Below are 115,343 nucleotides of genomic sequence, written 5' to 3'. Positions count from 1 at the left end.
GCATGCACGCAGCCAATTCGGCATAGGCCCATGCGCCCAGCAAAGCGGCGATGCCTCCCAACACCCAGGCAAACAAAATCGCAGGCAGCGACGGAACGTCGCGGACCATGTAGCCCGTGGTGGTAAAAATACCCGTGCCGATCATGCTGGCAACGACCAACAACGTCGCCGTAACGACGCCCAACGTCCGCTGGGTTGGGTCGGGCTCGGGAGTGGCCGGTAGCATTAGACTTCCAGTCCTCGTTCCGTTCGAATCTCGCGCACACGGTCCAACACCGCATTCACCAATTCCCCGTTGCCGCGAATCGCGACGAATTCGCCCACATTGACCGCCAAGTTGATCGAAACCGTCAAAATCACAACCCAAAGATGCACCTGTGCCGCGTCGAGGCTGCCCCAGCCATCGAACTTGACCATAGAGGCCGGATCAGCGGCAACACCAGTGATCATCATGCCGATCAACAGCGCGAAGCAAACCGTCATCGCCGGATAAGCCGACCACTTGAGTTTCATGTTCCGCTCACGAAATTCCGGACCCAACTCATAAGCCGTGCAGGTCTCCTCCAACCAGCGGCCGGTACCCATGAAATAGGTCAGCAGCAGTGCATGGCAAAAGCAGCACAATAGGATCGCGAAGAGGCCGAATTTCATATGAAACGACACCGCATCCTGCGCAGCCATCTCGGTGGCATCGCCGATATTCCAGCCACGATAAATGGCATACCCCAATACGGCAGTCTGTACGGTCACCAAGGACAGAAAGATACGCGACACGATCAGCTTTTCGTTTGAAGAACGTGAGAGTGATTACAAAACGGATCTACAGATCCAATTCTAACGATTCGCGCCGTCACCGTACAGAATACCGGGTTCCGCTCGGCAAACGCTAAAAGGCGAATTGCCAACACTCCTGGATTGTCGAAAATTCGTGGGGACTACGAAAGACGAGAAACACACGAAAAATCACAGAAAAAACGACGAAGACCTGCGGCGCTGAAGTAGAGCTCAAATCAAAAATTGGCTCAAAAACGTAAGTTCTTTTTATGTCTTTCGTTTTTTTTATGGTTGCTTTTTAGGCCGTCTCCTCCGTCCAGATTCTTCTTTCCTCCGTTGTTTTTTGCTACAACCCCCAATCTATGTTAGGTTGATCACGTCTGAAGCCACCCGTGACTGTTCAACGGGACATCAACAGAAAGCGACACCGCAATGGCGTATTGGATCTTCGCCGGCTTGGGATTCTGTCTGCTTACCGTCGTCATCTACGATCTGTTGCAAACCAAGCATGCGATTCTCCGCAACTTTCCGGTGATCGGACATTTTCGCTACATCCTCGAAGCTGTCGGTCCGGAGTTGCGGCAATATATTGTGACCGACAACAACGAGGAGCGGCCTTTCTCTCGTGATCAGCGGCGTTGGGTGTATGCCTCTTCTAAACTTGCCAACAACTATTTCGGCTTCGGCACAGACAACGATCTTGAGACTCCGGCCAATCATTTGATCGTCAAGCAGGTGATGTTTCCGCTGCCCATTTATCACGGCTGCGATGCGGAATTTGATCCGAATTTTTCACTGCCCTGCGCCAAGGTTCTGGGAGGAAAGCGAGGCCGCAGACTGGCTTTTCGGCCGACGTCGGTGGTGAATATTTCGGCAATGAGTTTTGGATCGCTCAGCGCGCCGGCCATCGAAGCGCTGAATCGCGGTTCGCAGATTGCTGGTTGCCTGCACAACACCGGTGAGGGTGGCGTCTCGCGCTACCATCTGCATGGCGGCGAATTGATTTGGCAAATCGGCACCGGCTATTTCGGTTGTCGCGACGCACAGGGAAACTTTGACCTACAAATGTTCCTCGATACGGTGGCGGCCCATCCCATTCGGGCGATCGAAATCAAACTCAGCCAAGGGGCCAAACCGGGCCTGGGGGGCATGCTGCCGGCGGCCAAGATTTCTCGCGAAATCTCCGAGATCCGCGGTATTCCCATGGGGGTCGACTGCGCCAGCCCCAACAACCATCGCGCCTTTCACGATGTCGACAGCATGCTGGATTTCGTGGAACTCCTGGCCGATAAAACCGGCCTGCCTGTGGGTATCAAATCGGCTGTGGGGGAGCTTGCCTTTTGGCAGGAGTTGGCTAAAGCCATGTCGAATTCCGACCGCGGCGTTGATTTCATCACCGTCGATGGCGGTGAAGGCGGGACCGGTGCTGCGCCGCTCTCCTTCAGTGATCACGTCTCGTTGCCGTTTAAGCTTGGCATGAGCCGCGTGTATCGCACGTTCGCCGAATCCGGATTACACCAGGACATCGTTTTCATCGGCTCGGGAAAATTGGGACTGCCGGAAACGGCTTTATTTGCTTTTGCACTCGGTTGCGACTTGGTGAATGTGGGCCGCGAAGCCATGCTGTCGATCGGCTGCATTCAAGCACAACGCTGCCACACCGGCCATTGCCCGGCGGGAATCGCCACGCAAAACCGTTGGCTAATGCGCGGCCTGGACCCCACGTCGAAAGCGGCACGGATGGCAAACTATGTCGTCTCGCTCCGCAAGGAACTCACCCACCTCTCCCGCGCCTGCGGCGTCTGCCATCCCGCGTTGCTCACCTGTGACCACTTCGAAATCCTACACGGTAACTTCGGAGTGCCCTCAATGCAGGAGTTATATCACTACGAACCCAACTGGGGCCTCCCCAACCCACAAGACACGGAGGCGATCACACGCTTGGTGTTGGGGGACGTGCCGGCGAAGGCTTAATGCGGAAAACAACGCATGATCCCCCTGCTGCTTACGCACCAACTTTACGTCGTGGGATCGCTGCTTTCCGTCGGATGAAATTCCTCCCAGCGTTGCCAGGCGTAGGTCCATTCCATCCACATGCGCATGAACGACCACATCAGCCGCATTTTGACCAGTTGTTCGCCCTCTAGGCGGGCCTGTTGTTCCATGCTGGAGCGGACCGCATCGGCCAGATTCCAACGTTGGGCCAGTTCGTGTCCCACACCGTCGGAGGAGAGGTCGGGTAGGTTTACGTCCCCGTCGAGCACGAAGCCGGTCGCTTCGGCCATGACGAACAACTCGAACAGCCGTTCCCGGAACGGGTCGAGTTCCAGCGGTTTTTGTTCGAGTTCCGCCTCAAGAATCAAAGATTCGACGCGGTCGATAATATCACGGGCCAGTTGTTCACCAGCGGTTAATTGTTCGGGCATTTTATTAGTAGGCAGTAGGCAGTTACGAAATATTCGCCGATGAATTTAACGGTAGCGGCGTGTTTTCTTTTTGCCGCCGGCGAATAGTAAATATCCCATCACGCCGACAAACGCGAGGGTCAGGCCGCCAGCAATCAATAATGTTAAATTGCTGGAACCTGTGTTTGTTTCCGGGGCTGCAGCGGCGACCGCTGGGGAATCGGTTGGTGATGCGATTGCGACATCCTGTCCGCTCGTCGTCTCGGTTGTTAGTTCGGTGGTGGCGATGCTTACCGGAGGACGCAAGTCGGAGGGAGCCGTACGGCCGAGATCACTATGAATGTCCTTGTTGAGGGTGTTTAGCTTTGTCCACCAGGGGGTTTGACTGATGTTGGCGCCGGCATGCACCGTACTGGTAATATCCAACAGCGCCAATTCTAAATACCGCACTTGTTCATCGGTGGCCGATTGCGCGAGACCCAACCGTCGGCGGCATACGGCCAACCAGTATCGGCTCTCGGCGAACAGTTGAGCCAACTCTTGGTTTTTCTGAGCATCGCCTCCTTGCAGCATCGCCGTCAAGACTTTTTGTGACAAGGTCCCCCAACCCCAAATGATTTTATCGCCGCCGCCGGACGGTTTGACGCCGCCGATGGCTCCCTCCAGATGCTCTGCTGCATGGCTGGGGTCCACAAGGGCCCAATCGGTCATTAGCATGGCGGCCTCCATTTGGACGTCAATGGCTCGCGCGTTTTTGCTCAGGATCTGCATGATCAATTTCTGGGCTTGTTCATATTCCCCCTGTTGATGCAAGGCCCGCGCCAACCGCAATTGCCAGTTGGCCGCTTGTTTCCTTGTTACCAAGGTGGGGTCGGCTTCATATCGCTTTAAGGCATCGGTGAAAACGGCAGCCGACCGGGCGAATTTGTCGACCGCTTCGGGAGGTGGTGGAACTTTGCCGTTACTCAATCCTTGCCCCAAGTCATAATAGGTCAGACCGACCCAAGACAGCATTTGCAGGGTCTGGTTTTCACGTTCATACATGGCCGTGAGGAACTCTTCGAATGACTTCACAACGTCCGGCAAACGGGGGTCGTTGCGACTCCGCAAGCGCTCTACTTCCTCCTGTAATTGTTTGCCCAATTGCACGAGTTGGCCGGTCACCACTTCGCTACTTCCCAGAGTTTCTAATTCCTGCAAAACGGCTTGCGCTTTGTTGATGTCGCGCGTACCGACGTAGGCCCGCATCGCCTGTTGATAGGCGGCTGTGGCAAATTTGACGCTGGTCACACCTTGCTCCGGTCTCGGGGCGGTCGTGGCGACTTGCGGCAACACGGCGAATTGCTTTCCGGCCAGCAACTCCACAGCTGCGGGGAAATCGCCCGTCTCGTTATGAATCATGGACAATGTCAACTTGGCATAGGTCAGCGCGTCGGACGGTTTTTCATCGGGGGCCAAGCCTTCTTGCATCTTGGCGATGCCCACAACAAGGTGTTGCCGGGCTTGCTCCAACCATTGTTGCGTTGTTTTTTCATCCACCGGTTCGTTCTCGTCGGACGAGGCGGCTGAGACATAGGCATTCCAATAGGCCTGTCCCGCTTTCAACTGCGCGTCCAAATATTGATCCGCTGACTCGTCGACTTGATTGAAATTGTCAGCGGCTTTTTGATATTGCTTGAGCCGATTATAAAATTCCCCCAGCCGCACCCGCGCATCATCTGCCCTGGGCTGCTTCGGCCAATGGTTGGTAATCAGTTCCGCCATCGAGATCACCGGTTGCAGATCCACCGCAGCGATTTCGGCCGAGGCGTCCGGGGAGCGGTTGGCGTTGAAAGCCTCGATATGAGCGGTCATCGACAAAAATGCGGCGTCGAGTGCGACGCTGGGAGTTGCGTCTTTGTAGCGGCGTGCGATGAAATCTCCAATCACGGCTGCGTCATACTCATGGTCATCCATAAAGAAATAGGCGACCGCCAGCCAATACCGGGCTTGGTTGAGGTCCTCAATTTTCGTGGTCTGGTCGGACAACTGAATTGCCAAGTTCAGTATCCGAACCGCCTCAGTGACTGATTCGGCACGTTCTTGTTTTGTGGCTTCGATTGCGGTCTCGTCATTCGAATTTTGGGCCTCTCGAAACTTTTCATTCAATGTGCCGATAAGTGTGACCAAGGACCGCCCCTCCATAAAGGCGACGTCAAATTCCTCGGGATCGGTATTTGCTATTTTTAAAAGCCCCTGAATGACCCGTTCTTTCTCTGAGGCCATTTCGCGTAATTCAGCCGAACGTGATTTGATGAACGTCAGGTCAGACCGCGTTGGACGGAGCAATTTCCCCTTTTCCTTTTCATCGGTGCCTTCAACTGCCGCCAATGCTTCGCGGGCGAGAATCCGTTCCCATAGAATCCCCAGGTGATCGCGGGATCCGTATCTGACCCGCTCGCGTTGATTGAGCCATTCGTCGGCCTCAATGATGACCAGTGCATGGTCATTACGGGAATTGAGGCAGACCATACGAAATCGCTGAACGGCATCTTTGAGTTGGGCCAGCGTTTCATTCGTGCCGGGGTGCCCCAGCAGTTCCTTATAGATCCCCAACGCTTGTGAGGTATTCCCCAATTCTTCGTAGCACTTGCCCTGCCACATCCGTGAATACAAACCCACTATCAAACTGCGGTAGGCATTGTGAATCTCTTCGAATTGTGCGGCCGCTTGTTGCAGTAGCTTTTTATTCTCATCCGATCCAGGGTCGAAGGTTTCGGATTCATAGAATGTGACGTGAGCCAAATTGAATTGAGCCTGCAGATAATTCTTCTCGACTGCGCGTCGTTCCGCAAACAGTTTGGGGGACTTCTGCTGATCAATATGCGTGTCAAATTTTTCAAAGGCCGCTTTATGCTGGGCCTCCGCTTTGGTGAAAACCTCCCGGGCTTTCTGGAAATACTCTCGGGCCGACTTGCGCAATTCCGATTTGCGCCGCAAATTGGCCGGCGAGCGGGATTGAAACACATCCACACGCCCTTTTTGCACATACACCTGCCCCAATTCACTGTTCGCCTGAGCCGCGCGTTCATGGTCCGGATTTGCCTGGAGAAACCGTGACAATTCCGCACTGGCCAAATCCAACTGGGCGTGTTGTTCGGCCGCTGCCGTCGATTGGCGGACATCTTCCAACAAGATCAACGCTTTTTCCAACGGCAGCACTTGGCGCAACTCATCCGAGAGGTCCTGCCGAGCCTCCAATTGCTCCAAATACAACAGGGCATAATCATAATATGCTCTCTCTCGCAGCGCGCCCAAAAACTCCAAACGTCGATCCACCACACGATCCTCGGCCGCGGCCACGGCTGTGAGTAACAGCGATATCGAGATGAGCCAAGCGAGTTTCATATTCACATCCCACGATCAACAAAAATTCGCGATAAATTGCGACAAACCAACTCCCCCCAGAATATAGCCCGCCACCGCTCATCGCAACTCGTCACCAGCAGAGGGGGGCATTTGCTGCACGTTGTGGCGGATTGCGGATTTCGCATCGTGCGGCGTTCGCCTATAATAGGCAATACGGTATTTTTGCCCACGTCTTCACGCGGATATTGACGATCGCATGCGATTTCACAAAACCGAAGGCCCCACACCCTATTTCAATGCCCGTGATCAACGTCGGTTGTTGTTGATGGTGGCCACATTAGGGGCTGTCGTCATGGGTTTCCAATTCGCCGCCCAGCCTGAATCGTGGTACTGGTTGACCGGTCCACCGGTCGATGCACAGTCTTCCGCCGCTAATCCTCCCGAAAAGCCAATCGACGCGCGACTCAATCCCGAAGCGGATGCGGTGCCACCCGGCGGATTTCGTGTGGCTGAACCGCTTCCCGCCAACCCGCCGGAGGAAAATCCGCAACTAGTCGACGACGACGACCCCACGCGCCTCGACCCAGCGCTGCTTTCCAACCTTTACGACAACAAACTGGGCATTCGCAATGCCGAACAAGGCGCGTACTACAAAATCCTGGCGCAGGCCCGGGATCTACCGGAACAACAATTGGAGTCCGCCGCGGCTGATGACGTGACATTCGCTCAGATGTTCACGGATCCAGATGATTACCGCGGGCGATTGGTCACCATTCATGGCCGCATTAAACAGTTGACACCGATGCAGGCGGTCAAAAACGATTTCGGTATCGAGACGGTTTACGAAGCGTGGATGCTTACGCCCGACTCGGGGACCAACCCTGTGCTGATGCATTTCACGAAAATCCCCGAGGGGATTCCCACCGGCACCAAGTTGGACCTGGATTGCCGCTTCACTGGATACTTCTTTAAGAAGTATGCTTTTGTCGCTCAGCACGGCCCGCATTCGACCACCATGCTGCTGGGCAAAGAATTGCGTTGGACACCGCCGCAATCTATCGCCCCCGAGTTGGGACTGGCCCCTTACATTCTGGGCATCGTCGTCCTGATGGGTGTTGTGCTGGCGGCTTTGTTTTGGCGCTATTCAGCCGGGGACCGTCGCTTTCGCCGCACACTACTGGATCGCATGCAACATGCGTCGCACGGGCCGCTCTCTGATTTGGATGCGGCCTCATTGAATGAACTGCAACCGGCGAACGAGGAGGAAGCGTCCAACTCCGACCCATGATGCATGTCGGGTATTTCGCCCCCGTTAGGCGGCGTAATCCCATTCCTCAAAGCTTCTTTGCCAGGCCTGAGCGATGGTGGCCCGGAGTCCCGGTTCCAGGTCGGGATGCGCGTTTTTCTGGTAATTTGCAATCCCGTTGACGTAGGCCTGCATGTCTGCTTTGACTCCGTTGAAGTCGGGCAAGTTGAGTTGGGCGTATGCTTTTTCAATCTCGCCGTAGGGATCCGCATCGAGCTCTTCGTAGGACAACTCGTGGAATTGCCCCTCGGGAATCAGCGAGCGCTCTTCGAAGAATACGTCGTACAGCTCTTTGTAGCGACGGATCAAATAATCGTCGAGCGCGGCAAAATCCCGCACTTGTAAGCGATGCCAACGATCCCAACCTGTGATCAGACCGCGTGTCGAACGGAAGACACTATACGGCTCGCGGTGGATGTGGATGAACTTTGCGTCAGGAAACATCTCGAGCAGAAGTTTAATCCGGCAGGTGTGCGAAGGCGACTTGAGCACCAACGGCTTCTGGTACTTCCAGGTCAGTTTTTTTAGAAACAACATCAATGCCGCCCGCCATTGCGCCAATTCTTCAGCCGGGACGTCGCGCATCGTCAAATAACGGTTGTTCTCTTCTTCCGCATGGGGAAACGCCATGCTGGTGTAATTTGAGAAATGTGTTGAGACACACAGCGCAAACTCGTCCTCGTAGGGCACGTCAAACGCAAGCTTCACATTGTCGACAAAGCGTTTCTCTGGAACGATCGCTTTAAACATATTTGTGATGGTCGACTCGGTCGAGAGAAACGAGTGCGGATACAAGACCTGATAAAAATTGGGGTAGGCAAACCGTTTGTCGACGCACATTAAATTGTGCAGATGCGTGGTGCCGCTCCGCCAATGGCCTAGCACGAAGATCGGCGGTTGCACCTCGACATCGCGGACCTTCGAGGAGTACCGCAGGCTTTCATAATAACTGCATGCGGTCGTGGCGGCGGAGATCGCCGTGATGGCTCCGGCACGCAACATACATTGCGGCGCAATTGAAAAACCGTTCGCCCACAACAACTTCATCCAATGCCCTAGGGTGGTGCCCCCGAACAATCCTGGACCAAGTTGAATGATTAAATTATCTCGCAAAGACGACATAGCGGTTTTGATTGCTTCCTATTGAATTCGCGCCGGCATCACCGGTAGCGGGATCGTATGGTGAGGAACGAAATCGTGACGGTGTGCAATTGCGTCAGTTTTTGGTTGTCGCACTCTGCACGCACGGGGCAATTTCCGAACGGTCGACGCCGTTCACGGAGCACTCGTTCACAGTCTATTATAGACGTCGCCGCCCGTTTTTCGACCGTATAAGACGGATTCTGCCACAAAGATCAGCAACACCGCTAACGTTCGCACTGCTTCGGCAAAACAGGCAGAATTGACAGCCTACCCTAAGTCAACGAATCATCGGGCATGCTCCACATCAATCACCTCGAGCTTGATTTTCGCCAATGCAGTCATCATCGGCAATAATGCCGTAATGGGAGCACCTGCATCATCCGCCATGCTGGTTTCTGACAACTTAATGTGCCCGCCGCCGATACCACCGGCACCCAACGTTGCGTCCAGAGGAATCCAATGCCCCGCCACGTAGACCTCAGTCCACATGTGGCCTCCGAAGCTGCTCAGCCGGTCAACATAGACCAATCCGGCCGCAATGCGTGAGGGAATTCCCACCGCACGGGCCATCGCTGCCAACAGGACCGCATGCTCGGTACAGTCCCCTTCGAGATTCGCCGCCACTTCAGCGGCGGAGGCCATAGCTGTCGAAAAGTTCTTTTTTGTTAACTTTTGATGTACGTATTGTTCCAGTAGCAACGCCTTCTTCCAGGCATCCTGTTCGTCTCCGACGGCGAGGCGAGCATGCTTCATCACAGTGGGGTCATCGCTTTGTAGAAACGGCGTCGGATGCGTGTAAGCATCGTCCACCGCCGCTGCCTCAGAATCGTCTGACTTAGGCGTTGCAGCTTGGGTAACGGTCAGAGTCACCACTTCAGGATTTGACGTTTTTTCAATGTTCTGCGTTTCACCGGCAACGAGGAATTGTGCCGGATCCTCCCCAGGCATTGTGATGGAGTAGACGACTTTGCTCGCCTGGTGCGCGTTTTTGATCCGCGATACTTTGACTAACGTGCTGATCCCCAAGTCCAACTCGTCTCCCGCCAGTTCTTTCAGGGCTGCTGCCTTCTCAACGCGAAACATCGACATCGTCAGTCCTGCGATGGGCAATGTTGTCCGCAGTGTTGCACCGTCTTCGTCCAGGTAGGAGGCGGAGGTGATTTTTACTCCTCCGGGCAGGGTCATCGTGCTGTTGACTTTCAACAGGGAATGCAGCTCTCCATCCAGCAACTTCACTTTTTCCTCGCCGATTGCCGTGATGTCGACCGTCGAGAATTGAAGTGAATCGGGGGCGAAGACTTTAATTGTCTGCGTTTCGCCCGGTTTCAGCGGTTCTTCTTCGAGCAGCCGTTGTTGGAAAGCAGGGGATTTCGCCTCGGGATCCCAGGCGACTTTTTTATGCGATTTCTTTCCAGCGATCTCGGTTGTAATGTCGAGGCGGTCGCCGGAACGTATTCCGGTGGACGTCATGCTTGAGAAGGGAGGGTTGTTCATGCTCATTGAGAAGGAAACCACATCCCCATCGGCCGTTTCTTCATAGGTTTCCAACATCGTGATTTTCAACGCTTGTCCAAAACGTTTGATGACCATATGCATTTCGGTTTCGCTGCGAATCAACTTCTGCCCATCGCGCATGACCGGCATGGTTGTCGATCGCGCGTAGCCCACGCGCGAATCGCCGAGATAGATGACGTCCCACGATTCCTCTTTAGCCGTAGGGGTGGACGTTTCTTCGGCCCAGGTCGGCGCCGCAAGAAGCAACGCCATCAAGCCGAGCAGTTTCCATAGGATCGGCCGGTATCGAATTGAACGCATAGGTCGAGGCCATTTCTGAAATGGTCAGGGGATTCCCACAACCGGTTGGAATGCAGCCGTTACTGCCGTGTTTAGACGCGCCGTACGATAATATAATTTCCTTCGGCGGAGACGACTTCGATCTCACTGCCGGCATCGATGTAAGGCCCGTCGCTGACGACGTCGATGAACTCGTCATCAATTTTCGCTTTGCCCGCCGGCCGCAGGACAGTCGTCGCGACCCCGGTGCGGCCCACCAATCGTGCTGTCCCAGCACCAACAAGATCCGGCGCCAATTGCGGTTGCCCGGCATTTTCAGCGCCAGGGGGCGTGAGGACCAATTGGTCGAACAGCGGCATTTTGGGCAAAAACCGATTCAGCACCGCAGCAATCACCACTACGCCGACAATGGCACCTGCCAGCGAGATCACGGAGCGTTCCAGGATTTTGTAGTCCATCGAGGATTGCGGAATGACAAATGTCTGGCTGGCTAATATCAGCGAGGCGATCATCAACAGCCCGCCGGAAACGCCAAAGACCGTCAAGCCGGGGATCACAAACAACTCGATTCCGATGCAGATGATCCCGCACAAAAAGAGCACGACCTCCAACCAACCGGCGGTGCCGCCCAGATAACTGGCCCAGAAAAACAACGCAAAACAGACCCCCGCACCGATGCCAAACAGTCCGCTTGGGACATGCAATTCGATATACACGCCAATAATCCCCAGCACGATCAGCAGCAACTTAACACCTGGCTCGTTGAGTATAAAGACCAGGGAATCAACCCAGGTGCGTCCGACTGCCTGTAACGAAACCTCCGGCGGAATCGAAAGCCGTTCACGCAGCTCCTCCTGATCGGCCACCGGCGCTTCGGCAATCAACAATTCTTCAGCGCGTTCGCCGTTGATGGTGAGCAGTTGATCGTTGCGGGTTTCGGGGACAATGGCTCCCTTGATCCATTCGTCTCCTTTGGCGTGAATCTCGTCCTCGGTCATGTACCAGACGCGGCCTGTATCGCGATGTTTGACTTGGAAGACTTCGGTTTCCTTGATCGTCATCGCCAAGGCCAACGCTTCCGGCCGATTGTTTTTGCGGGCCAGGTCTTGCAAGTTTTCTTTGAGCGGTCCCAACAGCTTCTCGGGGACCCATTGAAATTTGCCTTCCGGCCCCACTTCATGGATTGCGCCGGCATCCCCAATTTTTGCGTCGGGATGCAAATAGATTTCGTCGCATCCCAAGGCAACGATGGCAGCGCCGCTGTAGGCCATTTTGGGGACGTAGGCCACGGTGCGCACCTCTTGGCTGTCAAGATCGGCGATCGTGTTGGCGATCTCCTGACTCGAATGCGCGAATCCTCCCGGCGAATCGATTTCAAAAATGATCAAATTTGCCCCTTCCGCGACCGCCTGCTCGATGTGACGTACCACAAAACCTTGCAGGATCGGTTCGATCATGTCGTCGATGCGAATCACGCGCACGACCGGGGCATCGCCGCCGGCGGGGTCTTCGCGCATGGCTTGGCGGGGCAGGCCGTACAATTCGGCCACATCCGATTTGTCCTGTGCCACGGCTGAAACCAAATACCCACCGTGGGCAGCTTGGCTGCCGGTGAAGGTTCCGGCTCGACCTGGATTTTTGACCGTTTCATGTTGGGGGATCGCCACCCGCTCGACACGTTGTAAACGTTCGAATTCATCGGGCAACACCAACCGCGTTTCGGTGGCGTCGTTGGGGGGCTCGCCGGATTGAATCTGCACTTGGATGACTTCGACTTGCGGGTCGGTCATCCCCATTGCCAACGCTGAACTGAGCTTGTTGTTGTGTCGGCGATTGACCAGATTCACGACGAAATTTTGTTCATCCGGATCGAGCGATTTGCCCAACCCGATATTTCCCAGCGCAGCATCGGGATGCATCACAATGTCATTGCAGGCCAATGCGGCGACGACATTGTTTCCTGAAACGTCTTGCGGAATCCAGGCGACTTTGCGCAGTCCGGGAAGGTCTTTGGAGAGAAAATTGGCCAAACCCTGCACATTATGGAATTGGCTGGTTCCCTTGGTGATTTCCAACACCAAGACCCCTTTGCGGCCTTCTTGTTGAGCGCGGTTTTGCAGCGCCAGGCCCATCCGTTTCACGCGGCCGATTGCCGCATCGTCGATGGTCCCATCCAGCGTGATGAATTGCCCGATGGCGGCGGCTTGCGGTTTGGCTTGGGCGACATCCGCCTGACCCAGTGCTGCTGAAACGGGGAGAAATGCCGCGAAAGCGCCGAATAGCCACGCTGCCCGCCGACAGCGTTCCCGGTCAATGCACATTTGTTCCATAGCCACACATTCCGTTTCCCACGAGATGTTATCGATTCTCCACCGTCGGCAATCGTCACAAATGCTTGCGCATCCTCAATTCCGCACCCGTTGCGCGGTGCCGCAGCGGACCCCTCAATTATAGGGCTATAGAACCTGCCGTCAATTTCTGCAGCATACGATTGGGCATTCCCAGCGATTCCATTCGCTCCGAACACGGAATTTTGAGTTGCGAAATTGGCTCCTGAATGACTGATTTCGATCCATTAAAACCCACTATGGTGGGTCGTAGCCGCCGGGGTGGAAGGGATGGCAGCGGGCGATGCGTTTGATTCCCTTCCAGGCACCGACGATTACCCCGTATTTTCGTACCGCCTCAATCATGTATTGACTGCACGAGGGGTGGAAGCGGCACGTTTGACCGAGTAGCGGGCTGAGCGTCAATTGATACAGCCGCACCAAGCCGATCAGGCCCCAGCCGGGCAAAGCCGCCACCTGTTTCCAGAACCCGCTTTGTTTGCTGTTGTCTGCCAATTGCAACGAAGCCCATACCAAATCGAGATGTCTTGGAAACCTAGAACCCGTTTCAAAACCCGGTGACGCTTGTTCTCGAAACGTTCAGATCAGCGTCAGTGAGACGCGTCAGAGGGTTTTGAAACGACTTGTAAACAGATCCGTGCGGCCTTTTATGTCGACCTTGTTGGAATCCGTTTCGCCAACCGCCGAGCGATCCGCCGTAATGAACCGCCGTAGTCCGCCAGCGTGCTCTTGGCTCCTTGCCGAGGAATCAGTATCAAGTCCAAACCGGTGGGTAAATCATGTTGATTCAACCGGAATGCCTCGCGCAGTAAGCGTTTGATCCGCGACCGCCGGACAGCATTGCCATGTTTTTTAGAGACACTCAGCCCGATGCGGGTCTGCCCCAGGTCGTTGGCAGCGGCAAAGATTAACAAGTGATTATCCCCAGCGCGCTGCTTCAGATCGTACACCCGTGTGAAGTCTGAGGAACTCCGCAAATGCTGTTGCTTGCGGAATGAATAACGGCGGGTGATGGGCATGTGTTGGTGAGTGGCTCGTGGCCGGTGGTCAGTGGCCAGATATAAAGTCGGCAGCGTATTCGGTTGACCTTACCACAATCAGGCTGGCGTTGGCCACGATTGGCTGGTCAAATTATCAGGCAATCACGCGTTGTGGATTTGACCGTCGCGAATCGTCAGCACCAAGTCAGCGGGGTCGATGAAACTGCGGTCGTGCGTGACGATCACGATCGTCGATTGTTGTTCGTTGCACAATTCACGGAGATGTCGATAAATCTCCGCGCCGCTTTCACTGTCCAATTCTCCCGTCGGCTCATCGGCTAAGACCAACAGCGGCCGTTTGAGCAGCGCGCGGGCGATTGCCACGCGTTGTTGTTCCCCTCCCGAAAGTTGATTCGGGCGATGTTCCAAGCGATCGCCCAATCCCACCCGTTTGAGCAATCGCACTGCATCCTCGCGCCGTTGGGCGGAGATGCCACCCGGTAAAAAAGGTACCAGTACGTTGTCGACCGCATTCAGGTTGTTGAGCAGATTGAAGTTTTGAAAAATGAATCCCACGTCATCTCGACGAAAGGCATTCCGCTGCCGCGCAGAGAGCGCTGACAAGACCCGCCCATTCACAGAAATCTCGCCCGACGCCGGTTCATCCAACGCACCGAGCAAATATAATAAACTACTCTTCCCGCTACCCGACGGCCCCACGATGAACGTAAACGCCCCGGCGGGAATATCACACGACACCCCCCGCAGCGCATGCACCACAGTTTCACCCGCCAGGTAATCTTGCCGGACGTCCCGAATCTCAATCATATCCACTCACGTCCCTACGCATGTCCCGGTGCTAATAGCCACAGATTGAACACAGATCAAACACAGATTTTGTCGCGTTCGTTTTTATACCGCGGAGATTAACAAGGCCCTAGGCTATAGACCGTAGACTGTAGGAAATGCATTGGCCACTCAATCCTAAAGCCTACGGTCTAAAGCCTACAGCCTATTCCCTCCGTGCCTCCGTGTGATCAATAATTCACGCCGCTGCAACTACCCCCGACGGATGGCCTCCATGGGGGTCATTCGTGCGGCCAAGTAGGCGGGGTACAGGCCGCCGGCGATGCCTAAGAGGGTGCTGAACGCCACGCTCGCTGAGAGCAAGCCGGGACCGGCGTAGAGATAGACGCGCTCCGCCCAGTAGTAATTGATCACCAGCGTCGCCACCCAGCCGATGGCTGCGCCCATGATGCCTCCGGTGACGCCCAAGATTCCACTTTCCAATCCAATCAACAACAAAATATCCCGCCGGGACCAACCGTTCGCCTTGAGGATCCCAAACTCAATCGAACGCTCGGTGACGCTCATCAGCATCGTATTTAGAATGCTCACCACGGCGATCGTAATCCCGATGCCCGTCATGATGACTAAAAAAATGTCGAGGTCCGCACTGAATTTTTCGAAATCGTTGGTCCAATCTTCCACGCTGCGGATTTCCAAAGGTAACTCTTCCGCAGGATCGACGGTCTCGTCGTCGACTTCGGTTTCTTCAGGCAGAGCGTCCTCATTCGATGGTTCCTGTGGAGCAACTGATTCGCCGTTGGTTGTTGCGGGGGGCGTAAACAACGTCGTCAGCCATTGTGCTAAGACTCCGCCTTGCCCGTTCGCTGCAGTGGTCGGCTGCGCGCCCATGGCCATGTTCAACAAGCTATTCGGGTCGACGGCATCTAATTTGCGGCCGCGGAACCGATCCTGGACGGCGGCGATGACCGCTTCACTGTTCGCCCCTTCGGCCAATTCGACGTAATAGGCCGAAACGGTATCCTGCCCGGTCCGCGAGATCCGCCGCACGGCATCGACATCTAAAATGATCGTCACATCCAGGAATAATGAGTTGCAATCATAAATCCCGACGATGGTCAAATTGTTTCCATCGACCCGCAGGGAGTCTCCCACTTGTTTCTCGAACTCCTCGGCGATACTGCGGCTGATGACCGTGTTGAGCGTGCCGTGGTCGGATGGCGTTAAAAACCGCCCCTCTTCGAGGGCATCGCGATAGACACCGTGCCGCAACTGTGTTCGGGTGGCGATATCGGTTCCGAAGAGAAACCGCGGCGGGCTGAAAACCTGCTTGCCTTCGATGATTTGCGCCCGGTTCCAGACTTCGGCATTGACGACCCCCACTCCGGGTGTGTCGGCAATGTCCGCTCCCCAGGCAGAGGGGAGCTTGGAAAATAGCGGAATCGGCGCTCCGGGCTGCACGGCGATCAAGCCGGGAATGCGTTCGAAGGTGTCGTGGATCATGCGATCCAGGCCGTTGGCCACGGAAAACAGCCCAACCATGGCGGCAATCGCCACGGTTAGCCCGATCAACGACAACAATGTCCGCAACGGGCGGGTCAACAAATTCCGGAGCGAAAAGTGGAGCAATGGAGTCATCAAAAAAATCGTGCTCAGTGGAATTTGTACAGATGAGATCGGCAGAACTGCGGTGCGGAACGTACGACGGTACGCATCCCCCAGCTTGCCGTCAATCGTACGCGCCGGATGGCACAAGGCAACCCGCTAGGTTTCGCGCCTCTATTTCCGTAAAATAGCGGTTTCACCTGCGCAAACCTCAGATGATTGACGGTTTGGGTGCAGGGGATTACAAATGGCTTGCAGAAAAACCGGTGACCGGCACCAAAGATTAACGATCCCCTCCGTTTGAGCCTTCCTGTCCATGTCCGTCGATTATTACAAAACTTTGGAGCTTTCCCGCGAAGCCTCGGCGGACGAGATCCGTAAAGCGTATAAGAAGATGGCGCGCAAGTATCATCCCGATTTGAACCCCGATGATGCGGTTGCACAACAAAAATTCAACGAGGTTCAAGAAGCGTACGACGTTCTCAACGATTCCGATAAACGCGAACAATACGACCGTTATGGCAGCGCTTTTAAAGGGGGCCAAGGGCCGCAGCCGGGTTATAGCTATAACTGGAAAGAAGGTTCTGGCGGGCCGGGCGGATTCAGTGATCTGGACCTGGGAGACCTCTTCGGGGGGCAAGTCGACCTGGGGGGCATGTTCGGTGGAGGGGGCAGTAGCCCATTTGGACGCCAAACCGGCCCGCGCAGCCGTCGCCAACGGGCGATGAAAGGCCAGGATCATCGCCTGGAAATCGATATTCCGTTTCATGTCGCCGCAGAAGGGGGCGAGCATCGTTTGGAACTGAGCCGTGACGGCAAGCCGGAACGCCTGAACATCAAGATTCCCGCCGGTGTCGACAACGGCAGCGTCATCCGGCTCGCTGGCGAAGGCAGCCCGGGCTCCGGCGGTGGTGAGAACGGTGACCTGCTGGTCACCATTCGTGTCGCACCTCACCCCTATTTCAAACGAGATGGAAACAATATTCTGGTGGAGGTCCCCATCACAGTTTCCGAGGCGGTATTGGGGGCCAAGGTGGATGTCCCCACCCTGAATGACGGCAATGTGCTCCTGACCGTCCCGGCCGGATCCTCGAGCGGCACGAAATTGCGGCTCCGCGAAAAAGGCGTGCCCGACCGCAAAACGAAAGTCCGCGGTGATCAATTCGTCACATTGAAAATTATCGCCCCGCAAAATCTCGGATCCAAGGCCGATCAGTTGATGCGGCAATTCGCCGACTACGAAAAAACCAATCCTCGCGAAAACCTCTGGTAATCGTTCCTAAAGTTGATACGCTCGTGGGATTGGTTTCAAATGCTCCTTCCTAAAGTTGATACGCTCGTGGGATTGGTTTCAAATGCTCCTTCAGACACCGATTGACAAACGGCCGACGCTGACATGATCCTGGAAAGGCTGACCGGAAATATGACCGCCGCACAACGGTGTTTTATCGTTTTCATTTGCGGACTGTCGGTAGTTCCCGGATCACTGTGCGCGGATGACAAGCCAACGACAGTTACGGCAAACACTCCCGCCACTCAAGGCATTCGTGAGGTTGACCCTGCGAACCTAGAGGAAAAGCGGCAACTCACCTTTACGGTCGGAGTGATGGTCCTGCTTGGTATCACAATCACCGGGCTGGGGTTGTTGTTGGTCGTGATCCTGTGGGGACACCGCGTCCGCCGTAAATCCCGCGCGCCGCTTCCCGAAGCTTCGCGGGGTGACGACCTGTTCTATCTAAAAACCGGCAACAAACCTCAGCCGGATACAACTGTCATTCCCCCGAAACAGTCGCCCAACGACGAGTGATCCTGAAGCGGCGACCCAAAATGTCCGAAATCTTGGCCGGGAGCGGCGGCGGAATCGATCATGACAAGCATTCGAGTGGGCAATGCCGCTGGCTTTTGGGGGGACAACCTCGACGCGCCGCGGCTGTTGTGTGAATCCGGACAGCTGGATTACCTCACGCTAGAATACTTGGCGGAACTCACGCTCTCCATCTTAGCGCATCTCAAGTCGCGGGATAAAAATGCCGGTTTCGTCAGCGATTTTCCCACCGTCGTGGAGAGTCTGATTCCCCAGTTGCGCGCTCAACCGCATTTAAAAATCGTCACCAATGCCGGCGGCATGCACCCCTCCGCCTGCGCTGGCGCTGTCTCGGACATTCTCCAAAAAGCGGGTTTGAACGATGTGCGCGTCGCCTCTGTGGCGGGCGATGATCTGTTGCCGCAACTCGACACACATCTCGCCGCTGGTGAGCCGTTTGAGAACCTGGAGACCGGCGGTGCGCTGGACCAAATCCGTCCGCAAATCGCCAGCGCCAATGCGTATCTCGGCGCTGCAGGAATCGTCGAGGCGCTCCGACAGGATGCGAGAATCGTCATCACCGGTCGGGTGGCTGATGCGTCGCTAACCGTCGGGCCGGCAGTGCATGAATTCGGCTGGGACTGGGCCGATTGGAATTCGCTGGCGGCAGCCTCAGTTGCGGGACATCTGATCGAGTGTGGCGCACAGGCGACCGGCGGCATGTTTTCGGATTGGGATCGCCACGGCGCGCCACTCGCACTGGCAAACGTCGGTTACCCGATTGCTGAGATTTCTGACAGCGGCGATGTTGTGATCACCAAACCCGTTGGTACCCAAGGGGCGGTGACCGTCGCCACCGTAGCGGAGCAACTGGTTTACGAAATCGGCGATCCCGCGCATTACCTCACGCCCGATGTCGATGTTGACTTTTCGCATGTCACGCTTAATCAAATCGGCGCGGACCGCGTTGCCGTCGCTGGAGCGCAGGGCGGACCTGCGCCGGAGAATTTCAAGGTCTCGCTGGCCTATCGTGATGGTTATATGGCGACCGGGAGCTTGGTGATTTGTGGACGCGGTGCCATTGCCAAGGCGCGTGGGTGCGGACAAATCATACTCGACCGCGTGGCCCGCGCCGGGGTGCATTTGCAACGAACGAACATCGAAACACTCGGCGGTGGCGACAGTGTCCCAGGCGGGTGGCCCCATCGACCGGTGCCGTGGGAGGTCGTGCTGCGCGTGACGGCGCACGATCCGTCGAAGCCCAACCTAGAACGATTTCTCCGCGAATTTGCCCCGCTCGTCACCGCCGGTCCCCCTGGCGTCACGGGATACACCGGTCCGCGTCCCAAGCCGTATCCGGTGATGGCGTTTTGGCCAACGTTGATCGCCCAAACGCGCGTCACCCCGCAGGTCGAAGTCCGCGCCGCTGGAGATTGGACGCTATGAACAACACGATATCCCTCAAAGAAATCGCACACGCCCGCTCGGGCGATAAAGGGACCGGCGCCAACGTCGGCGTAATTGCCTATACCGCTGCCGGATACGCATTCCTAGAACAAGAACTCACGCCCGAGCGTCTGGCTGAACATTTGCACGAATTGAAACCCCAGGGCGTTCATCGTTATCCGCTGCCCGGGATTCGGGCCTACAATTTTGTTTTACCCGGCATCCTCGACGGCGGCGCGAGTCGTTCGCTGCGCATCGACAGTCAAGGCAAGGTGCTGGCGCTGGCGGTACTCGAAATGCAATTGCCGCGTCCCGAGAACCTGGCGGCGATGCAACCGGAATCACACCCGACTTAGGTCATACTATGCACGACGAACAACTCGCGGAATACCTCACAGACACGCTCGACGATTATCGGATGTCTCGGGCGGAGAAACGGGAATTGGCTGAGCGATTGACGCACATCGATCTCGATAAACATCGCTTGGCACGCTGCCACAGCTTGGCATTCGATATCGCTCGGCAATCGACCGTACCGGCAAATGCCGATTTGACGCTCGATTGGTTGGAGGAGGTCACCAAAGTCCTGCGTCGTTCCGCTGAGGAAGCCCCGGAAGGCAACACCGATACTTGCTTCAGTCCCGGCGATCATTGTTGGCAGAAAATCAACGGCCTCTTTCGGGCAGCGCGGTCCCGTGCGGACGTCTGCGTATTTACGATTACCGACGATCGCATTACGACCGAAATCCTCGCCGCTTACAAGCGGGGCTTAAAACTGCGGATCATCACCGACAACGACAAAGCATTCGATACCGGTTCCGACACCGAACGTTTGGCCAAATCAGGGGTGCCGGTCAAAATTGATCGGACATCGAATCACATGCACCACAAATTTGCTCTGTTCGACCGCAAGCAATTACTCACAGGCAGCTACAACTGGACCCGCTCCGCAGCACAGTACAACGAAGAAAATTACATCATCACCGACGACCGCGCATTACTGGTCCCGTTCGAAAAAGAATTTGAACGCCTTTGGAAAGAGTGCGAGGCGTTTTAGTACGACAACGATCCATTCAGTATCAGCTCGTCCCGTGCTTTCAGCGTGACGGGAGGGCGAAGCTCCTGTTGAGCCGCGTTTTGTTGTTAACGGAGTGGTTGGCATGCGGGGCAGAAGAACGTGGAACGCTGTCCCTGCACGATCCGCTGCACCGGCGTTTCGCGGCAATTGGGGCAGAATTCTTCCGCACGCTGGTAGACCCGATGCGAGTTTTGATACGAACCGTTTTGATTGAGTGCATTACGGTAGGTGCCGTCCGAGAGCGTCGAACCCTCATGCTCAATCGCTGTGCGGAGCACTGTTCGTGTGGCATTCGCCATACGCTGGATTTGTGGCTGCGTGAGTTCATCGGCCGGCTGCTGGGGATGGATGCCTGCGCGGTGTAATATCTCGCTGGCGTACAAATTGCCGATCCCGGCAACGAATTTCTGGTCCAGCAAAGCGACTTTGATCGCCCGTTTGGTCTTTCCACAGACGACTTTCCATTGCCGCGGCGTGATCTTCAGCGCGTCGACGCCCAAATGTGGCGGGGCTAGCCGCTGGGACAATTCCGCAGCTGAATACAACGAGAGCGTCCCTAAGCCGCGCCGGTCCCAAAACCAGAGTGACGAGTCACCCGCAGGATGCTCAAAATCCCAACGCACGCGCAAGTGTCCACGGTCGGGAGGATCGTTGAGCAACAACAGCCCGGTCATCCGCGGCTCAATCACAATGGCATCGCCGCTGGACAATTGGAACACAGCGCGTTTGGCGATGCGGGTCACTTCGACCACCCGCTGCCCCACGACCCGTTTGACGATCCGCGGCCAAGTGGGGTTCATCGTGATCGGCTTGCAAGGGCAGCGACACTTTTTCATCGCTGAAATCACACGTCCTTCGACGCTGGGGCGAATCCCTCGCACCATGGTTTCTACTTCCGGCAGTTCCGGCATATCCTCTGATCCTTGCGGCAAACGGATGTCAGTTTTGAGTAATTGTTATGACTGAAACCAAATCAAAGGGAAACCACCGCGAGGAATATGGTGCCTGGGGCACCTTTCGAGTCGCGAATCCTGTGTCTGGGTTGCTAGATGTATACAAGTGAACACTTTTCGTGGTGGGTTTCCGTTAAACTTCGCCTCGTTCGGACTCACTTATGAAGTCAACGCGGGTTGCCTTGGCTTCGTAAAGCGGATTTCGGTCTGGGAAGTTTGATTGTCGTACACTCATTCTGTCAATTGTTCTTGACATTCGTCCATTCGGAGGGTGTAATACTTATGCCTGATATTGAGTGAATCTTAGTTTTCTGCGGGGGTGGGACCCCTTGGATTGCTGGATTTTGTTGGGCAAGCAAAACGCTGAGCGTCTCATTGCAGAGACTCTCGCATGTGTCTTGCTGGGTGACACTCTCCAAGTATGACTGCCTGTTGCGGTCGGATTCTCGCACGCTGTTGTGCGGTAAACCGAAGGTTCTCGCCAAAGAGATCCGTTCTCCTTTAGAGATCCGTAGAATGCAGGCGCAAGGAATTGCCGCTATGTCGCTGCAATCGGACCGAATGAGCTTCTGGTTAAGCAACGGTTCGTGAACAGGTCGATAATAGTGGCACGCGATTGAATTGCGTACGCCCCAATTTCATATTGGGCGGCCTCTGTAAGGGACACGCAGGGGATTAGTGAACGAAATTGGCGTCCGGTTGCAGGAAAGCTGCGGACGAGCCTCATTGATTGTGGGTCAAGCTATGATGGCTGAAACTAGCCCCCGTGTAGTAATCACGGGCGTGGGTGTTGTTTCACCGGTCGGTATCGGAAACGATGCGTTCTGGCGCAATCTCTCTTCTGGTCGATCGGGTATCGATTTCATCGAAGCCTTTGTACGTTCCGATTTGCCGTGCAAATTCGCCGCCGAAGTCCAAGACTTCGACGCAACGGGCTATTTGCGGCAACGGAAAATGCTCAAGGTGATGTCCCGCGATATTCAGCTGGGCGTCTCCTCAGCCAATCTGGCGATGGAAGATGCCGGACTCAGCCGCGGCGATGTCGACCCCGACCGTTTGGGTGTCGAATTCGGCGCAGGCCGTATCTCCTCCACACCCCAAGAATTGGCCCAAGCTGCCAGCGACTGCGCCGACGCGCAGGAAGCCTTTGAATACACGCGGTGGGGCGAAGGCAGCATGGGCAAGATTGCCCCGTTGTGGCTGCTCAAACAACTGCCGAACATGCCTGCTTGTCACGTCTCGATCGAGTTCGACGCACGCGGCCCCAACAATACAATCACCAGCCGCGATGCCTCGGCACTACTGGCATTGGCCGAAGCGACACGCACGATTCAACGGGGCGCCGCTGACGCCATGATCGTCGGAGCGTGCAGCTCCAACGTCGATCCGGTCGATATTGCCCGGATGAATTTGATGGACAGTTTGTCGCACAACGGCGAAGATCCTAAGCGAGCCTGCCGGCCGTTCGATATGAATCGTGACGGCAGCATTGTGGGCGAGGGAGCCGCAACTTTTGTTGTCGAGCTCTACGAGCACGCCGTCGCTCGCGGTGCCGATATTTACGCTGAAGTCATTGGCCTGGGCGCCGGTTGCGACGGTACCGGCTATGCCAACGGAGCCGGCGGAACGGGACTGGTGCGAGCCATCCAAAAAGCACTGCAACAGGCGCAGTTGCGACCCGATGAATTGGGCCACATCAACGCCCATGGTAAGAGCACGCAGCGGGACGACTTAGTCGAAGCACGAGCCTATCACCGTTCGATGGGGACCGCTGCCGAACGGGTTCCGGTGACAGCGATGAAGAGCTATTTCGGCAATTTCGATGCCGGTTCGGGAGCCGTTGAATTGGCGGGTACCGTGCTGGCCTTGCGACATCAGCAAATCCCGATGACGCTCAACTACGAAACGCCCGATCCGAATTGCCGCCTCAACGTGATTCACGGCAGCCCGATGCGATCCCGCAGTTCAGCTGCGATGACCGTCAACCGCACCGACGTCGGCCAATGCGCCGCCGCCGTACTGCGTGCCGTCTAAACGGCGCCTATAAAACCGGGGTGCTGCTGGCGGATGCCAGGGAGTAGGTCATGCTGTGCATGACGAATCTTGCATGATTCACGTTCTCCCTAGCTACGTCATGCACAGCATGACCTACTGGTCCTATCCACCGTGCATCTCACGTTGTTGTTGGATTCGTTTGGCCAGTTGGATGGCTTCAGGGTAAGGTTCCCAAGCGGGGTCTTTCCCCATCTCAGGGAGAGGCGGTCGCGTATGCTCTACCATTTCCGGTAAGACGGCACCGTAAACAATATAGTTTGCCTGCGCCTGAGCAATCGACATGCTACCATTTGCGCTACTTGTTATTGTCGGTCCATTGGGCCATACGTCATCCTCCCAAAAGCAATTTGAGCAAATCTCCCAGTCACAGCGTTCCGGCAATGTTTGGTATCCACAGATAAAGCATGTATGGTACATAGGGACCGCTCGGATGATCTTCTAGTCCGTTTGCCAATTTGTGTCAGACGATCGGTGGCTGGCGGCAAACGATCACTTTGTCTTTTTACGACGGCGGGCGCGACTCTTGCGTTCGTAGCGTACGCCGCAACCGATGGCGACGGTTTCTTCCGTCTCTGGTTTCTTACCGGCCAGTGCTGCTTGGACGGCCAGTTCGACGTAGTTCTTCGTCACCTTTTTGGGGTCCGAGGAATCGTCCATTGCTCCCATGTAGATGATTTTTCGCTGTTTGTCGAGCACGAAGAATTCGGGGGTGCGGGTCGCGCCGAAGTCGCGACCGATTTTTTGTGATGCGTCGAAGAGATAGGCGAAGGGAAAGTTTTTCTCCTGGGCCCGCTCCTTCATCGCCGGCAACAGGTCCGCTTCTTCACGAGTATTCACGCTCAACGCCACGACGGCGATTTTGGAATCCCGACCGGCGTGTTTCTTGGCAAACTCGATGACGCGGTCTTCATACTCGACCGCATAGGGACACGTATTGCAGGTCACCACGACGACGATGACCTCTTTGTCTTTCAAGTCGGCGAGTGAGTGTGTTTTGCCGTCGGTCCCGGGCAGGTCTTTCCAGACTGGGGCAACATCGCCGATGTTGCGTTCTGGATTGTACTTACCCGCAGATGTGGTTTCCGCTGGAACCAAGACAACCAAAGTCGCAGCAATCAAAATCCAACTTCGCATGGGAATACCTTGAACTTTTTTTTGGGGGGGGACTGCGGCTGGGTGAATCGAGCTTTACCAGCAGTGAACGCTATTTTAACCAGTGCGCCTACCATCGTTCAATACGGCTACTTTTCTTGAGGAAACCCAATCGCTATACTTCGGTCGCAGACACGCCCACTGCTGCTTTGCAGAGCACGCGGAGTTTTCCCGTGGTTGTTTTGTGTTGCATCTGTGGCTCATCAATTCAATGCCGACATTTCAGTCGTCCAGCATACACTACACCAGGCTTCCGGAGATCGATCATGATGACCCCCTTGGAATCACTCATTGCCAGCGGAACCAAACTTTGGCTCGATAGTATCGATCCGGATCTCGTAGCTACGAATCGCGCACAAGGTGCGACCGGAGCGACTTCGAATCCGATCATCGTGGGCGACTTGATCAAAACGGGTCGCTTCGACGACCGACTGGCCACGCTCATGGATGAGGGATTCGACGACGAGGCGGTGGCTTGGCAGGTGACCAATTTGCTGGTCAAAGAGGCACAAGAAGTCTTCTTCGATGTCCATCAAAAAACTCTGGGTAACGATGGCTACGTCAGCTTCGAGCTGGATCCGTTGTTGGAAGACGTCGAGTGCAAACTCTCCACTGAAGAACGAGCAGCGCAATATATCGAGCTGGGCAAGAAATGGGCCGCCGGGCAAAGCAACCGCATGATCAAAGTCCCCGCCACGCCGGGGGGATTGGCGGCGCTGGAAGAACTCGTAGCTGCCGGAATCACCGTCAACGTCACGTTGATCTTTAGCCAGCGGCAATATCAGGCAGCCCGGGACGCTGTCTGGCGGGGAGCACAACGCCGTGATTCGCTCGACAACTTCAAATCGGTCTATAGCATTTTCGTCAGTCGCATCGATGTCTACACGGCCAAGCAAGTCGCCGAGTTGAGCGAAGCGGCCCAGGGCATGGTGGGGATCGTCAATGCCCAACGGTTGTGGCAGGATAACCAAGCATTCTGGGCGGATAAAAAATTGTCGCTGGACCAGGAGATCATCTTCGCCAGCACCGGCACGAAGAATCCCAACGATCCACCGCAAAAATACGTCGCCGCCTTGGCGGGCTCAGACATTCAAACCAATCCGCCGGCGACGAACGATGCCATCCAAAAAATCGACGGCCTAACATTCGAGCGCGCAGTCGACCAACTGCCGCCGCAAGAGGTCCTGGACGACATCGACGCCAAGGTTGACTTCACGAAGATGGAAGAGACGTTGATGGAAGAGGGCTTGGCCAAATTTGCCGACCCGCAGAAGGCCCTGCTTGCGTTGATCGCTGAGAAACGTAGTACCTTGCAAGCGGCGAAGTGATTACCGTGTCCGCAACTGGCAGCTTGTATTCGCAATCGGCGCGTCCGAAAGATTTTAGGAAGTGGGTAAATTTGAATGTGCGATGGCTGGGTCAGCAGTGCGAGAAACGTGACATGCGAAATTGAGTGTTAAAATTCGGCGGATGAATAACAGTGAATGCGACGCTACCACTAGGACTCTGCGTAATGATTGTAGTGCCGAGAAAACCTTGTAGCTTCAGCATTGGGTGGGGCAGAGTGCAAGTGGAGCCAAAGCCTCTGTTGACTGATGAGTAATAAGAAAATTCGGTTCGATTCATTTGCCTTGCTGGCGCAAAAGGTCCGCAGGCTTTTGGCTGATGCTGGCCCGCTATCATCAAAAGAAATCGTCCATCACTTGCGCCGCGAGGACTCTCCGCTCCTCACGCCGTCAGCGGTGCGCAAAGTTCTCGACCAAACGATGGCCGAAGAAGTCCGACGATTACCCGGAAATCGGTACGAATTGATCGCTTCCATAGATTGATTCAAATTGACCTACGACCTGAAATTGCGTGCATTTGACGCCACTAGAGTCGTGCGATACGATCGGCGTCCACCGCTTGCGCCGCGGAATTGTTGTTGTTTCTTTGCCGCTTCCGCCGTTATTTCTGCCCTGAGGAACCGTTTCAATGTCCGCCCCCCGTCGCGCGTTAGTTAGTGTCAGCGATAAGACCGATCTGGTCCCTTTTATTTCCGGATTGGTGGAACTCGGTTTCGAGATCATCTCCACCGGCGGCACGCGGCGCACGCTGCATGATGCGGGGGTGCCGGTGATGGATATTTCGGAGTACACGAAATTTCCCGAGATCATGAACGGTCGCGTGAAGACGCTGCACCCCAAGGTGCATGGCGCGATTTTGGGACGGCCCGATTTGGCTGACGATCAAGCGGCGATGGCCGAGCATGAGATAATTCCGTTTGAGTTGGTCGTCTGCAATTTGTATCCCTTCGAAGAGACTGTTGCCCGCGAGGGAGTGACCGTAGCCGAAGCCATCGAGCAGATCGACATCGGTGGCCCGAGTATGATTCGGTCATCGGCCAAGAATCACGCCTACGTGGGGGTTGTAACGAGTGCTGCTCAATATGATTCGGTCTTGTCCGCTCTCAAAGCTGGTCCGCTGTCTGAAGAGTTGCGTCGGAAATTGGCAGCGGCAGCGTTTGAAATGACGGCCCGCTATGACCGAGCCATCGCGAACTACATGGCGGGTGTCACGGCCGAGGGTGATGAGGATGCAGCAACCTTTCCGCAGACGTTGTCACTCGACTACGAGCGGCGAGCGACGTTGCGGTACGGCGAGAACCCGCATCAACAGGCGGCGTTTTACGTCGAACCCCGCGCTGGCGAATCCACATTGGCGGCGACCCAGCAATTGCACGGCAAGGAACTTTCGTACAACAACCTGTTGGATCTCGATGCAGCGCTGGAATTGGTACGCGAGTTCACCGCCCCGGCGGCAGTGGTGCTCAAACACAACAATCCCTGCGGCGCAGCCATAGGCGACACCTTGGCAGCGGCGTTTGAAGCGGCGTATGCGGGCGACCCGATCAGCGCGTTCGGCTCGATCATCGGTTTCAACCGGCCGGTCGATTTGGCGACAGCGGAGCAGATGTGCGATCCGGGAAAATTTGTGGAAGCGATCATCGCTCCCGGTTTCGACGACGATGCCTTCGAAGCACTCACCACGCGTCCCAAATGGAAAGCCAACGTGCGGTTGATGAGTTGTCCCGCCTTAGCAGAGCAACGACCGGAGAGTTTAGCCACGCGTACGGTCGGGGGCGGGGTTTTAGTGCAGACCCGCGATGATCGTCCAGAGGATCCCGCCCAGTGGCAGGTGGTCACCGAGCGGCAACCGACGGACGAGGAGCGGACGACACTCGATTTTGCCTGGAAGATTTGCAAGCACGTCAAATCCAACGCCATCGTATTCGCCAAACAAGGAGCGGTCGTCGGTGTGGGAGCGGGGCAAATGAGCCGGCTGGATTCGGCGTTCATAGCCGCCCACAAATCCGAGGGGCGTGCCGAGGGGGGCGTGGTGGCTTCCGACGCATTTTTCCCGTTCCGGGACGGAGTGGATGAGGCAGCCAAGGCGGGGATCACTGCGGTGATTCAACCGGGAGGTTCGCGGCGGGACGACGAAGTCATCGCGGCTTGCAACGAACACGGCATGACGATGATCTTCACTGGTTGCCGACACTTCCGGCATTAACAGCCACGGAGAGCAGCCAGCCCGCACGTCGTTTCCCTACCGCGAAAACATGCGCTGGAACGCCTCGCCGAGGACCTGCTTAAAAACCTTACGCCGTCCTGAGGCAATCACGTAGAACGCGATGCCCAGAAAGGGCATGAGCAGCACAATGGCGACTGCCAAGACCGTGCGCCACGATCCACCCGGTAAGTAGGATTGTAATGGACGCTGACCGGTTTCGTTGGTGGTCGGTTCCGGTGCGGAGGACGAGTCGGCTGGTTCTTGCGGAGCCGCCGCCTGTTTCAAGCCAAACCGTAGCGCGCGTTCGTAGGGCGGAGCATATCCTTGGTTGATGTTGCGATAACTTCTCCCACGCATATTGACTTTCTCGAAGGTCTCACCCACTCCGTCGCCGATTGCCAAGCCGTTAATCTCGACGTCACGAATTTGATCTTCCAGGCGAAATACAACTTTGGAATTATAGACAGCACAGTCGCTGGCGGAGACCGAGGTGTTTTTTTTCGACCCTTGCAAGAGAAAGCAAATGTCGTTGTCGCGAAACACGCAGTTTCCGACAGTGGCGTTAATGTGTTCCTTAAGGTTCAGGGCGGCTTGATTCTTGATTTGCCCGCTTCCCCAACCGTGGAACAGGCTATTTCTCACATCCAGATGCGCACGAGGCTGTTCGTCGGCGCATTTGGTGTCGATCGCATTTTCGCCGGGACGCTCGCCGACTTGAAAGTCGGCCGCCGCTTTTTTGAGCGGGCCGGTCCAAAACGTACAGTTCTCGATGGTGACGTTATCCCACTTATTCCGATCAGGATCGAACTGTACGGCATCGCCGGAGACATAGTAAATTTCGCAGTTGCGAATCGTGAGGTTTTGCGGACTGCCGGTAATTCCGTGCGCGTCTTGTTGCGTGAAAAAACTTCCCGCTAAGCAATGGTGGATTTTGCACGATTCGATCGTGACGTTTTTGCCGCTCACAATAATTCCGTTGCTGCGAGAATTTCGAATCTCACTATGCCGCAACAGCACATTGTCTGCGCGAATTTCAACGAGGTTCCCCTCATACCAGTCGCCGTCGATCAGTTGGTTTTCGTAGGTGCCCGATTTGTCAATTTTCAGCCGCTTAATCCGTTCAGGTGTTTCCAGGCAGCCAACCGGTTCATTGGTGCCGATCACCGCTAACGGCTCGGCAGCCAATGTGCCGCAGGGGGCAAGGCAGCCTACCAGTATGGCGAATGCAATGGGGCTGAAAATTTGTCGCAGCTTGAACATAGTTGTGGATTCAATGGGGGGAGCGCAATGGAGGTGAAGGCTGTGAGAAGTACACTGTAAAATACGGTGAAGCGCTCGAAACTACAGCCTAACATTGTGCCCAGACCGCGTCAAAAACCCATGACTCTGGCAAGCTGTTTTTTACAAAATTTATCCGGCTTTGCAGCCTGGACAATTGTTGACTAGGGTTGAGAAGGCATTCCCACGTTCGCGGAAATCGCGAAACCAGTCATAACTGGCACAACCGGGCGATAACAACACAACATCACCCTTGGTTGCCCGCGTGTGACACCACCGCACCGCCTCCTCCAAATTGCCGCAGTGTTGGAAATCGGCTGCGGATTCTTCGGCTTGCAGGCATGCTTGTAATCGCTCACCGGTCTGCCCCAGCAGCGCGATCGCCTTGCAACGCGTGCCGATGAGCCGTGCAAAATCCGTAAGGTCAATCTCCTTGTCGTACCCGCCGGCCAACAGAATGATCGGAGCGGTGAAGGCCTGCAAAGCGGCGGCTACCGATTCGGGGGTCGTGGCGATCGAATCATCATAAAACCGTCGGCCGTCGATATCGGCGACCAATTGCAAACGGTGCGGCAAGGCTTGGAATGATTTCAACCCCGCTTCCACTGCGGTGAGCGACGCACCCAGTGATATCGCACAACCTGCAGCTGCCAGTGCATTTTGAAAATTATGTGCTCCCGGCAACGGCAACCATTGAGCGAGCGGAAAACGTTGTGTGGCGCAGCCGTCAAAATAGACTGCGTCATCGCCATCGCGATAGATACCGGGAGAGTCGTGTGGCTGCGCGGAAACCATCAACCGTCGCGCTGGCGTTGGCCACTGCATGATGTCGGCATCGTCGGCATTGAGAATCGCCAACTGATCGCTGCGCTGCCAAGCAACGATGTTTTGCTTGGCTTGGCGATAGGCCTCTAACGTACCATGCCGGTCAAGATGGTTGGGGGTAAAATTGGTCACAACGGCGACATCGGGTTGCGGGTGCAGCGGGGCTAAGTCCTCTAACTGAAAACTGCTAAGCTCCAAGACCACAACATCGTCACTGGCGATCTCGGCAACAATCGGCAATAGGCTGTGTCCGATATTGCCCCCTAAATGGCAGCGTCGGCCGTCGGCGGTGAGCAGGGCGTGAATCAACGCCGCGGTCGTCGACTTGCCGTTGGAGCCGGTGACGGCGACGACTTTGCCGCGATTGTGTTTCCAGAACAGAGTCATTTCGCTGGTGATCACGGCACCGGCGTCGCGGCCGATGTTGAGGAAACGATTCGCGCGGGGAACCGCCGGGCTGGCGACGATCATTTCGGCGTTTGAAAAGTCTGCGGTGCGATGTTCGCCCAGATGGATCGCGGATATCGGCAGGTCGCTCACCGCTGCGAGCGACTCGGCCAATTCGGATTCATCGCAGAGGTCGGCAATGGTCACGCGGGCGCCCCGGGCGGCCAAAAACCGGACCGCGCCGACTCCGCCACCAAAACCGCCCAACCCCATGACGGTGACACGTTTCCCTTGGTATTCCATTCTCGTTTTTCATCGCCTTGAAGATGCCGCCTGGCACGAAAAATCCGTGATCGGACCGATGCCTGACACGCACGTCTACCAATTTCGCCTAGTCACGGAAAGGGCAAATTCTCTCCGTCGGTTTGCAACGCTGATCGTGGCCCGGTAGGCTGGTCGAGAACTTGGTTTGCAACCCACGGTGGTTGGCAGCCTGGAACGGTATCGTCCCATCGTCGCTGGTTCGTCCAGGAAACGATTACTCTTACAATACATCGAGATCCCCCCACTATGTCTCCGTTGTTCGCTCAGGACGTCCCCGACGTCAATAAGTATATGGGTTTGGATATCGCCGATTGGCTGGTGCTTTGCATCTATTTGTTAGGCGTGACCGCTATAGGCGTTTGGTCTTATAAAAAAGTCCATGATATGTCCGACTTTTTTATGGGAGGTCGACGATTCGGCAAGGTGTTCATGATGTTCTTCGCCTTTGGTGCGGGAACCAGCAGTGAACAGGCGGTGAGTGTGGCGGCCGGTTCGTTTCGCTATGGGTTGGCGGGGATTTGGTATCAATTCCTGTGGTTGTGGTCCACGCCGTTTTATTGGATCGTCGCCCCCGTCATGCGTCGCATGCGGGCATTGACCACCAGCGACTTCTTCGAATCCCGTTATGACACCTCGACGGCGACGTTGTATTCCTTTCTGGGAATCACCATGTCGATTGTCTTCATCGCAGGCGGTTTGTATGGCTGTGGCGAAATGGTGGAAGGGCTTTCCGGCGGGATCAACCCGGAAACCGGCCGTGCTTACTTTCCGAAAGAAATTGCCATCGCCGCTATGACGGTCATGTTTGTGTTGTATGGACTGGCTGGTGGGTTGGGGGCGGCCATCATCACCGACTTCATTCAAGGCGTGTTGACGATCATCTTCTCGTTTCTGTTGTTGCCATTCGCCTTAAATGTCGCCGCGCAAGTCGCCGGCACCGATGGTGGATTCGCTGCCCTGCAAGCGGGAATTCCGGGACGACCCGGGGATGAGATGTTGGGGCTGACACTCACTGAAGAAATGACCAAAAGCATGGGGCTGGAACCGATCACGACGTTTTATGTGATCGCCTTGTCACTGACCGGCCTGGTCGGGATCGTCGTGCAACCGCACATTATGGGCGTTTGTGGAGCGGGTAAAACCGAGTTCGAGGGGCGGTTTGGATTCACCGTCGGCAACTTCATCAAACGCTTTTGCACGATCGCTTGGACCTTCACCGGGTTGGCCTGCATCATTATTTATCTCTCGCCCGGCAGCGATTATCTCAGCGGCGAGGAGTTGACCGTTTTGCAAGACGATCCCGCTGCCATGACCAGTTTTGCCAATCAGGTGTTTGGTCGTGCGGCCCACGATATTCTGCCGACAATCAGTCGTGGTTTGGTTGGTTTGTTGATGGCGTCGTTGTTGGCCGCGGTGATGAGTACCTGCGATGCGCAAATGGTCGTGGGATCGGGGCTGTTCACGGAAAATATTTACCGGCGGTTCCTATTCCGCAACGGCAGCGCGGCCCATTACCTCTGGGCCGGTCGGGTTTCCGGCTTGGCTATTGTCGGCTTGTCCTTGTTGATGCTCACACAATTTGAAAACGTGATTCAAGTGCTGACTCGATATATCCAACCGATCCCTGCGTTTATGGGGATGTCATTTTGGTTCGGCATTACCTGGCGGGGATATACACCCAAGGCGGTTTGGGCATCGACGTTGGCGACAGCGACGGGGTGGTATTTGACGACATCGCACAAGCCGTTTCAATTCATCGCCGCCATGGGAGATTCGGAGTTCCTGCAACGCAACATCGACTATCTGCCGGGCTTGTTCCGAGGTTGGATGTATGAGGTGTTTCCCAGTATTATGTTGGCAAAAGTGAATGACGCCGGGGAGATCCTATCCATTAAAACGAGCCTGCCGTGGCAGATTTCGATTTACCTCGCAGCCGGTGCGATTGCCGGTATTGTGGTGAGTATGATCACGCACCGCACACCGACAGAAAAACTGGATCATTTTTTCCAGTTGATACGGACGCCCGTTCGCAAGGGCGAAGAAATCAAGACTCCTTGTACATTGCCGGAAGACCATCTGCCGACAGAAACCGGCAAACTGATTCCGCTCAAGGACTTGGAAATTCCCACTCCCAGTGTACTCGGCATGGTCGGTTTCGCCTGTGCTTGGGCTGTGGTCGGCGGGATTATTTGGCTCACCATGACCTTGGCCAAACTTGGAAGCTGAGAGCCACCTTGCAATGGCTTGATGGAAACAGGCCGCTAAAGAACGACCGCACTCGGCCGGCTTGGAAAGACAGTTTCCAACCACGCAAACTTGACGACTGCCTACTAAAACATGCAGCACTCCGTAAAAAAAATTGAAACCATCTGGGTCGACTTGCCGTTAAGGGCCGTGCCGGCGCGGAATATGGTGCGGGAAATCCCGCACTGGACCTTGTTTGAGATTTGCAAAGTCACGCTCGATTGCGGCATCGTCGGTTTCGGCGAGACGATGGTCTATTATACCTGGGGTGAAAGCACCGTCACCGATGCTGCCAAAAACAAGGTGATTGCCAAACACCCGGCGGAAAACATGTGGGACGACTCGCTCGGCGCCGGTTTGCAAATCGCCCTATTCGATGCCGCCGCCAAGGTCCTCGATGCGCCGCTGCATCAACTGCTCGGCCAACAGATCCGCGAACGCTGCCATCTCTCTTGGTGGGATATCGACCTGCCCGCTACAGATTGGATCAGCGAATGCGAATTGGCAATTTCCCAAGGGTACACCGCTTTCAAGTCCAAAGGCCGCCCCTGGTGGGACCTTATCGAACAGACAAGGCAACTCTGCGCCATGCTGCCTGATTATTTCGAAGTCGACATGGACTTCAACGGATTCGGGATCGATGCGGCGCATTGCACGCGATTACTCAAGGAAATGGAACAGTTTCACCACGTGGTGATGTTCGAAAGCCCGTTGCCGCATCATGACGTTGCCGGATACAAGCATCTGCGGCAACACACACACGTGCCGTTGTCGATGCATACGCAAACACACATCGGCGACCCCTCGCTGGAAGTTGCCATTCGCGAAGAGATGGTCGATGGATTTGTGCTGTGTGGCGGAGCGTCAAAAATCCAGCGCGAGGCCCATTTGTGCGGCCAGTTCAACAAGTCGTTTTTCCTGCAAGTCGTTGGCACGAAGATCGCCGCCACGTTTGGTTTGCATCTGGGAGCCGTCTTGGAAAATGCCCGTTGGCCGGCGGTCAATTGTCATCAACTGTTCGAACGTGATTGCGTTCAACAATCCATTCCGGTTTCCAACGGCTTGGCAACCGTTCCGAACGAGCCGGGCTTGGGAATTGATTTGGACGAAGAAGCCATCGAGTTATTCCGCACGGAGCCTAAGGACAAACCGTATCCGCATCCCGATTTATTGATCGCCATTCGCTGGCCAGCGGAGACCACGACGTACTACGCGCATACCGCTCAGTTCTGGGAAGACTGGCATGCCGGGCGACTGCCGTTTTTTCCGCGCGGGGTCAACCTGGAGCACATCCCTAACGACGGCACGGCCACATGGAAGGACCTTCGCAGCCGCGCACTTGCTGGAGCGGTCCACAGCCAGTCCCCACCGTTTTGATTCACCGCAACCCGCCCTACACGACTAGGCGTTGCCGAGCCAGCGTGGTAGTAGATTGAGGTGGGCAAACAGGGGCGATTCGCCTGCTTCGGTATGCGCCGTTTCCGCCGAGCCGAGACGGTCTTTCTCCGGGATCGTGGCGAATAGCGACAACTCGACATCGGCAATGGTGACCGGCGTTGGCTGGTACATGCGGAACACCAAACGAAATCGCTCAGCCGGTTCAGCGACATAAGCCCACAGCCCATGTTCGACGGATTGTTCGGTCAGTTGAACCTGTCCCAGTTCTTGGATTTCCGGCCGTTTGTTCTTTCCGTGCCAACAATACAGGTCGCAACCCAGTTTCGCGTTTTCGTCGGCTTGGCCGTGAAATTTCAGTTGCAGAAAATGCTGCCCCGGTAGTGACCCCGATTTCGGGGCGCTGTTGCGAAACCCTGTGCCTGTATAAAACACAACCTGTTCACGAACAGTAATATCTGGGACGTCTGGCAGCGGCTTGACCCGGTTCGATTCCGGATCCACATAACTCCAACCGGTTGCCAATCGACCGGTGCTGGCGATGGGCGGCATGACGATTCCCACGATCCGCTCGCTGGCCTGTTCCTCAATTCCCGGATCGGTGTAGGGCGTCCAGGTTCCCGGCCAGACGTCGGGGTACTGTTTGGCAGCTGCGATGAAATGGGGCGGAGCAATCTCCGCATGTTCGCTGTGCAAGGTGAGCGTCGCCGGCTGCGAGACTTCCGGCAATGGCACGCGGTCCTTCCACAGTTGGAAATCAAAGTCGTCCGCGCGGTCATCGGGCAGGGGGATGAGCGTGAACAGCGACGGCGAAGGAAACCCTTCCACCGACGGCAAGAACAGTTCCCCCTGATAGGCCTTGGTCTGGCGGTCAAAAAATGCGAGCCGCGGCGGAATTTGAGGCTGTTTCGATGTCTCATTCCGCCATTGCGTAACGCCGCAGACGATGTGCTTTTCCGTCACATGAATGCCGCGGACCCATTGAAAACTGTTTTCCCAAGTGGGCTGTTGGATCGTGACCGGCAAGACATGGTCCGGGCTGCGGCCCGTCATTTGCATGTCGCCGACGTTGTCGTAAATCAACACTTCGCTGTTGCCGGTGGCAGAGATATAAAAATCCCCATCATGGACGAATCCGTCGTGCGGAAAATTCAAACCGTCCAATACGACTTCGCCCGTGTCAAAGCAAATGACTTTTCCCGTCCGCGTGCCATTCCAGTTTCCGCACGTTAAATAGATGCGGCCGTTGTGTTCGGTAATATGATTGCAGTGGACCAGATCGGTTGCGGCGGGATTCCGCTCCAGAGCGGTTTCGGCGACAGCGGGGGAGATGTCCCACAAATAATGGTGTTTGACAAAATCTCCCTCGGGCGTGAGTTCGTCGATCGCATCCATATAGGAATTCGCGATGAACAGTTTTCCGCGGTCCTTGCTGAAATGCAAATGATGTAAATCAGCAGCCGCCCGCGCACCGATTTCCCACTCCGGTCGCCGCACCGTCCGCTCCAATTCATAGCGGACTTGGCCGGTCGTGGTGTTCACGCGATACAGATAAAGCGCCGCCGAGCTCAAGACGTACAGCAAGTCATCGACCAGCAAAGCGCCACGGAATCCGCGCCGCTTGAACGGTTCGGCAATGTCTGTGATTTCAAAATGTTCCCAACTCGCTGTCAGCGGATCGAGAATACCGATCGCCGCTTGGTTGCTGGGGCGAGAATCAACTGCCAGAAGCAATCTCATATTGGGGTCGCCCTGGGGGTCTCGGATCTAAAAAATACAAAGACGACGGTGCACAATCCCGTCAAAAACTCCGGGTGGAGCAAGACGTTTATTAAAGATGGGCATTTAACGCAAGATCATTTCCGTGCATTGCTTGCGCTTGCAACGGCAGCAGATGCAACAGATGACTTTGCCTGTTTTGAGATAACCGCTCAATCATTGCGGTGCGGGGCCGACCTGGGGCCGATGTTCTCAATCGTGTAGCCGTCGGGATACGACGGATAGGTCTGCCCGGTCCGCAGACGGGGGTGTTTACGCGGGGGAAAAAACCGCAATGCGCGTGCCCGTACCCACAACGTTCCGGAGACGAGGCTCCGCAGCGGCCAAGGCGCGCTCGGAAAACCGAATGCCTCCAGCAACGGCGGATCGAGCAATGCATAAATCGCTGAGCGGACCAACGGCGCTGCCGCGCGGGGAAACCAACTCACGAACAATTCACGCGTCGCCGCCCCGGTCCGTTGGTTCGTCTCGCAGAATCGAAAATTCCGCTGTTCGTAGTCGCGGTTGAACGTCTCGTACATCTCATAGTCTTCGGGAATCTCTGCAATCTTCATTCGCAAGCCGATATTGCGCCAAAAGTAGAAAAACCCCAGACGTTCCTGCTCGCACAGCGGCCGCCAGCCGTACCGCGCATTCCAGCGAATCGGCTCGTAGATAAACGTCGACAACACGTACAGCAGATCCTCGTTGTTGATCGCAAAACGGCCATGGATTTGATTCATCCGTGCCAATGCCCGTCCACCCCGCTCGCTGTCGTAGCCGTGCTCCAGCATTTCACTGATAATAATGTCCGTGTCGTCATATCGTTTCTGCACTCGCTGCCGAAATTCTCCCGTCCGGTCGAGCAACTCTGAAATCCGCGGCGCGCAGAACGTCCGAAACAGCGCGAACTCCAGTGCCCGCGTCGTGTCAAACGGAAAGTCGTAACAACTCGACAAAAACACAATCCGCTGATGATCTGTGAGCGGGTCGAGCTGTTGAATCTCGTGGAGGATGGAGTAACGAGACATGGTGTGGAGGTGGCCGTCATCGGATTTTTACAAAAATTCTCGTCCATTCGCCTCAACACTGCATTTAAGCCGTGTGGGGGCTTGTTGACAACAACGATCTTTCCTCGCTCTGCAGAAGCTGGGGCAATATCGCTCCCAAACTGCGGTTAGGAAAGATGTTAGGTCGCATCTCGTCCATGATTCGCAAACGTCTGTCGGACACGATAAAATCCCAGTTTGCCATTTTCCCGCGCAGTCATTTCCGGAGCGATAGAAAACATGAGTGAACTAGCCCTATTGGGTGGCCCCAAGACCGTACAGATTCCCGAGCCGAAGTGGCCCATGTGGAATGACGAGGACCGGCAAGCGGTCAACGGGGTGCTGGAGAGCGGGAACTGGTGGATGTACGCTGTCGGCGACGCCGAACTGGGGGGTGCGGAAGACAAACCCAAACGCAGCCAAGTCGCGCAATTCGAGGAAGAATTCGCCGCTTTGCACCGCGTGAAACACGCCTTCGCCGTCACCAGCGGCTCGACGGCGCTCGATATCTGCATGCGAGCCATCGACCTCAAACCGGGCGACGAGGTGATCACCACTCCCTATACGTTCATCGCCAGCGCCACCTGCATTCTCAATGCCGGCGCGCTACCGGTATTTGTTGATATCGATCCCGACACGTTCAACATCGATCCCAATCGAATCGAAGAAGCGATCACCGACCGCACGCGGGCGATCCTGCCGGTTTATTTCGCCGGCGAGATTGCCGACATCGAAGCGATCCTGGATATCGCTCAGCGGCACAATCTGAAAGTCATTGAGGATTCCGCCCAGGCGCCCGGCGTCGCTCTGGAAGGGGATCGCTATGCCGGTTCCTTCGGCGAAGCGGGGATCTTTAGCTTTCAAGCTTCTAAGACACTCAACAGCGGAGAAGGGGGGATCATCACCACCAACTCCGACGAAATGGCGGAGATCGTTTGGAGCCTACGGCACGTCGGCCGGACCAAGGACAGCTTGTGGTACGAACATCACCGCATCGGCTGGAACGCGCGGATGACCGAATTCTGTGCAGCCTTGTTGCGGACGCAACTGAAAAAACTCCCCGCCCAAAACTCCCAGCGGATGGCGACCGTCGAGCGGTTCTTTGAACGCATCGCTGGGGTCGAAGGCTTCGTGCCGGCCAAATTGCATCCCAAAGAAACGCACCGCGGCCACTACCTAGTGCTGTTCCACTACGATGCCGCCGCTTGGGACGGCTTGCCGCGGGAGAGGTTCCTGGAAGCGATCAACGCCGAAGGGGTCGGCGCGATTGCCGGTTACACATTCCCCACCTTCGACAATCCGCTGTTCCAAAAAACCGATTTCTGCTCCCCCGCCTCGGTCTATATGGTCGGCCGCGACGCCCCGGTCGATTACAGAACATTCACCGAAAAATGCCCCGTCGCCATCCGCGCCTGCGAAACCGAAGCGGTCTGGATGATGCACACCCCGTTTTTGGGGACCGACGCCTATATTGATCAACTGGCCGATGCCGTGATTAAAGTGCGGGAGAATTATCGGGATTTGTTGTGAGGGGGAGGCGGTATTGGGGTGGCCCCGAAGTAATCTTAGGCCACACGCGACCATATCTCTCCAGTATCTGAACCTATCAATGAATTCCCCTTATATCAGCTATTAGCAAAATAAATTAGCGAGCGGCCACATCAAACAGTTTCGGCTTATGGCATTACGTCCAATTCTTTAATGGAAAGCGCTGAAATGACTCCTGATCATCAAGTACCCGAAGGCAACGATCCATCACCTGCACCTTTTAATGAACCACCTAAGAAGAATATCGATTTAGAAATTCGTCACAGGCGTGCTGAGAAGGGATGGCGGTTTCGTGACATACAGCACTCATGGACTCATTTCGTTTGGACCCTGATTACAACTGCCCAAACCATAATTTTGGGAATCGTTGCTGTCGTGTCTACATTGCGACCTGATACAACGACAAAATGCTTGCTACAATCTGTGTTCATTCTAACGTCATTGAGCCTCTCGATCTTTTATGTTTTGTCCGTCTGGAAACGGTCAATCTGCTCAAAACGTGCCATGCATTTTGAGCGATCGGTCGAAGCGGAGGAACAAGGTAAACCATATGACAATAAAGCCGCAGACCGTTCATACGAAACGCGAGAATCGATTTACGTAGTAGCATCGGGATTGGGCGAGGCCATTGCTGTTTTGACCGTGATTGGCAACGTCGTGTGCCTTGGAAAAGCAATGATGAAGTTGGAATAAGCAGGACAGCCAAAATTGAATAACGATTTACGAAATGTCATTATTACAGCAGATCGACTTTGACTTCGGATTCCCCAATTCCGTTGGTCCGTCACCCAGGACTGTGGTGATTTGAGGCAGTGACGATATAAAGCGTGCCAAAACCAAGATTACAAAAATAAAACCAACGATGCCTTGAATGGATGCAACCAGCCGTCCCCATCCAACTGGTTTGAGATCTCCATAGCCAATTGTCAGTTGAGTTATAACGCTGAAATAAAGGGCATCACAGGGAGTCGCCGCTTTCGCAGCATCACCGATATCAGTCGACGACACGACATTCTCTGGGTAACTCAAGTAGACAACTGCAAATAAGAGAATCAGTTCGAAGAAATTAATCGACGTCAAAAGCAGTGTACGTGTCAATGAGGCCATCGGGTGCGGCCGAGCTGGGTCGTCTCTCAGTCTATCAAAGAGGACCACATTCACTGATGTTTGGATGATGTCGACAAGTCGTAATCCAGCAATAAATGCCACAAACCATATTAGGCAAGTTGGGACAAGATTTTTCGCCAAGAGAGCAAAAAGAGATAGCAGCAAGACAAACCAGGCAATAGCAACGACCTCAACGACTATTGCGCGGAAACCAGTTTCTAATTTGCTTCCTTCTTGCCAATCGCTTCGGTGTTTCAAGTCCCCATATGGCGGAAAGATGGCTTTCAGCAATGTAAAGACCCAGAATGCCGACCATGTGACCCAGCTTAATCGCCCTATATTTTCGTATAACGGTCTTGCCATCTGGCACTCAACGAATTCCAAACAAGAAATAACAATACATTCACTCTACCACGGCCAGAGCTTGAAAATCCACCGGAAAACGTTTGCAAAAAATGAACAAGTCGAATGCTAGAGGACGGAGGACTTGATGACCCAACGATGGCCCGAGCAGCTAGAGCGAGTGAAACGCTTTTTTAAGCGTATCGAACATCCTGAAGCATTTGGAAATACGCACGACGGACGAAACGATTATGAGGATTTCCTATGGGCTTTCTTTCAGAACTGTTGGCACCTGAAGGATTGGATCAAAAGGGATTCTACGGTGTGCCAGAAGGCACTTGATGATATCGAAGAGTTTTGGAAAAGAGAGGAAAATGAGAACATCAGGATCTCCAGCGATATCGCAAATGCGACCAAGCACTTGGTATTGGACTATCCAAAGGCTGACGCTATTCCACCACGTGGACGCACCTGGAATCTCTTCGTGGGTGCAACAACAAGTACCTCTTTTTCTTACGAAATCAGCACTCCGGATGGTGGAGTTGATGCGTTGGACGTTGCGAAATCAGCAATTGACGAATGGGAGAAGCAAATAGCTAACTGGGGATTGTCGGCAGTAACGTAGGTCCAGTTCCACCGGCGACCCGCAGTCGAGAATCCGCGCGAACGTTCGGTAGCAGAGATGCGTCGGTTTAAAAAGGACACGATCTAAAAGGAGCCAACGATGGCGAATTCAAGACGACATCACTTCGCCGCCAAGTTCTATCAGAAGAATTTTGCGGAGCCGATCTTCTCGAAGCATATTCGTGTGTACGAGGCGGACACTAGGAAATGGAATTCGGGGCCAATCACCCCTCACGGCATAGGCTGGTTTCCTCATTTGTATTCAATGATCAACGATGCTGGAGAACGAACCGATGAATTTGAGAATTTCTTGCAGCAGCATGTCGACGGCCCGGCCGATCGTGCTATGAAAGTGGCAGCCGAACAACCAGACAATCTGACCGACGAGCAACGAGCCACGATTGCGCTCTTTATCGGCTTCGCGGCCGCGAGATCTCCGTCGATGATGAATTCCACGAGGGATCGTTACTTTGAGAAAGCCCCGACGGAGAAGATCAACGACCTTGAGCAAGTCGTGCGAATGTGGTGCGGCGCAACGAATCAATCATATTCCGACACCTCGATGCGCGACTTCATGAAACCAAGTCAACTGAGGAGTATGATTATCTGGGCTGCTTCGATACAAGAGCGTCTTCTCGCTTGGAAATGGACTTTCATCCGAGCGTCACGCGAGAATCCGTTTATTACGTCCGATTGGCCAGTGTTCGCGGAACACCACGCCGAAGAAGATATTCATATCATGAGCTTTCCGATCTCGTCTGAAGTCGCTGTGATCATTAATTCAAGTGGCGAAATCCGGACGGATATCTCACAGGACGATGGCGTTCGTGCGATGAACTTGCAAACGTTGGAGCGAGCACAACATTTTGTCATTTGCCATCAAGACTCTTTTCCCGGAGACGAGTCATTGAAGCACTGGCCCATAGCGAATGCATAGTCCGAGCCGCAGGTGACCCCGAATTGTTCTTTGAGGGCCACCCTCTCAATTCTTTTCAGGGAATCGCGCCGACACCATGCAAGCGACATCGAACACTCCCGTGCGAACGCAGTTGTTATTGGCGGCCCTGCTGGCGACCATTGCCGGTTACGTGGATTCGTATGCCGTTCAGAAGTTTGCGGTCTTTGCTTCTTTTATGAGTGGCAACACGACTCAGACGGGATTGCATGCGGGGCTGGGACAGTTTGCCGCCGCTGCACACCAGTTTTTGCCGATCCCCTGTTTCGTGGCCGGCGTTGCTGTGGGGGCATTCCTCCTGGAAGGCGAGCTGAAAAACCCGGTCCGCCGGTTATGTGGTTTGGTTGCTGTCATGCTGGCTGTCAGTGCGGTTGCGACTCGCTTTGGTTCGCTCGCAAACACGGTCAGCATCATCGCGGCCAGCTTTGGAATGGGAGCGATGAATACGGTCCTGTCGCAGGTGGGACGACAATCGGTGAGCCTGGGTTTCGTGTCGGGCGACTTGAATCAAATCGGCCGCCACTTGGCATTAGCAGTCCGAGGAACACCGCTGCCCGATGCCGTCTCGGAAGGGGATACGCGCTGGCGGCGGGCGGGTGTGCTGGCCATCGTGTGGTTGTGCTTTCTCACAGGTGCTGGACTGGCGGGCGTGTGGATGCTCTTTCTCGTAGAATGGACACTGATCCCGCCCTTGATTGTCTTATGCTACTTGGCAGTTTTTTATCGCAATCCACAGCCAAGTTGACATAGCGCCGGTCCCAACGGCCGTCGCAAGCTAACTTCCATCCGACGCGGTCGGACCACTACGGTAGGGTGTTTTGAAACAGCGGGAGTGATTCTGTGAGCGATTCAACCGACACGACGCAATCGGCGGGCGGGGCATTGGGCTGGGAGTCTTTTCGATTCGCTGTGGCTGCCTTGCTGTTTGCGACCGCCGTGATCAAGATCGTCAACATGGCGCAAATCTTGACCGGGGGCGGCTTGCTGGGCACGATGCCGCGTCTGGTTGCCGTGACGGCCTTCGAAGCGGCAGCTGCGGTCTATCTAATTGTCGGCAATCGGTGTTTGGCCTGGCTGCTGACGCTGACGACGTTCGCGATCTTTGTCGCATCGACGTTATATGCCATCTCGATGGATCAGCCCTGTGATTGTTTCGGTGGAAAATTGGAACCCGAGACGGTCGTCGTCATCGACGCCATCGTGCTGCTGCTGACAGCCTGTCTGCGTCCGCGTCGCTGGCAGGTTGCTTCACCCAAGCTAATCCGACAACTGACGGTTGTGACCGTGGTGGCCGGTCTCGTTGCGGGGGTGGCGGTTTGGCGCTATGACGTTCTCTTGGAGAAAGAAAGGTCGCGCTTACTGGTGGCAGAGGTGCTGGTCGGCAAGCCATGGCCTCTGAATGGAGAAACGGATCCGCGACTGTCGGAACTGGTCAGCGGCAAATGGATGATCTTGATTGCGAGGCAGGACTGTGGTCATTGCCGAGAGATGGTCGCCCAATACTTTGCCGATCCGGAAACACATCGCCCCGACGAACGAACGGCATTTTTTGTCTTTGGCGGGCGCGATCACCAGTGGCGATTCCAGCTGGACCGGGTCGCTTTCGATCCGCCTAGCGAAACCCTGCTCAGTTGGCCAGAAGGTGAGCCCTACGTCATCAACCCTGCAATCTTTCTGGTGGACAACGGGATCGTTGTGGACGCCGCCGAGGGAACGGAGGCCGAGCAATTCTTGGAGTCACTATTGAGCGGTCCCAAATCAGCAACGCCATAGGCGATGGTTGTAGCGTAGTGCCGCAGCCGCATGAGAACGTGAGTTTATGCGTGGCAAGTTTTGATGTCCGACGTGCAGGGAATGTTCCGAGTTGATCGGCAATCCAAACTGTGGCTTCCTGCTAACTTCGTCGGCCCCGAAAGATTCTTTCGAGGCCACCCCTGTTAATCCCTCTTGCCCCTTTTGAGATAATCCCGTAACGTTTCCCTATGAGGACAACGCATGTGCGGACGATGTTTCGAAACCCGAGTATGGTCTGGCAGGGCGGAATCGCCGTTGAACTCAATCAACTAGACTCTGGCAATTCAGGCGGCGCACCCTTCAGGGAACCCTCCATGAAAAAGACGCTCTTTCTGCTCGTTGGCGTATTGGCGGTGTTGGTCAACCTGGTCTGCACCCCAATGGTTGCTAGCGCGGAGACGCCGGCTAAGCCCGACCCGCAGACGGTGCGAAAGGCGGCCATTGAAACGCTCACCCAACTGGGCGCGAAAATTACAGTCTCCTCCATGGACGGCGATCAACCGATCTACATTGTCAATTTGGAACTCAGCCGAGTGACTGATGCGGATTTGGTGCATCTCAAAGATCTTGGTCGGATCTCGGGTCTGCAAATCGGCCACACGCGGATCACGGATGCCGGGCTGGCACACATCATGCAGTTGGATCGTCTGGGGAGCCTGCGGCTGGAAACGTCCAAGGTAACGCTTGCGGGGTTACGCGAACTTTGGCGGGTCTTTCCCAGACTTGAGATTACGGGAATCAAAAACCCATTGCGTGGGGATCCGCAGACAGCGAAAAAATTGCTGCGGGCCGTTGGCGATGAAGTCCTCGCCCGCACCGCCGCCCAAGAAGCCAGCATTCCCCGTTCGCCATTGGAGAAGCGGATTCTGGCGGAATTGAAACGCCGCGATGACGCTGTTCGGGCCTATCAATTCCAATGGACACAGCGCAAAACGATGCATCAGGGATCGCCCGCACTCTACTTTGGGGCGCGTGCAGGGGAAACGATTGAAGAGGACATCACGCATACGGGAACCAGCGAATTGATCGTCGACGGCCGCAAGGTGCGGTACAGCTATACGGCCGAACTGGGAACGGGGGGCAGAAGTGCCCGTGCCAACACCATTCACGCTTTCAATGGTGAGGTGGAACGTTCACACTACGACGACCCACAGCCTGCAAATCGTGATTTTAGTCGTGAGTTCTTTGCGAATCGCAGCTTCGCCGCCAGTCTGGCCGTCACTTCACTCCCGCGGTCGCTCTATAGCACGTTCGACCCCGTGTTGCGTGATTTCAATTGGATGAACGCGCGACTTCTCGACGAGCAACAAGAGATAAAAGGGCGGCCTTGCTACGTCTTTCAACTCAACTATAAGTATCCGAATTCCGACAAGCAGAATGGCCCCTCCCAATCCTGGTGGATCGATCCCAGCCAAGACTATTCGCTGGTGCGGTATGCGTGGACCGATGCTGAAGGACGAATCTCCCGGCAGACCGACGTGAACTATCAACAGGATGCCGAACACGGCTGGGTTCCATCACTATGGAGGTTTCGGGGGTTGGACGGCAATGGTAACGTGACAACGACGTTAATCGCACGGGTCACCGACTACAAAATCAACCCGGACCTTCCCGAAGAGACGTTCACCTTCGAATTCCCACCCGGAGCACTCGTCGATCGCTGACCACCGCTCCGCGGGTGGCCCCGTAAGATTCTTTCAGGTCGGCGCAGCCGCAGGAGAGTGCGAGCGGATGGACAACTTGTTTTTATGGAGCAGCGAAGCTGTAGGGCCGGTTCTACCGGCCGTTTCGAATCGGGTTGCAATTCACTGCGGTTTCGTCCGGCACAGCCGGACCTACTAGAGGCGAAGCGCTATGTCGAATCGAAAGTCAAAAAGGAAGCGAATACCCTCTGAAGTGGGGGATGTTTTTTACATCTCACTTTGGTCATTAGCATTCGAACTCGCACTTTGGGTCTACCGGTATTATTCCTGACGATAACTGCATGCCATCGCTTAGTTATCGCCCACATTAAACCCCTCTTGCTCCATTTGAGATAATCCCGTATCGTCCTCGCTCCGCAGTGGGTGCGCGACAGCGTTCCCCTTGCTGCGAGGCACCATGGATGGTTGATTCTTGGGATACTCTATGCATATTTTCTTTTCCGTCGGCGAACCCAGCGGCGATGCTCATGCGGCGAAACTGATTGAGGAGATTCGTCGCCGTGATCCGCAGTCGCGGTTTTCGGGATATGGCGGACCGCAAATGGCTGAGGCGGGGTGTGAGTTGCAGTTTGAACTCACCACGATGGCCGTGATGGGAATCGTAGCGGTGCTGCCGCTGTTGCTGAAATTCTATCGGCTGGTCAAACAGGCCGAGGTGTTGCTCAAGGAGCAGCGGCCCGATTTGGTGGTGTTGGTCGACTTTCCTGGATTCAATTGGTGGATCGCCCGCAAGGCGAAACGTTTGGGGATTCCGGTTGTCTTCTACATGCCGCCGCAATTGTGGGCCTGGGCTTCGTGGCGGATTCACCGTGTCCGCAAATTCGTGGACTACGTGCTCTCGCCCTTGGAATTCGAAACGCGCTGGTATTGCGATCAGGGAGTCGATGCGGAGTGCGTCGGGCATCCCTTTTTTGATGAAGTGGCCCAGCACAAATTGAACACCGATTTCATGCACGAACAAGCCGAGCGCGGCGGAACCGTGATCGGGGTGCTGCCCGGCTCGCGCAATCAAGAGGTGCAACGCAACTGGCCGATTCAATTGGCGACGATCCGCCGAGTGCACGAGCGATGCCCCACGACGCGGTTTCTGGTCGCTTGCTATAGTCAACAGCACGTGGAGTGGTGCCGCGAATTGTTGACCGACGAGGCGGCGGATTTGCCGATCGAATTGTGCGTGCAGCGTACGCCTGAAGTAATTGCCGCCGCCGATGCGTGTTTAATGGTCTCCGGGTCGGTCTCGTTGGAGGTTCTGGCCCGGCAGACACCGGCGGTCGTGATGTACGTAATGTCGAAAACGTTGCATCGGTTGGGTCGGTGGTTAATCCGTTGCACCTATATCACTCTGGCCAATCTGATCGCCGGCCGTGAATTGATGCCGGAATTTATTATTTATGGGGACCCTAAACCGGATATTGAGCGGATGGCGGGGATTCTGGAGGAATGGGTCCATAACCCGGACAGCCGTTTGCAGCGTGCGGAAGAATTGTCATCAATCGCTGCCGCTGCCGCACAGCCAGGTGCCACCGCCCGTGCTGCCGATGCAATTTTCCGGCGATTTTCGGCGACTGAGGACACTCAGGCAGCCGAGCGCCGAGCTGCTTGAGGCGTTTGTCGACCCCTGCGCGGCGGTCCGCTGGTCTGTTACCACAGTGAATTTCGCAGCGATTGCTGTCCGTCGGTTGAAATTCCGGGCACAGGGCATCACTATACGTGCACCGGAATCGCGCTGCGCGCGTCGGAGCCGCGTGGACGTCGCAATCCGTAGTGCGGGGACCACTCTCGACTGTCAGGTTCCGAACGGAAATCGCAGTCGGCAGATGATTAATATAGAGTGGTGACACCACTTGGGCCAATTCCATCGGCATTGAGAATTTTTGAGTTCATTCATGGTTGAAGAAACTGTTCGCGTTGCCATTGTTGGAGCGGGTGCGAATACCAGATTACGCCACATTCCCGGCTTTCGCGAAATCCACGGCGTCGAAATCGTAGGTGTCGTCAACCAGACTCAAGAATCGACTGCTCGCGCCGCCGAGGAATTGTCGATTCCCAAGCAATACCCTGACTGGCAAGCATTGCTCTCCGACGACGATGTTGACGCTGTCATGATCGGCACTTGGCCGAATCTCCACTGCGAAATCAGTTGTGCCGCTCTAGAAGCGGGTAAACATGTCCTCACCGAAGCTCGCATGGCTCGCAACGCTTCCGAAGCTCACGAGATGCTCAAGGCGGCTCAAGCGCATCCGGACTTGGTTGCACAAATCGTGCCCAGCCCGTTCGGCTTGGAATATGAAAGCCGTATGCGGCAATTAATCGAGGACGGCTTTATCGGCGATCTTCGCGAGATGGTGGTAGTCGGTGCTACGGACTCGTTTTGGGATTACACCAAGCCGTTGCATTGGCGGCAGGATGCCGAGATTAGCGGATACAATACGCTGAGCCTGGGAATCATGCACGAAACGGCTATGCGTTGGACGTCGCCAACGACACGGGTCTTCGCGCAGGCGACAACATTTGAATCCAAACGCCCATCGATCGTTGGTACAGACATTCTCGACGTCACCGTCCCCGACAGTCTGCAAGTGCTCACAGAACTCTCCGACGGCGCACGGGGTTTGTATCACTTTAGCGGGATTGACCTATTCGGCCCGGGACACCAAATCCACCTCTACGGAACCCGCGGCACGATCAAAGCCAAATTCAACGACGGCGAACAGGTTTTTGTCGGCCACGCCGGCGACGACGATATGACATTGCTGCGTGTTCCCAAAGAACAGCTCGGCGGATGGCGGGTCGAAGCGGAATTCATTGGCGCCATTCGCGGCACCGAACCGGTGCGGCTGACTGACTTTGAATCCGGCGTACGGTACATGGAATTCACCGAAGCCGTGCATCGCAGTATTCAATCCAACGCACCGGTCAACTTGCCGTTGGCATAAGCCACCGGTAGTCTCCGCTAAATTCCGCTTTCCCTCTTGGGTGGACTACCGGTTTTGCTGATTAGTCCAGACTCCAATCGGAGGCGGGGACATATCTGTTCGTCGGTCGGAGCGAACTTGAACGGGCTTGATCCACTGCGTGCGCTGAATTTCTTGCGGATTCGGTTGAGGAATCACCGTGCTGCGTTCTCTCTCGATTTCGCTCAGCCAACGACGCGCGGACGACATGCGAGGATTGAGTTGCAGCGCGGTCTGTAACTGTGCTTCGCCTTGCTTCCAATAGCCCGCTTTGCACAACATGACTCCCACATTGTAATAAGCGGCCGCCTCGCCCACCGTCTCGGCGAACATGGGCAGTGCGGCGCGCATGTTGCCGGTTTCCGCCAATGCCACAGCAATGTAATACCGCGTGATATCCACCCCGGAATTGCTTTGCAAAGCACCACGTTGCATGAGCCCGGGAAAACGCCGCGCCGGCAATGGCATATGCGGTGCAGCCATCGAAACAGCTTGGTGAATTTGCCGGCCGGTGGTGTTCATCTGTCGCCGCGCTTCGCCGGATTCCAGGCCAGGCTCAAGAGCGTTTGGCTGCTCGTCGACGTTATCGGTCGCGTCCTCGGTAGCCTCCTCGGTGGCATCGACCGGGTCGGCGACAATGCGGCAGTTCGGCAGCGCGACTTGCAACTCGGCGATTCCTACCGGCGTGACGCGGGTTCCAACCAGACTCAGTCCTTTGAGTTTGTCAAAGCCCCGCAGATGTTGCAGTCCGGCGTCAGTGATTTGCGTGTGTCCTAACAACAGGTACTTGAGATCCCGCATATTTCGCAAGTGGGCCAATCCGGCATCGGTGACTTCGGTTTTATTCAAACCCAAGGATTGCAGGCCGTTCAACTCGGCAATTTGTGCCAGTCCGGCATCTCCGACAGCTGTTTCATTCATCCACAGCAGTTGCAGCCGATTCAAGTTTTTGAGGTTCTGTAATCCTGCATCCGTCAGGCTCGTTCCATTGAGTGACAGGCGCGTCAAATTCGACATCCAATGCGGGTGAGCGAATGCCGCATCCGTGATCGTTGTTTCACTCAGGTCGAGTTGCGTTAAATTCTCCAAGCCGGCGCCGTTTCGCAGGTCATCGTCTCCGACGATTGTTCCCGACAAATCCAACACGCTGATGTCCTGTGTTGAGTCCAGTTCCACCGTTCCGCCTAAGGATTCAAACCGCGTTGCCAATTGCTGGGAGGTCACCGCCGGTTCCGCTTGGGTTTGCGGATCCATGGGTGGGACCGTGGGTGGATCCACGGGAGGGGCCGCGTAAGGTTCGTCCAGTTGTACCGGACCTGTGGGGAGTTGCTGATCGGCTTCCGCAATGGCGGCCGGCGCTTGTTGTTCAGCGGCGGGTGCACAGACTTGGCAGCATCCGGCTGTTTCCTTTTGCGCGTGTTTACAACCGCAGACACCGGCGAACCCCGCCAGCCCGATTGTCGCGACGACGGTCACCAGTTTTTTGGAGGGCAAAGAGAATTTGTTGAACATGATAGTCGGACCCGCATTGAAACATGGAAAGACCGTAACAGAATTATCGCACTGAGCATGGCCCAGGGGGCGGTAATCATTTTCGGTGCAACCGGTTTCACCGGTCCATTTCAAAACAACCAATCGTGCGATCCCGAATAACCCGGCGACGATTGGCGCAATCGATCCGGCTGTGTGGCCTCGTGGCGTTGTAACAAGTGTGCGGCACACGACGATCCTGCCAGACACGAGTAGCTTTCGCAAGCAGATCATTCGCTACAACCGGACCGTCGCATCGGGGCAAACTGAGGAGCATATTCAGTCCCACCGGAAAGCCAATCAGCGGGGTCCTCCTTGCAGTCGCCGCAGCGCGTCATTGACACTGCCGACCGAAAACGGCAAGCTGATGCATGGAATCCCATCGCAATCCCATGGCCAGACTTGGCAGAAAATCATCGAATCGCGCGGAAGGCATCCTTCATGAAATTGACGACAGCCATCATTGCGGCGCTGCTGGCCACGTACACCTGTTCAACGTCTGTCCAGGCGGCGGATAAACCGAATATTTTGTTTATCTACACCGACGACCAAGCGCCCTGGGCGCTGGGGCTTTCGGGACATCCGGATGCGAAAACGCCCCACCTGGACGAACTGTTTCGCAGCGGCGCCTATTTGGTCAATGCATTCACAACGACCCCGGTTTGTAGTCCGTCGCGCGCGGGGCTCATGACCGGGCGCTACGGGAGTGAATTGGGCGTTACCGATTGGATCAACCCCCGACGCGAGTATGGGGTCGGACTGCCGCCCAGTTCTCTCTGCTGGACGGAAGTCCTGCAGCAACATGGATACACCAACGGCCTGATCGGCAAATGGCATTTGGGTGTCCCGGACCGATTTCATCCGACGCGCGCCGGCTTTGATTACTTCATGGGCTTTCGATCCGGTGGGACAAAAGTCAAAGGCGCTGTATTGGAAACCGAGGGACAGCAACAAACCTTTCCCGGTTTCACCACCGACGTGCTGACCGACTATGCCATCGAATTCATTAAGCACAATCAAGCAAAACCATTTATCTGTTGCGTCCACTACCGCGCGCCGCACGCCCCGTGGTTGCCGCAACCGGAGTCGGATCTGGAACCGTTCAAGGACCTCGATCCTACGCTTCCACATCCGGACTATCCCAAGTTGGACGTCAAAAAAGTGAAGCAAAAAACGCGGGAATACTTGGGGAGCGTCCATGGCGTGGATCGCAACGTCGGCCGGTTGATGCAAACGTTGGACGACCTGAAATTGGCTGACAATACGATCGTGGTGTTCACCAGCGATCACGGCTACAACATGGGACACAACGGCATTTGGCACAAAGGCAACGGCCACTGGATTTTGACCGAGTTTCCCGAAGGGACGGAGAATGTCCCCCGACGACAACGGCCGAACATGTACGACAATTCGATCCGCGTGCCGACCGCCATCCGTTGGCCCGGTGTGATCAAACCAGGCACTATCGTGGAAGAGACCTTCTCCAACTTGGACTGGTATCCCACGCTATTGGGGATGGCCGGTGTCCCGTTGCCGGCGGATACCATCCTCCGCGGCCGAAGTATTGTCCCGGTACTGGAGGGCAAATCGACCGACTGGGACAACGACTTTTATGCCGAGTACAGCACCAAGCACCAGTCGCACACGCACATGCGGATGTATCGCACCCCGCGTTGGAAGCTGGTCCGCGATTTTCTCAATCCCGAGCGCGATGAGCTGTACGACCTAAAGGCTGATCCAACAGAGACGACGAATCTGATTCATAAAGACACGCCGGAAACCAATGCGGCGATCGAAAAACTGCATGCCAAAATAATCGAGCAGATGCAGGAGATCAATGACCCGGTATTGGCGCTCATCCAATAATGACCAATGGCCGCTACAATTGTTGCTCGGCGATTTCGATGGCTTTCAACAGGCCGCGGGCCTTGTTTAGCGTTTCTTGATATTCGCTTTCCGGAACGCTGTCAGCGACGATGCCGGCGCCGGCTTGGACGTAGACGGTCTGGCCCTGCATGACCATCGTACGCAGGGCGATGCAGGTGTCCATGTTGCCGGTGAAATCAACGTAGCCGACCGCTCCGGCATAGGGTCCGCGGCGGTGGGGCTCGAATTCGTCGATGATTTCCATCGCCCGCACCTTGGGGGCTCCAGAGACCGTACCCGCCGGCAATCCGGCCCGCAGCGCGTCCAGAGCGGAGCGGCCTTCGGCGAGTTGTCCAGTGACGTTGGAGGTGATGTGCATCACGTGGCTGTATTTTTCCACGACCATCATGTCGCTCAATTCAACCGTGCCGTATTGGGCGATGCGGCCCACGTCATTGCGTCCCAAATCGACTAGCATGACATGTTCGGCGCGTTCTTTGGGGTCGGCCAATAACTCTGCGGATAAGCGTTCGTCCTCCGCTTCCGTCGCCCCCCGCTTGCGGGTCCCTGCCAACGGGCGGATCGTGACCTGTCCATCTTCGACGCGAACCATGATTTCCGGTGAACTGCCAATGAGATTCACCGCCGGGGTTTTGAGTAAAAACATAAACGGGCTGGGATTGACCACGCGTAAGCTGCGATAGATGTCGAGTGGCCGCGCGTGCGTCTCTAATTCCAATCGCTGGCTCAGCACGACCTGAAAGATGTCCCCAGCGCGGATATATTCCTTACAGGACTCGACAGCCGCTTCGAATTCAGGTTGTGTGAAGTTCGAGCGATACTCAAGCGTCGATTCCTCGTCCAGGTTGATGTCAGTGACCTGCAGGTCGGAGGCGCCCATTTGGAGTTGTTTGCAAAGCTCATCCACCCGTTTGCGCGCCGCATCGTAATCAGCCCGCAAATCCTCCCCGTCAGTACGGGCGTGGACAACAACTAGCACGGTCTTGTTGATTTGATCGAAGATCACCATCCGGTCGTAAAACGCGAATGACAAATCGGGCAACTGGCGGTCATCTTTTGGGGCATCAGGCAGATGTTCGGCATAGCGGACGGTGTCGTATCCAGCGTACCCGACGGCGCCGCCGGCAAAGCGGGGCAGGCCGGGCAAGTGCACTGCGCGGAATTGGTTGAGCAGGACTTCCAACTCGTGCAACGGATCGTCGCAGTCCCGTTCTTCGACACGGCCATCTTGATGCGTGAGCAGGATGCGCGTGCCATAGGCGTCGAGTTGCAGGAATGGATCGGCGCCGAGAATGCTGTAACGGCCAATCTGTTCGCCACCGACGACACTTTCAAACAAGAATGAGCAAGGCCCCCATTGGATCGTACTATAAGCGCTCAACGGGGTCAGCGTGTCACTGACCAATTGCCGATAAATCGGCACAACATCGGAATCGGCTGCTAGTTTGGCGAAAGTGTCGAAGTCAGGGTAGTACTTCATAGCTGGCGAACTTTATTGCTGGTGTTCGTAGGGGAGATCTACGGTCAGTTTTGGATGGGGGGCAGGTTCACTGCAGATTATTTGTGCGAATCGGTCCGGCCGACATTTGCATAAGGTATGATGAATAAGGCGTCCGGTTCGTTTCGTCACCGACAGGCCGAATTTCGGGTGCTCGGATTTTGAGCAATTCCGGTCATCCAACGTAACCGCATCCATAGTAACAGCTTGGCCTTACGCGCGACAGTCAGAAACGACGTCGCTTGACACTCGGGGGGCCGCGAATAGAATTGAATTGAGGTGATGCTCAACGGGAACGGTCCGTGGAGCGGATGCCCTGTATTGCGCACACATCAGTTTTTTGAAACAACCGTTTCAATGAAGAAATGCAGCAAATGCCCGAAGCCGGCAACCTTGCATATCACGGAGCTCGTGAAGCAAGTGCCGCATGAAATCCATCTATGCGAGGATTGCGCGCAACAATACCTCAACCAGGACGAGCCATCGCCTGCCTCGGAACCGGAGGAGGGGATGATGGTCAAGTTGCAATTGGATGCGGGTGACAAAGAACTGGCAGAACTGGATAAAAACGTCTGCCCCAATTGCGGCATCAGTTTTCGAGAGTTTCGCAGCCAGGGGCGATTTGGGTGTCCTCATGACTATGTCGTCTTCGGTGACGAATTAGAGGCACTTTTGGAGAATATCCACGACGAGCGGCAACATTGCGGAAAAGTTCCCAAGCGTGCTCCCTCCGACAGCCAACGCCAATACCAATTGATCAAACTGCGGAGCGAACTGCGCAAAGCGGTGGCTGAGGAATCGTACGAAGAGGCAGCGCGGTTGCGGGATGAAATCCAGGCGATGGAAACAGCGCTATCGCAAGGCACGGGTGACGCAGACTGAGGGAATGAGGATGCCCGGTCTGGTTCGTAAGGCTAGGCGGTGTGTCAATTTGAAATGCTAATCACGCGTATCGTTGTCGGCAGTTGGCCGAGGGCGGAACGTAGTCGGTGGAATCGGTCGCGATCGTGCGGGCCGCCCTGGGAGAATTTGATTGTGGAACTGGATGACCTCACACACACCAGCGGCGAGTGGTTGCGAGGCACCGGGCCTGAAGCCGATATCGTCATCTCCAGTCGGATTCGGTTGGCGCGCAATTTGGCACAGTTCCCGTTTCTGAGTCGCTCCGACGAAGCCACCCGCGCCGAAATCGAAGGCCTGCTGCATCAACACGTCAGCGATCTCCGCCTGCCGCAACCATTGACGTACCTCGACGTGCAAAAAATGGAGGAGTTGGATCGCCGCTTTCTCGTCGAGCGACAATTGATCAGCCGCGAACTGTGCGAAAGCAGCGGCGCGCGCGGCGTGGGAATCAGCAGCGGCGAAAATGTGAGCCTGATGGTCAACGAAGAAGATCATCTGCGGATTCAAGTTCTACGTAGCGGCTTGGCCCTGGAGGACTGCTGGGAAGAAATCGACCGCATCGATGATTCGCTCGAAGACAAAGTGACTTATGCCTTTAGCGAACAGCTCGGCTATCTCACCGCTTGTCCCACGAATGTGGGTACCGGAATTCGCGTGAGCGTCATGCTGCATTTGCCGGCATTGGTCATGACCAAAGAAATCCAAAAGGTGTACCAAGCCCTGCAAAAAATCCATCTCGCCGTCCGCGGCCTGTATGGCGAAGGCAGCCAGGCGATGGGAGACTTTTACCAGATATCCAATCAAGTCACGCTGGGAAAAAGTGAATTGGAGATCATTGGTGAAGTCAAAGACGTGATCCCGCAAATCATCGGCTACGAGCGGAAGTATCGCGAAGCTTTGGTGAAGGAAAAACGCCGCGATCTGCACGATCAAGTCTCGCGGGCCTACGGAATCTTACGGACCGCCCAGACGATCAGTTCCGAAGAAACGATGCATCTGCTTTCCAGCGTCCGGATGGGCATCAATTTGGGCCTGATCGACGATCTGGAAATCCCGACAGTGAACGAGTTGTTCATCCACACTCAGCCAGCGCATCTGCAAAAACTCCGCAACTCCGCACTCGAGTCGGGCGAACGCAATGTGGCCCGCGCCTGCTATCTGCGTGAACGCTTGGCGTCAAGCAACGACGTCCCGTAGTACAAGCAGCGGCACGTTTCGAAACGGGTTGACCGTGGGGAGGCAAAAAGAAACCTCACGCAAAGCCGTCAAGCTCGCTAAGGGGTGTGCCGGGGCCAACGGGAACGTACGCGTTGAACTATATTTCGTTCAAGGTACTCAAGAAGTTGTTTGAATCCCTTCTCCCCGCAGTCGGGTTTTAATCACGACTTACGCTGACGCCCGAAACTTCTTTGCTAGCTTAGCGGCTTTGCGTGAGGTATTTTTTACGAACAATACCTCTAAAAGATTCACCACCAAAGAAGCGAAAAACGCGAAAAAAATGCTGAGATGCTGTCAGTCAGACTCGCGATCGCTTACGCTCGAACAGGTTTTACTACCCAACAGAGTGACCGACCGTATTCGCCAATTTTCGCAAAGGGGATTTCGTATGTCCAAACTGACAGTCGCCGTGCTCGGTGCCAGTACCGATCGCAATAAATATGGCAACAAAGCGGTCCGGGCGTATCGGGAGCTAGAGTATGACGTTTATCCGATCAATCCCAGCGTGACGGAGATCGAAGGGCTCAAAGCGTATTCCGCGCTGGATGAGGTGCCTGTTGAGATGTTGAATCGCATCAGCGTCTATCTGCCGCCGGCAATTGGAATTTCGCTGTTGCAGGAAATCCAGGACGTCGGGGCTGAGGAAGTTTGGCTGAATCCCGGCAGTGAAAGTCCGGAGTTATTAGCCCGTGCGGAGGAATTGGGGTTAGACGTCATCCAAGCCTGCAGCATCGTAGACATCGGCGCGCGGCCCAGTGCTTATTGAACCAGTGCCTATTGACGTTGGGAATGCGCTCGGGACTTGTCGATCGCGCCTTGGTGGACATTTGCATCGGCGTTGCTTAGTGTAACTGTCCGGACCCGCGAATCAGTGGATGCTCGCGAGAATCAGCGACGCTGGCGATTCTCAGCTTGGCAACGCAAACGTGACGTCCCTCGCTCAAATTCGGATTTGCTCTGCCCTAGAATCTTCAGTCGAACATTTCTCGCCGATGCACATGGATGCCAACACTGCCGCTCCTGAGGATATCCTCAAGCAATACTGGGGCTACGACGACTTTCGCCCGCTACAGCGCGAGGCAATCGACTGCGTGCTTGCTGGGCGGGATTCGGTGGTTGTGTTGCCGACCGGCGGCGGAAAATCGCTCTGTTTTCAAATCCCCGCCATGTGCATGCCGGGCATGGCGGTCGTGGTTTCGCCGCTCATCTCGCTGATGAAAGACCAAGTCGACGCGCTGCGTTCCAACGGCGTGCCGGCCGCCTGTGTGAACAGCTCGCTCTCCTACCAGGAGCGAATACAGGTCTCTGAAGAAATCCGCAGTGGGCAGTTGAAGTTGTTGTATGCGGCGCCGGAACGGTTGTTGATGGAAAACACGATCGAATTCCTGCAGGAGTCCAACGTCTCGTTCGTCGCCATCGACGAAGCGCATTGTGTGAGTGAATGGGGACACGACTTTCGGCCTGACTACCGTCAATTACGGACGCTCAAACGGGCCTTTCCCAATATCGGCATCCATACCTATACCGCGACGGCGACCGAAATCGTCCGCGAGGATATTGCCAAACAACTCGATTTGCATGAGCCGGAAGTCCACATTGGTTCGTTTGACCGCCCGAATCTCATTTACAAAATCGAACGGCGATCAGGCGGGATCAAACAGATTCAGGAAGTCATCGACCGGCATCCCGGCGAGTCGGGGATTGTGTATTGCATCAGCCGCCGCAAGGTGGATGAAACGACGGCGGAACTCAACGAGTTGGGTTACCGCGCCTTGCCCTATCATGCGGGGATGCCCGATACGCAGCGAAAAGACAATCAGGATGCGTTCATCAACGAACGCTGCGATATCATCGTGGCGACGGTCGCTTTTGGCATGGGGATCGACAAGTCGAATGTCCGCTATGTGATTCATTCGCAACTCCCCAAATCGCTCGAAGCGTACCAACAGGAAAGCGGCCGCGCCGGGCGGGACGGCTTAGAAGCGGAGTGTTGTCTGTTTTATTCCACCGGCGATTTCAACACGTGGTCGCGGTTGCTCAATCAATCGGGAGACCTCAAAGCGCGGGACGTGTCGATTGATTCGCTGGGAATGATGCTCGATTTTTGCACAGGTGTCACGTGTCGACACCGCGCGATCGTCGAGCATTTCGGACAAAAGTTAGCTGCAGATTCCTGCAGTGCTTGCGACGTCTGTATGGGCGACATTGAGCTGGTCGACGACGCGCTGGTCATCGGTCAAAAAATCCTCTCTTGTGTGATTCGCCTCGAACAACGTTTCGGCGGCGAATATACCGCGGGCGTATTAAAAGGTTCACAGGAGCGTCGCTTGCTCGACAATGGGCACGATCAATTGAGCACCTATGGTTTACTCGCCGAGGAATCGCAGCGGACGATTCGCGACTGGATCGAGCAATTGGTTTCGCAGGGGTATTTATCGCGGTACGGCGAATTCAATCAATTACAGGTGAGCGAAAACGGCCGGCAAGTGTTGCGGGGCGAAGTGACCCCCCGATTAAGCAAGCCGCTCAAGACGGCCAAAAAATCCAGGTCCGAATCCAAGTCCAAAGTCGCCGAGGAGTCTTGGGAGGGCGTTGATCGCGGACTGTTCGAGGTCCTGCGAACCATTCGCAAGGCGATCGCTGAAGAAAAAGAGGTCCCCGCCTACGTCGTCTTCGGCGACGCCGCCCTGCGCGACATGGCCCTCCGCCGCCCGACAACGCTGGAAGGTTTTCTAGACGTCCGCGGCGTCGGCGAAAAGAAGTGCAAGGACTACGGCGAGGAATTCGTCGGCGCGATCAGCGCGTACTGCCGGGAGCATGACGTTACGGCGGATGTGGATGTGGAGTAAGGGCCGATACGCGGAACGTTCGTGTAGCGTTGATGTTGGGTGATTCGCGACTTTGACAGTTTTTTTCAGGCGATGCCGTCGGATTCAGGTCCGCACAGCGGACCCTACGAATTGCCACATAGTCCGCCTCGACAATATCCAGCATTAGGTCGCGAAGAACGACAACACGACAGGGGCAGTATGGCAGGCCTCCAAACGGAGAATTTGATTGATGAGCGTAAGGATAAATAAGAGTGGTTCTGCATCTGAGACCGATGTTGCGGCATTAGAGGCGTTTCTTGGAGTGGAATTGCCAAGTGAATATAAAATATTTCTTAATGAGTACGACGGTGCCATTCCCGAACCTAATGTCTTTTCAATTGGCAATACAAATGATTCTGGCGTTAATGGATTCATTCCAGCTCAAAAAATCCTTATTGAATTAAAAGGAATTATTGACGAAATTCCACCTCTTGCGTTTCCATTCGCTTGGGCAGAAGGGGGGAACGATGTGGTCATCGATATGGGTAAGGATGGAGCAGTGCTGTTTTGGGATCACGAAACGGCGGAGGTGACAAAGATAGCTAACGACTTCAATGAATTTTTATCTTTGCTACTGCGATTTAATATTGACGACGTCAAACTGAATCCAGGCCAAGTCACAAGCTCCTGGATCGATCCGGATTTTCTCAAAGAGCTAGGACTAGACGACTCCTAGAAGCGGACCCTACGGGCGAATGACATCAAACATTCGTTTGCACGTCCAGCGCCGCTGCTTCGTGCACCAGCTTCAGCGCTTGATCCAACAATTCGGCGGCGCGGCGTTGATTGTCGGGGACGTTGGCTGCCTGTTCGCCGGGTGTGATTTGTTCCAGCGAGGTTGCCAAGCACATTGACGCAGCAGACAGTAATTCCGGGAAGTATTCCACTCCGACCTCGCCACCCTCGCCGTTGTCGGCATCGAGAGCGTGGTGTACTTCGACGAGTTTGCTCGATGCGGCGAATTCATCGTCATTCGACTGGGCTGCAGGTATGGCGGTGGACAACGATTCCAGCGGTTGTGCGTTGCGGGCTTGGCGGGCGTCGTCGATGATCGCTTGGTCTTGTTGTTCTTTATCGCGGAACGGTTTCTTTTTGCCGCTGCTGAAGAGACCCTGGATTTTTTGAAACGACGAGTTGTCCCGCAGCTTATTAAACCGTTTGGCCAGTTGTTTGAAATTGGCGTTAAACAACTTCGGCATCGCCACCGGCAACACCATGAATCGTTTTTGCGTTTGATAGGGCATGTCGGTCTGTTCCTCGACCACATGCGCCAACATGGCTGCCGTCCTCGCTAATAAGAACAGTCCCGTGCCGTGCTGCGGCTGGAAACCAAGCGAGAGCAAAATCGCGCCGGTGATGCCGTCGACGTTAGGGGGAACCCCTTTTTGTTCCGACATGCAGCCGACGACACCGTCGTAGACATCGAGGTAGGGGCCTTCGGCTTCCAGTTCACACAACACCCGCCGCACGTGTGTCGGCCGAGGATCTTTGCGCAACAGCGGATGTCCGTAGCCGGGAACCGTTTCACCCCGCTCGATCATGCCTAGAACATGCGTACGCGCAAATTCGACCAACGCTCCCGCTTTGGCGGGAGTCTCACCCTGTTGCTCACGGTAAGCGGTCAGGATGTCGCGATATAACGTCATCGCATGTTCGACAGCTCCCACGTGATACGGCCCGCTGGCCAAATAGCCCGCGGCCAGCGCTTGCGCCGTGGAAACACCTGTTCCGGCGACCAGACGCGGGACTAGCGTGGTGGGCGGAAGCAGTCCGAATCCGCCATGAAAGGCGACCAAGACCAGGTCGAACATTTGCCGTTCTTTTTCTGAGGGCAATTGTCCGTGCAGAATGTGAAACAGCGCATCGGTGTAGGTGTATTTGCCCAGCAGGTCGTTCAGGTTGTGGGAATGCACGAGCAATTGCTCGGCAGACATGTGCACGCCGTCGATTTGGGTGCCGAGATACGGATACGGAAACGACCGCGCCATGAACTGCGTCCCCTAGTGCAATGTCACACCCTAGAATCAGGGTGCCACTGGCTCCGCCAGTGCTTTGAAGACATTTTCGGTAAAGTTTGAATCTACACTGGCAAAGCCAGTGGCACACCAACCCCAGCAAATATTGGATCGTGACAAAGCACGAGTCCTGCCCGGCATTCCGGGCGGTTCGTCGCTACTTGGTTTTTGACGTTTTCTCGTCGGCGCCGACCTGCGGTGTTTTCCCCGCGATTAAATCGGGCAACAACGTTTTCAAATCATCAACGCTGGCGTTCCGCTTCACGACCTTACCGTCGCGGTCGACCAAAAACACTGTCGGGGCTGTGATGATGCCGAAGTCGCGCGCAGGGGGGCTGTCGACCAGCCCTCCCGGTTCATGGATCTGTGGCCAGGTCACTTTGTGCTGTTTCAAGTAAGCGGGGATCTCGGTCGCATCGGCGTCGACGTTTACGCCAACGATCTCAAATCCGTTACCGTGATGTTTCTCGTACAGTTCGCGGATTTGCGGGAGGTCCTCCGTGCAGGGTTTGCACCATGTGGCCCAATAGATCACGGCTAACACCTTGCCGCGATAGTCCGCTGTCTTAATCGTTTTGCCTTGAAGGCTGGTCCCACTCAAGTCAAAAGGTTTCCCTTCAATCTCGATCCGCTTGACGGCCCCCTTAGCGCGGGGCAACGAGGGGGATTCGGGATAATCCTTGATGAGCTTGGCATACCAGGTTGCCGCTTTTTTTACGTTGCCGTTGAATTCTTCAGCAATGGCGATTTGCAGAATTGCTTCCGGTGCATCGTCGGACAACGCATGTTTGTCCACATAACCTTCCAATTCCGTCAGCCATTTCTTTTGGATTTTGCTTCGCTCGTCGTTGTCGGCGTCGCGAATTTCGACGTTGTAACCGGCCAACATCCGGCGATAAACCACGTAGGCCAACATCGGGGCTTCGTTGTTCGATTTCTCTAGCTCGGCTTCTAATGCTTTCAAACGTGCTTGAGCATCGGGATAGACACCCGTTTGGGCGCCGGCGGCAAGGCCGTCGGTCAATTGCCGCGTCCACTGTTCGCGGAGTTCGTCCGATTTCGACGTTTTACGCAATTTGGTTAACAGGTCGGCCCGTTCCTCATAGTATTTGGACATTTTGGAACGGCTGGCGGTCAGGGCGGGGCTGTTTTTGTCCAACTCCTGCAACTGTTCGATCAACTTGCGGGCGGCCGGATCGTCTTCAGATTCCATTTCCGCATCGGCGACATCGGCTGTCGCGGGATTCATCAGAATGCCGCCGACTTGGACCGAGTCCTTACCCATCAACTGGGGAATGCCGGCCAACTTCCAGCTGTCCCCGACTCGGACCATCTCGCCGATTTGAATCAGCGCCGTTTGGGATCCTGTTTCCACGGTGGCCATCGCGTTTTCATAGATGAACAGATCCTGCGATGCGCCGATTTGTTCAGCCGGAACCGTTGCGGGAATCGAGTTGATGAACTGTAACCACCGCGATTGTTTGCCGATCCCCTTGGCGGCGGATTGGTTCTTGGCTAGTTTCTTGGGCGCGTCGTCAACTTCGGCCAGCAGTTTTTTTGAGACCGATTTGGGAATCCCCAATTCTTTGGCGTCAGTTTCGTTGAACAGCAAGGGCTGCAGAATCTTGCTGTTGCCCGAGATCAACGCGCGAACCGCTTCGCGACTGGCTTCTTCGGCCGAAATGATTTTCCACGAGTCGACAATCCCGTCGGCGTTGCTATCGATGCCCCACCGCGAGCCGGCTCGGTTCATCCAGCGGAACTGGTCGATTTTGTTGTCGGCGTTCGAGTCGATGTCGCGATAGACTTCCAGACCACGGAAGTAATACCCCCAGTGATCGACGATGTTGTCGCCATCGGTGTCCATGAACCGCCGTAGGGTTTCGCCTCCCGGTCCCAATACGACCCAACCCGAAGCCTTACCCTTGCGGACGACGGTGACTTTGCATTTGTCGAATTCGTCGGCTTTGGGGATGTCGTATTCGACATCGATCTGTTTGGGCTTAAAGCTGAGTGCTAATTTTGCTGTGGGAGGATCGGCCGCCTCGACCGTTGTTACCAGCACACTCAATAGTCCACCAATCACAGCTAACCGCATCAAAGTGTAGTGCATCCGCACAACTCCATCGTTGAATGACCCGTCCAAGTTCTCGACTACTGCCGTAGGGTGCGTCGCAACGCAGCTCTCTGTGCAGAACAAACGACTCCCCCCACGAGTTCACCAGTGTATAAGCCTTCCGCCCAATTTGACAAACTTCCTCAAGCCTGTCCCCTTACGCCTAAATCCTTATTCTTCGTGACGGATTTTATAACATTCCCCACCGTCCAGTCACCAGCAGGTTACTGAGATTTGATTGAAGCTGGCAATTCTCGCCCAAAAATCAGCATGAGTGAATTCCGCCGTTTCGCGGCGATTACTCTTCATACGGCGTTGACTCGAGCGGTTCATAATCGCCCTGTGCGGAAGGATCTTCGTAGAGATTTTCCTGCAAATCGGATCGCTGGACCATACCTTGCGCTGGAATTTGCCGCACCGGCATGCCTTGCGGCACTTGGAATTGGGCCGGATTGGTGGCCGGATTAAATTCGATTTGGTCCAGTTTAATGACCAATTGCATTTGTGATTGCGGCCAAATCAACTCAATCCGTCCCGGTAAATAAGCCTTGCTGGTGGGATCGGGGAGATATTGGGACAAATTCGCCTGGGCGATCACGTGTCCACCGGCATCCAGCAACGCATGTTCGACGACGGTGGCATGGCAGCGATCGATCGTCGTGCGCTTTTGCACTGGCTGCCCGGAGGGGGAAATGCGTTTGTTGTAGATTTCCAAGAACCCTTCGCGTTCGACAAAACTTGTCTCGTTGTCTAGGACGATCGGGCGTACACCCATAACCTCCATCAACCAATCGGGTTCGAAGGGAATCGGCATGGTGTGGGCGGCATGGGCGACGTCTTCATGATTGCACATGATGACGTCGGAATCGGGGTGCTTGGGATCCTCGATCCAAAACCAAAAATGGTCGTCATTGGAACCCAAATCGGCGACCTGGCGAGCACCCAAGGGGTGTTTCGCCAACAGGCGGAAATTCCGCTGTCCGTCGACCGCGACAGTCGTCCCTTTGACCTTGAGGAGCATGTGGCTCCCGGAAATCGTGGCCTTTGTTGACTTCCAACCATGGACTTTTTCTGTGTTGGCGTTCACCTGCGCGACCAACTGTTGCGGCACCATGGTGGGATCGACGTGGCATTTGGCACTGGGGCCAAATGGATCGGGCGCTGGCCAGAAATGTCGGCAGCCGGTGCCGGTGAGGCAAAGAGTCGCCGCCAACAGACAGCACACAATTGCAGCCCGTTGGTTACGTAGGGTCTGCAACTTCGTAAGCGGCGTCCGTGCCTGTTGTGACATCTGTCGATTCCTATCGTTGTGTCCGTGTGGGCTGTTGAGGCCGTGCGGGGCATCGTCCGTTTATGCCGCCCACTCCTGCATTAAGTGCGCGTTGAGGCTTTCTTGCAGTTCATGCATTTCGTCTTCTTCGAGTTGAAAATCACGGACTTCATACATGCCTTCGCCTTGGCTGCCGCTGACTTGGATGTATTCGTCCTTGCCGTCGTGATGCGAGCCTTCCAAACGCACGCGGCGTTTTTGCAACAACAACAACGCGAGGACATACCGCAGTTTTTCTTGTGCCGGGTTGGCGTCTTCGGTCATTTGATCGAAATAGGCCATTAACCCATCGGTGTCGATGGTCGGTTTTTTATTGACGATCGGCTCGGGAACAATGCATTGCCAAGTACCGATCGGTTCGCCCTGCCACAATTTGCGGCCCGCTTCAGAAAAATCGAGCCGCACCATCTCATCGTTCTCTTCGATCAACACGCTATAGCACACCGTACCGGGCACAAGGTCCTCTCCGGTTTGCGCACATTTTTTGCTGAGCGGCTTGAGATGATAGTCCATAAGAGGGGCGAATGGCGTAGCAGGCTAGAGCAGGGTGGGGTGGTATCAACAACGTATCCCGACCGCGTGTGCCGGGAAACGGGGCGGGATCGTACTGCAAAGTTCCTAACGATACAATACGATCCCACACCGCGACGCGCAGCACGCGCCATGCATCTCAGAACGCCTTTACCGTCTGTGTGTGGCATTGAGGGGACAGACGCGAGGGGGCAGCGGGATACGGTCTGCTTTCGAGATGAAGCCACCGGCGTTCCAATCTCTCAAAACACCCGCATCTCAAGCCTCAAAACTTCGCCGCGATTGGCGCTCCCCCTACCAAGCAGGTATAAAACTGAGAGACCACCGCCCCGTGCCGCGGCTCAACTTGACTATCCTCCTGTCCCCTTGAGGTTGCACCATGCGTTTTCTTGTGTTGACTCCAATATTGCTGTCGTTTTGCGTAGCAGTTGCCTCGGCGGATACTTGGTTGCAGTTTCGCGGACCGAACGGGGCAGGGCGGATGCCGTCAGCGGCGCGGCTGCCCGAAGAGATTGGGCCGGAGAAAAACGTGTTGTGGAAAACGCCGCTGCCGCCGGGACATTCCTCGCCTGTGGTGACGGACGATCGGATTTTCGTCTCCGGCGTCCGCGACGGCCAACTGGTGACCATCGGCCTGGACCGCCAAACCGGCAAGCAACTGTGGGAACGCGTCGCCCCGCATGACGCACTCGAAAAGATCCACGCGATCGGCAGCCACGCGCAAAGCAGTCCTGCCAGCGACGGTGAGATCGTGGTCAGCTTTTTTGGATCGGCGGGACTATTTGCCTACGACAAAGATGGAACACCGTTGTGGCATAAACCACTCGGGCCGTTCAGCAATACCTTTGGCGCCGGCAGTTCACCGATTCTGTACGGCGACTACGTGATTCTCAATCAGGATCACGATATCGACTCCGCATTGATGATCTTCAACAAGACAAACGGAGAATTGGTGCGGCGCATCAATCGCGAAGATTTTCCGCGGAGCTACTCCACACCGATCATCTGGGAGCAAGACGGTAAACCGCAAATCGTCGTCAGTGGCACGCTGCGCATCGTGGGCTACGATTTGGAAACCGGAGAAGAAATCTGGACGGTGCGGGAACTGGCGCGGATTTCCAATACCACGCCGGTGATCGGTTCCGATGGTGTTCTGTATCTCGCCGTCTGGTCGCCCGGCGCGGATTCGGAAAATCGCATTCAAGCGGAACCGTTCGACGAGTTGATCGACACGCTCGACAAAAACAAAAACGGTACGTTGGAGTTAGTCGAAATTCCCGAAGGAGCGCTGCAGCGCCGCTTTGGACAAATCGACCGCAATAAGAGCGGCGAAATTACGCGACAGGAATACGAGTTCATGCGCAACGTTTTCCACTCGGCCGAAAACGCCATTGCAGCGATCCGACCGGGCGGCACGGGTGACATTACTGACACGCACGTCCTCTGGAAAGAACGCAAAACATTGCCGTACGTCCCCTCGCCTCTGTTTCACGACGGGCATGTGTATACGGTCAAAAAAGGAGGCATCTTCACCAGCCGCGAATCTGCCACAGGGCAGGTCGTTAAGACCGGCCGACTGCCCGCAACGGGTGCCTACTACAGTTCGCCGGTCTATGGTGACGGCAAATTCTATCTGCTCAATCAACACGGCCGCTTGTCGGTGATGACCGCCGAGCCGCAGTGGAAGAAACTGAGCACAGCCGATTTTGGCGAAGACACCTACGCCACCCCCGCTTTAGTCGACGGCAAAATCTACCTCCGCACCGCCGGCCAGCTGTATTGTTTCGGACTCGAATAACCGACGCACCCTACGGCTTCGGAGACTACGGGCGTTGTCTTGGCGGGGGCAGTTCGTGGTAGCCTCGCCGTGCCGGGCGTGGTGCTTGGAGGCGATTGGGATTGGGCACGTTGGTCGGCCCGCCGCCGTTGATATTAAGTGGTAACGGGAAACTTTTCGATTTGGCGACCGGGCCTTGTGGATCGAGATCCTCGGTCGACTCGTTGTAATGCGGGGATTGCAATCGTGGATCCGCAGCGGTGAGCGCCGTGACGAGGCCATCGGCATGAGTACTCCACCCGGTCTTGCCGTCCAAGCGTCGGTCTATGGAAACCACAATGACCGGCAACTTGCGATCGTTCCCGACGAACTGTTCGAAGGACCCTGAAATCGCTGCTTGTCGATTCGAGACCTGATAACCGTTCTGCACAGCCACTTTGCGGGCGAGTTGTCGCGCCGGGCCGGCGTAATCGATGCTCCCTTTCGCATTGGTGTTTTGAATGACAATAATCCGGTCCGGTTTGAAGTCGTCGATCATGCGGATCAACACCCGGGTTTCGACTTCACTGGCAGCATTGGGCCCCGCTTTCCCATTAGCGGTTGTTCGCCAATTGTCCGACGGAAAATTACGCGTCAGATCGATTCCCCGACCGTTGTAGGGTGAGTTCATCGCAATGCCGTCTGGATTAGGATTGCGGACAAACAAGGCGGTACAGGCATTTTGCAGACCCGCTTGATTGCTCATTGTTTGGGCGAACTGCTCGATCACGCTGATGCTCGCAGCATCCTGGCCGTTTAATCCGGCCAGCACCATCACGCGCGAACGACCGATGCCGATTTGCACGGTCTGAATGGGCCGACGTTGTGTGCTTTGATAGTGCGATTTCCACAAGGTGCGATGCTCGACCTTTTGACGAATCGTATTTTTGATACTCGGTCCAGGCCGTTCCGGTCGACCCCACGGGTCGGTGCGCACATTTCGCACCGGCAATTTGCGCCGCCGCGCTTCGGGACCGGGATCAGGCTCGGGGGAGAGCAACTGCGGCCCGCCGGAATTCGACGTTCCCGGTGCTTCGAGCACCGGCGTTGAGGAGGACGGAGGAAAATCGGATTGCTGTTGCGGAATCGGCGTCAGGTTCTGTGGAGAGCCGCCGTAGTAATCCGTTTGGGTGTTTCGAGCGGTGCACCCGGCGATGAAAAACAAGCAAACGCAAATCGTACGTGATTTATAAGTGTCCATAGCAATTCCTTGCTGGAGGGGGTCGCAAAATTCCTCGTGTCTCCCGGCCAAACCGACCGGAGGGTGCAACCACCGTTGGGATTTGTGGTGCACAGAAAAAACGGCGAGCATCGCGAACTGTTTGTCGAATAAAAAACGGCGGGAGGACGATCGTCCCGTCCCGCCGTTTTCGTCTCAGAAGCGCATCCGCGTAGTGTGTTGAGCAACAAAGCAACCGGCGGCTGCGTGCCCGCGTTTCATCGCTCCAGATGCTCACTGCATCCAGCGACTAACAATTCCGAGGGCCTCGCTTTTTTAAGGAGGGTTAATAAATTTCGTCGATGCCCAGTCGATATTTCAGTTCATCGAACATCGAATGGAATTCATCGCGGGAGGAATGTACGTGTTCCGCTTCGGTGATGAACTTAATGTCCTGGTCACGTCGCAGGCCGCAACTGTTGAGGATTTCCTCAAATTCTCCCAGTTCCTGCCCATACATGATGAGCAGTTTGTGTTCGTCAAATTGCAGTTCCAACGGAATGTTGGGGTTCAAGACGGCAATGCCGGTGCAGCCGTCGTTTAAGAGCATGTCCTCGAAGTCGTAGAGAATGCTTTTGAATACCGGCGCGTCGATGTGTTCGCGGTACAGGTCGTCGTGACCATTCGAATTGCGGTCGTGACTGGTTTCCAAGACGACATCGACTTGGTCGCCCAACGGTTCCAGCAAGTCGACGAAGACGTCCATCATTGTATCGCTGGAAGCAGCCGCCATGATCACGGGGATCTCGACGCCGGTAGCGCGATCTTTGTAGACGTCGTGCCGATACCCGGCACTGGGCACCACTTGTAGGTCAAAGGACGGCCGGACCGCGTCCGTCAGCGAAAAGCCGCCGTAGCTGGCGATTCGCAGATGGGCATCCAGTTGCGCTTCGGAGAGATCCTCGAAGCTGCTCTGGTCCTCGTGGATTTGACCGTCATGAAAAACGTTAGTGAAAAACTTTTTTAGAAAGCTCATATTCCAGATTCCTTTGTCCCGCAGACGGTCAAAGTCGTCGCCTCGTGCGGTTATTTCCGGCCCCATCAAAATCAATTTTTATTGCGGCCCCGAACCGGCAGGCAAACGCCAATGGGCCTCGTCAAAACTCTAGCATGCGTTTTGATGGCAATTGAGAAACTACGCAGCAGTGTGGCAAAATATCATCGCGCATCGCCCCCTTTTTGCGGGGGACGCACTTTGCGGAGAGATTGCCGCACAGAGAAATTGCCCCGTTAGGAAACCCCTGCGGCCCGCCGAGGGGACGAACAATCCACGCAGCCGCGCAGATCGTCACAGCACTACCCGCCAGCGAAGCGCTTCTACGGGTCAAGCCGACAACAACGATCTTCCGCCCAATCGGCGTTTCTCGGAGCCAAGCAGCTTCCTCAAGCCTGATCCCTCAGGCCTCGAGCCGACCCTAGTCGTCCAGCTTCTTCCCCGTCGTATCGGGGGCGAATAAAATCACGACCATCCCGAGCAAATAAATCAGGTGCGTCCAACGGCCGACTTGGGCATAGTCGCCGTGAAAGGTGCTGAGCAGCGCGCCGGTGCCCAACACACCCATGGCGGAAATAATTCGGCCAAAGTTAAATGTCACCCCCGAACCGGTCGCGCGGATGTGCGTGGGAAACAATTCCGGCAGGTACAACGGCAACCACCCAAAATAGATCGTGCCGAAAAATCCCAACGTAAACACCCAAACCGTGAAGGTTGGTGAGAGAGGCGTTAAATTCCAGAACAAATAACCGCTACAGATCAACGATAAAAAACTGATGACAAAGTAAGTGCTCCGCCGACCGAATTGGCTGGCCAGCCAGCCCCCCAAGAGGCTACCCAACGTCGCCCCCGTGGATCGACAGATGGAAATCGTGGCTTTGAGTTTGGGGTCGTCGGCTCCGCCCACTTGATCCGCCCAGGGAATCGTCCAGTTTAAGGTCCCCCAACCCCCCAGCAAGGGGATGGTGCCTAAACAAATTCCGATGATCGTGATTCCGAGGTAGGGCGGTTTGAAGACTTTGGTCATTGAGGGGGCGTGCTTCACGTCGCCATCGGATTTGCGTTGTGCTAACCAACGCGGCGATTCCGGGAGGGTGAACCACGCGAGTACCCCTAGCAGTGCGGGCAGCCCTGCCAGGGCGAATACCCATCTCCAATCTTCAGTCGTCACATCGCGGACATATTTGGCCAGCAGGCCCACAATCACGAATCCGACATTCGCTGCCGTCCCGATCAGTCCCGCTAGTAAAGGCCGTGAACCTTCGGACCAAGCTTCGGATGCCAATGCCACACCATTGGGCCACATCCCACCAATTCCCAGACAGGCAATGAAACGCAAGACGAACAACTGTTCCAGCGAAGTGGCGTAATAGCTGACTCCAGTAATCAGTGAGTAACACAAAATGCTGGCTGCCATCGCCTTAGCGCGTCCGATTTTGTCCCCCAGCCAACCAAAGAGTAGCCCTCCCGTCGCCGCTCCCAACAAAAAGGCGCAGATATAACGTGCAAACCATTTCCCAACTTCGCCTTCGATTTGCGAAGCGGGTAAGCTCTCCGGCAAGAAACTGAGAATCGCCGGCCGCCCAGCTAACGGGATGACATTCATCACCGAGCCGGCAAACATCCATCCCGCAAAGGCCACGAAAAGAATGAAAAGACTTTGCGCCATCGAAAGGCCAGCTTGCGGCGCACCGGACCGTTCAATTTTGTCTGACTCGGAGGACATTCGCACGACCTATGCTATTGAATGAGGGAGCGGTGTCTGTGGAATCGATGCAGTGTGACAACTAAACGGTACGGATTCAAATCCGCTTGGCAGATTCTCTCGACCCTATGCAACTAACTGCAAACAACAGCTCAACCAGCCACAGCAAGTTGTCAGTTAGAAACCAAGAAACCGATGCTTAGGTTTTTCCTTCTCCGTCTCCTCCATGCTTCCGTGGTGAACCCATAGAAAAGTAGATGCTCTTAGGAACCGGCTTGCAAGATGCCGCGGGCGGTGGTGAAGATGTCGTCGAACATCTCCTCCGTCAAACGGCCGGTGAATGTGTTTTGCTGGCTGGGGTGATAGCTTGCCAGCAACACGCGGCCGTCGGTTAGTTCGACTTGCGCGCCGTGACCGAACTTGGGAAGTTTCCCCGCATGCCAGCCGCGCGACCGGGCCTCTTTCAAGATGGCTTTAAACCCAATTTGACCCAGTGCCAAAAACAACCGCACCGGCAACTGCTCAAACGTCTCCGTCAGCCAGTCGCGGCAATTTGCGATTTCGTCGGTCGTCGGTTTGTTTTGCGGCGGTGCGCAATGGCACACGGCTGTGATCGCGCAGTCCTTGAGAATCAAACCATCGTCGGCGGTTGTGGCTGTGAGTTGATTGGCAAACCCGGCGCGATGCAACGCACGATACAACCAATCGCCGCTGCGATCCCCAGTGAACATCCGACCGGTCCGATTCGCACCATGCGCCGCGGGCGCCAATCCAACCAACAACAGCCGCGCCTGCGGATCACCGAAGTTCGGCACGGGTTGTCCCCAATACTGCGAATCTCGAAACGCTTTGCGTTTGACCGTGGCAATGTGTTCGCAATGCGCGATCAACCGCGGACAACGACGGCAATTCGTAATCTGCGTATTGAGCTGTTCCCAAGGATCATCAGGCATCGGTCTTCCTGTTTTTGAAATAGGGTACGGCGTGAGCGCCGAACACCGATGTCTTTGCGATCAACGTGCCGACCTTACACTGTATTATTACGGTGCCTGATAAACGCCAGCCAACGGTACGTTTTCGCGACGCACTTCCGAGATGATCCGCCAATTTTCGTCCGGAGTTACATCGAGATTTGCGCGACGATAATAAACGAGTAAATAGTCCTGCGCGCCCAGCGGAGCGCCCTGGTAGGGCTGCAATTGAATCTCGTGCTGCGCGAATAAAGGTTCCTGCGCCAGCATTTCGTCCAATTGAAATTGATGCAACACCGGAGCGACATAGAGCGTGCTCCCCTGGGGGATTTCTTCGACTGCTTGTTCGATGAGAGAGTGGGTGACGCTGTCGCTCCAATAGGTCCGTTCCAATCCCAATCGATCCGCCCCGCGCAGTCCGCCGACCGACAGGTTGTAATAACTCAACCAGCAGGGGGCGAGAAAAACGACGCCGTATGCCTGCAACAGCAGAAATCCGATAAGGCAGCCGTTGGATTTTCCGGCCGACATCCGCGTCCGCAGCCAATCGAGCGCAAGCTGCCCGCCTCGTCCAGCGAAAATTGCCCACAACGGATAGACGACCAGAAATAGACGCACGCCATCGTAAATCGGAGTCCCGGGCAGACTGAAGACCAACAACGGCAAGGCAATCGCGCCCAGCAACAACACTTCACGCGGAACCTTGGTGAAAGATTTTCGCAGTTCGGCCACGCCGATAAGACTCAACAGATGCACGCCGACCGGGACCGTGATCGCGAACATCACCAGCGGATACTGCCAAGGCGTCATACGGTCGGCGAATTGCCGGCCGAGATACCAATTGTGCAATTCGATCCGCTGGGTCGTGCGTCCCAGATACTTCATGAAATGATCGAACGGCGCCTCCCACAAATGGGGCCAACCGGCGTAAAACACAATCAGTCCCGCTATGCCCCAAACAGCGACCGGCACAATCGCGCGGTGTCGCCAACGCAGTAAGGCCCACAACGCGATCGGAATCGGAATGAAAATCGCCTGTACTTTTGAGAGCAATGCCAGTCCGAACAACGCACCGGTCCAACAGGCGACCCGTTTGCTCGGAGGGGTTTCGTGATCCCAAAAGTGAGCCACAGACAAAATCGCCGCCCCATATGTGAGATTCATCATCGATTCCAGCGAAGCGATGTGTGCGTGTCCAAACACACGGGGCATGACGAACAGTGAGATAGCGGCCACCCAACCAGCGGGCCGTCCGTACCAGCGCGTCGCTACGAAACCGATCAGACAGATCAGACCGGCAAACTCAACCGCCGAGGCGATACGGGCGCGGGCGAGATTATAAGGTGCGGCCGTATTTTCCGGTGCGACGATCCTTCGGCCCACTTGTTCCGAAAGACCGATTCCCCACCGCGCCAACGGCGGGTGGTCGTTGAGCGCGCTTTGAGCGACTTCAAGTTGACTCGCGGGGTGCAACATGGCCCATCCATAGGCCCCGGCCGCTTCGGTCAAAAAATATCCTTGCGCGGCGTTGAACGATTCATCGATCGTCACACCGGGACCGTATTTAACGGGACTGATCGTAGCCAACACGGCAATGAGCGCGACAAGACCCACGGCAACGGGGCCGGTCCAATCAGCAGCAAGGATTCGGCGCGAGCCGGAAAGCATGGGCGGAGGTTCGTCAATTAGTAGAATTGTGGAACAGTGGCGTGCGGATGGACCCAGTGGGCCGCAACCGCCTGCGTTTTTGACTGTAGCGTGTCCGCGTCCGGTTCACAATCGGGCGTTTGCCGCGTCGACAAAATCGCGGTTTTGAGATCGATTTGAGGGTTGTGTCTCGGCCTGTTCAGATGCTCTTGCCACAGGCGGCGATGTAATAGATAATCGCCCTGACGCCTCTCAAAACGCACCTTGGTTTTAAGACAAGATTCCATGTCCAGGTTCAGTAAAATACTGGAGACCGTCGGCATTCCGTTGGCGGTGATGGTCGTAACTTTAGCTGTTTTTTCCTGGATCGTTTTGCAAATCCGTGCACGGTATCGGGAAAGTGACGATCCTGCGGAGTCAACTCATGAAATGCTAACTCAATACAGAGAATTGCACGAGCGGGGTGAGCTATCGGAGGAAGAATTCCGATTGATCAAGAGTCGATTGGCAAACACACTGAACTCCAGCGGTCGACCGACACGCGATTCACACTAGCGGATCGCACCGGCGGATCGAACAAACTAAGATTTCGGGCATTGACCGGAATCTACAAAACGTTCCGGCGGCGGAAGAAAACGAAACTGCGTACAGGACTGTGGAAAGCCGGATTGGCATGCGAAGTGCATGTTTCCGATTGGAAATTCGTCGATGAGCAATGGATGGCTGCAATCGAGACAGTTTTTGATTGCATGAGTTGGAAACTCTGTCGACGTAATTGGCTTTGAGAACTGGTAACTACTGAGTCGTTTGAAGGAAAACCGATGCCATCCGGTAATGATGTAACTTCTGGGAGTCGCGGAGCGACCGGTAAAAAAAACGCAAATTGCTCATTCTGTCGCAAAAGTTATAGGGAGGTCGGCCCGCTCGTAGAAGGCCCGTCCGACGTCTATATCTGCGGCGAATGTATCGAATTGTGCCAATCCATATTGGAACAGGAACGCCGTCGCCGCGGATCATCCCCGAGCCTATTCACCAAGGTTCCCACTCCCCGTGAAATCGTGGAGCACCTGGAACAGTACGTGATTGGGCAAGATCGCGCCAAAAAGGTCTTGGCGGTCGCCGTACACAATCACTACAAACGGCTCATGATCAGCGCCGATGCCGACAACGACGTAGAAGTCGAAAAGTCGAACATCATGCTCATCGGTCCGACCGGCTGCGGGAAAACCCTGTTAGCCCGGACGTTGGCGCGAACTTTACAAGTTCCGTTCGCCATCGGCGACGCCACCACGTTGACCGAAGCTGGCTATGTTGGTGAAGACGTCGAGAACCTGTTATTGAAATTATTACACGCCGCCGACTTCGACATCGAAGCCGCCCAGCGTGGAATTTTATTCATCGACGAAATCGACAAAATTGGTAAGACAAGCCAAAACGTCTCGATCACCCGCGACGTCTCCGGCGAAGGGGTGCAACAGGCCCTGCTGAAAATGCTCGAAGGGACTGTGGCCAACGTTCCCCCTCAAGGAGGCCGCAAACACCCCGAACAGCAATATATTCAAATGGACACCACGAATATTCTGTTCATCTGCGGCGGGACGTTTGTCGGCTTGGAAGACATTATCGCCAAGCGACTGGGCAACAAGGTGATCGGCTTCGGGTCCAGCGGCAGCGGCGGAGGCAGCACTCGCAATGAAAACGAGAAAGGCGAGTTGCTCAGCCAGGTCTGCGTCGACGACATCTTGGAATTCGGATTGATTCCCGAATTGGTCGGACGTCTGCCGGTCGCCACCGCGTTGACGCCGCTCGACAAGGAGCATCTGGTACGCATCATGCAAGAACCACGCAATTCGCTGGTTCGGCAGTACCAAAAGTTCTTCGAGATGGAAAATGCCGAGTTGGAATTCACCCCCGAAGCCTTGCTGGAAATTGCCGGTATGGCCAAGGAAAAAGATACCGGTGCCCGCGGACTGCGGAGTATCGTCGAGCAAGTGATGTTCGATATTATGTACGAATTGCCCGAACGCACCGAGCACGGCAAGTACATCCTCAACGACCGCATGGTGCGGGGCGAAGAGCAAATGTTTTCACAAGACGACTCCGCCGCCGCCTAACGGTGGTAGCGCGGGTCGTCTGATCGGACAGCGGGGGCAAGGTCGTTCGAGCCAGTTTAAAAACCGGTTACGCTTGCTCCCGAACCCCATAAAGCCCGGCGACAATCTTGTCGATCCGGGCTTCTTGCTGCGCACACTCCACTGCCGAGCTGCCAGCTTGCCGCGCTTGGACTAGCTCCGCCAATTGCTGCTCTTGCTTTGTATCTCGTGGTGGTAAGGGGAACCGCCGTAGTACGTGCAAGTTGATCTCTAAATTCACGCCTCGCTGTTTGGCGTGTCGGGTGAACCAAGCAGCGGCGATTGATGAATTTAAGATGCCGGTCAATGCTGCCAGGCTCGGTGCTTCCGGCGTACGCGCTGAGATGAGATTCACCGAAAATCCAACATAGGCGGCACGGTTCGCCAATACGAACCGCGGCACTTGGCCCATTTGAATGCTCAAGACCGCCGGTTCGGCAAAGATCTCCTGCCGGCGCGGCCAATGCAAATGCCACCACGCATTCTGCCCCTGCCGCGTTTCCCGCCGTTGCTCCAGAACTTTGCGATACTTCTTCAAATGACGGCGAACGTTCGAAAACTCATCCAGCGTCGCCGCCGTATCGCGGGTTAAATACAACACCTGATGCGACGGCTGATCGGGCAGAGCGTAACGGTCCAGCGTCGCTGTTTCAAAATAGGGCCGCAAAAGTGCACGCTCGGCGGCGTTGAAATCCAATTGCGCGACTTCTTCATCGGACAACACAAACACACCGTCGCCGACGTTTGCGGCACCGTCTAATTTCTGAGCCAACCGTCGATTCACCCGCGGCGGATTTTCAGCCATGCCTTGCGCCGTGTCGTATGCCTCTCCCAAGAGCCGGCACCCCTCAAACAGATGCGCATGCGCCAGCGGCCGCGCCAACGTCAGGCCGCCCGACGTGTAGAGATCCTCCTGAGTCAGTTCATAGGTGTCGATCCCTACATCCAATTCATGACTGGAATCCGGAAATGGGCAGGCGCGATTCTCCAACGAAATCACGCGACAGGAACTGCGCGAGCACGCCTTGCGCAGACGCACAATCAAATGCCGGCCGGTGACGCCGTCGAAGATTTTGCGGGTTCCCAATAAGACGACTTCATCCACTGTCGTTTCTTGCCGCAGACGTTCAATCAATTTCTCCGCACCGCGTGAGGCGGTCCAGTAGCTGTTGACGATAAACGACAACGTCCCCCCCGGCCGCAGTAGGTCCAACCCGCGATGCAAGAAGTAGTACCACAAATCCATCCGCGGCTGCCGCCACAGCTCGCCCACCCGCGTCTGTGCAATCGTGTCGAATAACTCCTTCGCTGCCAGTTCACGGCGATAGGGAGGATTCCCCAACACCAGATCAAACCCACCCGCAGCGGCGATTTGCGGAAACGCATCACACCACGAAAACCCGTCGGTGACTTGCGCCGTTGCGGAAAAATCATCGCCAGTCAGCGTATTGCCGATTCGCAAGTTTGCCGCTAGGACGCGCTGAGTTTCAGCACGCAACTCCACCGTGCGCGACGCGATCCACGATTCTAAACGCTGCCGCGCTTGTTGGATCGCCGCGGGGTCCAGATCTACGCCGAAAATCCGCTCGCGAACGATCTTCAACCGCCCGGGTGCCGAGGACCGGCGCGCTGCTAAAATTTCTTCAGCGGCGCCAATCAAAAACATCCCGTCCCCACACGCGGGATCGAGAATCGTCCCCGTTTGCTCCGAGCCTCCCAGCAGGCAGCCTCGCGCCATAAAACGAACAACCGGCGAGGGCGTGTAAAAACTCCCCAATTGTCGCCGTCGCGCGGGCGTCAGTCGTATTTTCGTAGAAACGGTGTCATCCATGCTTCCGGCCAGTATATCACAACCCCCGCGTTGCCAGCGAACCCACTTGTGTCTACCATTGACGTAGCTATTTTTTAGGGAGCCGATGCGTTATGCCCGAGTTTGAATATAGCCGCTGGGACGGCACCCAACAATTCACGCCGCAGTCCGCTGATAACATTTTCGATCAGCTCAGCAATTATATGATGGACTACGGCGAGAACGTGCTCGATATGCTCGACCAACTCCAGGAGGACAATCCCGAAATCCTGGATTTGTTGCTCAAGCAAGGTTACATCGACCGCGACGAAGACGGAAAGTTCATGGTGACCGGCAAGGGAGTCAAGCGCGCCGAGACGCGGGCGCTGGAGGACCTGTTCGAAATCTCCCGCAAAGACAAACTGGGCAGCCACGAAACCGAGTATCGCGGTGCCGGGCAAACAGTGCACGAAGAGTCCAAGCCGTACGAATACGGCGACCCGGTGTCCAACCTCAACATGCACGAAACGCTCAAAAACGCCCTCTATCGTCAAGGGGGCGGCTCGCCGATTCATGTGGGCGAAGAGGACTTCGTGGTCCACGATACCGAATATCAAACCTCCTGCGCCACGGTCGTGTTGCTCGATATGTCGGGCAGCATGATGCGGTACGGAAAATTCGGCCAAGCCAAACGCGTGGCGATGGCGCTGCAATCACTTGTCCGAGGCAAATATCAGGGCGACTTTCTGCAGGTCGTTGGATTCTATACCTATGCAGCTTCCCTGTCCGAGCGGGAATTGCTCTACGCCGCACCCAAGCAAGTCAGTATCTTCGATTCGCGCGTCCGCCTGCGGATCGATTTGGACAATCCCCCCGCCTTCGTTCCGGAACATTTCACCAACATTCAAGCCGGTCTGCAATTCGCTCGCCGCATCCTCGGCCGCCAACCGGCGCAAAACAAACAGATCATCACCATCACCGACGGCGAACCGACCGCGCACATCGAGGGCCGCGAAATTGTGCTGGTCTACCCCCCCGCACAAAGCACCGCCCGACGCACCTTAGCCGAAGTCCGTCGCTGCGCCGACGAGGGAATCCACCTCTCCAGCTTTGCCCTGATCGAGGATTACTTCTATCTGGGCCTGGTCAACTTCGTCGAACAAATGGCCGAAGTCTCCCACGGCGTCAGCGCCTACTGCGACGCCAACGACCTCGGGAACATGGTCATCGACAGCTTCGTCGGCGGCCGCAAAAAACGCCGCGTCGTTGGATAAAGATTCCGCATCGGGGTGCCACTGGCGGCTCGTCCGCCAGTGCGGATTTACAAGACGGTTTCCATACCTGTGCGTACCTCGTTGAAGGTGGTTCTTCCAGGAATCAGTCGCCACCCCGATTACGCTTGCCAACCACCGACCCGTCCCGCAAAATAGAGAATGACAGTCATCCCGCCTCCCAGTCCCGCCCAGGAGTTCGATTTTGCGCGCTTTGTCGAAACATGACCGGGGCTTTCCGAGATTGTGGGGACTTGCGCTCAGCCTGCTGCTGTGCATTTTTGCGTGGGTAGCGATTGATGCCGGGGAACCGGCGGTAGAGAACGCGGATCTGGATGCGTATCGCATCGAACTGAGCGACGTTGATTACGAGCATTGGTCGTTTCTACCGATCACACTTCCCGCGCCGCCCGAAATGGACGACCCCTGGATTCACAATCCGATCGATGCGTTTGTGCTGCAAAAACTACACGACGCGGGACTCACTCCTTCACCCCCCGCTGACGACCGAACGTGGGTCCGCCGGGTCTATTTTGATCTGATCGGCTTGCCTCCCGCACCCGAAGAGGTGCAGGCCTTTCTTGATGATGCGGCTCCCGACAAACGCGAACGATTGGTTGACCGTTTGTTGGCCGATCCTGGTTACGGGATCCGTTGGGGCCGACGGTGGCTCGACCTGGTGCGGTATGCCGAAACCAACGGTTACGAGCGCGACGGCGACAAGCCCAATGCATGGCGGTATCGCGATTATGTGATCGACTCACTCAACGACGATAAGCCGTTCGACCGATTCCTCACCGAACAACTTGCCGGCGACGAGGTCCGCGACGTGAGTGCCGAGACGTTGATTGCCACCACGTTTTTGCGGCTGGGGACCTGGGACGATGAACCGGCCGATCCCAAGGTCGACCGTTACGACCAACTCGACGACGTGCTGGGGACGGTCAGTTCCACATTTTTAGGCATGTCCCTGCGTTGCGCGCGGTGTCACAATCACAAGTTCGAACCGATTTCGCAAATCGACTACGCCCGCATGTTAGCGATCTTCGAACCGCTCAAGCGGCCGCAGAAAAAACGGGCCGACCTCGACGTACTCGTCGGAACTCCCCAAGAACTCGCCGCATTCGCAGCAGCGGAGAGCCGTCATCAGGACGCGTTGGAAACTCTCCAGAACCAAATCTCTGACCTGGACCAGCATGTTCGCGCACGATTCTTCGCCGTAGGAAAAACTGATCTCGCCGCCGTTGCGCTGCAGGCTCACCAAACGGATTCCAAAAAACGAACGAGCCAACAGAAAAGACTCGTGGGCAAGACGCAACGACGATTGGACAAGGAAATCCGAGCGTCGCGCACACCGTATGAGCAACGACAACGCGACGCGTTTCGGGCAGCGATCAAAGCCATCGAAGCGGCTGCGCCTGCCGCGCCACCCCGCGGCTACATTTGGCAAGAAACGACCGATGCGATTCCGGTGACGCACGTGTTTCGTCGCGGCGACCCCACCACACCGGCCGGAGAAGTCCAACCCGGTTTCCCCGCGGTCCTCCGGGATGTGAACATCGAAATACCGGCCCCCGAGAAATCGCGATCAACGACGGGGCGACGTTTGGCGCTGGCCAAGTGGATGGTCTCTCCCCAAAACCCGTTGGTCGCCCGCGTGGCGGTAAATCGGGTTTGGCAAGGGCACTTCGGTGAGGGGTTGGCCCGCAACGAAAATGATTTCGGCATCATGGGCCTGCCGCCGTCGGATCCGGAATTGCTCGACTGGTTGGCGCAGACCTTTCGCGAAAACGGTTGGAGCCTCAAATCACTGCACCGGCTGATCGTGTTGAGCAATACCTATGCGCAATCCAGCACGGTCCGCGCCGCTGCGGCGGAGGCCGATCCGGAGAACGAATGGTTATGGCGGTTTCCGCTGCGGCGACTGGAGGCGGAACCGCTGCGTGATTCGGTCTTAGCGGTCAGCGGCCAACTGAACCTGAAAATGGGAGGGCCGAGCGTCTATCCCAAGATCGCCGAAGAAGTCCTTGCCGGCCAATCGCGGCCGGGACTGGGGTGGGGAAAATCAGACGAGTCCGAAGCTTCGCGACGCGCCATTTATATTTTTATGAAGCGGGCCATGTTGGTGCCGCTACTGGAATTGTTCGACCTAGCCGATACGACCGCCTCGTGTGAACAACGCTCCCGCTCCACAATTCCGACACAGGCGCTCACGTTGCTCAACAGCGAATTCCTAAATCGGCAAGCGGCCTATTTCGCCATGCGGCTGACCGGTGAGGACCGCGCAGCCCGCGTCCAGCAGGCGTATCAATGGGCCTTATCCCGCAACGCCGATGAAACAGAACTCGCCACCACTCTCGACTTTTTAGACCGTCAACAGAAATTAATCCTCATGGAATCTCCCAACATGACAGCCGCCGCAGCAGACAAACAAGCTTGGCAGGCGTTCTGTTTGGCGATCTATAATTTGAATGAATTCATTTATATTGATTGAGCGTTTCTTTCGTGGTCAAACCTTTCTGTAGTTACGGCCTGCTACGGCGTTAGGACTTTGATGTTTTCACAACAGGACAAATTGACCCCCTGCGGACGCACGCGACGGGAATTTCTGTGGCAGGCTGGTGGTGGGTTTGCCGGGACGGCGCTGGCAGGCATGTTGTCCGCTGACGGGTTTTTTGATACGCCCGCTATGGCCGGCGAAGGACCTGTTGCGTCTCCGTTGGCTGCCAAGCAGCCACATTTTACAGCGCGGGCAAAGTCAGTCATTTTCTTGTTTATGTATGGGGGGCCGAGCCAAGTCGACCTGTGGGATCCCAAGCCGGAACTCGTCAAACGTAGCGGCGAGGTGATGCCCAATCTCGATAATGATCCGTTATTCAAAGTCCGCAATCCCGGCAAACTGCTCGGCAGTACGCGAACCTTCACCCCGGCGGGGGAATCGGGTATCCCAGTTTCCGACCTGTTTCCACATGTAGCGAATTGCGTGGACGATATCGCTGTCATTCGTTCGATGTACGCCGACAGCTTTGCGCATGGCAGCGGTTTGTTGCAAATGAACACCGGCTTCGTTCGGCAAGGCAATCCCAGTTGCGGTTCGTGGATCAATTATGGACTGGGAACGTCGAACCAAAATCTGCCTGGTTATGTGGTGTTGCTCGACCATCGCGGGGGACCGATCACCGGGCCGCCGAATTGGAGTAGCGGCTATATGCCGGCGACCTACCAAGGAACGCAGTTCCGCACGACCGGCGCGCCGATTGTCGATTTGCGTTCCTCGATCGGACTTTCTCAGCAACGACAGCGCGACCAACTCGACTTAATCGGGATGTTGAATCAACGGCACCAGCAACAGCGTCCGGGGGAGTCGGATTTGCAATCGCGGATTGATTCCTACGAATTGGCGTTTCGCATGCAGCAACACGCCCCCGAAGCGGTCGACATGTCCGCTGAATCAGCAGCGACGCAGTCGCTGTACGGTTTGGATGAGAAACAGACAGAGAAATTCGGAAGACGCTGTTTGATGGCGCGGCGCTTGGTGGAGCGCGGTGTGCGGTTCGTACAGGTCTATTCCGGCGGAGGGCATTCCGAACAGACCTGGGACGCGCACAGCAACGTCAACAAGAACCATGAAGAGCACTGCCGCAACACCGATCGGCCGGTCGCCGGGTTATTGCAAGATCTGAAACGGCAAGGCTTGTTGGACGAAACGCTCGTCGTCTGGACGGGGGAGTTCGGCCGCACCCCCACGGCGCAAAACGGCAAAGGCCGCGATCATAGTCCCCGCGGCTTTAGTGCCTGGATGGCCGGTGGTGGAATCAAGGGGGGGCAAACGATCGGCGCTACGGACGAATTCGGTTTTGCCGCTGTGGAAAACAAAGTCCACGTTCACGACCTACACGCCACGATCCTGCATTTGTTGGGGCTGGATCACGAGTTGCTGACCTATTTCCACGGCGGCCGCGACATGCGTTTGACCGATGTCGAAGGCCGCGTCGTGCGCGAGCTATTGGCATAGCTTGACGCAGGCATGAGGACGCTCATCGCCCTCCCTCAGGCCTGTTCCCTCACACCTGTGCTCTACTTAAGGTGCAGCGTTGGCATCAGCATCCGTTGCCGGGGCATCCCCAGCTGCCGGGGCGGCTGCTTGTGCGTTGGCGGGAGCGAATTGTGGCATCAGCGGTTGTTCTTCCGGATTCTTGTGGAAGTGCGGCAAGTCCCGCGGCGTTTCCCGTAAACAGGCAATCGTGCCTGACGACGTGGCCACATAGATCCGGTCGGTGAAATCGTTAGTCAGATGGACTGTTGCCGGTCCCAGCGGAATTCCACCGACCTTGGCTCCCGTATCCCGGTTGAGTATGACGAGTCGGTTGAGGCGATCGACTGCGTAGACCATCCGTGGACTGAGCGACAACAGTTTTTCAATTCCCTCCACATACCAATGTTCGTCACCGGTTTTGGCAGAAAGACAATACAGCCCGCGGTGTTCCGGAACGAGGTAGACTTCGTTTTTGATAACGACAGGAGCCTGCTTGATCCGTTCACCGGAAAGGAATGGCGACCGCCAACCTTGGCTGCCGTTGTTGATATTCAGGGCGTATAGCTTGTAGTCTTCCGACGCCAGCAGCACGAGATCTTCGAAGACCGCCATCGGTGCGGTAATTTGGCTGTCCGATTCGAATTGAAACACGGTATCGCGGGTCAATGCATCTACGGAATACAAGATTCCGTTGGTGCTGGCGAATAGCACCGTGTGCGAATGTGGCAATGCGGGCACCACAATACGCTTGCTCGTATGGTACCGCCAATTGACCATGCCCGTCTTGATGTCGAAGGCATACATGCTGCCATCTAAGAAGCCCAAATAGATTTGTTCTTCGTTCGCGCGGGCGCTCGTGCTGGGTTGTGCCGGCAGATCAATCTGCTTGACAATTTTGCCCGATTCCTTATCCAGCATGAACAGCGTTGCCGCGCTCCACACGAAAACATGGGTATCATTCGAGGAGGCTGGCATTCCGGGAGCATCGACACTGCCAATTCGCGTGGCCCATTTCTTCCGCCCCGAATCCGCATCGAATGTCGAGAGGATTCCGTTTGAACTTTGAGCGTAAACGTTTTTATCGTCGTTGGTCAGGTGTCGTAATTTGTCGCGACGATAATTCATCACCGCCTGCGACCACCAAGCGCGTGTCAGTCCCTGCTGTTGCAAAATCCGCCGACGAATCAATCCCGATCCGACACGCGAACCGGATTGTGCCATTGCCGGCGATGTGCAAATCAAGATCCCCAGCAGGAGTAGGCTGACTTTCCTCAACTCCGACATGCGACTTCTCCCTGAGCGCCGACGATTTTTACCGGCGTCATTTCTTGGTCTTAGTGCTGAATGCACTTCATTTATACGTTCGTTTTTGTATTGCTTGACGAAATTTGTCTACGCGGTGGGCAACACAAGTGTAGCGTCATTAACGGTGAGAGCGGCGAAGTGTTCACGGCATTCATCCAACATGTCGGTCGAATACCGAAAAACCATAGCGGACCGAAGTCTTGATACCGTAAGACTACGTTAACTGTCCAATTCATCTATTCTAGCCATGCTGTCGTCGCCAAAGCCAGAGTTTCCTGTGAGAAAATAGCACACTGGCCGCAATTTCCCGGTTTGAAGTTTCGTAAGCCCAACAACCGAGCCATTTCGAACTCCCACAGTCAATTCCGTAGGTTTTTCGTAACCGCGTTAACCGGAAGTTGTCCTGATTTGCCTGCTAGAAAGGCCTTCAGGACCGGTGTCGCACTTGACGATTGTGTGGAAATTGCCAAACTTGTGGTTAAGCGGGGTCGTGCGTCGTGAATACAACGCTCCGGCCGCTGCACCGCGAAGTGGCAGGATGAGCCAAGGTTGTCCAGATCCGCGCGACAATTCATCCAACGCAAGGAATGCGTCCCTCGAGCACTCTTGTTGTGATGAGCGAGACCATGAAGCCTCGATATGGTTGGACCGGCTGGCTGAACGTCGTCATCGTCTTTTTGTCCTGTGCGGCCATAGCGCGCGCCGACGTGATTACGTTGAAGAATGGCGGAGAAATCCGCGGTTTGATTCAGAAGAACGCGCGCACGGCCAATTCCAAAAGTCCTGACGTCATCGTCAAAACCCTCGGCGGATCGTTGGTGACTGTCGCCAAGTCGGAGATCGAATCAATCCAGCGGCGGCGGCTGATTCTAGAAGAATACGAAACCCAGCGGCGCAAGACGCCCGACACGGTCGATGGACATTGGGAACTCGCCCGGTGGTGTCGTAACCAGCGGCTGACTAGACAGCGTCGCACACATTTGAAGCGGATCGTAGAATTGAATCCGCAAGATGAACACGCGCGCCGCAGTCTGGGCCATCAGAAGTACGACGGCGAATGGATGTCCCGCGAAGAGTACATGAAATCGCAAGGACAAGTTTTGTATCGCGGACGCTACGTCTTTCCCCAGGAACTGGAGCAAATCAAGCAGGACCAACTGGCGAAAGACGGGGAACGCAAGTGGCATAAAAAAGTCAAACTGTGGCACGCTTGGATCACCAGTGACCGGACCGAGCAGCAAAAACAGGCGTTTCAGGAATTGTCAGCAATCACGGATTCGTTGGCGATCCCTGCATTGTCGAAACGGTTTCGCGATGAGTCGCGCCCAGCGCTCCGCGAACTATACATCAGCATTCTGGGACGCATGCAGAGTGCTGAGTCCTTGCAAGCGCTCTTGTATCAGGCCATTTTTGATAGCCAGCCCAATCTCCGTGAAGTTGCGGTCGCTGCGATTCCTGAAACTCAAATCAATGCAGCGATTACAGCGCTGGTTCGCGGACTCAAGAGTGAACTCAATCTGGTCGTTGGCCGTTCGGCAACTGCCTTGGCTTTGCTGGGCAACGATCAAGTTGTCCCGCAGTTGATCGATGCTTTAGTGACGACGCACCGTTATCGCGTGGTCGTGCCGGACAACGGTGCCAATACCATTGGTTTTGCCGCAAACGGCGGGCAGGCGCCGCTCACGTCCGGTCTTCCCCCCGATGTGGAATTACAGATGATGACCGGCCAACTCCCCTACGGTGCCGTGGTGATCCCACCCAACGATCCTGGAGCACAAATGCGCCAGAAAACGCAAATAGTCAAACGGACGCAAAGGAACGGAGCTGTGCTTGAGGCGCTGAAGAGTTTGACGGATGAAGATTTTTCCTACAACCGTCCGAAGTGGCGCTTGTGGTGGGCGGAAAAAAACAATAACGTGGGCAAGCCGTAGCCTGGGTTGGCGTTTTTACAGCCCATTGAGAATGGGTGCCACCGGCGGCTTGTCCGCCAGTGCAAAGCAAGTTCCCGGTAAAACACTGGCCGACGGGCAGGACAGTCATGGAAGTCGTAGGCGACGAGGCTTTAAAACGCATACTGCTTCAGCAATTGCGCGGACTGCAACGCGCGGGTGTCACGGGACTGCCCCCTACTTCGGCCACCGCCGTTCCGGCGGAATCGATCCCACAAGCACCGCCCACGCCAAAGCCCACACCGACTATGCCACGACGTACCGCTTCGCCGAAAAAGGGCGATCAAAAAGAACAACTCGCCACACTCTGTAGCACGGTCGCCAGTTGCACGCGCTGCCAGGAGTTGGCCGAGACTCGCAATCAAACCGTGTTTGGCGTCGGCAATCCCAATGCCCGGGTGTTGTTCATCGGCGAGGCTCCCGGAGCGGACGAGGACGAACAAGGTATCCCCTTTGTCGGCCGTGCCGGGCAGTTGATGGACAAGATCATCGAAGCCACGCAGTTAAAGCGGGAAGATGTCTATATATGCAACATCCTCAAATGCCGACCGCCGGGAAATCGAAATCCCTCGCCGGTGGAGGCCGGTAACTGCCGCGAATACCTTGACGGGCAACTGGCCATCGTCAATCCGGAATATATTGTTTGCTGGGGCGCCGTTGCTGCCCAAAATTTGTTGGGAAGCGATGTGGCGATTGGAAAGTTGCGAGGCACCTTTCACGAACATGGAGACGCTAAGGTGCTGTGCACCTATCATCCTTCCTACCTCTTGCGCAACCCGCCCATGAAGAAGGAAGTGTGGAAAGATATGCAGATGTTGATGGCTGAACTGGGGTTAGAAGCGAACTGATGGTTGGCGGTTTGGCAAATCGATGCGCGTCGATTTTTCCAAAGTTTCACCCCCCGTGATCCACCTCTGCCCGTTGGCCAATCCCACCCGTTTCGGCAAACCTCAACGCTTCGATAAAAGGAATGCGGCGGTCACCTAGCGGTTTTCTTGAAATTGCTCAAGAGGCCACTTATTGCTTGACCGTCCTTCCCTGGCTATGGGATGATAGTAGGCATGTTACACATCAATCAACAAAAACTGCCGCGGACTGTTCTGAGCTACTTGTCCTTTCGTATGTCAGGAGTGGCGACGCTGCAATTCATTGAATTGTCGCGACAACTCCCCGACATCGATCTGGAGAGTCAAGGCTTTTTGACGGAGGTTCCCTTCCTTCGTGAAGTCCCGCCGCACGTGCAAATCGAACTCTTGGCCGAAACCTGGAGCAAACATGTCGCCGAAAAACCGTACGAAGCTTCGCTGCTCGACGAAAGCGTGATCTACGCCGCCTGCGAGACGGCGTCCTACATCGTGCAAAACAATCCCGAATTGGTCCCCTCGCTGCTCAGCGGCGGCCCGTTGGAAGCACAAATCGATGTGGGCCAGGAATTGGCCGAGTCGTTACAAAAACTGCATCTGAATCTCGCCAACGAAGGCGATTTTCTACTGATCAGCCAATTCATGGACATGCCTCCCGAAGAGTGCCAGGAATGGAAACAGCGCTACGGCCTAGAAGACGCAGACATCGAACCGATGTTCGACGCCTTAGCACGCTGGAACATCTCCCCCTCCGTCGAGCAAAACCTGAGCGGTCTATTCAGCCCCAACGAAATCCGCAGAATGCTCCCACTGTTAGGCGTGCGGGCGCATGACCCAGCGGAGTCGTAGCACGGCGGGCTTGTTTAGGTTTCCATTTCGCCGAGCGCTACGGATTACGAAATGATGCCCGATTCTCCCAAGCGGTTTTGGACGTTGAGAAAACGGCTGTGTTTCGTATTTGGTCTGATACTATTCGCGCCACTAGCTGTGGCGGGATACGTGTGGTTTACGGCGAATTTGGAGTTGGCAGCGCAATTGGCGGAATTGCGGGCGCAGGGAATGCCAACGACCGTCACTGAACTCACCGAGTTCTATACTGTGCCCAACGGCGTCAACGATACCACTGACTTGTGGATCGAAGCTATTGAAAGTGTTCAAGCGGCTGGGGTATACGAACGCGGTGAAAATTTGCCGTTCGTTGGGGATGGTGATTTGACAGTCCCGCCTCCGGGGCAACCCTGGCCGGAATTAGACGCCTCACGCGCGTTAATTGAAGAATTGGTTGTCGAATTTTCGGCGATTCGCCAAGCTGCGGCTGCCGGTGGCCAAGTTCGATTTCCCATCGACTTCACCCAGGGATTGGGTATGGACCTGCCGCAAACCGTTTATGCTTCAGAAGTCGAGGAACTGCTCCAACTCTCTGCTCACGTTAACGCCCACATGGGTGATGATTCGGCTGCTCTGGAAGACATCAAGACGCTCTTCAAACTCTCAGACGCACTGCGCGGTGAGCCCGTACTGATTTCGAATGGAGTGCGGAACACGATTCACAATCGCGGGTGCGAAACAATTGAGAATTTGTTGCCCTATTGTGAGTGGAGCGATGTGGACTTGGCATCCCTCCAATGGGCGGTCCAGTCCGCCAGATTCAAAGACGAGTTAGCAAGGGGTGTGGCCGGTGAACGGGTAGTTCTACTGGACGCCATTGCCGAGACGTCTGTCGGGCCTTGGCGGACCACAAACCTACTAGAAGGGCTACGTCTATTAGATCTATTCGCCGACCAGCTGCCCAATTCTTGGCCAAATCTCTTGACGAGTCTACTCGTTTTGGATGCGGAATTCGATACCTATACGGAAAGTCCAAGCGTCGGCGTCGCTCGGATTTTAGTAGCACTAGATTCCAGCGGAGTGAAATTGGCCGCCAACTCCGGTGCCAGCAGCACAGCCCGACAACGATGTACCATCACGGCTCTCGCGTTGCAGCGACATCGCCTAAAATATGGCCAACTGCCTGATTCACTAGACCAGATGGACCCGCAATTATTGGGACCAGCGACGCAAATGGCCGACGCACTCATCGATCCTTTTGACGGCCAACCCTTGCGCTATCAGGTTCAAGAGTCGCAGGTCATCATCTATTCGGTCGGCATCAACGGCGTCGATGATGGAGGAGATCTGCAAACAGACGCAAACGGAGACCTGATGGATATCGGGTTTACGGTCAAGAAATAGACCAATTTTACGACGATTCAGTCTGCCCATCCGTACTACGGTCGCCCATAGCACGCCCTCGGAGAATTTCAACATTTCTGTGAACCGCTAACGTGAAATCGTCGTTCCCAAACCATCCTGATCGATACGGTTTGGTTTCAGCCTACGTACAGAACGACCAGCCGACTCTCCCTCCGCGAGGAAAATCCCTTGGACGCACCGCCCAAACGCTCGTCCTGGTCCGTCGGCAAGATGCTGTTGTTTGCCGTCGGTGCTCTGCTGATTGGCACCCTGGCGATTCTTGGCGTTAGTTGGTATTCAGCGCACGCGGCGTTGGAAGAAAAATTGGCGGCACTGCGGGCTGAGGGCTTGCCGACCAACGCTGCGGAATTGGCGGACTTTTATAAAGTTCGCGATGATGTTCCGGATACGACCGACGTCTGGGTGGATATCTTAGACAAGCTCCCCACGCCATATTCGGCGTTGTCGGAACCGATGAAGCAGATTCCAATCATCGGTCAGGGGGCGATGCCCATTCCACCCCCCGGAACCGAATGGGCGCAGCTTGAAGCCGTCGAAGAATTTCTCGTCCAATACGAGTCGCAGCTCCAGGCCGCGCGCGGAGAGGCCGGTTCCAACGGCCAAGTCCGGTTTCCGATCGATTTTTCCACGAACCCTTACATGCTGGACCTCAACTCCAGTGAACAGCGCCAAGTGGCGCGGCTTTTACAGCTTGACGCGCATGTTGCTGCCCATTGCGGTGATGACACACGAGCGCTGCTCGACATACGCGCCATTTTTGCCCAATCCGACGCGCTGCGCGGCGAACCAATTTTAATTTCGCAGTTGGTGCGTTTCGCGATTCGCTCACTCGGCTGCGGGGTCACCGGCGAACTCATGCCATACTGCGATTGGAGCGACGACGATTTAGCGGCACTGCAAGCATCGATTCGGATAGCACATCCCGATGAAGAGATGGCCCGCGCCATGGACGGTGAACGAGCCTTTAGTTTGATGGGCCTCGATCTAATGACATGGGGTCCGCTTCGTGTGCGAAACAAACTCACCGCAATCGAGTATTTTGAACATGTATTGAAAGCTTTTGAGGGAACCCCAGCCGATTCGTTGATCATCGCGGACGAGATCGACCAGCGGATAAGTGAAATCGAAGAAAACGACAGTCTGCTCGGTCTCGACCGGCCCTTTCTACTGATCGCGCCGCCATTTGCTGAGGTCATCAAAGCGGCGGTTAGAAGCATCGCACGGCAGCGCTGCTATAATGCTGGAATTGCAGCGCAACGCTACCGGGTCCAACGCGGGCAATTTCCCAAAGCGTTGTCTGATTTGAACCAGGAGTTCCTGGGGCCTGTCGGGGAATCGGCAACCTCACTCATCGATCCGTTTGACGGCAAGCCGTTGCGCTACCGCCAAGACGACAAGCGAATCATCATCTATAGCATCGCCGACGATGCAGTCGATGACAGTGGAGATCGTGCGGGAAACACGGACGGCCTAAGCTTGCAGGACATTGGAATTGTGCTGCCGAAATAATCTTTCGCAGTAAGGAGAGTCCAATATCACGCCAACGGCACATCCTCGCGATTTTTCAACGATTCGCTAAACCGCAGTAGACAAATGCTCGTTCCTAGGCCATCCCTATAGTTACGGATCGGTTTCACTCCACGTAACCACAACGAGCCCGCTGTCCCTGCGCGAGGAATGCCCATTGGAAGCACCGCCCCCCAAGTCGTCCTGGACCCCCGCAAAGTTGCTGATTTTCGTGGCCGGCGTGCTGTTGATCGGCACTTTCGCAATTATTGGGTTCTTGTGGTATTCCAGCCACGCTCGCTTGAAAGCAGACCTCGCGGATTTGCGGGCGGCGGGTTCGCCGACCAACGCCGCTGAGTTGGCCGATTTTTATAAGGTTCCCGTCGGCGTTTCCGATACAACCGGCGTCTGGGTAGAAGTCATTGATCACGTCACCGCCACGAGTCAGGACCAGATGGACATCATGATGGAACTGCCGGTCGTCGGGGAGGGGCCAACGCCGATTCCGCCCCCTGGAACCGAGTGGGCGCAGCTGGACGCGGTTGAAGAATTGCTCGCCAAATTTGAACCCGAATTGCAAGCCGCCCGCGCCGAGGTTGGTATCAATGGCCAAGTGCGGTTTCCCATCGATTTTTCCCAGGGGATCAGAACGCTTCTGCCGTACACTCAAGAAACCCGCCAAGTCGCACGTCTGCTGCTTCTTGATGCGCAAGTCGCTGCACATCGTGGCGACGATGCTCGCGCACTGCAGGATCTGCGGGCGATCTTTGCACTATCCGACACGCTGCGCGGCGAACCGGTGTTAATTTCTCAATTGGTGCGGGGCGCAATTCATGCGATCGGCTGTGAGGCCATAACCGAATTAATGCCGCATTGCGATTGGAGCGACGACGATTTAGCAGCGTTGCAATCGTCCGTGCGTGCGGCAAACTTTCGAGAAGAAGTGGCCCGTGCCATGCACGGTGAGCGGGCGCTTTACTTGACCGAACTCAATCGCATGAGACTCGGTCCGTTGCGCGTACGAAATATGCATACAGCGATTGAGCTGTTTAAATATTCTGACGAAGTGTTCGACGGATCTTGGACTGAAATGTTTCAAAAAGGAGACGAATTTAAAAAGAAGCTGAGAGAACGAAGAAACGGCACTTCTCTTTTGTTGCCTCTCGATACCGCAGCCTTGCAGTTAGTACCGGCCATTGAATCCGCCATTCAGTACACAGCATCACTCACGGCGCGGCAGCGTTTCGTAAATGCAGGAATTGCTGCGAGCAGATATCGCTTGCAACAGGAGCAATTTCCCGACTCACTCTCCGACTTGAACGAAGAATTGCTGGGAGCACCGTTGCAGTCTTCGGAAGAACTCATTGATCCCTTCGACGAGAATCCACTGCGCTACCGCCAAGAAGAGACGCAGATCATCATCTATAGCGTCGGTTCGGACGGCATCGACAATGGTGGAGATTGTGTGTCCAAAGCAGGCACGCCCAATCCGTTAGATCTTGGCATCGTGCTGCCGAAATAGCGATTCGATGCATGATCGTCGAGACCATAGTTTTTGATAAAACTACGAAGAGTTTCGTTGACATGTACGAATTATTTCGTACAATGGCCGCTCGATAAGATCGCACTGCCACGGAGACCCGTTAACAATGGCCAAATCCGAAACAAAGCGGCCTACGGATGCCGAGTTGGAAATACTTCGCGTCCTGTGGGACCGCGGGCCGAGTACGGTTCGGGATGTGCTCGATGAACTGAGCCGCACGCGCGACATCGGTTACACCACCGTGTTGAAGTTGATGCAAATCATGACCGACAAGTCGCTCGTAGCTCGCGACGAATCGAACCGCTCGCATGTCTACCGGGCTTGCCACAAACAGGGGCAAACGCAGCGACAATTGGTTGCCGATCTGCTGCAACGCGCCTTCGGCGGGGCCGCCGACAAACTGGTGATGCAGGCGCTGCAACTCAAAAAAGTCTCCGCGGACGACATGGCAAAAATCCGAGAACTCCTTGACGACCTGGAGGACTAGACGATGCAAACGCTGTTCACGTTGCTGGAACATCCACTGACCGACCGCATCGGCTGGACGTTATTGCACTCGGTGTGGCTGTTGGCAATTGTCGGCGTAATCGTTGCCGGCGAATTGTTCGCATTGAGGCGCCATACGGCAGCAGTACGGTACCTTGCCGCAACGACCGGTTTGGCAGTAATGGCGCTTGTGCCGGTTACGGTCTATTTCAACATGACAATCGATTCCCCGATCGCTCGCCAAGTTGGGAATGAATTCAATCGTGATGGGAGCATCGCAGCGCTCGATTCAGAGCCAACGACTGCGAGTCTGCCCGCTATTTTCAATGCCGCTGGGAACGGTGGCGCGGACGTTGCGCCGAGTCTCGCGACGCAGTTCCGCTCGTTACTCCCCGGGGCCGTTTTTCTGTGGGCCTGTGGTGTTGGCCTGTTGTCGCTGCGGCTCATCGTGATGTGGAGATTTGTACAGCGGTTGCGTGTGCGACAGACGACACCGGTGAGCGACGCCGTTCGCGCGGCTTTCGAACGGGTATGCCACCGCATGGGAATTCAGCGACCGGTCGAATTATTGCAGTCGGCGCTGGTCTCCGTGCCGACGGTGATTGGGTGCTTGCGACCGGTGATTTTATTACCCACAAGTTCACTGATGGGATTGGACACCCGCGAACTGGAAGCCATTTTGGCGCACGAATTGGCTCATGTGCGCCGCCACGATAATTTGGTGAATATCCTGCAGAGCATCGTCGAGATCCTCTTGTTCTTCCATCCAGCCGTCTGGTGGCTGTCGCGACGGATCCGCATTGAAAGAGAAAACTGTTGCGACGATATGGCAGTTGGCATTGTCGGGAACAAAGTGGCCTATGCCCGCGTACTGGCCCGCATTGCTGAATTGGGCAGCCGGCCCGTGGGGCTGGCCGCCTCGGCCAACGGCAGCGATTTGGTGGCGCGGGTGCGACGGCTGTTGATTGAATCGCCGGGAGATTCGTCGACCACATCCAAGTGGATCGGCGGGCTGGTTTCCCTGTCGTTGATCGGGTGCTTGGCCATGGTGATCACGTTTTCGACGCACGACTCGCAGGCGGTGGCCCAGACAAAAACTGACGACAAAGCGGAAGCTGAAGAAAAAACAGAACCTGAAATTGAAAAAGACGACCGCCCTGTTGAAGAATTAACCCAGGCGGAACTCGCCGTGCTGGCGGCCGAATATGAACAGCTTTGCGCCTTGTCCAAAGAAACCGCGCTCCTCCGCATCGCGCCTCCCTTCCCCAAGAGCCGCTTGGCGTTTTACCGAGTGAAATCACCCGGGCAGGCGGATGCGATTCCTGCCGGTCCGGATAATATGTTCCTGCATTGGAAGGATGACAAGGTATTGACCTGGGGGATGAGTTTTGCCGGCGGCGATGGGACGAATTTAAGGACTGCGATCCGTATGTTGTTGCGAGTCTATCCTCAGGAGATCATCTGGGGCGATGGCCTGGAGTCTCTCAACATCACTGGCGATTTCGTCGTCAACACCAAAGCCTCCCAACCCCGCATTTTGGCCCGGTTGGAGAAGTTGTTCAATGACCAATCTGAGCAAAAACTTTCGATGAAGTTCCGGGACAAGGAGCGCGATGTCTATGTCGCCGGCGGAGAATTCAATTTCAAACCGATCGATCCGGACAACAAAAGAATTGAAATTTACGGCGAGCGACTCAACACCGATCCGTCACGTGGTGGTGGTGGCAGTGGCAATGTGGACAAGTTTCTTGAATGGGTCGGTATGTGGATCGAGAAACCAGTCCTTGGCGAATTGGAATCGCCGTCCAAAGAACGTGTCAGTTGGCACTACAATCTAGAAAGCTCATTCAATGAGGAACAACGGCGGCAGGCCAAAGATCCCGCGATAGTTTTAAAGCACGTAACCGAACAAACCGGGTTGAAGTTTAAGAAAGAGAAACGCAAATTGCGGACTCTCATCATTGAACGCAAGAAGTAGGGCGTTTTAACTGCGTTGTGCGCGGGTTTCCTGGCCCCGCACCCGGTTATGTTGTGCGCGGGTCTCCCGACCCCGCACCGTCGTATTCACGACAACGGTTCGTGTCCCGTCTCGCGCACAAAGAACAACACCGTCACCAGCGAGATCGCCCCGGTCCCGGTCACCCACCAGGCGGGGGAGATTGGATTGCCGGTCATGGAGATCAATAGCGCTGCGATCAACGGGGTCGTGCCGCCAAATAATCCGATTGAGGCGTTGTAGGCGAAGGCTAGTCCCGTGCAACGGATGGTTGCCGGCATCAGCTCGACGTTGGCTGCGACCACGCCTCCGGCGATCAATCCGACTGCCAGGACAAAACCGATCTCGCCTAAGAAAATTGTCATCCGATCGCTGCTATGCATCAGGTGAAACAAACCGATCGCCCCGAAGGTTAAAATCAAATTGCCGGCGATCATCAATGGGCGGCGGCCGATGCGGTCGGATATCCAAGCTGTAATCGGCAACACGGCCAACAGCACCACCATGCTGGCCGTGTTCAAATTCAGCGCCACGCCTTCGGAAAACTTGTCGACCGATTTCATGTACGTCACGGAATACACAAACGCGGTGTAGTAGCTCACGCCGTTGCTCAAATTGAGCAGTGCCACCTTCAATACGGACAGGCGGTGCTTACCGAAAGTATCCCGCACCGGCCGCTTGCTGGCGCAAGCCGGTGCCTCCGCATGGATGCCGCGGCGAAGTAGAAAGCCGGTGACTGCCACTAACGCGCCCACCAAGAACGGAATCCGCCAACCCCAAGCAATGAGCTGCGAATCGCTGAGCAGATTAGAAACCAGCGCTGCCACGCCCGAACCGAGCAGGCAGCCCGCGGTGGCGCCCCACATGCCCCAGACCGCAGTTTGCGACCGTCGATTTTTAGGGGAATGCTCAGCTAAGAAAATCAGTGAACTGGTATATTCGCCTCCGACGGAAAGACCCTGCACGATCCGCAACAACACAATCAATATCGGCGCTGCCATGCCAATCGTAGCGTACGTCGGTAGCAAACCCATGAGCACTGTCGGAACAGCCATCGCCAACACGGAGAGCGTCAGCGCGTGCCGGCGACCGATCAAATCGCCGATCCGTCCAAACACCAGTCCTCCCAGCGGCCGCACCAAAAACCCCGCAGCAAAAGCGCCAAAGGCAGCGATTACTGACACGGACGGATTGCCGTCGGGAAAAAACAAGCGACCAATCACGGTGGCCAGATAGCCGTACACGGCAAAGTCATACCACTCCATGACATTGCCGATCAGCCCGGCGAGAATCACGCGTCGCTGCGACGTTTCGGGAGCAGCATCGTCAGTCGCAGCGGGAACATCGTCTGTCGGTTCGGCATCCCAAACAGGAGCAGGGCACATAAATTCACGTCTTTCGTGGCTGGGAAAACCGACATTCGCAAGGCGCGCAGGGGGGTGGAATCGCGTCAAAAGTGTAGTCCGCTGATATGCGCGCCGCAATTAGACCGCGATTTCCCAACCCGATCGCTTGGCGTTTCGCACGGCTTATGCAGGTCGTAACAGCCTGTTGGTCAACATGCCGCGCTGTGTGGCTGCATCGACTTTCGGATCACTCAGCAGCGCCATGTTGAAATCCCGTCGCATCAGTCGGGTGGATTGTTTATGGTGTAGTTCGACGGAATCGAATCAAACCGAATCAGCGGGGAAAGCCATGCCTGAGATCGAATGTCTCTGGGAATGTCACGACGGATTGGGCGAAACCCCCATCTGGGTGCCTGCGGAAGAGTCGCTCTACTGGGCTGATCATGTCGGTCCCGCTTTGAAACCGGGCGATGCGCGGCGGCCGACGATTCGGCGATTGAATATTGCGACCGGCGAACGCAAGGTTTGGGAGATGCCCGAACAGGTAGGCTCGTTTGGCTTTCGCGCGGGCGGAGGCATGATCGGGGGAGCGAATTCTGGGTTTTGTACAATCGATTTGCAGACCGGAGCGTTTGCAGCGGTCGCCGATCCCGAACCGGACAAACCCCACAACCGACTCAACGACGGCAAGATCGACCGCCGGGGACGGTATTGGTGCGGCAGCATGAATACGCAGCTCACCGACAAGTCCGCACATATCTATCGTTTGGATCCTGATTTCACCTGCCACAAAGTGGCGGAGGACTTCTCCTTCGTCTGCAGCAACGGAATCGCCTTTGCTCCCGATGACACGCGAATGTACTTCGGCGATACAAAAGGCGGCATGATCTATGTGTTCGATTTCGATATCGACGAGGGCCGCATTCAGAACCGCCGGCCGTTTTACAAAATCGAAGACCCGCAGCCGGCAATTGTCGATGGCGCCACCGTAGACGCAGAAGGGTATTATTGGTTTGCGTTAAATCTGGGCGGCAAAATCCTACGAATCAATCCGCAAGGCCGTCTTGACCGCGAGATTATAATGCCGATCCGCAGCCCCACGTGCGTGACTTTTGGCGGCGAGAATTATGAAACGCTCTACGTTACATCGCAGCAGGCTTTCGTGACCGACGAAGAATTAACCCGCCACCCACAACCTGGCAGCCTGTTCGCCATCCACGGCTTAGGTGTCCGCGGCTTACCGGAACCGCTGTTTGGCGGGTGATGGCAATTTCGTCCAGCGAATTTGACATTTCGAATTCCGCGCCCGTTTTTCGGTAGCGGCCTGTGTTGCGGCGCGTATCATCGGGACATGAGCACAATCCCACTTCCCACTGATGATGAAATGTATCAAGCCCTGTTGCGGTCCGATTCGGAGTATGACGGCCTGTTTTTTGTGGCTGTTAAGACCACCGGGATCTTCTGCCGTCCGACCTGCACGGCGAAGAAACCGTTGCGGAAAAATGTGTCGTTTTTCGCAAACACCACCGATGCGATTGCCGCCGGCTATCGCGCCTGCAAACGTTGCCGGCCGCTGGATGTGGCGGGGCGGACGCCCGCCTGGTTGGACGAGTTGATGGAACGTGTCGACGTCGATCCGCTGCGGCGGTGGACCAATCAGGAGATTCGCGCGCTGGGAGTCGACCGGGCCCGCGTCAATCGTTGGTTCAAAGCCAATCATGGTCTGACATTCCTCAGCTATTTGCGCTGCCGGCGTTTGGCAGGAGCGTTGGCGCAATTGTCGGTGGGGGATGATCCGACGACCGTCGCTTTCGATGCGGGGTACGATTCGCTGAGTGGATTTCGCGATGCCTTTCAAAAATGGTTCGGAACTACACCGGGACAAATCGACAACAGCGGCGCGGTCCTGACCGTCAACCGAATTCCCACCCCGCTCGGCCCCATGATCGCCGCCGCCGATAACGATCATCTGCACTTGCTGGAATTCGCCGACCGGCGGATGTTGGAAACACAGATCAAACGTTTGTCCGCACGATTGAAGTGCCGTTTTCTGCCGGGAGACAATCGGTTGATTGAACAGACCGCTTATGAAGTCACCGAATACTTCGCCGGCAGCCGCCAAGATTTTGACGTACCAATTCGTCCGCTAGGCACGTCGTTTCAACAACAGATCTGGGAGTTGCTGTTGACGATTCCCTATGGTGAGACGTCCAGCTATGAACGCCTTGCCGTGGCGGCGCAAAATCCCCGCGCGCACCGCGCCGTCGGTCGTGCGAATGGCGACAACCGTTTGGCGATCATCATTCCCTGCCATCGCGTGGTGCGCAGTGACGGGCAACTGGGCGGATATGGCGGCGGACTGCGTCGCAAGGAGTGGATGCTGTGGCACGAGCGAGCCATACTGCGAGGCGACTCTCAGGGCTGATAGTGTGTCATTCGGCGCAGCTTTTCGCTGAGAAGGTCGTGAACCGAATCGGAATCGTCGAAGTACACGCCGTACACGACGAAATAAAATGTGTAGTTTTGTTCACGTGCGATAAACATGTTGCCGATCGGCTCGCCCTCGAATTCGACAATGGCAAACTGCGACTCTTCGCCCCAGCTAAACACATCCGAGCGTTGGACCATGTTTGTTTCGCCTTCAGCGAATAGTTTTATCCCCAGTTGCGTTGCTTGCAAGGTTGCCAGGAAAGAAGCATGGGCCTCCGCTTTGTTTCGATCAACAGTCACCGAACAATACAAATACGGTTCCGAATCATCATCGGGACGGTCGTATTCATATTCGAGGTCGTAAGAGCCGTCCAGGAATTTTGTCTTCGAGATCACTTCGCCTTGTTCGTCCGGCACATAGTCCTCGAGCCATTCGGCCAAGTGGTGAATGTCGATGACTGCTTCACGATCTTGGGCCGTGACAGGCATCGGTTGCGCCGCGTAATTGTAGAGCGCCCAGATGCCACCGATGATCGCCAGTACGCCGAATAGCGACAAACCGAGCGCCAGAATTGCCCAAGACTTTTTCTTGGGACCGCGGGAATGGGAGTCCACATCACCGGATGTCGGTAGGAAATCCGCAGACAATCAGAAAACCTTTCGCATCGGAGAGGGCAGTTGACTCAACAAGAACATTCCTGCTTCGTCACAGGCTACCATCTCCCCGACGGGAAATCCACGTTTTCGTGCCGATTGTTGCGCGAGAGCGGCGGCAGCCCAGTCTGGCCGAAGCTGAGATGCTAATCGGCGTGGATCGTATTTTCGACCGAGTTGCAGCAGGCGGCTTCGACTTCGTCGAGCAGTTGGTCGATGCGGAATGGTTTGTAGAGCACCGCTTTGAGGCCCGCTTGCCGTGCTTTGACGATTGAGTGATCGGGATCGTAGCCGAAACCCGTCATCAAAATCACCGGCAGGTCCGATTGGATATTACGCAGTTGACAAAAACATTCATAACCGGTCATGTCGGGCAGGCGAATATCGGCCAGCACCGCGTCGTATTGGAAACTGCGGGTCATCAACAAGGCTTCGTCGCCGTTGTGCGCAGTCTCCACTTCGCAGCCGAAACGGCCCAACAATTCGTGAGCGGCTTCGCGGACGCTGTCGTCGTCGTCGGCGACCAAAATCCGTTTGCCCCGCAATTTCGGCCGTTGCGGTCGCGGGGGCATCGAAGGATTCGAGCCTTTGGGCGTAATCGCATCCCCCACTTTTTGAATCAACTGCTTGATGTCGCGGGTGTGTTTCAAAATCCGCTGCAGCCGTTCGGTCACCTTCGGTTCGTGTCCGATGTAGCGGTCCAATACGCGGGCGGCGTCGTTGATGACTTCATCGACCGGTCGGGCGACTTCTCGCAAAATGGCGTTGATACTTTCGCTGGCGGTCGTCATTTTCTCCGCCACCAACAACTCCAGGGTATTCAAGGCGACGGCCACTTCGCGGCTGAACAACTCCAAGAACTGCAGGTCGTTTTCAGTGAATGCGCCGGGGCGGGGACTTTCGACGTTGAAGGTTCCCAGGATTTGATCATGGAGAATTAAAGGGACGGTCAGCGAACTGCGTGCGTTCGGCGCGCCGGGCAAATACAGCGGGTCGTTGGCCGTGTCTTCGCAGAGATAGCTTTTGCCTGTAGCCGCCACGAAACCGGTCACACCATTGCCTTGAGGCTTGGCATGCAATTCTCGATCGGCCGCTAACTCTTCCATCCCGGAAACAAGCAGCGGTTCCAGCCGCTTTGTCGCTTGATCCACCAAACGGATCTCAACCGTTTCAAATTCCAGGAGATCCTGTGTGTAGTTGACGATTTTTGATTTGAGCAATTCGATGCGATCGTCGACCGACATCTCCAAAATTTCTTGCGGCGCTAAATCACCCAACTCCAACCCGGCCTGATAGATGGCATTGAGTTTTTGTTGTTGCAACGTCTCAGCCGAAATATCACGAACGAGTACCACCACCATGTTCGGCGCGGCTTGTCCCGGCGTGAGGACCGGTGTCGCCTGAACTTGATAGTAAGAGCGCTCGCCAATACGCAATGTACTTTTAGAAGCAGTCCCCGAACCGAGCGCCGTATGAAACGGACAAAAGTCCGGTCCGAGAATGTCGGGGGTTCCAAACACATCATAAAACCCGCGTCCCACGACTTCCGGTTCGTCGGATTCAGCGAGTTGTTGAAAACGTGGGTTACACCACACGATTTCGAGCGATGCATCGAGCAAGACCAGCCCATCAGGAATCTGTTGTAGAATTCCTCCGTGCTGTAACAGCAACGCTGCCGCTGACAGCGCGTCTTTGTCGTCGCAAACTAAACAGACGCCAGAGACATCGTCCTTGCGAAGCTCAGCAAGGCCCGCTTCCATGGAACCAGGGACAATGGGTTCGTACGCACCACGGAGTTGGTCGGCCAGTGCACCAACTTGTTGGTTGTCCTCCCCAAGGATTAACATTCGAGGCGAATGGGCCACTAGATTTCAGCTCCTGAGCGGTACGGCACGCGATTCTAAGAAATTATAGAGCGCCGCAAGACGCGCGGCAAGCCGAGGACGTGCGAAGAGAACGCACCGCGGCAAGCTTTTGCCCCTTGTTTTCCTGCAGTTTTTGAGATAGACGCGACACTGCACAGACAATGACGCTCATCGAGGCCCACAACAGACAACTGAACAGAAACGAGTGCCGGGACTCGCAGATTGACAAATCTGCTTGACGCCCGCCGGTCGCTCCTCGAAACTAACGGTTCGCAATTGAGCTTAACAATAAACTAACGAGGTGCCTTCCCAACCCATTGGGGGACGGAATATTCACAGACTTTCGGACAACCTTGTTGATGCAATCCACTGGAGATAGGTCACTTTAGGATAACCATTTGGTTTTGAGATCCCGATTCCCGTTTCCGGCGGTATTCGCCAGCGGACTGCCACTCTTAACAATGATTCGAAATCCCTTCGTATTACATCGACAGTACCGGTTGAGGTTATCCACTCAGTTCCAGTGGAGTTGCGCGGATTTGCCCGCCCCGTCCCGTAGGTCTCAAATAGTCGCGTTCATTCTCCTGCTGGGGGCAGCGTTTGCCGGGCAAGACGTCCTCGCTGCTGAGCAATCCGCGCGACTTAAAAATGGGGCCGTTATCCGCGGTGAGTTGCGGGGCAAAACGCCCGACACTCTGTTTTTTTCCTCTGCGACCGACGCCCCGCCCGTTCCTCTAAGCCATATCCAATCCATCTCAAATCAGCGGCCGATTTCCACTGTCACCGCTCGGGGCGCCTTGCGGCGGATTACTCTGGTGAGTGGCGAATCCTTCAGTGGTGAGATCGTCCAATGGTCCGCCGCCTCGGTTGGCATACGGTTGGCTGGTGATGACCAAGTTTGCACCATTCCCACCGAAACGGTCGCCGCGATCTTCCAGCCGCAAGGAACGGTGAATCTCCTTTACGAGGACTTTGAAAAGGAACCGCTGCAATGGCCGCCGACCGAAAATCCTCAGCGCGATCCACAGCTCAGCCGGTCGGGAAAATTTAGCCTGCTGATATCCAGCGCAGCGGCTCCGCTCCTTTATAAATTGCCCACACCATTGTCCGCCGGGCAGATCGAATTGAGTTTCCATGACTATTCCTCCCGGGATGCCGGTTCGAACTGGATTGTCGAGTTCCGCTTCGAGACTCAACTTGGCGAACGGGTGCTCCGCGCAGAAATTGGACCCTCACAAGAGACATACGCTCTGAAAGCGCCGCTCGGCCCCCGTTTCAGCCATCAACAACTGCGTCGCACGGCCGGATGGCATGATCTGCGCGTGCAATTCGATTCGCTCGATACCATGGTGCTCATCGACAGCGCCGTGCTTGCCTCCGGACCGGCAATGAAGGGGGTCTTGAAATCGATGCGGATTCTTCCCCACAAGAAAGCAGCAGCGAACGCTCAATTGCGGATTGATGATCTGCGGATCACACGTTTCGTTGCCAGCCAACTGACGGAACTGCGTGCGAAGACGCAAGATGTATTGATCATGGCCACAGGAGATGAAATCTTCGGCACCATTGTGCAGGTCGATGCGACGCAGGTGCGGATACAGGGGAAATTCGGTGCAGTCGACATTCCGTGGAGCGAACTGCGGGGACTGCTCCGCCGCGAATCAGAACCGACATTCCCCGCCGTGTCGGGCGCGGCGGTCCGGATTCAAATTCGCGAGGCTTCCGCAATACCCCACGCGCCTTCGGAGTTCTTAACAGTCGCGCTGGAATCGGCCACAGCCGACGGCGTGACTTGGACGCATCCCCTCTTGGGCCGTCAAACGTGGCCGTGGAAACGAATTCAAAAGATTGAGCCGATGTTTGTCGGCAAGTACCAACTGTTGTTTCCCGGCATACGGCATTTGGGAGATGAACTTCGGCCGCAATTTCGCCGCCCACACCCCAGCTCGGATCCTCTGTCCGTCACATTTGCATTAGACGAACTGCCTGCCTCGCCGGTTTTTGTCAGCCTCAACGTTGCCCAATTGGAACCAGCCGGTCCGCAGACTCCTCCCGGCCGTCCATTTTTGGATGAACTCCGCGCAGGCCACCTCGGTACGTACCTCAGCATCAATGGCCATCCGCAAGTCTCGCTGAACGAGCGAATTGATTTCAGGACCGATGTCGACAAACCGGACCGACTCCGGGTTCCGATTCCCGTCGAAGCCCTACAAGTAGGCAAAAACGTAATCGAAATCCGGCAACGCCCCTCCACGCGCGACGCGACCGATTTCGACGACTGCGAAGTCTCTCACATCGCCTTGGAAATCGAACTCCCCGACAACGAGCAGTGAGTGCCTGATTTTCGTAGGGATGACTGCTGTCCCTTAAGCCCGCCGCTTCAAGCCTTGACCGTTTCGTCCCGCCGCGACTCACTGACTGGTTTCGAGTTTCGCGAGGCGACTTTGAAATTGTTTGGCCAATTCGGGCTGTTGGTGCGCTTCGAAAAATGCAATGCCGCGGCGCAACATGGCGACGCAATAGTCGCTCGGCGAGTTGCCGCGATGCGTGGGAATCGTGGGCAAAAACTGTTGGTAGAATTCGACCAATCGCGGATCGGTTCCCGGTACGGTCGCGCAGATTTCTTCTAAGCGGTCGAGCATCCGCGGTACGTAGCGGCCTTCGTCGGCGAATTTGCTGATCGTAAATGCCAAACCTTCGATCGCTGCTTGTGGTTCATCTGCTTTCACGAGGTCGTCACTCATTTTTAGCCGCGCCTCGCACGCCAAATCGGGACGTCCTGCGGCTTCGTACATGCCGACCAAACGGTTGTATGAAGCGAGGCGGTCTTTGGATTGCGGGTGATGCGCGATCAGGTCGTCAAAAATCGTCCAGGTGAAATCGGGGTAGCCGGCATAGGTTGTAAAGAACAATTCCAACGACCGATCCATCTGTCGCGAATGTTTCTTGGTGATCAAACCCTCACGGGACATCGCGGCGAGCGCGTCCCAGGTTTCGGGAAGCCCCGGACACAAATCGGCGACCTTGCGCAAAAAGACCAATTGCTGTGTGGTATCCATTTCAGCACGTTCACGAATCATCGGATAGGCCCGCATCACCAAGGCCGCCTGCCTGTGGGCCTGCGGGTTGCTGCCGATGACATGCAGTCGTAACTCCAATTCACGATCGGTTATTTTCTGATTCGATTGAGGATCATAGAGTTCGCCGACATAGTATTGATCCATTCGGTATCGACCATGCGAGAGTAATTCAAAGTCGATTGACTCCGGTGTGACCCGTTTCAATTCAATCCACATCACCCAGGCATGGAATCCACCCGAGTTGCCCTCACCCCGCACATAGGCGGCCGGCACACCCAGACTCTTACCGACCCGGGCTGCAAAATCCGCCTGTTGCGCGCACACGCCGCCCCATTCTTTCAAGTTGGCCAATGTATACTCTTTGCCGTCCATCTTGCAGATGCGGTCGTCGGTCTTCAGCATTTCGTCATCGTACGGCACGTCGCTATAGCATTTACCCATGCCGATGCGTTGGGCGAGGTAGTTTGACATCGCCCATTGACGTTCCGCTAGCGGGGTGCGGTGATTGACTAGGTGCGTCAAAAACTCCCACGGCAAATATTGCGCGCGGCCCTGCATGATTTTTTTAGCGTCAACAAAATACCGGAAATTTTCCACAGCCCCCACCAGGTCATCAGGCATCTCGGCATGCACGCGCCGTTGGTGACGTCCATAATCATAAATTCCCCGGCTGTTTTCGCCGTCCCACGTGACGGCAATCGCGATCGCCAAATTGGCATAGGGCACGATCTGTTTGGGGAATTGCTGCTTCAATTCTGCGAACAACCGCAACGCCTGCTCGACATTGTCCGTATCCGGGTTGATGGCCGTATACAGCAGTTGTTTGATATTCGTCTGTTCGTCGAGCCAAGCAGTCATCTCGACATGTTGATCGCCAAAGGCCGCTTGGATCGTTGCTGCTTGAGACTTTTCAAAATTATCCGCATAGGCTTCGCGCAATTCGGGGTACCGTTTGGACACCAACAGGCGTTTGTCCTCGAACAGCTGATACACACGATCATCCAACTCGCTTTGCGCTGTATTACGGACCGGCTGTGTGTCATCGGTGGACGGCTTGGTGTCGGGCTGCGGTTCCGGTTCTTTGGCGGGGAAAATTCCCGTGGCAAACGGAGTTTGCAATTGCGTCGTCAACTGCTTCAGTACCTCGGCGTCGTCTCCTGCATAGACGATGACCAGTCGCTCACGTTGGAAAAAACGCAGGTTCGGTTCCGTCGCCCCCTCGCCGGCCGGTTGGATGGCCTTCTTGATCAGGACCGCTGCCGCCATGCGGGAGACATCTTCGCCAAATTCAAAAACTGTGACCGGTTCGTCATTGAGGGTCACCACTTGGGCCGATCCTTGGATCGGGAGCGGTGAACCGTACTCCTGGAATTGCACCTCGCCGCCGGCGGCTCGCCACTGTTCGAAAATTCGTTCGGTGGGACTGAGCGGCGCGCGAACGTGAATGTGTGCGACTTCCGTGGTTTTCAGCCCTCCTTCGCCTTCGGACGCTTCAAAAATGACGGTGAACTCGCGGCCCTCATCTTTAGACTTGGGGGTCCAGCGAAACTCGCCGGTCGCTGCATCAAACTTTACCTCGGGCGGCGCCCCGTCGGCAATCCGCAGTTCAAGCTTTGCTGCAGGAATATCCGGGTCATGGGCTTCAATACGAAATTCGAGTGGCCGTTCCGAATCCACTGTGAGGATCTCCAGCGGCGCGATCTTGGGTGACTCATTCAGCTCCAGCACCTCGAAGGAAAACGAGACTTCAGCCGGTTTCGCCGATGCATCTTCGGACGAGGCCCGTATCGTGAAGTCATATTCCCCCGGCCCCTGTGCCTCGGACGGCGTCCAAGCGAATGTGCCGGCGTCGGGATCAAGTGTTGCTCCGGGGGGAGCGGTGACGAGTTCATAGCGCACGCGGCCGTTCCAACCCGCCGGTAAGCCGGCGGCGATGGTGAACGAGATCGGTTGCAATTCCTGCACGATTTCGCTGTTCACAAGCGGCAGCGTCAATTGAGCACCATCGGCTCGCATTTTGTAAAACGCGAATCCGCCGATCGCGGAGAGCCCCAGAAGCAACACCAAGACCACGATCGTGCCTTGCGACGATTTATTCGTCCGCCGCGCGGTATAGCTTGATGGAGCGGCATCAAATTCGAGCGAGGATTTGTCCACAACCTTTTCCGGCATCGGTGTCAACTCAATGCCGTCCGCTGCATCTTCCACGACATCGTCCAGTGCCGGGACTTCAACCGGGTGCTCGCAACCGGGGCATTTCATCCGCCGCCCTGCCAAACGCTCTGGAGCATTCAGCGTCTGACGACACCCCTCGCAATCGAAAGTGATCATACCGGTGGCGAGCCTTTCCTCAGATGTGCATCACCGTTGCCCTGAAAACATTACTTCTGCATTATGCCAAACTGATCCGCTCAAACAACCGAGATATGCATAGGAAGTCTGAGGAGAAGGGAAGGGCACCGGACAGCATCACCCCACCAACTCTCAAGCCTGTCCCCTCAAGCCTACTCCACCCACGAGAATTGCTCTTTTCCAAACCGCGGGGTATCGTGCTTCGACCTAGGACACGCATCGTGGAGGATTCGGTGACATGGATTTTCGCAAAATCGGCGTCTTGAATGCATTGTTGGTTTTCGTGCCCGTGGCGATCGGTTTGAAATTCGCCGGTGCTCCAGGGATGTGGGTTTTCATCGTGTCGGGCATTGCCATCGTTCCGCTCGCCGGGTTGATGGGCAAAAGTACCGAGATCCTGGCTGACAAGTTGGGAGCCGGTTGGGGAGGGTTGCTGAATGCGACCTTCGGTAACGCAGCGGAATTGATCATCGCCCTGTTCGCCTTGCACCGAGGCATGATTGAGGTCGTGAAGTCCTCGATTACGGGAAGTATCCTGGGAAACGTGTTGCTGGTCTTGGGGGCCAGTTTTCTGGCCGGGGGACTAAAGTTTTCGCGTCAGAAATTCAATTTCACCGCTGCCGGCATGTCGGCCACGCTGTTGGCGCTGGCGGCGATCGGTCTGGTCGTGCCGGCGATGTTTCACGTCCATTTGGAGTTGTTCCATACCAAGGCCAACGAGCAAACCTTGAGTCTCGAAATCGCCGTCGTGCTGTTTGTCGTCTATGTGTTGATGCTGATTTTTAGCCTGATCACGCACAAGCACCTCTATGCGGGGGACCATGACGAAGGTCCTGTCGATGCGGACGGATTTGCCGCTGTCGAGCCAAATTGGTCCAGCAAAACAGCGCTGTCTGTGCTGGTGGGCGCGACCGTATTTGTGGCGCTGATGAGCGAATTCCTTGTCGGCAGCATCGAGGAGGCCCGGCTGGCGATGGGATTGACCGAAACCTTTGTCGGCCTGATCGTCGTCGCCATCGTCGGCAACGCGGCTGAACATTCCACAGCTGTATTGGTCGCGCTGAAGAATCGCATGGAACTCAGTTATCATATCGCCGTGGGTTCGGCGCTACAGATTGCCTTGTTCGTCGCGCCTGTGCTGGTCTTTGCCGGTTATCTTCCCGGTTTTCCCCGCATGAATCTAGTATTCAGCATGCTGGAAGTCATGGCGATTGTCGTCTCGGTGATGGTAGTGGGGCTGGTCGCCTTTGACGGTGAGTCCAACTGGCTGGAGGGGTTGTTGCTGTTGGCCGTCTATTTGATTTTGGCAATCGCGTTTTTCAATCTACCCGAACCCGAGCCGCACGAAAACGCCCGCGCGGTCATCGAGCAACCGGCGGGCGTGCTGTCTTGGATTTTACCAGATTGCGGCGGTGACTGGCTCCGTCGCGTTTAAAGCATCGACTTGGTTAGGAATGCAGTCCGGCCACTTCCAGTTGGTCGTTGCTGTCCGACAGGTCGAGCATATCCACTTCTTGCAGCGAATCGCATTCGTCCTCTTGCTCAACATCGTTTTCGCGACAAGTCACGGCAGTCAGTTCGTAGCAGCCCCGTCCATCGTCGACGAAAAACTGCCGAAACCACATCATGTCACGGACATGCGCCTGAGCATCATACAGGCGGATGCCGATGCCCCGTTCGTACCAGTCGTAAAGAAGTCCAAAAAATCCGCTGGGAATGTATTTGACCGAACTCATATCAATGCCGACATTTTGATGTTTGGCACCGTCGACCAGCCGAGTGAACATTTCCCGTATCAACGCCAAGTCGGCGCCGTCCCAGATCTCCATATCGCCCATATCCATCACGATGTAGCCGTCACGGGGAAACGTATCGAGAGACTTGTTGGAAACCATTCTTGCCCACCCTGAAAATACCCAAGTTGACTAATTGAATGACGCCGACAAGTTGTCCAAATGGCGTCGGCGTCGTGCCCCTGCTGCCAAACTAGAAGCAAATGGTGGGCCAAAATGCGGCACTGGATGGCAGTTTGTCTGTAAGTCGCTTTTGGGTAACGGCTTGCGTTTTTGGATTTACTCCTGTTGGAAATGGCCTCACAGCTAAGTGTGTTGAAATGCAACAACATTTTGGAAACATACGTCCATAAAAATCCACATACCCACAGCTTCCGCACCGTCCTACGCGATCGGACGGGGCTCCTTGTTTGTAGTCAACGTCAACGTGTTGGATGTGTGAAGCTGGGTGGTTTTCAGAGGTGTTTCAAAATGCAATTCCCGCGCTCGGATCGCCATTGGTAGGCTCTGACGACATCAGCTCAGCGATTTGTCGTTGCTGTTCTTCGCCCGCATCCTTCAAACCGTGAATGACACCTTGGCGTCGCTCTGGGGCATGGTTTTGGCTGAGTTTCCATGCTCCTTCGATACGCTGAATATCAAAATCGAAGCCCACAATCGCATCGAGCAGACGGTCGATGAACTCCGCATCAGCGTCTCCCAGTGACCAAGGCGTTTTTGACTTTGCCTCATAGGACTCCACGGAATCGCGAACGATTTCCAATGTTCGGTCGCGATTGTCGTTGAGCCGGAATGTACCGTAGGCATGAACCGCTATGTAATTCCAGGTGGGGACGGCGTTTTTGACGTGATACCAAGAGGGAGAGATATAGGCGTGCGGGCCGGTGAAAATCGCCAAAACCTCTTGGCCATCCGCTTGCTCCCAGTGCGGGTTCGCCCGAGCCATATGCCCAATCAAACGTCCGTATGGTCCTGTGCTGCGATCTAAAAGCAACGGAAGGTGTGAGGCAACCGCCGATGGTTTGGCCACGGATACAAGTGTCGCAAAGCTGTTTTGCACCATAAAATCATGCAGAACAGTTGTATCCATCTCTGCAAATGCCGGCGGAACATACATCGATCGAGCCTTTTCGTGCCAAGGAAGACTCTTAAGGAGACAAATCGGTCGCGGATGCGGTTCGCAGGGCTTGGCCTTTAGGTTAACCGTTTGTTGGCGATTGGATGGGAGTTGTTGTTTTTGTGAGCCATCGCTGGCTAGAGTGCGTATTGGATGTGATGAGGAACGATCGTGATTCCGTAGCCTTTGAAGTTGGGGAGTGCACAGAAGTCGGAATACCGCGAAGCTCAAAACTCGCTATTCGACACCGCCTATCAATTGTGATGGCCCGTTTTTACATTTAGCATGCCTGTTGCGGCACTCATTACCATCTGTTGTACGGTGATTTGCATTTTCACGTGCTCGTCGTTCAGAACTGCAAAACATTGTTCGCTGTTTATTGGCAATTTCGAGTGCAATCGCATTGTCGCAGCATCAAACCGTCCGCAGGTCGTTTTGTAAATCTCTCCGTCTTGTTCAACACCCTCGCAGTCGAGTGCACGATAGTCGTTAGTGGCGACAATAAAGTCTTCTTCGGTAGTCCTGATCGCATGGCGGGTTGGAGTTCGCTCGATCACAACCATTTCACCTTTGCGAGTTCCTGTGACCAGAAGTATGCAATCAGACGAGATCACCTGCGTAGACAAAGCGTCAACCGCATCTTGAAATGTCTCGGATTCTTGACAAACTTTGCGAATCAGGAACGCAACCGAGGTTGCCTCTTGCATCGGCTCATCGGACAAAACCGCATTGAGCGTCACGGCGAATCGCCCAGGGGCTATTCCTGACAGGACGCCGACGCTTCCCGGCCAACTAACTGAGCGAAATCGAGTTGTATCGTCGTTGTTCATGAAATTGACGATTGTCGTAAACTCTGACAAACAATTGCTATGCGAAAACCAATCCATATTGCGTGCATGGATTGGGCCGTTCTCGGTGTTGACCGCAAATGCCGTACAGCCAAGCAATCGTTTGACGAAATCGTAGTACAAATTGGCAGCTAGGGTTTCGGCAAAATCTACGTCCAATTGCGTTGCCAAACCTTCGATCTCTGCAGTGAACTCTGGATTAATTCGCTTTAGTGCATGTGTTAAAATGCTGTCTCGGTACTCCGCGATGCCCCCCACCTCATCGACTGAAAGGCGGATCAATTCCTTAGCCCATTGATTTTGCTGCCTGGATAGCCGCCACCGTTTTCGGGGGAGATCTGCGATCTGTACTGTGATTTCAGAAAACATAGTATTGCCCTGTTGGTGAGTATCGGAGGGGCAGCATTCTGCTTGGAGTATTCAGCGCGTGGCCGTTTTTCTAGCGATCGGAAAAGGGCGCTGAGACATTGCTCTTCTGACAGGCTCACGGCTAAATAGTTCACGGATTCGTTATTTGCCGGGCTTCCGTGGTACTCCACAGGCAATTTTCATAGCTCAACGATAAAGCGTCGCCGAGCTGCCCAGGGTGCGGGCGATGAGGTCGTGCGTGATCACGCCGACCACGGCGTCGGCTGTGTGTTCGCTGCCGTCGCGGAAGACCAGGGCCACGTCGGCGCCTGTGTCGTCTAAATCGGCGAGTACGTTCGTCAACGAACTTGATTCCTCCACGAAGACGCAGCTTTCCCCCGGTTGAACACCGCGAACCGTGTTGCCTTCGCACTGGATCACAAACGTTCCGGCGGGGGCTGCTTCCGTGGGTACGGTGTCGTTGTTGGCTGTCGTTGTGGAAAACTCGGTGGACATCGCTTGTTTTGCCGTCAATGCGGCGGGCATATCGGACATCAGGCCTTCGGGGACGTTATGCCCGCGGCGGAGCAGCTTTAAGGTGTAAATACTCGGTGACGAAATCCGCTTGCGGACTGTCCAGGCAATACCCACTGTGAGCAGAATCGGCACGACCGCATCGAGATCGCGGGTCATTTCGAACATCATAATGCTGCCTGTGGCGACAGCGCCTGTGGTCCCACCGATCATGCCGGCCATGCCGGCGACGGCGAAGATCGAAGGTTCGACGGGAAATCCAGGGTCGATCCAACGCACGATCGTGCCGAGGCAGCCTCCCAGGCAGGCACCGATGAACAGGCTGGGGGAGAAGACGCCTCCCGAGGCTCCGGACCCTAACGTCAAATTCGTCGCCACCAATTTGAGCGCGACCAACAGCAGTAGAAATCCGGGCGCTTCGAGAGTGTTCTGTAGGACATCCTGCACCGTGGCGTAGCCAACACCTTGTATATAGTAGTGGCCGGCTTGATTCATCAGCAGCCACATGATCACGCCCACAGTGAGCATGCCCAGCATGTGCCGCGTGTAGTAATTGCCGGGCATTTTGTCGAATAGGTCTTCGGTCCAGTAGATCGATCGCACAAACAGGGCCGAAGCCAGGCCGATCACGATGCCGAAGACAACCAAGAGCGGAAACATGGCCCAAAACAACGGATGTCCCGAGGGATGTTGAATGGTGGGGACATCGAATGCCGGGTTCATGCCCAAGAATTCGCGGCCAATCCAGGTTGCCACCGCTGTGGCGATGAAGACCGGTAGCACCGATTTTGCGCGGACCGAGGTCATCATCAATTCCATCGCAAACAGCCCGCCACCGATGGGGGTATTAAAGGTGGCTGCAATCCCCGCTCCACCACCGGCAGCGATCAAGGTCACGCGTTGGTGTGTCGGCATGGGAATGAGTTGGCCGAGGGAGGATCCAAAAGCGGCGCCAATCTGAATAATCGGACCTTCGCGGCCGACTGAACCGCCACTGCCAATGGAAAGCGCCGAAGCACACGATTTGACAGCCGCCACGACAGGGCGAATCGCCCCTTTACCGTAATAGACAGCATCCATCACTTCGGGAACGCCGTGCCCCTTGGCTTCGGGAGCGAACGTTTTTACGAGAAAGGCAACGCCGACAGCACCGATCACAGGCACCAGGATGATCCAGGCACCCCAGGGAGCAGGGGTGGGGGTATGGATATTGGCGTCGTATTGGTAGGAGAACGTGCCCAAAAACAGCAGATTGTGGACGATAGCGATCATGCCCCGGAAAATGACCGCTCCAAAACCGCCAATTAATCCGACCGCCACAGCGAGCAGCGCCATAATCCAGATTGATAAGGGCTTGGGTGTCGTCGAATCAGCAAGATTGGTCATTCAGGCAATCCCTTTGGCAAAGCCGCGTCGCAAATTGCGGCGACGCAAATGGTTCCCCGCAACTCCTTCGTCGGTGAAAACAGAGTAGCGACAACGGCGTGCCGCGAACGCACTATACCGCATCATCCCCAATGGTGCGACGGTTTTCATTCAAACGGAATCAGGCAAGCCGCGCACCGTAAATTTGCCCGCCAGTGGCACCCGTGATTGGGGCGACTGAGTAGATATGACTGAATGGGACGTTGCGGAGCGAATCTCGCAAGCATCGATGTGGGGGACATGCTGTCGGGTTACTGCGTGACCGGTTCTTCGTCCGGATCCACTGCCTCCGACCAGTTTCCTCCCAGGTCGACCAACAGGCGTTCCACCGAACTCATTTCCTCGCGCTGCTCTAGAACTGACCGTGCTAAGGCGGGTTTGTCGGTGATTAGATTGTCGACGCCGCGGCCGATCATGGTCGACATCATGAGTGGATCATTCACCGTCCAGGCAAAAACCTGCTTATCACGATCGTGAGCGGTTTGGATGAAGCTCCGGTCAGCCATATTTAGATTGACGGCAAAGAAATCCGCGTCCAGCCGCGTCAGGTCTCCTTTGGCAACAGCTGTCAGCAGTCCCACGGTCCATTGCGGGCGGAGCGACTTCATCTTGGCCACCATCGATTGTTCCAGCGACATGACAATAATGTCGTCCTGCATACCATGTTCCTCAACAATCTTGGCGACGCGTTCTTCCAGGCGGTCGTTGTGGCCGTAGAATTTCAACTCGATATTTACGCGAATATTGCCTTTCGCCAGCGACAAGACCTCGGCCAGGGTCGGGACGCGCTGTTCGCTAAACTGTGGGGCAAACCAACTTCCGATATCCACTTTGCGGAGTTCCTCAGCCGTGGCGTCCCAGATTTTCGTTCCCGGTCCGCCCAGCTTTTTGAGGTCGCTGTCATGCACCACGACGACCACGCCGTCGCGGGTTTCCTGTACGTCAATCTCGGCGTAATCGGCTCCTTCGTCGATGGCGCCTTGGATCGAAGCCAGTGTGTTTTCCGGAGCGGCGGCAGAGGCGCCACGGTGAGCAGTGATTAAAGTATCCTCCTCGAATTGAACGCTTTGCAGCAATCCTGCCCCGATACCGCCGGCAACGAGCAGTGCCAACAGTGAGCCAAACACGATCCGTCGCCGTGTCAGTTTCAGTAGAAAGCGCCCCGCGCTCGACTCTTCCTTGTAGGTGACCTTTGCGGTTTTGTGGTCTTTGCGATCCAGCGTTTGATAGAGCCCGACGAGCATGACGGCAAACGTGGTGGTGCTTAAAAGTGTCGAAGCGAAGTTGACGACCGCACCCAGCAACAAGATCCCGCCGGTGGCGATCAGCACTAGTGCCAAGACGCTCCCCGCTCCAATGATCAGCAGAGTGCCGATTCCTCCAACGATAGCCGCTGCGACCAGTGAAATCCCGAAGTTGGCGGCCCCCCAGCCGATGATCCAAGCCACGATCGTCTTACGGCGCCCGGCGGCCAATTTGCCGCTCAGGGAGAGGGCTTCGGAGGGAGAAACATGCTCGAAGAGTAGCAAGGGCAGGGTGTAGATCCAGCCCGACAGAATTCGCAGAAACACAGCCAAGAAAGCCGCGCCAATCACGGCCCCCAAAGCGAGGGCCGCTAAGAATTGCGGCGGTTTCTTGGTGAGGTAGAAGTTGATGTCGTATTTCGTGAGCAAGCTCCAGTAGACGATCCCGGCGACGACCAAAAACGGGACGGCAGCCAAAATGGTCCAAATGACCATGCGACCGGTGAGTTGCAATACCGGCCACGCATGACCGGCGGCAAATAACAGTGCTTGGCGGGTCGTTAGCCGTTGGGAATCGGTGCGGAAAAACACGACTGCCGCTAAGGCGGATTGCTCCAGTGCTAGAATCGCGATCCAGATTGCACCGACGACAACAATCGCAATTCCACCGGTCGGGCTTAAGACGAAGGCCAAGATGTCTTGGTCTGCGAGAACTTTCCGTCCGGAGATGGCGACAAATCCGCGAAACAGCGCAGCTACAATTGGCACTAGCGCAACAAAGGCCAGCACCTTGAAGGCGACGTCGGTGACGGCCAAGCAGGACCAATTCTGACGAAACAAGCGAATCAAGTTGCGAAGTTGCGGGGATGTCGGGTTCTTCAAAACGAGTTTCCTAGTGATGTGGTCGTAGTGGGAGCGGAGGTTTTCAGGGACTGTCGTGTATTATGGAGGGATGTGAGGCAAAAAACGAATGGAAACTGGTTGGTTTTTGGGCAGCACGTCCGGGGAGGTGGTTTTTGATGAGCCTAGGGAGCTGCCCTCTCGCGATTTTTTAGGGAGAGCTGAGTGAACCTAGGCGAGGAGTTCTGTGTCTTAGCGTTGCTCCTGCTGGGCGAGAGGTGGTGGAGAAATCGGGTTATGCTGCTTGTTGAGCAGATGGAAGAGCCCAATTTTAAGTTTTTTGGTTTGAAGCTGGTGAGGCCAGTTGACAAATTATGGGGGGGCGATATATTGGCTCCCCCACCAGTAAGTCATTGCTTTCAGCGTTCGCGCTGAGGCCGCTGGTTTACTGGTATTTTCGGTCCAGCAACGTGCTGGACGGCTGATGTCCAGGGCGTATAGCTCAGTTGGTTAGAGCGCAGCTCTGATAAAGCTGAGGTCCGTGGTTCGAATCCACGTACGCCCACTCTCACCTGCGATGTCCTCACTGGAGAGGTGCTGGCTTTTTGCTGGTCAGGTGCCCTGTTGACAAGGCGCGGGGAAGTAGCTCAATTGGGAGAGCGCCGCCCTTGCACGGCGGAGGTTGCCGGTTCGAGCCCGGTCTTCTCCATTTGAAGTTTTCGCTGACTGTTTTGGACTTCACAAGATTTTCAAAAAAGCGAGCTTCGGTGACTTGCAACCAACCGACTGGGTTGGTAAAGTCTCACTCGACTGACGCAGCATGGCGACACCGGAACCGGTGCCGCCATGTCGCCTCAGGCGAAACGGATTGATCTTTGACAATTTGGTTTAATGACAAGATTGGCATCTTTATAAAATGCGATTCCGAGGCAATGTGTCTGTCAACGTGATGGGCATCATTGTTCTTATTTCGTGTTAGTTTTGTTCTTAGGATATTTGGCGAACGCAGTGTTGGAATGTCTGCTGGCTGCAGTGTGTAGTTGGGAGGCAGGAATCATTGTGGTCAAGCTACTAAGGGCATGTGGTGGATGTCTAGGCGCTAGAAGGCGATGAAGGGCGTGGAAGGCTGCGAAATGCCCGGGGGAGCTGTCAAACGAGCTTTGATCCCGGGATTCCTGAATTACTGTACACTGAATCCATAGGTGTGCAGGGCTAACGCGGTGAACTGAAACATCTAAGTAACCGTAGGAA

The 115,343-nt window shown here is 55.5% G+C and carries 85 protein-coding genes, 2 tRNA genes and 1 rRNA gene (2 of these 88 running past the window's edge); 47 read left to right on the top strand and 41 right to left on the bottom strand.

Annotated elements, in window-relative coordinates:
• Together CA54_RS05300 and CA54_RS05295 are read right to left on the bottom strand one after the other, a co-directional pair.
• On the bottom strand, positions 1–226 hold the 5' end (the start) of the coding sequence (locus CA54_RS05300) for an APC family permease (RefSeq protein WP_146369798.1). The gene continues 1,163 nt to the left of window position 1, outside the view; only the first 226 of its 1,389 coding nucleotides appear in the window; its start codon is at positions 224–226; its stop codon lies beyond the left edge, outside the window.
• Positions 226–774, bottom strand: a complete 549-nt coding sequence (locus CA54_RS05295) for a hypothetical protein (RefSeq protein WP_146369797.1) — start codon at positions 772–774, stop codon at positions 226–228. The genes CA54_RS05300 and CA54_RS05295 overlap by 1 nt, the downstream gene beginning before the upstream one ends.
• A gap of 432 nt (positions 775–1,206) precedes the next feature.
• On the opposite strand from CA54_RS05295, the gene CA54_RS05290 reads away from it, so the two are divergent.
• Positions 1,207–2,748: an FMN-binding glutamate synthase family protein gene (locus tag CA54_RS05290; RefSeq protein ID WP_146369796.1), complete on the top strand. Its 1,542-nt coding sequence runs from the start codon at positions 1,207–1,209 to the stop codon at positions 2,746–2,748.
• A gap of 44 nt (positions 2,749–2,792) precedes the next feature.
• Here the strand turns inward: CA54_RS05290 and CA54_RS05285 are convergent, their stop codons facing one another.
• Both CA54_RS05285 and CA54_RS05280 read right to left on the bottom strand, forming a co-directional pair.
• The gene (locus CA54_RS05285) at positions 2,793–3,200 is read right to left on the bottom strand and encodes a hypothetical protein (RefSeq protein WP_146369795.1); all 408 of its coding nucleotides are present in this window, start codon (positions 3,198–3,200) and stop codon (positions 2,793–2,795) included.
• Positions 3,201–3,245: 45 nt separating this feature from the next.
• Complete coding sequence (locus CA54_RS05280) at positions 3,246–6,566, bottom strand: hypothetical protein (protein ID WP_146369794.1); 3,321 nt, start codon at positions 6,564–6,566, stop codon at positions 3,246–3,248.
• A gap of 217 nt (positions 6,567–6,783) precedes the next feature.
• Between CA54_RS05280 and CA54_RS05275 the strand changes: the two genes are divergently transcribed.
• Positions 6,784–7,815 (top strand): hypothetical protein, encoded by a 1,032-nt coding sequence (locus tag CA54_RS05275; RefSeq protein WP_146369793.1) that lies wholly within the window; start codon positions 6,784–6,786, stop codon positions 7,813–7,815.
• A gap of 24 nt (positions 7,816–7,839) precedes the next feature.
• Here the strand turns inward: CA54_RS05275 and CA54_RS05270 are convergent, their stop codons facing one another.
• The 7 genes from CA54_RS05270 to CA54_RS05240 all read right to left on the bottom strand — a co-directional run bounded on the left by CA54_RS05270 (position 7,840) and on the right by CA54_RS05240 (position 16,543).
• On the bottom strand, positions 7,840–8,955 hold the full coding sequence (locus tag CA54_RS05270; protein ID WP_146369792.1) for a sulfotransferase family protein: 1,116 nt from the start codon (positions 8,953–8,955) through the stop codon (positions 7,840–7,842).
• A gap of 306 nt (positions 8,956–9,261) precedes the next feature.
• Positions 9,262–10,791, bottom strand: a complete 1,530-nt coding sequence (locus CA54_RS05265; RefSeq protein WP_146369791.1) for a transglutaminase-like domain-containing protein — start codon at positions 10,789–10,791, stop codon at positions 9,262–9,264.
• A 71-nt stretch (positions 10,792–10,862) separates the two neighbouring features.
• Positions 10,863–13,100 carry an NfeD family protein gene (locus CA54_RS05260; RefSeq protein WP_146369790.1) on the bottom strand — a complete coding sequence of 746 codons (2,238 nt, stop codon included), beginning with the start codon at positions 13,098–13,100 and terminating at the stop codon, positions 10,863–10,865.
• Positions 13,101–13,355: 255 nt separating this feature from the next.
• Positions 13,356–13,574, bottom strand: a complete 219-nt coding sequence (yidD, locus tag CA54_RS05255) for a membrane protein insertion efficiency factor YidD (protein WP_146372277.1) — start codon at positions 13,572–13,574, stop codon at positions 13,356–13,358.
• Positions 13,575–13,765: 191 nt separating this feature from the next.
• Complete coding sequence (gene rnpA / locus CA54_RS05250; protein WP_146369789.1) at positions 13,766–14,137, bottom strand: ribonuclease P protein component; 372 nt, start codon at positions 14,135–14,137, stop codon at positions 13,766–13,768.
• A 123-nt stretch (positions 14,138–14,260) separates the two neighbouring features.
• Complete coding sequence (locus tag CA54_RS05245) at positions 14,261–14,926, bottom strand: ABC transporter ATP-binding protein (protein ID WP_146369788.1); 666 nt, start codon at positions 14,924–14,926, stop codon at positions 14,261–14,263.
• A 231-nt stretch (positions 14,927–15,157) separates the two neighbouring features.
• On the bottom strand, positions 15,158–16,543 hold the full coding sequence (locus tag CA54_RS05240; RefSeq protein WP_231962966.1) for an ABC transporter permease: 1,386 nt from the start codon (positions 16,541–16,543) through the stop codon (positions 15,158–15,160).
• A 283-nt stretch (positions 16,544–16,826) separates the two neighbouring features.
• On the opposite strand from CA54_RS05240, the gene CA54_RS05235 reads away from it, so the two are divergent.
• From CA54_RS05235 to CA54_RS05215, 5 genes are all read left to right on the top strand, one after another.
• On the top strand, positions 16,827–17,783 hold the full coding sequence (locus tag CA54_RS05235) for a DnaJ C-terminal domain-containing protein (protein ID WP_146369787.1): 957 nt from the start codon (positions 16,827–16,829) through the stop codon (positions 17,781–17,783).
• Positions 17,784–17,933: 150 nt separating this feature from the next.
• The gene (locus CA54_RS05230; RefSeq protein WP_146369786.1) at positions 17,934–18,317 is read left to right on the top strand and encodes a hypothetical protein; all 384 of its coding nucleotides are present in this window, start codon (positions 17,934–17,936) and stop codon (positions 18,315–18,317) included.
• A 60-nt stretch (positions 18,318–18,377) separates the two neighbouring features.
• Positions 18,378–19,760, top strand: coding sequence for an acyclic terpene utilization AtuA family protein (locus CA54_RS05225; protein ID WP_146369785.1), 1,383 nt, complete (start codon positions 18,378–18,380; stop codon positions 19,758–19,760).
• Positions 19,757–20,116: an AtuA-related protein gene (locus CA54_RS05220; RefSeq protein ID WP_146369784.1), complete on the top strand. Its 360-nt coding sequence runs from the start codon at positions 19,757–19,759 to the stop codon at positions 20,114–20,116. The genes CA54_RS05225 and CA54_RS05220 overlap by 4 nt, the downstream gene beginning before the upstream one ends.
• 8 nt (positions 20,117–20,124) lie before the next feature.
• Positions 20,125–20,817, top strand: a complete 693-nt coding sequence (locus CA54_RS05215; protein ID WP_146369783.1) for a phospholipase D-like domain-containing protein — start codon at positions 20,125–20,127, stop codon at positions 20,815–20,817.
• 86 nt (positions 20,818–20,903) lie between these two features.
• Here CA54_RS05215 and mutM read toward each other — a convergent pair whose 3' ends face one another.
• Positions 20,904–21,749 carry a bifunctional DNA-formamidopyrimidine glycosylase/DNA-(apurinic or apyrimidinic site) lyase gene (gene mutM / locus CA54_RS05210; protein WP_146369782.1) on the bottom strand — a complete coding sequence of 282 codons (846 nt, stop codon included), beginning with the start codon at positions 21,747–21,749 and terminating at the stop codon, positions 20,904–20,906.
• 786 nt (positions 21,750–22,535) lie between these two features.
• Between mutM and CA54_RS05205 the strand changes: the two genes are divergently transcribed.
• Positions 22,536–23,825, top strand: a complete 1,290-nt coding sequence (locus CA54_RS05205; protein ID WP_146369781.1) for a beta-ketoacyl-[acyl-carrier-protein] synthase family protein — start codon at positions 22,536–22,538, stop codon at positions 23,823–23,825.
• Positions 23,826–23,948: 123 nt separating this feature from the next.
• Here CA54_RS05205 and CA54_RS05200 read toward each other — a convergent pair whose 3' ends face one another.
• Together CA54_RS05200 and CA54_RS05195 are read right to left on the bottom strand one after the other, a co-directional pair.
• The gene (locus tag CA54_RS05200) at positions 23,949–24,263 is read right to left on the bottom strand and encodes a CPCC family cysteine-rich protein (protein ID WP_146369780.1); all 315 of its coding nucleotides are present in this window, start codon (positions 24,261–24,263) and stop codon (positions 23,949–23,951) included.
• A 72-nt stretch (positions 24,264–24,335) separates the two neighbouring features.
• Positions 24,336–24,980: a thioredoxin family protein gene (locus tag CA54_RS05195; protein WP_146369779.1), complete on the bottom strand. Its 645-nt coding sequence runs from the start codon at positions 24,978–24,980 to the stop codon at positions 24,336–24,338.
• A 284-nt stretch (positions 24,981–25,264) separates the two neighbouring features.
• Here CA54_RS05195 and CA54_RS05190 point away from each other — a divergent pair, with 284 nt between their 5' ends.
• Together CA54_RS05190 and purH are read left to right on the top strand one after the other, a co-directional pair.
• Positions 25,265–26,326 (top strand): transaldolase family protein, encoded by a 1,062-nt coding sequence (locus CA54_RS05190; RefSeq protein WP_146369778.1) that lies wholly within the window; start codon positions 25,265–25,267, stop codon positions 26,324–26,326.
• Positions 26,327–26,972: 646 nt separating this feature from the next.
• Positions 26,973–28,550 (top strand): bifunctional phosphoribosylaminoimidazolecarboxamide formyltransferase/IMP cyclohydrolase, encoded by a 1,578-nt coding sequence (gene purH, locus CA54_RS05185; RefSeq protein WP_146369777.1) that lies wholly within the window; start codon positions 26,973–26,975, stop codon positions 28,548–28,550.
• Positions 28,551–28,586: 36 nt separating this feature from the next.
• Here the strand turns inward: purH and CA54_RS05180 are convergent, their stop codons facing one another.
• Both CA54_RS05180 and murD read right to left on the bottom strand, forming a co-directional pair.
• Positions 28,587–29,810, bottom strand: a complete 1,224-nt coding sequence (locus tag CA54_RS05180) for a right-handed parallel beta-helix repeat-containing protein (RefSeq protein WP_146369776.1) — start codon at positions 29,808–29,810, stop codon at positions 28,587–28,589.
• A gap of 150 nt (positions 29,811–29,960) precedes the next feature.
• On the bottom strand, positions 29,961–31,343 hold the full coding sequence (gene murD, locus CA54_RS05175) for a UDP-N-acetylmuramoyl-L-alanine--D-glutamate ligase (protein WP_146369775.1): 1,383 nt from the start codon (positions 31,341–31,343) through the stop codon (positions 29,961–29,963).
• A gap of 267 nt (positions 31,344–31,610) precedes the next feature.
• On the opposite strand from murD, the gene CA54_RS05170 reads away from it, so the two are divergent.
• Positions 31,611–33,590, top strand: coding sequence for a sodium:solute symporter family protein (locus CA54_RS05170; RefSeq protein ID WP_146369774.1), 1,980 nt, complete (start codon positions 31,611–31,613; stop codon positions 33,588–33,590).
• A 111-nt stretch (positions 33,591–33,701) separates the two neighbouring features.
• Positions 33,702–34,985: a mandelate racemase/muconate lactonizing enzyme family protein gene (locus CA54_RS05165; RefSeq protein WP_146369773.1), complete on the top strand. Its 1,284-nt coding sequence runs from the start codon at positions 33,702–33,704 to the stop codon at positions 34,983–34,985.
• 24 nt (positions 34,986–35,009) lie between these two features.
• Here CA54_RS05165 and CA54_RS05160 read toward each other — a convergent pair whose 3' ends face one another.
• Positions 35,010–36,743 (bottom strand): hypothetical protein, encoded by a 1,734-nt coding sequence (locus tag CA54_RS05160; protein ID WP_146369772.1) that lies wholly within the window; start codon positions 36,741–36,743, stop codon positions 35,010–35,012.
• A 191-nt stretch (positions 36,744–36,934) separates the two neighbouring features.
• Positions 36,935–37,792: an oxygenase MpaB family protein gene (locus tag CA54_RS05155; RefSeq protein WP_146369771.1), complete on the bottom strand. Its 858-nt coding sequence runs from the start codon at positions 37,790–37,792 to the stop codon at positions 36,935–36,937.
• Between the two features lie 258 nt (positions 37,793–38,050).
• Here CA54_RS05155 and CA54_RS05150 point away from each other — a divergent pair, with 258 nt between their 5' ends.
• Together CA54_RS05150 and CA54_RS05145 are read left to right on the top strand one after the other, a co-directional pair.
• Positions 38,051–39,340 (top strand): DegT/DnrJ/EryC1/StrS family aminotransferase, encoded by a 1,290-nt coding sequence (locus tag CA54_RS05150; protein WP_146369770.1) that lies wholly within the window; start codon positions 38,051–38,053, stop codon positions 39,338–39,340.
• A gap of 186 nt (positions 39,341–39,526) precedes the next feature.
• Positions 39,527–40,051 carry a hypothetical protein gene (locus CA54_RS05145; protein ID WP_146369769.1) on the top strand — a complete coding sequence of 175 codons (525 nt, stop codon included), beginning with the start codon at positions 39,527–39,529 and terminating at the stop codon, positions 40,049–40,051.
• A 27-nt stretch (positions 40,052–40,078) separates the two neighbouring features.
• Here CA54_RS05145 and CA54_RS05140 read toward each other — a convergent pair whose 3' ends face one another.
• Positions 40,079–40,828, bottom strand: a complete 750-nt coding sequence (locus tag CA54_RS05140; RefSeq protein ID WP_146369768.1) for a potassium channel family protein — start codon at positions 40,826–40,828, stop codon at positions 40,079–40,081.
• A gap of 127 nt (positions 40,829–40,955) precedes the next feature.
• On the opposite strand from CA54_RS05140, the gene CA54_RS05135 reads away from it, so the two are divergent.
• The 7 genes from CA54_RS05135 to CA54_RS05105 all read left to right on the top strand — a co-directional run bounded on the left by CA54_RS05135 (position 40,956) and on the right by CA54_RS05105 (position 48,819).
• Positions 40,956–41,432: a hypothetical protein gene (locus CA54_RS05135; RefSeq protein ID WP_146369767.1), complete on the top strand. Its 477-nt coding sequence runs from the start codon at positions 40,956–40,958 to the stop codon at positions 41,430–41,432.
• Positions 41,433–41,531: 99 nt separating this feature from the next.
• Complete coding sequence (locus CA54_RS05130; RefSeq protein WP_146369766.1) at positions 41,532–42,368, top strand: DUF4238 domain-containing protein; 837 nt, start codon at positions 41,532–41,534, stop codon at positions 42,366–42,368.
• 76 nt (positions 42,369–42,444) lie between these two features.
• Positions 42,445–43,131: a YoaK family protein gene (locus CA54_RS05125; protein ID WP_146369765.1), complete on the top strand. Its 687-nt coding sequence runs from the start codon at positions 42,445–42,447 to the stop codon at positions 43,129–43,131.
• Between the two features lie 95 nt (positions 43,132–43,226).
• On the top strand, positions 43,227–44,159 hold the full coding sequence (locus tag CA54_RS05120; RefSeq protein ID WP_146369764.1) for a MauE/DoxX family redox-associated membrane protein: 933 nt from the start codon (positions 43,227–43,229) through the stop codon (positions 44,157–44,159).
• Positions 44,160–44,494: 335 nt separating this feature from the next.
• A complete protein-coding gene (locus tag CA54_RS05115) occupies positions 44,495–45,844 on the top strand; it encodes a hypothetical protein (protein WP_146369763.1) in 1,350 nt (449 codons plus the stop codon).
• A gap of 463 nt (positions 45,845–46,307) precedes the next feature.
• Positions 46,308–47,486, top strand: a complete 1,179-nt coding sequence (gene lpxB, locus CA54_RS05110; protein WP_146369762.1) for a lipid-A-disaccharide synthase — start codon at positions 46,308–46,310, stop codon at positions 47,484–47,486.
• Between the two features lie 283 nt (positions 47,487–47,769).
• Positions 47,770–48,819, top strand: coding sequence for a Gfo/Idh/MocA family protein (locus CA54_RS05105; protein WP_146369761.1), 1,050 nt, complete (start codon positions 47,770–47,772; stop codon positions 48,817–48,819).
• 45 nt (positions 48,820–48,864) lie between these two features.
• Here the strand turns inward: CA54_RS05105 and CA54_RS05100 are convergent, their stop codons facing one another.
• Positions 48,865–50,349 carry a hypothetical protein gene (locus tag CA54_RS05100; RefSeq protein WP_146369760.1) on the bottom strand — a complete coding sequence of 495 codons (1,485 nt, stop codon included), beginning with the start codon at positions 50,347–50,349 and terminating at the stop codon, positions 48,865–48,867.
• Positions 50,350–50,808: 459 nt separating this feature from the next.
• Between CA54_RS05100 and CA54_RS05095 the strand changes: the two genes are divergently transcribed.
• Positions 50,809–52,233 carry a sulfatase family protein gene (locus tag CA54_RS05095; protein ID WP_146369759.1) on the top strand — a complete coding sequence of 475 codons (1,425 nt, stop codon included), beginning with the start codon at positions 50,809–50,811 and terminating at the stop codon, positions 52,231–52,233.
• Positions 52,234–52,246: 13 nt separating this feature from the next.
• Here CA54_RS05095 and trpE read toward each other — a convergent pair whose 3' ends face one another.
• A complete protein-coding gene (gene trpE / locus CA54_RS05090; RefSeq protein WP_146369758.1) occupies positions 52,247–53,734 on the bottom strand; it encodes an anthranilate synthase component I in 1,488 nt (495 codons plus the stop codon).
• Between the two features lie 429 nt (positions 53,735–54,163).
• Between trpE and CA54_RS05085 the strand changes: the two genes are divergently transcribed.
• From CA54_RS05085 to CA54_RS05065, 5 genes are all read left to right on the top strand, one after another.
• The gene (locus tag CA54_RS05085) at positions 54,164–54,634 is read left to right on the top strand and encodes a UvrB/UvrC motif-containing protein (protein ID WP_231962965.1); all 471 of its coding nucleotides are present in this window, start codon (positions 54,164–54,166) and stop codon (positions 54,632–54,634) included.
• A gap of 153 nt (positions 54,635–54,787) precedes the next feature.
• On the top strand, positions 54,788–55,852 hold the full coding sequence (locus CA54_RS05080; RefSeq protein ID WP_146369757.1) for a protein arginine kinase: 1,065 nt from the start codon (positions 54,788–54,790) through the stop codon (positions 55,850–55,852).
• Positions 55,853–56,261: 409 nt separating this feature from the next.
• Entirely contained in the window at positions 56,262–56,639 is a 378-nt protein-coding gene (locus CA54_RS05075) for a CoA-binding protein (protein WP_146369756.1), read from the top strand.
• A 232-nt stretch (positions 56,640–56,871) separates the two neighbouring features.
• Positions 56,872–58,722 (top strand): DNA helicase RecQ, encoded by a 1,851-nt coding sequence (recQ, locus tag CA54_RS05070; RefSeq protein WP_231962964.1) that lies wholly within the window; start codon positions 56,872–56,874, stop codon positions 58,720–58,722.
• 211 nt (positions 58,723–58,933) lie between these two features.
• The gene (locus tag CA54_RS05065) at positions 58,934–59,419 is read left to right on the top strand and encodes an SMI1/KNR4 family protein (protein WP_146369754.1); all 486 of its coding nucleotides are present in this window, start codon (positions 58,934–58,936) and stop codon (positions 59,417–59,419) included.
• A gap of 25 nt (positions 59,420–59,444) precedes the next feature.
• Here CA54_RS05065 and CA54_RS05060 read toward each other — a convergent pair whose 3' ends face one another.
• The 4 genes from CA54_RS05060 to CA54_RS05045 form a co-directional block, all read right to left on the bottom strand.
• A complete protein-coding gene (locus CA54_RS05060; RefSeq protein ID WP_146369753.1) occupies positions 59,445–60,731 on the bottom strand; it encodes a citrate/2-methylcitrate synthase in 1,287 nt (428 codons plus the stop codon).
• A 184-nt stretch (positions 60,732–60,915) separates the two neighbouring features.
• Complete coding sequence (locus CA54_RS05055; protein ID WP_146369752.1) at positions 60,916–62,871, bottom strand: redoxin family protein; 1,956 nt, start codon at positions 62,869–62,871, stop codon at positions 60,916–60,918.
• 301 nt (positions 62,872–63,172) lie between these two features.
• Positions 63,173–64,165, bottom strand: coding sequence for a DUF4292 domain-containing protein (locus CA54_RS05050; RefSeq protein WP_146369751.1), 993 nt, complete (start codon positions 64,163–64,165; stop codon positions 63,173–63,175).
• Between the two features lie 60 nt (positions 64,166–64,225).
• On the bottom strand, positions 64,226–64,660 hold the full coding sequence (locus CA54_RS05045) for a hypothetical protein (protein WP_146369750.1): 435 nt from the start codon (positions 64,658–64,660) through the stop codon (positions 64,226–64,228).
• 454 nt (positions 64,661–65,114) lie between these two features.
• Between CA54_RS05045 and CA54_RS05040 the strand changes: the two genes are divergently transcribed.
• Positions 65,115–66,533 (top strand): outer membrane protein assembly factor BamB family protein, encoded by a 1,419-nt coding sequence (locus CA54_RS05040; protein ID WP_146369749.1) that lies wholly within the window; start codon positions 65,115–65,117, stop codon positions 66,531–66,533.
• A gap of 25 nt (positions 66,534–66,558) precedes the next feature.
• Here CA54_RS05040 and CA54_RS05035 read toward each other — a convergent pair whose 3' ends face one another.
• The 5 genes from CA54_RS05035 to CA54_RS05015 form a co-directional block, all read right to left on the bottom strand.
• A complete protein-coding gene (locus CA54_RS05035; RefSeq protein WP_197532213.1) occupies positions 66,559–67,752 on the bottom strand; it encodes a M14 family zinc carboxypeptidase in 1,194 nt (397 codons plus the stop codon).
• A 304-nt stretch (positions 67,753–68,056) separates the two neighbouring features.
• Complete coding sequence (locus tag CA54_RS05030) at positions 68,057–68,746, bottom strand: hypothetical protein (protein ID WP_146369747.1); 690 nt, start codon at positions 68,744–68,746, stop codon at positions 68,057–68,059.
• Positions 68,747–69,185: 439 nt separating this feature from the next.
• On the bottom strand, positions 69,186–70,490 hold the full coding sequence (locus CA54_RS05025; protein WP_146369746.1) for an MFS transporter: 1,305 nt from the start codon (positions 70,488–70,490) through the stop codon (positions 69,186–69,188).
• 242 nt (positions 70,491–70,732) lie between these two features.
• Positions 70,733–71,422 (bottom strand): uracil-DNA glycosylase, encoded by a 690-nt coding sequence (locus CA54_RS05020; protein WP_146369745.1) that lies wholly within the window; start codon positions 71,420–71,422, stop codon positions 70,733–70,735.
• An 87-nt stretch (positions 71,423–71,509) separates the two neighbouring features.
• The gene (locus CA54_RS05015; RefSeq protein ID WP_146369744.1) at positions 71,510–73,108 is read right to left on the bottom strand and encodes an ArnT family glycosyltransferase; all 1,599 of its coding nucleotides are present in this window, start codon (positions 73,106–73,108) and stop codon (positions 71,510–71,512) included.
• Positions 73,109–73,908: 800 nt separating this feature from the next.
• On the opposite strand from CA54_RS05015, the gene clpX reads away from it, so the two are divergent.
• Complete coding sequence (clpX, locus tag CA54_RS05010; RefSeq protein ID WP_146369743.1) at positions 73,909–75,201, top strand: ATP-dependent Clp protease ATP-binding subunit ClpX; 1,293 nt, start codon at positions 73,909–73,911, stop codon at positions 75,199–75,201.
• Between the two features lie 67 nt (positions 75,202–75,268).
• On the opposite strand, the gene CA54_RS05005 is transcribed toward clpX, so the two are convergent.
• Positions 75,269–77,050 carry an Eco57I restriction-modification methylase domain-containing protein gene (locus tag CA54_RS05005; protein ID WP_146369742.1) on the bottom strand — a complete coding sequence of 594 codons (1,782 nt, stop codon included), beginning with the start codon at positions 77,048–77,050 and terminating at the stop codon, positions 75,269–75,271.
• Between the two features lie 92 nt (positions 77,051–77,142).
• Between CA54_RS05005 and CA54_RS05000 the strand changes: the two genes are divergently transcribed.
• The 3 genes from CA54_RS05000 to CA54_RS04990 all read left to right on the top strand — a co-directional run bounded on the left by CA54_RS05000 (position 77,143) and on the right by CA54_RS04990 (position 82,294).
• Positions 77,143–78,282 (top strand): VWA domain-containing protein, encoded by a 1,140-nt coding sequence (locus tag CA54_RS05000; RefSeq protein ID WP_146369741.1) that lies wholly within the window; start codon positions 77,143–77,145, stop codon positions 78,280–78,282.
• Positions 78,283–78,484: 202 nt separating this feature from the next.
• Complete coding sequence (locus CA54_RS04995; protein ID WP_146369740.1) at positions 78,485–80,773, top strand: DUF1549 and DUF1553 domain-containing protein; 2,289 nt, start codon at positions 78,485–78,487, stop codon at positions 80,771–80,773.
• Positions 80,774–80,833: 60 nt separating this feature from the next.
• Complete coding sequence (locus CA54_RS04990; protein ID WP_146369739.1) at positions 80,834–82,294, top strand: DUF1501 domain-containing protein; 1,461 nt, start codon at positions 80,834–80,836, stop codon at positions 82,292–82,294.
• Positions 82,295–82,360: 66 nt separating this feature from the next.
• On the opposite strand, the gene CA54_RS04985 is transcribed toward CA54_RS04990, so the two are convergent.
• Positions 82,361–83,599: a PQQ-binding-like beta-propeller repeat protein gene (locus CA54_RS04985; protein ID WP_146369738.1), complete on the bottom strand. Its 1,239-nt coding sequence runs from the start codon at positions 83,597–83,599 to the stop codon at positions 82,361–82,363.
• A 647-nt stretch (positions 83,600–84,246) separates the two neighbouring features.
• Between CA54_RS04985 and CA54_RS04980 the strand changes: the two genes are divergently transcribed.
• The 8 genes from CA54_RS04980 (at position 84,247) to CA54_RS04945 (ending at position 94,198) form a co-directional block, all read left to right on the top strand.
• The gene (locus CA54_RS04980) at positions 84,247–85,551 is read left to right on the top strand and encodes a HEAT repeat domain-containing protein (protein ID WP_146369737.1); all 1,305 of its coding nucleotides are present in this window, start codon (positions 84,247–84,249) and stop codon (positions 85,549–85,551) included.
• Positions 85,552–85,658: 107 nt separating this feature from the next.
• Positions 85,659–86,417 (top strand): uracil-DNA glycosylase, encoded by a 759-nt coding sequence (locus CA54_RS04975; protein WP_146369736.1) that lies wholly within the window; start codon positions 85,659–85,661, stop codon positions 86,415–86,417.
• 213 nt (positions 86,418–86,630) lie between these two features.
• A complete protein-coding gene (locus tag CA54_RS04970; protein WP_146369735.1) occupies positions 86,631–87,281 on the top strand; it encodes a hypothetical protein in 651 nt (216 codons plus the stop codon).
• Positions 87,282–87,332: 51 nt separating this feature from the next.
• On the top strand, positions 87,333–88,664 hold the full coding sequence (locus tag CA54_RS04965; protein ID WP_146369734.1) for a hypothetical protein: 1,332 nt from the start codon (positions 87,333–87,335) through the stop codon (positions 88,662–88,664).
• 189 nt (positions 88,665–88,853) lie between these two features.
• A complete protein-coding gene (locus tag CA54_RS04960; RefSeq protein WP_146369733.1) occupies positions 88,854–90,194 on the top strand; it encodes a hypothetical protein in 1,341 nt (446 codons plus the stop codon).
• Between the two features lie 175 nt (positions 90,195–90,369).
• Positions 90,370–91,713, top strand: coding sequence for a hypothetical protein (locus tag CA54_RS04955; RefSeq protein ID WP_146369732.1), 1,344 nt, complete (start codon positions 90,370–90,372; stop codon positions 91,711–91,713).
• Between the two features lie 127 nt (positions 91,714–91,840).
• Positions 91,841–92,221 carry a BlaI/MecI/CopY family transcriptional regulator gene (locus CA54_RS04950; RefSeq protein WP_146369731.1) on the top strand — a complete coding sequence of 127 codons (381 nt, stop codon included), beginning with the start codon at positions 91,841–91,843 and terminating at the stop codon, positions 92,219–92,221.
• 3 nt (positions 92,222–92,224) lie between these two features.
• Complete coding sequence (locus tag CA54_RS04945; protein WP_146369730.1) at positions 92,225–94,198, top strand: M56 family metallopeptidase; 1,974 nt, start codon at positions 92,225–92,227, stop codon at positions 94,196–94,198.
• An 86-nt stretch (positions 94,199–94,284) separates the two neighbouring features.
• Here CA54_RS04945 and CA54_RS04940 read toward each other — a convergent pair whose 3' ends face one another.
• Entirely contained in the window at positions 94,285–95,601 is a 1,317-nt protein-coding gene (locus CA54_RS04940; RefSeq protein ID WP_146369729.1) for an MFS transporter, read from the bottom strand.
• A 310-nt stretch (positions 95,602–95,911) separates the two neighbouring features.
• On the opposite strand from CA54_RS04940, the gene CA54_RS04935 reads away from it, so the two are divergent.
• Both CA54_RS04935 and CA54_RS04930 read left to right on the top strand, forming a co-directional pair.
• The gene (locus tag CA54_RS04935; RefSeq protein ID WP_197532212.1) at positions 95,912–96,826 is read left to right on the top strand and encodes an SMP-30/gluconolactonase/LRE family protein; all 915 of its coding nucleotides are present in this window, start codon (positions 95,912–95,914) and stop codon (positions 96,824–96,826) included.
• A gap of 87 nt (positions 96,827–96,913) precedes the next feature.
• Positions 96,914–97,987, top strand: a complete 1,074-nt coding sequence (locus tag CA54_RS04930) for a bifunctional transcriptional activator/DNA repair enzyme AdaA (RefSeq protein WP_146369727.1) — start codon at positions 96,914–96,916, stop codon at positions 97,985–97,987.
• Here CA54_RS04930 and CA54_RS04925 read toward each other — a convergent pair.
• Together CA54_RS04925 and CA54_RS04920 are read right to left on the bottom strand one after the other, a co-directional pair.
• Positions 97,978–98,640 (bottom strand): hypothetical protein, encoded by a 663-nt coding sequence (locus tag CA54_RS04925; RefSeq protein ID WP_146369726.1) that lies wholly within the window; start codon positions 98,638–98,640, stop codon positions 97,978–97,980. The genes CA54_RS04930 and CA54_RS04925 overlap by 10 nt on opposite strands.
• Positions 98,641–98,792: 152 nt before the next feature.
• Positions 98,793–100,493, bottom strand: coding sequence for a hybrid sensor histidine kinase/response regulator (locus CA54_RS04920; RefSeq protein WP_146372275.1), 1,701 nt, complete (start codon positions 100,491–100,493; stop codon positions 98,793–98,795).
• Between the two features lie 557 nt (positions 100,494–101,050).
• Here CA54_RS04920 and CA54_RS04915 point away from each other — a divergent pair.
• A complete protein-coding gene (locus CA54_RS04915) occupies positions 101,051–102,844 on the top strand; it encodes a hypothetical protein (RefSeq protein WP_146369725.1) in 1,794 nt (597 codons plus the stop codon).
• A gap of 78 nt (positions 102,845–102,922) precedes the next feature.
• Here the strand turns inward: CA54_RS04915 and CA54_RS04910 are convergent, their stop codons facing one another.
• Complete coding sequence (locus tag CA54_RS04910; RefSeq protein ID WP_146369724.1) at positions 102,923–105,922, bottom strand: Ig domain-containing protein; 3,000 nt, start codon at positions 105,920–105,922, stop codon at positions 102,923–102,925.
• Positions 105,923–106,181: 259 nt separating this feature from the next.
• Between CA54_RS04910 and cax the strand changes: the two genes are divergently transcribed.
• Entirely contained in the window at positions 106,182–107,378 is a 1,197-nt protein-coding gene (gene cax, locus CA54_RS04905) for a calcium/proton exchanger (protein WP_146369723.1), read from the top strand.
• A gap of 13 nt (positions 107,379–107,391) precedes the next feature.
• On the opposite strand, the gene CA54_RS04900 is transcribed toward cax, so the two are convergent.
• The 5 genes from CA54_RS04900 to CA54_RS04880 form a co-directional block, all read right to left on the bottom strand.
• Positions 107,392–107,838, bottom strand: coding sequence for a hypothetical protein (locus tag CA54_RS04900; protein ID WP_146369722.1), 447 nt, complete (start codon positions 107,836–107,838; stop codon positions 107,392–107,394).
• A 364-nt stretch (positions 107,839–108,202) separates the two neighbouring features.
• Positions 108,203–108,853 (bottom strand): FMN-binding negative transcriptional regulator, encoded by a 651-nt coding sequence (locus CA54_RS04895; protein WP_146369721.1) that lies wholly within the window; start codon positions 108,851–108,853, stop codon positions 108,203–108,205.
• A 254-nt stretch (positions 108,854–109,107) separates the two neighbouring features.
• Positions 109,108–110,070, bottom strand: a complete 963-nt coding sequence (locus CA54_RS04890; RefSeq protein WP_146369720.1) for a C45 family autoproteolytic acyltransferase/hydolase — start codon at positions 110,068–110,070, stop codon at positions 109,108–109,110.
• Positions 110,071–110,256: 186 nt separating this feature from the next.
• A complete protein-coding gene (locus tag CA54_RS04885) occupies positions 110,257–111,969 on the bottom strand; it encodes a chloride channel protein (protein WP_146369719.1) in 1,713 nt (570 codons plus the stop codon).
• A 290-nt stretch (positions 111,970–112,259) separates the two neighbouring features.
• Positions 112,260–114,134: a glycerophosphodiester phosphodiesterase gene (locus CA54_RS04880; protein WP_146369718.1), complete on the bottom strand. Its 1,875-nt coding sequence runs from the start codon at positions 114,132–114,134 to the stop codon at positions 112,260–112,262.
• Between the two features lie 449 nt (positions 114,135–114,583).
• Here CA54_RS04880 and CA54_RS04875 point away from each other — a divergent pair.
• From CA54_RS04875 to CA54_RS04865, 3 genes are all read left to right on the top strand, one after another.
• Positions 114,584–114,657 (top strand) — tRNA-Ile (locus CA54_RS04875).
• Positions 114,658–114,728: 71 nt separating this feature from the next.
• Positions 114,729–114,801 (top strand) — tRNA-Ala (locus CA54_RS04870).
• A 352-nt stretch (positions 114,802–115,153) separates the two neighbouring features.
• A 23S ribosomal RNA gene (locus tag CA54_RS04865) occupies positions 115,154–115,343 on the top strand (it continues 2,724 nt past the right edge of the window).

The organism is Symmachiella macrocystis, assembly GCF_007860075.1.
GTDB classification, from domain to species: domain Bacteria; phylum Planctomycetota; class Planctomycetia; order Planctomycetales; family Planctomycetaceae; genus Symmachiella; species Symmachiella macrocystis.
This window is presented reverse-complemented; position numbering and strand designations above follow the sequence as displayed.

Excerpts from the sequence above, each read along its gene's own strand:
- CA54_RS05290 (WP_146369796.1), top strand. The coding sequence starts at position 1,207 with ATGGCGTATTGGATCTTCGCCGGCTTGGGATTCTGTCTGCTTACCGTC.
- CA54_RS05285 (WP_146369795.1), bottom strand. The coding sequence starts at position 3,200 with ATGCCCGAACAATTAACCGCTGGTGAACAACTGGCCCGTGATATTATC.
- CA54_RS05280 (WP_146369794.1), bottom strand. The coding sequence starts at position 6,566 with ATGAAACTCGCTTGGCTCATCTCGATATCGCTGTTACTCACAGCCGTG.
- CA54_RS05275 (WP_146369793.1), top strand. The coding sequence starts at position 6,784 with ATGCGATTTCACAAAACCGAAGGCCCCACACCCTATTTCAATGCCCGT.
- CA54_RS05270 (WP_146369792.1), bottom strand. The coding sequence starts at position 8,955 with ATGTCGTCTTTGCGAGATAATTTAATCATTCAACTTGGTCCAGGATTG.
- CA54_RS05265 (WP_146369791.1), bottom strand. The coding sequence starts at position 10,791 with ATGCGTTCAATTCGATACCGGCCGATCCTATGGAAACTGCTCGGCTTG.
- CA54_RS05260 (WP_146369790.1), bottom strand. The coding sequence starts at position 13,100 with ATGGAACAAATGTGCATTGACCGGGAACGCTGTCGGCGGGCAGCGTGG.
- rnpA (WP_146369789.1), bottom strand. The coding sequence starts at position 14,137 with ATGCCCATCACCCGCCGTTATTCATTCCGCAAGCAACAGCATTTGCGG.
- CA54_RS05245 (WP_146369788.1), bottom strand. The coding sequence starts at position 14,926 with ATGATTGAGATTCGGGACGTCCGGCAAGATTACCTGGCGGGTGAAACT.
- CA54_RS05240 (WP_231962966.1), bottom strand. The coding sequence starts at position 16,543 with ATGACTCCATTGCTCCACTTTTCGCTCCGGAATTTGTTGACCCGCCCG.
- CA54_RS05235 (WP_146369787.1), top strand. The coding sequence starts at position 16,827 with ATGTCCGTCGATTATTACAAAACTTTGGAGCTTTCCCGCGAAGCCTCG.
- CA54_RS05230 (WP_146369786.1), top strand. The coding sequence starts at position 17,934 with ATGACCGCCGCACAACGGTGTTTTATCGTTTTCATTTGCGGACTGTCG.
- CA54_RS05225 (WP_146369785.1), top strand. The coding sequence starts at position 18,378 with ATGACAAGCATTCGAGTGGGCAATGCCGCTGGCTTTTGGGGGGACAAC.
- CA54_RS05220 (WP_146369784.1), top strand. The coding sequence starts at position 19,757 with ATGAACAACACGATATCCCTCAAAGAAATCGCACACGCCCGCTCGGGC.
- CA54_RS05215 (WP_146369783.1), top strand. The coding sequence starts at position 20,125 with ATGCACGACGAACAACTCGCGGAATACCTCACAGACACGCTCGACGAT.
- mutM (WP_146369782.1), bottom strand. The coding sequence starts at position 21,749 with ATGCCGGAACTGCCGGAAGTAGAAACCATGGTGCGAGGGATTCGCCCC.
- CA54_RS05205 (WP_146369781.1), top strand. The coding sequence starts at position 22,536 with ATGATGGCTGAAACTAGCCCCCGTGTAGTAATCACGGGCGTGGGTGTT.
- CA54_RS05200 (WP_146369780.1), bottom strand. The coding sequence starts at position 24,263 with ATGTACCATACATGCTTTATCTGTGGATACCAAACATTGCCGGAACGC.
- CA54_RS05195 (WP_146369779.1), bottom strand. The coding sequence starts at position 24,980 with ATGCGAAGTTGGATTTTGATTGCTGCGACTTTGGTTGTCTTGGTTCCA.
- CA54_RS05190 (WP_146369778.1), top strand. The coding sequence starts at position 25,265 with ATGATGACCCCCTTGGAATCACTCATTGCCAGCGGAACCAAACTTTGG.
- purH (WP_146369777.1), top strand. The coding sequence starts at position 26,973 with ATGTCCGCCCCCCGTCGCGCGTTAGTTAGTGTCAGCGATAAGACCGAT.
- CA54_RS05180 (WP_146369776.1), bottom strand. The coding sequence starts at position 29,810 with ATGTTCAAGCTGCGACAAATTTTCAGCCCCATTGCATTCGCCATACTG.
- murD (WP_146369775.1), bottom strand. The coding sequence starts at position 31,343 with ATGGAATACCAAGGGAAACGTGTCACCGTCATGGGGTTGGGCGGTTTT.
- CA54_RS05170 (WP_146369774.1), top strand. The coding sequence starts at position 31,611 with ATGTCTCCGTTGTTCGCTCAGGACGTCCCCGACGTCAATAAGTATATG.
- CA54_RS05165 (WP_146369773.1), top strand. The coding sequence starts at position 33,702 with ATGCAGCACTCCGTAAAAAAAATTGAAACCATCTGGGTCGACTTGCCG.
- CA54_RS05160 (WP_146369772.1), bottom strand. The coding sequence starts at position 36,743 with ATGAGATTGCTTCTGGCAGTTGATTCTCGCCCCAGCAACCAAGCGGCG.
- CA54_RS05155 (WP_146369771.1), bottom strand. The coding sequence starts at position 37,792 with ATGTCTCGTTACTCCATCCTCCACGAGATTCAACAGCTCGACCCGCTC.
- CA54_RS05150 (WP_146369770.1), top strand. The coding sequence starts at position 38,051 with ATGAGTGAACTAGCCCTATTGGGTGGCCCCAAGACCGTACAGATTCCC.
- CA54_RS05145 (WP_146369769.1), top strand. The coding sequence starts at position 39,527 with ATGACTCCTGATCATCAAGTACCCGAAGGCAACGATCCATCACCTGCA.
- CA54_RS05140 (WP_146369768.1), bottom strand. The coding sequence starts at position 40,828 with ATGGCAAGACCGTTATACGAAAATATAGGGCGATTAAGCTGGGTCACA.
- CA54_RS05135 (WP_146369767.1), top strand. The coding sequence starts at position 40,956 with ATGACCCAACGATGGCCCGAGCAGCTAGAGCGAGTGAAACGCTTTTTT.
- CA54_RS05130 (WP_146369766.1), top strand. The coding sequence starts at position 41,532 with ATGGCGAATTCAAGACGACATCACTTCGCCGCCAAGTTCTATCAGAAG.
- CA54_RS05125 (WP_146369765.1), top strand. The coding sequence starts at position 42,445 with ATGCAAGCGACATCGAACACTCCCGTGCGAACGCAGTTGTTATTGGCG.
- CA54_RS05115 (WP_146369763.1), top strand. The coding sequence starts at position 44,495 with ATGAAAAAGACGCTCTTTCTGCTCGTTGGCGTATTGGCGGTGTTGGTC.
- lpxB (WP_146369762.1), top strand. The coding sequence starts at position 46,308 with ATGCATATTTTCTTTTCCGTCGGCGAACCCAGCGGCGATGCTCATGCG.
- CA54_RS05105 (WP_146369761.1), top strand. The coding sequence starts at position 47,770 with ATGGTTGAAGAAACTGTTCGCGTTGCCATTGTTGGAGCGGGTGCGAAT.
- CA54_RS05100 (WP_146369760.1), bottom strand. The coding sequence starts at position 50,349 with ATGTTCAACAAATTCTCTTTGCCCTCCAAAAAACTGGTGACCGTCGTC.
- CA54_RS05095 (WP_146369759.1), top strand. The coding sequence starts at position 50,809 with ATGAAATTGACGACAGCCATCATTGCGGCGCTGCTGGCCACGTACACC.
- trpE (WP_146369758.1), bottom strand. The coding sequence starts at position 53,734 with ATGAAGTACTACCCTGACTTCGACACTTTCGCCAAACTAGCAGCCGAT.
- CA54_RS05075 (WP_146369756.1), top strand. The coding sequence starts at position 56,262 with ATGTCCAAACTGACAGTCGCCGTGCTCGGTGCCAGTACCGATCGCAAT.
- recQ (WP_231962964.1), top strand. The coding sequence starts at position 56,872 with ATGGATGCCAACACTGCCGCTCCTGAGGATATCCTCAAGCAATACTGG.
- CA54_RS05065 (WP_146369754.1), top strand. The coding sequence starts at position 58,934 with ATGAGCGTAAGGATAAATAAGAGTGGTTCTGCATCTGAGACCGATGTT.
- CA54_RS05060 (WP_146369753.1), bottom strand. The coding sequence starts at position 60,731 with ATGGCGCGGTCGTTTCCGTATCCGTATCTCGGCACCCAAATCGACGGC.
- CA54_RS05055 (WP_146369752.1), bottom strand. The coding sequence starts at position 62,871 with ATGCACTACACTTTGATGCGGTTAGCTGTGATTGGTGGACTATTGAGT.
- CA54_RS05050 (WP_146369751.1), bottom strand. The coding sequence starts at position 64,165 with ATGTCACAACAGGCACGGACGCCGCTTACGAAGTTGCAGACCCTACGT.
- CA54_RS05040 (WP_146369749.1), top strand. The coding sequence starts at position 65,115 with ATGCGTTTTCTTGTGTTGACTCCAATATTGCTGTCGTTTTGCGTAGCA.
- CA54_RS05035 (WP_197532213.1), bottom strand. The coding sequence starts at position 67,752 with ATGGACACTTATAAATCACGTACGATTTGCGTTTGCTTGTTTTTCATC.
- CA54_RS05030 (WP_146369747.1), bottom strand. The coding sequence starts at position 68,746 with ATGAGCTTTCTAAAAAAGTTTTTCACTAACGTTTTTCATGACGGTCAA.
- CA54_RS05025 (WP_146369746.1), bottom strand. The coding sequence starts at position 70,490 with ATGTCCTCCGAGTCAGACAAAATTGAACGGTCCGGTGCGCCGCAAGCT.
- CA54_RS05020 (WP_146369745.1), bottom strand. The coding sequence starts at position 71,422 with ATGCCTGATGATCCTTGGGAACAGCTCAATACGCAGATTACGAATTGC.
- CA54_RS05015 (WP_146369744.1), bottom strand. The coding sequence starts at position 73,108 with ATGCTTTCCGGCTCGCGCCGAATCCTTGCTGCTGATTGGACCGGCCCC.
- clpX (WP_146369743.1), top strand. The coding sequence starts at position 73,909 with ATGCCATCCGGTAATGATGTAACTTCTGGGAGTCGCGGAGCGACCGGT.
- CA54_RS05005 (WP_146369742.1), bottom strand. The coding sequence starts at position 77,050 with ATGGATGACACCGTTTCTACGAAAATACGACTGACGCCCGCGCGACGG.
- CA54_RS05000 (WP_146369741.1), top strand. The coding sequence starts at position 77,143 with ATGCCCGAGTTTGAATATAGCCGCTGGGACGGCACCCAACAATTCACG.
- CA54_RS04990 (WP_146369739.1), top strand. The coding sequence starts at position 80,834 with ATGTTTTCACAACAGGACAAATTGACCCCCTGCGGACGCACGCGACGG.
- CA54_RS04985 (WP_146369738.1), bottom strand. The coding sequence starts at position 83,599 with ATGTCGGAGTTGAGGAAAGTCAGCCTACTCCTGCTGGGGATCTTGATT.
- CA54_RS04980 (WP_146369737.1), top strand. The coding sequence starts at position 84,247 with ATGAAGCCTCGATATGGTTGGACCGGCTGGCTGAACGTCGTCATCGTC.
- CA54_RS04975 (WP_146369736.1), top strand. The coding sequence starts at position 85,659 with ATGGAAGTCGTAGGCGACGAGGCTTTAAAACGCATACTGCTTCAGCAA.
- CA54_RS04970 (WP_146369735.1), top strand. The coding sequence starts at position 86,631 with ATGTTACACATCAATCAACAAAAACTGCCGCGGACTGTTCTGAGCTAC.
- CA54_RS04965 (WP_146369734.1), top strand. The coding sequence starts at position 87,333 with ATGATGCCCGATTCTCCCAAGCGGTTTTGGACGTTGAGAAAACGGCTG.
- CA54_RS04950 (WP_146369731.1), top strand. The coding sequence starts at position 91,841 with ATGGCCAAATCCGAAACAAAGCGGCCTACGGATGCCGAGTTGGAAATA.
- CA54_RS04945 (WP_146369730.1), top strand. The coding sequence starts at position 92,225 with ATGCAAACGCTGTTCACGTTGCTGGAACATCCACTGACCGACCGCATC.
- CA54_RS04940 (WP_146369729.1), bottom strand. The coding sequence starts at position 95,601 with ATGTGCCCTGCTCCTGTTTGGGATGCCGAACCGACAGACGATGTTCCC.
- CA54_RS04935 (WP_197532212.1), top strand. The coding sequence starts at position 95,912 with ATGCCTGAGATCGAATGTCTCTGGGAATGTCACGACGGATTGGGCGAA.
- CA54_RS04930 (WP_146369727.1), top strand. The coding sequence starts at position 96,914 with ATGAGCACAATCCCACTTCCCACTGATGATGAAATGTATCAAGCCCTG.
- CA54_RS04920 (WP_146372275.1), bottom strand. The coding sequence starts at position 100,493 with ATGTTAATCCTTGGGGAGGACAACCAACAAGTTGGTGCACTGGCCGAC.
- CA54_RS04910 (WP_146369724.1), bottom strand. The coding sequence starts at position 105,922 with ATGATCACTTTCGATTGCGAGGGGTGTCGTCAGACGCTGAATGCTCCA.
- cax (WP_146369723.1), top strand. The coding sequence starts at position 106,182 with ATGGATTTTCGCAAAATCGGCGTCTTGAATGCATTGTTGGTTTTCGTG.
- CA54_RS04900 (WP_146369722.1), bottom strand. The coding sequence starts at position 107,838 with ATGGTTTCCAACAAGTCTCTCGATACGTTTCCCCGTGACGGCTACATC.
- CA54_RS04895 (WP_146369721.1), bottom strand. The coding sequence starts at position 108,853 with ATGTATGTTCCGCCGGCATTTGCAGAGATGGATACAACTGTTCTGCAT.
- CA54_RS04890 (WP_146369720.1), bottom strand. The coding sequence starts at position 110,070 with ATGTTTTCTGAAATCACAGTACAGATCGCAGATCTCCCCCGAAAACGG.
- CA54_RS04885 (WP_146369719.1), bottom strand. The coding sequence starts at position 111,969 with ATGACCAATCTTGCTGATTCGACGACACCCAAGCCCTTATCAATCTGG.